The sequence below is a fragment of the Stenotrophomonas maltophilia genome (genome assembly GCF_039555535.1).
Classification (GTDB): Bacteria; Pseudomonadota; Gammaproteobacteria; order Xanthomonadales; family Xanthomonadaceae; genus Stenotrophomonas; species Stenotrophomonas maltophilia_Q.
Window position 1 is genome coordinate 2,299,210 of record NZ_CP154630.1, and the last position, 111,568, is coordinate 2,410,777.

At 64.4% G+C, this 111,568-nt stretch carries 108 protein-coding genes and 3 pseudogenes (2 of these 111 running past the window's edge); 62 read left to right on the plus strand and 49 right to left on the minus strand.

The annotated features are described in order from the left end of the window. The 6 genes in view from AASM09_RS10635 to AASM09_RS10660 are tightly spaced (at most 46 nt apart) and all read right to left on the minus strand, a layout consistent with a single transcriptional unit that may run on beyond the window. Positions 1-358, minus strand: partial view of a sugar kinase gene (locus AASM09_RS10635; protein ID WP_049430419.1) — the 5' portion only. 662 nt of this gene lie to the left of the window's left edge; only the first 358 of its 1,020 coding nucleotides appear in the window; its start codon is at positions 356-358; the stop codon falls past the left edge of the window. A gap of 10 nt (positions 359-368) precedes the next feature. Further along, positions 369-1,556 carry a GDSL-type esterase/lipase family protein gene (locus tag AASM09_RS10640; RefSeq protein ID WP_049430418.1) on the minus strand — a complete coding sequence of 396 codons (1,188 nt, stop codon included), beginning with the start codon at positions 1,554-1,556 and terminating at the stop codon, positions 369-371. 21 nt (positions 1,557-1,577) lie between these two features. Beyond that, entirely contained in the window at positions 1,578-2,330 is a 753-nt protein-coding gene (locus AASM09_RS10645) for an SDR family NAD(P)-dependent oxidoreductase (protein WP_049430416.1), read from the minus strand. A 46-nt stretch (positions 2,331-2,376) separates the two neighbouring features. After that, entirely contained in the window at positions 2,377-3,681 is a 1,305-nt protein-coding gene (locus tag AASM09_RS10650) for an MFS transporter (protein ID WP_100443845.1), read from the minus strand. After that, positions 3,678-5,906 (minus strand): oligoalginate lyase, encoded by a 2,229-nt coding sequence (locus tag AASM09_RS10655; protein ID WP_049430832.1) that lies wholly within the window; start codon positions 5,904-5,906, stop codon positions 3,678-3,680. The genes AASM09_RS10650 and AASM09_RS10655 overlap by 4 nt, the downstream gene beginning before the upstream one ends. Then, entirely contained in the window at positions 5,903-7,342 is a 1,440-nt protein-coding gene (locus AASM09_RS10660) for a polysaccharide lyase 6 family protein (protein ID WP_049430829.1), read from the minus strand. Before AASM09_RS10660 ends, AASM09_RS10655 begins: the two co-directional genes overlap by 4 nt. A 241-nt stretch (positions 7,343-7,583) precedes the next feature. Between AASM09_RS10660 and AASM09_RS10665 the strand changes: the two are divergent. The 3 genes and pseudogenes from AASM09_RS10665 to AASM09_RS10675 all read left to right on the plus strand — a co-directional run bounded on the left by AASM09_RS10665 (position 7,584) and on the right by AASM09_RS10675 (position 11,991). Further along, a pseudogene (locus AASM09_RS10665) lies at positions 7,584-10,475 on the plus strand (TonB-dependent receptor). 102 nt (positions 10,476-10,577) lie between these two features. After that, positions 10,578-11,321 (plus strand): FadR/GntR family transcriptional regulator, encoded by a 744-nt coding sequence (locus AASM09_RS10670; RefSeq protein ID WP_049430822.1) that lies wholly within the window; start codon positions 10,578-10,580, stop codon positions 11,319-11,321. A 178-nt stretch (positions 11,322-11,499) separates the two neighbouring features. After that, the gene (locus AASM09_RS10675; RefSeq protein ID WP_100443848.1) at positions 11,500-11,991 is read left to right on the plus strand and encodes a hypothetical protein; all 492 of its coding nucleotides are present in this window, start codon (positions 11,500-11,502) and stop codon (positions 11,989-11,991) included. A gap of 127 nt (positions 11,992-12,118) precedes the next feature. Here the strand turns inward: AASM09_RS10675 and AASM09_RS10680 are convergent, their stop codons facing one another. Further along, on the minus strand, positions 12,119-13,765 hold the full coding sequence (locus tag AASM09_RS10680) for a fatty acid--CoA ligase (RefSeq protein WP_049430816.1): 1,647 nt from the start codon (positions 13,763-13,765) through the stop codon (positions 12,119-12,121). A 128-nt stretch (positions 13,766-13,893) separates the two neighbouring features. On the opposite strand from AASM09_RS10680, the gene AASM09_RS10685 reads away from it, so the two are divergent. Then, positions 13,894-14,568, plus strand: coding sequence for a response regulator transcription factor (locus AASM09_RS10685; RefSeq protein ID WP_049430814.1), 675 nt, complete (start codon positions 13,894-13,896; stop codon positions 14,566-14,568). 4 nt (positions 14,569-14,572) lie between these two features. On the opposite strand, the gene AASM09_RS10690 is transcribed toward AASM09_RS10685, so the two are convergent. Genes AASM09_RS10690 through AASM09_RS10705 form a run of 4 tightly spaced genes read right to left on the minus strand, consistent with a single transcriptional unit; the run spans position 14,573 to position 21,535 of the window. Beyond that, positions 14,573-17,908: a hybrid sensor histidine kinase/response regulator gene (locus tag AASM09_RS10690; protein ID WP_049430812.1), complete on the minus strand. Its 3,336-nt coding sequence runs from the start codon at positions 17,906-17,908 to the stop codon at positions 14,573-14,575. Between the two features lie 35 nt (positions 17,909-17,943). Beyond that, positions 17,944-18,429 (minus strand): MaoC family dehydratase, encoded by a 486-nt coding sequence (locus AASM09_RS10695; protein ID WP_049430807.1) that lies wholly within the window; start codon positions 18,427-18,429, stop codon positions 17,944-17,946. Then, positions 18,426-19,304, minus strand: coding sequence for an alpha/beta fold hydrolase (locus tag AASM09_RS10700; protein ID WP_049430805.1), 879 nt, complete (start codon positions 19,302-19,304; stop codon positions 18,426-18,428). The genes AASM09_RS10695 and AASM09_RS10700 overlap by 4 nt, the downstream gene beginning before the upstream one ends. 32 nt (positions 19,305-19,336) lie before the next feature. After that, positions 19,337-21,535, minus strand: coding sequence for a TonB-dependent receptor (locus AASM09_RS10705; protein WP_238378710.1), 2,199 nt, complete (start codon positions 21,533-21,535; stop codon positions 19,337-19,339). A 197-nt stretch (positions 21,536-21,732) separates the two neighbouring features. Between AASM09_RS10705 and AASM09_RS10710 the strand changes: the two genes are divergently transcribed. The 3 genes from AASM09_RS10710 (at position 21,733) to AASM09_RS10720 (ending at position 24,134) form a co-directional block, all read left to right on the plus strand. After that, positions 21,733-22,737, plus strand: coding sequence for an extracellular catalytic domain type 1 short-chain-length polyhydroxyalkanoate depolymerase (locus AASM09_RS10710; protein WP_343369027.1), 1,005 nt, complete (start codon positions 21,733-21,735; stop codon positions 22,735-22,737). 91 nt (positions 22,738-22,828) lie between these two features. After that, the gene (locus AASM09_RS10715) at positions 22,829-23,185 is read left to right on the plus strand and encodes an excalibur calcium-binding domain-containing protein (protein WP_100443849.1); all 357 of its coding nucleotides are present in this window, start codon (positions 22,829-22,831) and stop codon (positions 23,183-23,185) included. A gap of 133 nt (positions 23,186-23,318) precedes the next feature. Then, entirely contained in the window at positions 23,319-24,134 is an 816-nt protein-coding gene (locus AASM09_RS10720; RefSeq protein WP_049430797.1) for a S1 family peptidase, read from the plus strand. Between the two features lie 588 nt (positions 24,135-24,722). Here the strand turns inward: AASM09_RS10720 and AASM09_RS10725 are convergent. From AASM09_RS10725 to msuE, 3 genes are read right to left on the minus strand one after another with little or no spacing between them, the layout of a single operon-like run. Beyond that, positions 24,723-25,757 carry a methionine synthase gene (locus AASM09_RS10725; RefSeq protein WP_049430794.1) on the minus strand — a complete coding sequence of 345 codons (1,035 nt, stop codon included), beginning with the start codon at positions 25,755-25,757 and terminating at the stop codon, positions 24,723-24,725. A gap of 38 nt (positions 25,758-25,795) precedes the next feature. Further along, the gene (locus AASM09_RS10730) at positions 25,796-26,773 is read right to left on the minus strand and encodes a DUF1852 domain-containing protein (protein ID WP_049430793.1); all 978 of its coding nucleotides are present in this window, start codon (positions 26,771-26,773) and stop codon (positions 25,796-25,798) included. A gap of 56 nt (positions 26,774-26,829) precedes the next feature. After that, complete coding sequence (gene msuE / locus AASM09_RS10735) at positions 26,830-27,417, minus strand: FMN reductase (protein WP_049430790.1); 588 nt, start codon at positions 27,415-27,417, stop codon at positions 26,830-26,832. A gap of 75 nt (positions 27,418-27,492) precedes the next feature. Between msuE and AASM09_RS10740 the strand changes: the two genes are divergently transcribed. Together AASM09_RS10740 and AASM09_RS10745 are read left to right on the plus strand one after the other, a co-directional pair. After that, positions 27,493-28,407: a LysR family transcriptional regulator gene (locus tag AASM09_RS10740; protein ID WP_049430788.1), complete on the plus strand. Its 915-nt coding sequence runs from the start codon at positions 27,493-27,495 to the stop codon at positions 28,405-28,407. Further along, on the plus strand, positions 28,407-29,276 hold the full coding sequence (locus tag AASM09_RS10745; protein WP_049430785.1) for a methylenetetrahydrofolate reductase: 870 nt from the start codon (positions 28,407-28,409) through the stop codon (positions 29,274-29,276). Before AASM09_RS10740 ends, AASM09_RS10745 begins: the two co-directional genes overlap by 1 nt. Before the next feature lie 53 nt (positions 29,277-29,329). Here the strand turns inward: AASM09_RS10745 and AASM09_RS10750 are convergent, their stop codons facing one another. Beyond that, positions 29,330-29,581: a hypothetical protein gene (locus AASM09_RS10750; RefSeq protein ID WP_049430784.1), complete on the minus strand. Its 252-nt coding sequence runs from the start codon at positions 29,579-29,581 to the stop codon at positions 29,330-29,332. A gap of 516 nt (positions 29,582-30,097) precedes the next feature. Between AASM09_RS10750 and AASM09_RS10755 the strand changes: the two genes are divergently transcribed. Together AASM09_RS10755 and AASM09_RS10760 are read left to right on the plus strand one after the other, a co-directional pair. Beyond that, positions 30,098-30,529 (plus strand): BLUF domain-containing protein, encoded by a 432-nt coding sequence (locus tag AASM09_RS10755; protein ID WP_049430846.1) that lies wholly within the window; start codon positions 30,098-30,100, stop codon positions 30,527-30,529. A gap of 40 nt (positions 30,530-30,569) precedes the next feature. Next, a complete protein-coding gene (locus AASM09_RS10760; RefSeq protein ID WP_049430781.1) occupies positions 30,570-31,085 on the plus strand; it encodes a hypothetical protein in 516 nt (171 codons plus the stop codon). Positions 31,086-31,098: 13 nt separating this feature from the next. Here the strand turns inward: AASM09_RS10760 and AASM09_RS10765 are convergent, their stop codons facing one another. Beyond that, a complete protein-coding gene (locus AASM09_RS10765) occupies positions 31,099-32,049 on the minus strand; it encodes a LysR family transcriptional regulator (RefSeq protein ID WP_238378711.1) in 951 nt (316 codons plus the stop codon). Between the two features lie 120 nt (positions 32,050-32,169). Here AASM09_RS10765 and AASM09_RS10770 point away from each other — a divergent pair, with 120 nt between their 5' ends. Both AASM09_RS10770 and AASM09_RS10775 read left to right on the plus strand, forming a co-directional pair. Continuing rightward, the gene (locus AASM09_RS10770) at positions 32,170-33,384 is read left to right on the plus strand and encodes an FAD-dependent oxidoreductase (protein WP_049430775.1); all 1,215 of its coding nucleotides are present in this window, start codon (positions 32,170-32,172) and stop codon (positions 33,382-33,384) included. Between the two features lie 118 nt (positions 33,385-33,502). Beyond that, positions 33,503-36,151 (plus strand): excinuclease ABC subunit UvrA, encoded by a 2,649-nt coding sequence (locus AASM09_RS10775; protein ID WP_049430772.1) that lies wholly within the window; start codon positions 33,503-33,505, stop codon positions 36,149-36,151. Between the two features lie 65 nt (positions 36,152-36,216). Here the strand turns inward: AASM09_RS10775 and AASM09_RS10780 are convergent, their stop codons facing one another. After that, a complete protein-coding gene (locus AASM09_RS10780) occupies positions 36,217-37,119 on the minus strand; it encodes a LysR family transcriptional regulator (protein WP_049430770.1) in 903 nt (300 codons plus the stop codon). 109 nt (positions 37,120-37,228) lie between these two features. Between AASM09_RS10780 and AASM09_RS10785 the strand changes: the two genes are divergently transcribed. From AASM09_RS10785 to AASM09_RS10805, 5 genes are all read left to right on the plus strand, one after another. Beyond that, positions 37,229-38,350, plus strand: coding sequence for a 4-oxalomesaconate tautomerase (locus AASM09_RS10785; RefSeq protein WP_049430768.1), 1,122 nt, complete (start codon positions 37,229-37,231; stop codon positions 38,348-38,350). 76 nt (positions 38,351-38,426) lie between these two features. Beyond that, positions 38,427-39,485 carry an ABC transporter substrate-binding protein gene (locus tag AASM09_RS10790; RefSeq protein WP_049430767.1) on the plus strand — a complete coding sequence of 353 codons (1,059 nt, stop codon included), beginning with the start codon at positions 38,427-38,429 and terminating at the stop codon, positions 39,483-39,485. 14 nt (positions 39,486-39,499) lie between these two features. Next, entirely contained in the window at positions 39,500-40,333 is an 834-nt protein-coding gene (locus AASM09_RS10795) for an ABC transporter ATP-binding protein (protein WP_014647218.1), read from the plus strand. Further along, positions 40,317-41,093, plus strand: a complete 777-nt coding sequence (locus tag AASM09_RS10800; protein WP_005409726.1) for an ABC transporter permease — start codon at positions 40,317-40,319, stop codon at positions 41,091-41,093. The genes AASM09_RS10795 and AASM09_RS10800 overlap by 17 nt, the downstream gene beginning before the upstream one ends. 132 nt (positions 41,094-41,225) lie before the next feature. Then, positions 41,226-42,659, plus strand: coding sequence for an OprO/OprP family phosphate-selective porin (locus AASM09_RS10805; protein ID WP_049430764.1), 1,434 nt, complete (start codon positions 41,226-41,228; stop codon positions 42,657-42,659). Positions 42,660-42,684: 25 nt separating this feature from the next. Here the strand turns inward: AASM09_RS10805 and AASM09_RS10810 are convergent, their stop codons facing one another. Then, complete coding sequence (locus AASM09_RS10810; protein ID WP_049430762.1) at positions 42,685-43,932, minus strand: arsenic transporter; 1,248 nt, start codon at positions 43,930-43,932, stop codon at positions 42,685-42,687. 190 nt (positions 43,933-44,122) lie between these two features. Then, positions 44,123-46,699 (minus strand): glycoside hydrolase family 3 protein, encoded by a 2,577-nt coding sequence (locus tag AASM09_RS10815; protein WP_100443851.1) that lies wholly within the window; start codon positions 46,697-46,699, stop codon positions 44,123-44,125. Positions 46,700-46,915: 216 nt separating this feature from the next. Between AASM09_RS10815 and AASM09_RS10820 the strand changes: the two genes are divergently transcribed. After that, entirely contained in the window at positions 46,916-47,962 is a 1,047-nt protein-coding gene (locus tag AASM09_RS10820) for a LacI family DNA-binding transcriptional regulator (protein WP_049430759.1), read from the plus strand. 61 nt (positions 47,963-48,023) lie between these two features. Here the strand turns inward: AASM09_RS10820 and AASM09_RS10825 are convergent, their stop codons facing one another. Beyond that, positions 48,024-49,484, minus strand: coding sequence for an MFS transporter (locus AASM09_RS10825; RefSeq protein WP_049430757.1), 1,461 nt, complete (start codon positions 49,482-49,484; stop codon positions 48,024-48,026). Between the two features lie 114 nt (positions 49,485-49,598). Then, positions 49,599-52,265, minus strand: a complete 2,667-nt coding sequence (locus AASM09_RS10830) for a TonB-dependent receptor (RefSeq protein WP_049430755.1) — start codon at positions 52,263-52,265, stop codon at positions 49,599-49,601. Positions 52,266-52,680: 415 nt separating this feature from the next. Between AASM09_RS10830 and AASM09_RS10835 the strand changes: the two genes are divergently transcribed. Then, positions 52,681-53,889 (plus strand): serine hydrolase domain-containing protein, encoded by a 1,209-nt coding sequence (locus AASM09_RS10835; protein ID WP_238378712.1) that lies wholly within the window; start codon positions 52,681-52,683, stop codon positions 53,887-53,889. A gap of 74 nt (positions 53,890-53,963) precedes the next feature. Here AASM09_RS10835 and AASM09_RS10840 read toward each other — a convergent pair whose 3' ends face one another. The 5 genes from AASM09_RS10840 to ptsP form a co-directional block, all read right to left on the minus strand. Beyond that, complete coding sequence (locus AASM09_RS10840; RefSeq protein WP_197619201.1) at positions 53,964-54,563, minus strand: fasciclin domain-containing protein; 600 nt, start codon at positions 54,561-54,563, stop codon at positions 53,964-53,966. 190 nt (positions 54,564-54,753) lie between these two features. After that, complete coding sequence (locus AASM09_RS10845) at positions 54,754-56,007, minus strand: carbohydrate porin (RefSeq protein ID WP_049430751.1); 1,254 nt, start codon at positions 56,005-56,007, stop codon at positions 54,754-54,756. Between the two features lie 83 nt (positions 56,008-56,090). Continuing rightward, entirely contained in the window at positions 56,091-57,794 is a 1,704-nt protein-coding gene (locus AASM09_RS10850; RefSeq protein ID WP_049430748.1) for a PTS fructose transporter subunit IIC, read from the minus strand. Positions 57,795-57,881: 87 nt separating this feature from the next. Then, a complete protein-coding gene (locus AASM09_RS10855; RefSeq protein ID WP_049430747.1) occupies positions 57,882-58,838 on the minus strand; it encodes a 1-phosphofructokinase family hexose kinase in 957 nt (318 codons plus the stop codon). Then, entirely contained in the window at positions 58,835-61,345 is a 2,511-nt protein-coding gene (gene ptsP / locus AASM09_RS10860; protein WP_100443853.1) for a phosphoenolpyruvate--protein phosphotransferase, read from the minus strand. Before ptsP ends, AASM09_RS10855 begins: the two co-directional genes overlap by 4 nt. 156 nt (positions 61,346-61,501) lie before the next feature. On the opposite strand from ptsP, the gene AASM09_RS10865 reads away from it, so the two are divergent. The 4 genes from AASM09_RS10865 to AASM09_RS10880 all read left to right on the plus strand — a co-directional run bounded on the left by AASM09_RS10865 (position 61,502) and on the right by AASM09_RS10880 (position 64,215). After that, positions 61,502-62,485 (plus strand): LacI family DNA-binding transcriptional regulator, encoded by a 984-nt coding sequence (locus AASM09_RS10865; RefSeq protein WP_049427839.1) that lies wholly within the window; start codon positions 61,502-61,504, stop codon positions 62,483-62,485. Positions 62,486-62,763: 278 nt separating this feature from the next. Beyond that, complete coding sequence (locus AASM09_RS10870; RefSeq protein WP_343369033.1) at positions 62,764-63,213, plus strand: hypothetical protein; 450 nt, start codon at positions 62,764-62,766, stop codon at positions 63,211-63,213. 46 nt (positions 63,214-63,259) lie between these two features. Beyond that, positions 63,260-63,670, plus strand: coding sequence for a Rap1a/Tai family immunity protein (locus tag AASM09_RS10875; protein WP_343369035.1), 411 nt, complete (start codon positions 63,260-63,262; stop codon positions 63,668-63,670). A 95-nt stretch (positions 63,671-63,765) separates the two neighbouring features. Continuing rightward, entirely contained in the window at positions 63,766-64,215 is a 450-nt protein-coding gene (locus tag AASM09_RS10880; RefSeq protein WP_197619191.1) for a GNAT family N-acetyltransferase, read from the plus strand. Positions 64,216-64,312: 97 nt separating this feature from the next. On the opposite strand, the gene AASM09_RS10885 is transcribed toward AASM09_RS10880, so the two are convergent. Then, the gene (locus AASM09_RS10885) at positions 64,313-64,708 is read right to left on the minus strand and encodes a response regulator (protein ID WP_049427847.1); all 396 of its coding nucleotides are present in this window, start codon (positions 64,706-64,708) and stop codon (positions 64,313-64,315) included. Positions 64,709-64,965: 257 nt separating this feature from the next. On the opposite strand from AASM09_RS10885, the gene AASM09_RS10890 reads away from it, so the two are divergent. Both AASM09_RS10890 and AASM09_RS10895 read left to right on the plus strand, forming a co-directional pair. Beyond that, complete coding sequence (locus AASM09_RS10890) at positions 64,966-65,265, plus strand: hypothetical protein (RefSeq protein ID WP_238380333.1); 300 nt, start codon at positions 64,966-64,968, stop codon at positions 65,263-65,265. 131 nt (positions 65,266-65,396) lie between these two features. Then, on the plus strand, positions 65,397-65,717 hold the full coding sequence (locus AASM09_RS10895) for a hypothetical protein (RefSeq protein WP_019336574.1): 321 nt from the start codon (positions 65,397-65,399) through the stop codon (positions 65,715-65,717). Here the strand turns inward: AASM09_RS10895 and AASM09_RS10900 are convergent. Further along, on the minus strand, positions 65,714-66,052 hold the full coding sequence (locus tag AASM09_RS10900; protein WP_219632004.1) for a hypothetical protein: 339 nt from the start codon (positions 66,050-66,052) through the stop codon (positions 65,714-65,716). The two genes, AASM09_RS10895 and AASM09_RS10900, sit on opposite strands and share 4 nt — an antisense overlap. A 96-nt stretch (positions 66,053-66,148) precedes the next feature. Here AASM09_RS10900 and AASM09_RS10905 point away from each other — a divergent pair, with 96 nt between their 5' ends. From AASM09_RS10905 to AASM09_RS10920, 4 genes are read left to right on the plus strand one after another with little or no spacing between them, the layout of a single operon-like run. Continuing rightward, a complete protein-coding gene (locus AASM09_RS10905) occupies positions 66,149-66,364 on the plus strand; it encodes a hypothetical protein (protein WP_080354976.1) in 216 nt (71 codons plus the stop codon). 56 nt (positions 66,365-66,420) lie between these two features. Beyond that, entirely contained in the window at positions 66,421-66,690 is a 270-nt protein-coding gene (locus AASM09_RS10910; protein ID WP_049427849.1) for a hypothetical protein, read from the plus strand. 60 nt (positions 66,691-66,750) lie between these two features. Further along, positions 66,751-66,966, plus strand: a complete 216-nt coding sequence (locus AASM09_RS10915; RefSeq protein ID WP_080354977.1) for a hypothetical protein — start codon at positions 66,751-66,753, stop codon at positions 66,964-66,966. Continuing rightward, a complete protein-coding gene (locus AASM09_RS10920) occupies positions 66,954-67,253 on the plus strand; it encodes a hypothetical protein (protein ID WP_049427851.1) in 300 nt (99 codons plus the stop codon). The genes AASM09_RS10915 and AASM09_RS10920 overlap by 13 nt, the downstream gene beginning before the upstream one ends. Positions 67,254-67,298: 45 nt before the next feature. On the opposite strand, the gene AASM09_RS10925 is transcribed toward AASM09_RS10920, so the two are convergent. Both AASM09_RS10925 and AASM09_RS10930 read right to left on the minus strand, forming a co-directional pair. Further along, positions 67,299-67,610, minus strand: coding sequence for a hypothetical protein (locus tag AASM09_RS10925; RefSeq protein ID WP_049427854.1), 312 nt, complete (start codon positions 67,608-67,610; stop codon positions 67,299-67,301). Positions 67,611-67,847: 237 nt separating this feature from the next. After that, entirely contained in the window at positions 67,848-68,801 is a 954-nt protein-coding gene (locus tag AASM09_RS10930) for an alpha/beta fold hydrolase (protein ID WP_049427856.1), read from the minus strand. Between the two features lie 168 nt (positions 68,802-68,969). Between AASM09_RS10930 and AASM09_RS10935 the strand changes: the two genes are divergently transcribed. The 3 genes from AASM09_RS10935 (at position 68,970) to AASM09_RS10945 (ending at position 71,320) form a co-directional block, all read left to right on the plus strand. After that, a complete protein-coding gene (locus AASM09_RS10935) occupies positions 68,970-69,539 on the plus strand; it encodes a TetR/AcrR family transcriptional regulator (protein ID WP_049427858.1) in 570 nt (189 codons plus the stop codon). 62 nt (positions 69,540-69,601) lie between these two features. Further along, a complete protein-coding gene (locus AASM09_RS10940) occupies positions 69,602-70,078 on the plus strand; it encodes a DUF1348 family protein (RefSeq protein ID WP_049427860.1) in 477 nt (158 codons plus the stop codon). A 321-nt stretch (positions 70,079-70,399) separates the two neighbouring features. Continuing rightward, positions 70,400-71,320 (plus strand): MBL fold metallo-hydrolase, encoded by a 921-nt coding sequence (locus AASM09_RS10945; RefSeq protein WP_049427862.1) that lies wholly within the window; start codon positions 70,400-70,402, stop codon positions 71,318-71,320. Between the two features lie 114 nt (positions 71,321-71,434). Here AASM09_RS10945 and AASM09_RS10950 read toward each other — a convergent pair whose 3' ends face one another. The 3 genes from AASM09_RS10950 to AASM09_RS10960 all read right to left on the minus strand — a co-directional run bounded on the left by AASM09_RS10950 (position 71,435) and on the right by AASM09_RS10960 (position 73,331). Further along, positions 71,435-72,316, minus strand: a complete 882-nt coding sequence (locus AASM09_RS10950) for an RNA polymerase sigma-70 factor (RefSeq protein ID WP_049427864.1) — start codon at positions 72,314-72,316, stop codon at positions 71,435-71,437. A 75-nt stretch (positions 72,317-72,391) separates the two neighbouring features. After that, positions 72,392-72,796, minus strand: a complete 405-nt coding sequence (locus AASM09_RS10955) for a cupin domain-containing protein (protein WP_049427866.1) — start codon at positions 72,794-72,796, stop codon at positions 72,392-72,394. Positions 72,797-72,851: 55 nt separating this feature from the next. Further along, positions 72,852-73,331, minus strand: a complete 480-nt coding sequence (locus AASM09_RS10960) for a carboxymuconolactone decarboxylase family protein (protein WP_049427867.1) — start codon at positions 73,329-73,331, stop codon at positions 72,852-72,854. Between the two features lie 89 nt (positions 73,332-73,420). Between AASM09_RS10960 and AASM09_RS10965 the strand changes: the two genes are divergently transcribed. From AASM09_RS10965 to AASM09_RS11010, 10 genes are all read left to right on the plus strand, one after another. Beyond that, positions 73,421-73,729, plus strand: coding sequence for a sigma factor-like helix-turn-helix DNA-binding protein (locus AASM09_RS10965; RefSeq protein WP_049427869.1), 309 nt, complete (start codon positions 73,421-73,423; stop codon positions 73,727-73,729). Beyond that, a complete protein-coding gene (locus tag AASM09_RS10970; RefSeq protein ID WP_049427870.1) occupies positions 73,726-74,757 on the plus strand; it encodes a LysR family transcriptional regulator in 1,032 nt (343 codons plus the stop codon). The genes AASM09_RS10965 and AASM09_RS10970 overlap by 4 nt, the downstream gene beginning before the upstream one ends. A gap of 126 nt (positions 74,758-74,883) precedes the next feature. Beyond that, positions 74,884-75,651 (plus strand): SDR family oxidoreductase, encoded by a 768-nt coding sequence (locus tag AASM09_RS10975; RefSeq protein ID WP_049427871.1) that lies wholly within the window; start codon positions 74,884-74,886, stop codon positions 75,649-75,651. A gap of 47 nt (positions 75,652-75,698) precedes the next feature. Then, on the plus strand, positions 75,699-76,214 hold the full coding sequence (locus tag AASM09_RS10980; protein ID WP_012480266.1) for an OsmC family protein: 516 nt from the start codon (positions 75,699-75,701) through the stop codon (positions 76,212-76,214). A 128-nt stretch (positions 76,215-76,342) separates the two neighbouring features. Beyond that, the gene (locus AASM09_RS10985; protein ID WP_049427873.1) at positions 76,343-77,074 is read left to right on the plus strand and encodes a hypothetical protein; all 732 of its coding nucleotides are present in this window, start codon (positions 76,343-76,345) and stop codon (positions 77,072-77,074) included. A 268-nt stretch (positions 77,075-77,342) separates the two neighbouring features. Further along, the gene (gene paoA, locus AASM09_RS10990; protein WP_049427875.1) at positions 77,343-77,990 is read left to right on the plus strand and encodes an aldehyde dehydrogenase iron-sulfur subunit PaoA; all 648 of its coding nucleotides are present in this window, start codon (positions 77,343-77,345) and stop codon (positions 77,988-77,990) included. Next, the gene (locus tag AASM09_RS10995) at positions 77,987-78,937 is read left to right on the plus strand and encodes an FAD binding domain-containing protein (protein WP_049427877.1); all 951 of its coding nucleotides are present in this window, start codon (positions 77,987-77,989) and stop codon (positions 78,935-78,937) included. Before paoA ends, AASM09_RS10995 begins: the two co-directional genes overlap by 4 nt. After that, positions 78,937-81,141: an aldehyde oxidoreductase molybdenum-binding subunit PaoC gene (gene paoC / locus AASM09_RS11000; protein ID WP_100443856.1), complete on the plus strand. Its 2,205-nt coding sequence runs from the start codon at positions 78,937-78,939 to the stop codon at positions 81,139-81,141. Before AASM09_RS10995 ends, paoC begins: the two co-directional genes overlap by 1 nt. Before the next feature lie 8 nt (positions 81,142-81,149). Then, complete coding sequence (locus AASM09_RS11005; protein ID WP_049431620.1) at positions 81,150-82,211, plus strand: XdhC family protein; 1,062 nt, start codon at positions 81,150-81,152, stop codon at positions 82,209-82,211. After that, entirely contained in the window at positions 82,187-82,813 is a 627-nt protein-coding gene (locus tag AASM09_RS11010) for a nucleotidyltransferase family protein (RefSeq protein WP_049431616.1), read from the plus strand. Before AASM09_RS11005 ends, AASM09_RS11010 begins: the two co-directional genes overlap by 25 nt. Before the next feature lie 104 nt (positions 82,814-82,917). Here AASM09_RS11010 and AASM09_RS11015 read toward each other — a convergent pair whose 3' ends face one another. From AASM09_RS11015 to AASM09_RS11025, 3 genes are all read right to left on the minus strand, one after another. Beyond that, positions 82,918-83,388 carry a hypothetical protein gene (locus AASM09_RS11015; protein WP_049431613.1) on the minus strand — a complete coding sequence of 157 codons (471 nt, stop codon included), beginning with the start codon at positions 83,386-83,388 and terminating at the stop codon, positions 82,918-82,920. After that, the gene (locus tag AASM09_RS11020) at positions 83,389-83,745 is read right to left on the minus strand and encodes a hypothetical protein (RefSeq protein WP_049431611.1); all 357 of its coding nucleotides are present in this window, start codon (positions 83,743-83,745) and stop codon (positions 83,389-83,391) included. A 454-nt stretch (positions 83,746-84,199) separates the two neighbouring features. Further along, positions 84,200-84,955 carry a tetratricopeptide repeat protein gene (locus tag AASM09_RS11025; RefSeq protein WP_049431609.1) on the minus strand — a complete coding sequence of 252 codons (756 nt, stop codon included), beginning with the start codon at positions 84,953-84,955 and terminating at the stop codon, positions 84,200-84,202. 192 nt (positions 84,956-85,147) lie between these two features. Here AASM09_RS11025 and AASM09_RS11030 point away from each other — a divergent pair, with 192 nt between their 5' ends. Beyond that, positions 85,148-85,831: a hypothetical protein gene (locus tag AASM09_RS11030; protein ID WP_049431605.1), complete on the plus strand. Its 684-nt coding sequence runs from the start codon at positions 85,148-85,150 to the stop codon at positions 85,829-85,831. 208 nt (positions 85,832-86,039) lie between these two features. Then, a pseudogene (locus AASM09_RS22195) lies at positions 86,040-86,369 on the plus strand (DUF2026 family protein). Between the two features lie 73 nt (positions 86,370-86,442). On the opposite strand, the gene AASM09_RS11035 reads toward AASM09_RS22195, so the two are convergent. The 5 genes from AASM09_RS11035 to AASM09_RS11055 form a co-directional block, all read right to left on the minus strand. Next, entirely contained in the window at positions 86,443-87,210 is a 768-nt protein-coding gene (locus AASM09_RS11035; protein WP_049431602.1) for a HEPN domain-containing protein, read from the minus strand. A gap of 54 nt (positions 87,211-87,264) precedes the next feature. Continuing rightward, a complete protein-coding gene (locus AASM09_RS11040; protein ID WP_152906604.1) occupies positions 87,265-88,716 on the minus strand; it encodes a hypothetical protein in 1,452 nt (483 codons plus the stop codon). 1,147 nt (positions 88,717-89,863) lie between these two features. After that, entirely contained in the window at positions 89,864-91,093 is a 1,230-nt protein-coding gene (locus AASM09_RS11045; RefSeq protein ID WP_343369043.1) for a hypothetical protein, read from the minus strand. A gap of 162 nt (positions 91,094-91,255) precedes the next feature. Beyond that, positions 91,256-91,543, minus strand: a complete 288-nt coding sequence (locus AASM09_RS11050; protein WP_080355078.1) for a DUF3653 domain-containing protein — start codon at positions 91,541-91,543, stop codon at positions 91,256-91,258. 522 nt (positions 91,544-92,065) lie between these two features. Further along, positions 92,066-92,350 (minus strand): hypothetical protein, encoded by a 285-nt coding sequence (locus AASM09_RS11055; protein ID WP_017354460.1) that lies wholly within the window; start codon positions 92,348-92,350, stop codon positions 92,066-92,068. A gap of 123 nt (positions 92,351-92,473) precedes the next feature. Here AASM09_RS11055 and AASM09_RS11060 point away from each other — a divergent pair, with 123 nt between their 5' ends. Then, positions 92,474-92,872, plus strand: coding sequence for a hypothetical protein (locus AASM09_RS11060; protein WP_343369045.1), 399 nt, complete (start codon positions 92,474-92,476; stop codon positions 92,870-92,872). Between the two features lie 51 nt (positions 92,873-92,923). On the opposite strand, the pseudogene AASM09_RS11065 reads toward AASM09_RS11060, so the two are convergent. Continuing rightward, positions 92,924-93,169 (minus strand): annotated as a pseudogene (locus tag AASM09_RS11065) (Tn3 family transposase); the annotation flags it as partial. A 68-nt stretch (positions 93,170-93,237) separates the two neighbouring features. On the opposite strand from AASM09_RS11065, the gene AASM09_RS11070 reads away from it, so the two are divergent. Beyond that, positions 93,238-93,513, plus strand: coding sequence for a hypothetical protein (locus AASM09_RS11070; RefSeq protein ID WP_005413380.1), 276 nt, complete (start codon positions 93,238-93,240; stop codon positions 93,511-93,513). Positions 93,514-93,888: 375 nt separating this feature from the next. Here the strand turns inward: AASM09_RS11070 and AASM09_RS11075 are convergent, their stop codons facing one another. Continuing rightward, the gene (locus AASM09_RS11075; protein WP_100443864.1) at positions 93,889-95,289 is read right to left on the minus strand and encodes an MBL fold metallo-hydrolase RNA specificity domain-containing protein; all 1,401 of its coding nucleotides are present in this window, start codon (positions 95,287-95,289) and stop codon (positions 93,889-93,891) included. Between the two features lie 111 nt (positions 95,290-95,400). Then, positions 95,401-96,228, minus strand: a complete 828-nt coding sequence (locus AASM09_RS11080) for a universal stress protein (RefSeq protein ID WP_049430389.1) — start codon at positions 96,226-96,228, stop codon at positions 95,401-95,403. A 51-nt stretch (positions 96,229-96,279) separates the two neighbouring features. On the opposite strand from AASM09_RS11080, the gene AASM09_RS11085 reads away from it, so the two are divergent. The 4 genes from AASM09_RS11085 to AASM09_RS11100 all read left to right on the plus strand — a co-directional run bounded on the left by AASM09_RS11085 (position 96,280) and on the right by AASM09_RS11100 (position 100,078). Beyond that, a complete protein-coding gene (locus AASM09_RS11085) occupies positions 96,280-97,659 on the plus strand; it encodes an MgtC/SapB family protein (RefSeq protein WP_080101814.1) in 1,380 nt (459 codons plus the stop codon). A gap of 88 nt (positions 97,660-97,747) precedes the next feature. Continuing rightward, positions 97,748-98,518 (plus strand): universal stress protein, encoded by a 771-nt coding sequence (locus AASM09_RS11090; RefSeq protein ID WP_049447182.1) that lies wholly within the window; start codon positions 97,748-97,750, stop codon positions 98,516-98,518. A gap of 20 nt (positions 98,519-98,538) precedes the next feature. Next, positions 98,539-99,378, plus strand: coding sequence for a universal stress protein (locus AASM09_RS11095; protein WP_343369049.1), 840 nt, complete (start codon positions 98,539-98,541; stop codon positions 99,376-99,378). Further along, positions 99,368-100,078, plus strand: a complete 711-nt coding sequence (locus AASM09_RS11100) for a DUF2238 domain-containing protein (RefSeq protein WP_049430396.1) — start codon at positions 99,368-99,370, stop codon at positions 100,076-100,078. The genes AASM09_RS11095 and AASM09_RS11100 overlap by 11 nt, the downstream gene beginning before the upstream one ends. On the opposite strand, the gene AASM09_RS11105 is transcribed toward AASM09_RS11100, so the two are convergent. Further along, positions 100,057-100,356: an ArsR/SmtB family transcription factor gene (locus AASM09_RS11105; RefSeq protein WP_032967187.1), complete on the minus strand. Its 300-nt coding sequence runs from the start codon at positions 100,354-100,356 to the stop codon at positions 100,057-100,059. The two genes, AASM09_RS11100 and AASM09_RS11105, sit on opposite strands and share 22 nt — an antisense overlap. Before the next feature lie 207 nt (positions 100,357-100,563). On the opposite strand from AASM09_RS11105, the gene AASM09_RS11110 reads away from it, so the two are divergent. The 5 genes from AASM09_RS11110 to AASM09_RS11130 are packed head-to-tail and all read left to right on the plus strand — an operon-like array spanning position 100,564 to position 103,563. Further along, the gene (locus tag AASM09_RS11110; RefSeq protein WP_080101844.1) at positions 100,564-101,475 is read left to right on the plus strand and encodes an MBL fold metallo-hydrolase; all 912 of its coding nucleotides are present in this window, start codon (positions 100,564-100,566) and stop codon (positions 101,473-101,475) included. Continuing rightward, positions 101,472-101,912, plus strand: a complete 441-nt coding sequence (locus AASM09_RS11115; RefSeq protein ID WP_005413386.1) for a YeeE/YedE family protein — start codon at positions 101,472-101,474, stop codon at positions 101,910-101,912. Before AASM09_RS11110 ends, AASM09_RS11115 begins: the two co-directional genes overlap by 4 nt. Further along, positions 101,909-102,340 carry a YeeE/YedE family protein gene (locus AASM09_RS11120; protein WP_046272483.1) on the plus strand — a complete coding sequence of 144 codons (432 nt, stop codon included), beginning with the start codon at positions 101,909-101,911 and terminating at the stop codon, positions 102,338-102,340. Before AASM09_RS11115 ends, AASM09_RS11120 begins: the two co-directional genes overlap by 4 nt. Continuing rightward, complete coding sequence (locus tag AASM09_RS11125; protein WP_049430400.1) at positions 102,337-102,774, plus strand: TIGR01244 family sulfur transferase; 438 nt, start codon at positions 102,337-102,339, stop codon at positions 102,772-102,774. Before AASM09_RS11120 ends, AASM09_RS11125 begins: the two co-directional genes overlap by 4 nt. Positions 102,775-102,801: 27 nt before the next feature. Next, a complete protein-coding gene (locus AASM09_RS11130; protein ID WP_080341470.1) occupies positions 102,802-103,563 on the plus strand; it encodes a sulfite exporter TauE/SafE family protein in 762 nt (253 codons plus the stop codon). On the opposite strand, the gene AASM09_RS11135 is transcribed toward AASM09_RS11130, so the two are convergent. Then, on the minus strand, positions 103,564-104,388 hold the full coding sequence (locus tag AASM09_RS11135; RefSeq protein WP_234026165.1) for a chromate transporter: 825 nt from the start codon (positions 104,386-104,388) through the stop codon (positions 103,564-103,566). Between the two features lie 77 nt (positions 104,389-104,465). Here AASM09_RS11135 and AASM09_RS11140 point away from each other — a divergent pair, with 77 nt between their 5' ends. Together AASM09_RS11140 and AASM09_RS11145 are read left to right on the plus strand one after the other, a co-directional pair. Then, complete coding sequence (locus tag AASM09_RS11140) at positions 104,466-104,615, plus strand: hypothetical protein (protein ID WP_324615445.1); 150 nt, start codon at positions 104,466-104,468, stop codon at positions 104,613-104,615. Positions 104,616-104,868: 253 nt separating this feature from the next. After that, positions 104,869-105,195 carry an HNH endonuclease gene (locus tag AASM09_RS11145; RefSeq protein WP_323162603.1) on the plus strand — a complete coding sequence of 109 codons (327 nt, stop codon included), beginning with the start codon at positions 104,869-104,871 and terminating at the stop codon, positions 105,193-105,195. On the opposite strand, the gene AASM09_RS11150 is transcribed toward AASM09_RS11145, so the two are convergent. The 3 genes from AASM09_RS11150 to merR form a co-directional block, all read right to left on the minus strand. Next, the gene (locus tag AASM09_RS11150; RefSeq protein ID WP_032966761.1) at positions 105,192-105,968 is read right to left on the minus strand and encodes a hypothetical protein; all 777 of its coding nucleotides are present in this window, start codon (positions 105,966-105,968) and stop codon (positions 105,192-105,194) included. The two genes, AASM09_RS11145 and AASM09_RS11150, sit on opposite strands and share 4 nt — an antisense overlap. A 1,885-nt stretch (positions 105,969-107,853) precedes the next feature. Next, positions 107,854-108,225: a hypothetical protein gene (locus tag AASM09_RS11155; RefSeq protein ID WP_021201824.1), complete on the minus strand. Its 372-nt coding sequence runs from the start codon at positions 108,223-108,225 to the stop codon at positions 107,854-107,856. A 197-nt stretch (positions 108,226-108,422) separates the two neighbouring features. Beyond that, entirely contained in the window at positions 108,423-108,857 is a 435-nt protein-coding gene (gene merR, locus AASM09_RS11160; protein WP_005413387.1) for an Hg(II)-responsive transcriptional regulator, read from the minus strand. Positions 108,858-108,928: 71 nt separating this feature from the next. Here merR and merT point away from each other — a divergent pair, with 71 nt between their 5' ends. The 4 genes from merT to merD form a co-directional block, all read left to right on the plus strand. Further along, positions 108,929-109,279, plus strand: coding sequence for a mercuric ion transporter MerT (gene merT, locus AASM09_RS11165; RefSeq protein ID WP_003131974.1), 351 nt, complete (start codon positions 108,929-108,931; stop codon positions 109,277-109,279). Positions 109,280-109,291: 12 nt separating this feature from the next. Next, the gene (gene merP, locus AASM09_RS11170; protein WP_003131987.1) at positions 109,292-109,567 is read left to right on the plus strand and encodes a mercury resistance system periplasmic binding protein MerP; all 276 of its coding nucleotides are present in this window, start codon (positions 109,292-109,294) and stop codon (positions 109,565-109,567) included. A 71-nt stretch (positions 109,568-109,638) separates the two neighbouring features. Continuing rightward, entirely contained in the window at positions 109,639-111,324 is a 1,686-nt protein-coding gene (gene merA, locus AASM09_RS11175; RefSeq protein ID WP_003156770.1) for a mercury(II) reductase, read from the plus strand. A 17-nt stretch (positions 111,325-111,341) separates the two neighbouring features. Continuing rightward, positions 111,342-111,568, plus strand: the 5' portion of a protein-coding gene (gene merD, locus AASM09_RS11180) for a mercury resistance co-regulator MerD (protein WP_000995360.1). It continues 139 nt past the right edge of the window; only the first 227 of its 366 coding nucleotides appear in the window; it begins with the start codon at positions 111,342-111,344; its stop codon lies off the right edge, out of view.

A 111,568-nucleotide genomic window follows, 5' to 3' on the forward strand; every position in this document is an offset into this window, starting at 1 on the left:
GATCTTCGGCGCTGCTGTTTGCGAATGCAGAACCGGCGCGGTCATACACCACTTCACTGGCGCGCTGCACCGCACCGGTCGCCAGGAAGTACAGGCCCATGCGGTGACCCTCCACTTCACGCACGCCGGCCACGCCCACGCCATGCCGCCGCAGCTCGGCCACGGCGTGCCGGCCCAGCGCGCTAGCGGGTACCGTGCTGACCATCTGCACATCGTGGCCCAGGCAGGCCAGCGAGACCGCCACATTGGCCTCGGCGCCTCCCACATGAACCTGCAGCTGCGGCGTCTGCAGCAGCAGTTCACGACCGCGGGCGCCCAGGCGCAGCAGCAACTCACCGAAACAAACGACGCGGCTCATCGGTTCTCTCTCACTCGGAGGTGGTGCAGCCCAGCATGCGCATATCGATGGCATCGGCCATGCGCCGGTAGCCTTCGTCGTTGGGATGCAGATGGTCGCGGGTGATCTCGTTGGGCAACGACTCGGCGCCCTTCGGGTCACGCAGCGCGGCATCGAAATCGATGATGCCGTCGAAGCCGCTGTTGCCGCCGCGTGCCCACTGGTTGATCGCGGTGCGGGTCGCTGCGGACACGGGCTCGTAGCGCTCGGAACCGCCGAACGGGGTCAACGTACCCAGCCAGGCGCGGATGCCGTGCGCATGCAGCCGCGCCGCAACCTGCTGATAGCCCAGCAGCATGTCCGCCGCATTGCGTCCAGGCAGCGGCTGCGCGCCACCACCGTGGCGGATGTCATTGATGCCTTCGAACAGGATCACCTGATCGGCATCAGCCACCGCGATCACATCGCGATCCAATCGTGACAGCGCACTGTGGCTGCGGCCATGGTCAAGCAATTTGTTGCCGCTGATGCCCTGGTTGAGCACCACGAAGCGGTTGGGGCAGGCCTGCTGCAGGCGCTGCGCCAACCGCTCCGGCCACTGGTTGAAGGTGCCGCGACGTGCGGTGGCGCCTTCGGTGATGGAATCGCCCAGCGCCACGATTACCTGGGGACGATCATCACGCTGCACCATCACTGCCGAGAACACGTTCTGCTGGTAGCTCAGCCGCACGCTGTCGGCAACGGTTGCCTGCCTGCCGTCCGCTACCCGCAGCTCGGTGCGGCGCACGGCGGGACGGGTGGGCTGCGGGAAATAGGCACTCACGCTGATTTCCTGCAGCGCCGCCACCGGCATCCGCACCGGGTCGCTCAGCAGCGCGGCCCCGACCGGCACCTCGATGATCGCGCGGCCGTCCACCGTTACCGGCAGTGGCGCGGCCTTGCTGTTCTTCATTCCCACGCGCAGGTCCTCGACGCGCAGGGGCGCCGTGCCGAGTTCGTTGCTGATGCGCAGCCGCAGCGCATCGCCACGGCTGCCAATGCGCATGTCCTGGCGCACGGTCTGTGCGGCGAACTGTACCGGCGCATCGGACGTTCCGTCCTTGCGGTCGGGCGCGGGCGCGGCCGTCCAGGCAGTGACCCACACGGGTGCGGCCCACGCAGCGGGCGCCGTCATGGCGGAGCAGAGCATCAATGAAAACAGAAGTGTCCAGCGCTGCATGGGCAGGAGTCCGGTCAGGTGTCAGGAGAAGTAAGTGCCGCCGTTGACGTCCAGATTCGCGCCGGTGATGAACGCGGCCGCATCCGAGGCCAGGAACACCGCAGCGTCGGCAGCTTCGTCCGGCGCCCCCTGGCGGCGCAACGGGGTGGCGCCGGCAACGGCCGTGCGTACTTCCGGCTTGGTGAATTCGTCGTGGAAGCGGGTGGCGATCATGCCGCAGCACAGCGCGTTCACGCGGATGCCCTTCGGCCCCAGCTCCTTGGCCATGGCGCGGGTGAAGGTCATCACCGCCGCCTTGGCGGTGGCGTAGATCGATGCGCCCGGGCCGCCGCCATCACGGCCTGCCTGCGAGGCGAAGTTGACGATGGCCGCGCCTTCGCGCATGTGCGGCACCACTGCGTGGGTGGTGAGGTAGGTCGAGGTCAGGTTCAGGTCCATCACGGTGTGGAAGAACACCGGGTCGATGTCGGCCAGCGGCCGGCGCTGCACCATGCCACCGGCCACGTTCACCAACAGGTCGATGCGCTCGCCGAACGCGGCCTGTGCCGCAGCGACCAGGCCGGCGACGGCCGTGGCGTCGGTGACGTCGGCGCGATGCACGATGGCCTGGCCACCGGCCGCATGGATCTGTGCCAGCGTTTCCTGGGCACTGGCCTCATCATTGGCGTAGTTGATGCAGACGCGTGCGCCGGCGGCAGCCAGCTTGATCGAAACGGCGCGACCGATATCGCGGCCACCGCCGGTGACAATGGCCACCTTGTCCTGGAACGACATGCGGAAAACTCCTTGGTTTGCGCGGGAATTGAAGAGAGATGCAGGCTCAACCGCCGCGGCGGTCGAGCTTGTGGATAGGCCCGGTCCACCACCACAGCGCAGCAAGCGACAGCGGCACCAGCGCGGCAACGAGGATGAAGATCGGGGCGTAGGAGTGGCGGGTCAGCACCGGCACCAGCCAAGTGGTGATCAAGGTGCCGGCTACTGCGGCCAGGCCCCCCAGGCCCGCCAGCGTGCCCACCGAGCGGCCGTCGAACAGATCGCCGGGAAGGGTCTGGATGTTGCCGATGGCCACCTGGAAGCCGAACAGCACCGCAGCGATTGCCAGCACCGCCAGCAGCGGCTGGTTGGCCAGCACGGCACCCAGCAGGGCAGGAGCCATGACCACGCAGCCCAGCGTTATGGACAGCTTGCGGGCGCGGTCCACGCTGTGCCCGGCGTGGATCATCCGCCCGGAGAGCCAGCCGCCGCTGAGGCTGCCCAGCATCGCGCCGACAAACGGCACCCAGGCGAACAGGCCGATCTGCTTGATGTCGAAGCCGAAGGTTTCAGCCAGGTAGATCGGCAGCCAGGACACGAACAGCCACCAGATCGGGTCCAGCAGGAAGCGGCAGGCGAGCATGCCCCAGCTCTGCCGGTGGGCCAGCAGCTCACGAACGCTGGCCTTCGGCGCCACCACCGCCTTTTGCCCGGCCTGGTCTTCCTGGATCAGCCGGCGCTCGGCATCGCTCACCCACGGATGCTTGTCCGGGCCGGCGCGGTAGACAAACAGCCACGGCAGCAGCCACAGGAAACCGATTGCACCGACCAGCACGAAGGTGCCGCGCCAGCCCAGCCACAAGTAGAGGCCGGCGATGGCCGGTGCGGAGACGATCGCCCCGATCGACGCACCTGCGTTGAACACGCCCTGCGCCAATGCGCGCTCGCGCGCCGGGAACCACTCGGCATTGGCCTTCACCGCGCCCGGCCACGCGCCTGCTTCGCTGATGCCGAGCATCGCCCGCACCAGGCCGAAGGACAGCATCGAATGGGTGACCGAATGCAGGGCGATGGAGATCGACCACACGCTGATCGACAACGCGAAACCCAGGCGCGTGCCGATCATGTCGAACAACCGCCCGAACAGGAACTGGCCGGCGGCGTAGAACAGCATGAACACCGTCACCAGCAGGGCGTAGTCATCCTTGGTCGCCCCCACTTCCTTGGCGATTTCCGGCCACATCACCGCCAGTGCATTGCGGTCGATGTAGTTGATGACCGTGGCCACGGCAATCAGGCCCACGATCAGCCAGCGCACTGCTGAACGCACCGGCACCTTGCGCAGCTGGGCCACCACCGCAGGGCCGTTCATTTTGCGTCACCCTTGCTGCGGTCCATGCGCGCGTGGCTGCCGCTCCAGCGGTAGGCATGGCCGTCCACGGTCACGCTGTGCTCGCCCTTGGCGCTGCTGTCATCGGACACGCCCAGCGCGATGCGCGCTCCACTGGCAAGGCGCAGTTCGATCACCTCGGCATCGCTGCCGCGGGTGCACACGATGTCCTTGATGCGGCTGTCGGCGCCGTGCACGTACTCGGCGGTGCCGTTGTACTCGCCATGCGGCTCCAGCACGCTGAAGAAGGTCACGTCCTTCTGGCCTTCCACGCGTTGCAGCAGGGCCGGCTCGCGGCGCAGGTTGAACTCCGGATCGTTGGCGCCGCTTTCCACCAGCAGCGCCTGTGCAGGCGCACTGCTGCCGAAGCGGTAGGTGTAGAAGCGCCCATCCAGCAGCCAGGCCAGCGAACGCGGCGCGCTGCCGGGTTTGCTGCGTGCATCCAGCCACAGGTGCTGGTAGCCGTTGTCCTTGCCCAGCACCGGGCGCTGGGCGGGGAAGTGTTCGGCCTCGAAGCCGGTGGTGACGATGTGGCCATTGAAGTGCAGCGGCAGGTCGTAGCGCGCGGCCTTGTCCCCGTGCACCTTCAGCAGGTCCAGCACCACCGGCAGGCCCAGGTCGGGGTGGCGCAGCAGCGCCTGGGTGCGGGTGAATACCACGCCGGGATAGGCATCGCTCATCGTTGCCGAGGCAATCTGGGTATCGGCATCGGCCTGGAAGAAGCGCACCTGCGGGGCGTGCTCCTCGCCGCGCTTCCAGTCACCCTTGAAGTGGCTCTGCTCGTCCACCACCAGGGTGTTGTGGGCCACGGTCTGTTTGGCCCAGCTGCGGTTCTCCGGCAGGTAGATGCCACCGCGCTTGGCTTCCACGTTGAGGAAGCGTGCTGCACCGTAGTCGGTCACCACCGGATTGCCGTTGTCGTAGAACAGCCAGTTGAGCTTATCGAAGTGGCCATGGCCCATGCCCTGCATCGTGTCCTTCTGCACCAGTGCCTGGCCGCGTTCGCCGTTCATGCGCAGGATCGCCAAGCCGCCGCGTTCGCCGTCGGGGCCATCGCGCAGCAACATCGGCCGGTAGTCGAAGGGCCTGGCCTTGTTCGCGGCCAGTGCCTGCGCCACCTGCAGGCCGTCGGGTGACAACAGCAGGCGTTTCTGCTGCTGGGCCACCGACAGCAGGCGGTCATCGCCGGTGCGCGCATAGGCGATGCCGATGCCGGCCACCAGCTCTTCGGTGTCGACGCCCTTGTCCAGGATGGCGTCGTTGATCGGGAAGAACAGGCCGTTGTAGCTGGACTGCACCAGCACATCCACGGCCTTCAACAGCACGCCGTCGCGGCGCGCGAATATCTTCCGCTGCGGTTCGTTGCGTTCGATGGCATTGGCGAAAAGCAGGAACGGCGCCAGTGCGTAGCGCTGGTAGTAGGGGCCTTCCTCGTAGTAACCATCGGGCGAGAACAGCAGGTCGATCTGCCGCAGGAAGCCGAACCGGTCATCTTTCTGGCTGCCCCGCAGGGACTTCTCCACGAGTTCCTGGTCGCGCAGCACGTAGCCGGTCATGCCGGTGGCGGCCACCGCCCAGGTGGCGTGGTTGTGGATCTGGTCGTAGTTCTTCGGCTCGCTGACGAGGAACTCGGCCATCGGCCGGAACACCTTCGATTCGATGGTGTCGCGGTCCCCGATGGACAGTGCGTCATGGATCGCGTCGTAGCCCTGGATGGCGTTGACCAGCCATACCGAATCGTTGAGCACCTGCCAGAACACGCGCCCGGGGATCTGCCCACGGCCTTCCGGGTGCGGGCCCAGCGCCGGGTAGAGGCGGGCATACTGCAGCAGCATGTCGCGCGCATAGTCCACGTAGGCCCTGTCGCCGGTCAGCCGGTACAGCGTGCCCGCCGCCAGCAGCGCCTGGTAGTTGCGCTTGTGCTGTTCATGGGTGCGCCCGCCGCCCTTGTCCTTGGGTACCGGCACGTCGATACCGGCCTTCATCATCTTCTTCAGCGTCGCCTCGGTGCGCGCCTGTTCCTTGGAAAACCACGGGTAGCGGCGCCCTTCGCTGGCCATCTGCTGCCACTGTGCGGCGGTGACCAGCACCGGCGCGGCCTCGGCCTGTCGCACGGCAGCAGCGGGGGCTGCGAACAGCGATGCGCTCGGCAGCAGGGCGAAGGGGGCGGCCAAGGCCAGGGAAACGAACAGCGGCTGCAACCTCATCGATCAACTCCATTGCGGGTGCGTGACAGGGCAACTTCGCCCACCTTGGGATACCAGTCGACGCCGATCGCCTCGCGCGCGGTCATCGCCAGGGCAGGATCGGCACCCACGGCGGGCATGGCAGGCGTGGCCACCCACAATCCGCTGGCAGCCTGCTGCAGGCTGACGGCTCGGCTCTCTACGCCTCCCGGGAACACGGTGCTGGCTGCCGGCGACTGCACGTTGCCGCTGAAGTCGATGCCGGCCAGCGAACTGGCGGTATTGGGCGGGTTGCTGCTAGTGCGGTTGACGATCAGGTTGCCAGTGAAGCGGCTGTTGCTGGCGGCAACCACGATGCCCTTGGTTTCATCATGGCCGACACCGAAACTGATTTTCGCCACGTCCACGAAGGTGTTGCGGCTGATCGTGGCATTCACCACCGGCGCATAGCCGGACAGCGGCGGACTGGCCTGCGCATCCATCACCGCCAGTGCCGAACGGTTGCTGGACCCGGCCAGCCGTTCGAAGTAGTTGTTGCTGACGGTCTGGTCGGCGTTGATGATGCGTACGCCGCCGGTGCCGGCCTTGTCATCGCCGAGGAAGACGTTGTCGATCACCCGGTTGCCGTTGCCATGGCGTAGGGTCAGCGCGCCGGCCGAACGGTAGAACACGTTGCCGCGGTAAGTGTTGCCGCCGGACTTGTTGCTGATGATCTCGGTCTCGCCGTCGCAGCCTTCGAACCAGTTGTTCTCCACCGTGCTGTTGGAATCGCTCAGTGAGCTGTCGCTGGTGCCGACGCGGATCGTTTCACCACCGTTGACGCCCAGCGACGGGCGCGGCCCGAACCAGTTGTGGTCGATGCGGTGCTGGTTGTCCAGGCCCTGGGTGGCATCGCGCACCACCACCACGGTCGGCCCGGCGTTGGTCTTGCCGCGCAACTGGCTGTGATCCAACCGGTTGTTGCTGCCATACAGCGATACCCAGTAGTCCTGGTCGCTGGCATCCGGGTTGGTGTAGTCATCGATCACCAGGCCGGTGACGCGACTGTTGCTGGCGACGGCCTTGCTCGACTCGCGGAACGCGACCACTGCATCACCCGGCGTATAGCCGTTGCGGAACACCAGGTTGGACACCTGCAGGTAGTTCCCCGCCAGGCGCAGGTCCGAGCGCCCGCTGAGGACGACCTTGCCGGCGGTCTGCGCGCGCAGCACGATCGGCGCGGCTGCCGTGCCCTGGGCCTTCAGCAGCAACCGGGCGTCGGTCCAGATGCCGTCAGCCAACACGATCTCATCGCCGGGCTGCAGCGCCGAGGCGGCGGTAGCGAACTCAGCGACATCGTGGACGAGCCAGCTGGCTGCACTTGCTGCTGAAGTGGTCAGGCACATGGCCAGACCAGTGGCCAGGCAAAACAGTGATGAATTGTTGTGCGGGTGACGCGCCAGCGAGTGAATGCGCATGAAATCCTTCCAGGGACGGCCCGGCCGTCGTTTCAGGGTGGGTCTGCATACCACTTTCGGGCCTGTTGTAAGCCAGCTTTCGCGCAAAGTCATGCTGCAGAAGCACATTAAATTGCGATCAACTGGTATGGATAAAAGGCATTTGCGCAGTGACATACCAATTGGTTGACATTTTCATGTCGACGTGCCGAAGCTGCGTCCCACGCCTGGCATGCAGGCGATCCTTTGGGAGGAGGAAACCATGCGGCGACCCGCCGGAGCAGTGCACAGCATCTCGTTGTCCCCCACACCCCTGATCGTGGCGCTGCTCGCCGTGCTGGCGGGCCTGCCCACGGCCCAGGCGCAATCCAGCAGGGACGCGGCAGGGCAGGATCCCACCACGCTGGACCAGGTGCAGGTCACCGGCATCCGCGAGTCGATGCAGAGTTCGATCAACAAGAAGCGCGACGACACGGTCATTGCTGACGTGCTCTCGGCCGATGACATCGGCGATCTGCCGGCGCCCTCGCTGGCCGACGCGATCGAAACCCTGACCGGCGCCGCTTCGACCCGCGACAAGACCGGGGCCTCGGAAATTTCCATCCGTGGCCTGGGCGCCTTCCTCAGCAGCACCAACTTCAACGGTCGCGAGATCACCAACGGCAGCGGCGACCGCTCGGTGAACTTCAACATGTTCCCCGCCGAGCTGATCAATACGGTCGCCATCTACAAGACCTAGCGCGCCGACATCATCGAAGGCGGCGTGGCCGGCACCATCGGCCTGGAAACGGTGCGCCCACTGGAGTACGGCAAGCGGGCGGCGCAGATCGATCTGCGTGGCAGCTGGGCCGAGTATGACAAGAAGTACCGCGACGACGACGGCATCGGCTACCGCGGCACCGCCAGCTACATCGACCAGTTCGAATTCGGCAACGGACAGAAGCTGGGCATTTCGCTGGGTTTCCAGCGCCTGGATGGTACTGATCCGGAAGAGAGCATCACCAGCGGTTCCACCTGGTATGCCTGCGATGGCACGCAGAACGTGGGCAATGCCAACTGCAATGAAGTGTCCGCGCAGGCCATCGCCAACGGCGCGCCGTACTACCTGGTGCCAAGCAGCCGCATCTACCGGCTCAAGCAGGAGCGCAACGACCGCCAGAGCGAGTTCGCCGCACTGCAGTGGCGGCCCAATGACGTGGTTGAAGTGAATCTCGACTTCGAACACACCGAGCGCAACTGGTACGAGAACCGCAGCGATCTGAGCCTGTCCAACGCACGTCGCGGCATCACCCAGCGCGACGTGGACGCAGAGGGCATCGTGCGCCACCTGCATGGCAGCACCTCGATCGACTCCACCTCCAACCGCTACTGGCGTGGCGAGGAATACACCGGGGGTGGCCTGAACCTGATCCTGCGACCGACCCCGGCCTGGGAGCTGTCCACCGATCTTTCGTACTCGCACACCAATCGCCTCGATAGCGAGCGCATGACCCGCCTGCGCGCGAACCAGCGCGACGTCAACAATGCCGCCGTGCCCGGCATCAGCAGTGGTGCCACCGGCTACGTGGACTATGACTGGGACTGGCACGGCGAAGTGCCCAGTGTTGCGCTGGCGCCGAACTTCGACCCCACCAACTGGGACGCCTACACCGGGGCGGCGCGGGTGACCTCAAGCGCAACGGAGAACGACCACAGGATCAAGGCCGGCCGCTTCGATGCCAGTTTCATGCCCGAGTCCGGTTTCTTCAGCCGCATCAAGGGCGGCGTGCGCGCCAGCCAGGCCGACTACCGCCTGCGCGACAATACCCTGGTCACCGACTACGACCAGCGCGTGGCGGCCGACAAGGCGAAGATCATCGCCGCCAACCAGGCCTGCCGCGCACCGTTCCCCCAGGATGACTTCATGGATGCCGCCAGCGGCAACACGATCTCCTCGTGGGCGTACTTCGATCCGGACTGCCTGTACCAGTCGTTCCGCGGCAGCCTCGACAGCGGCCTGGATCCGGGTTTCCAGGATCCGAACAATGTCGACATCACCGAGAAGACACGCGCGCTCTATCTGATGGGTGAGTTCAGCAGCAGCCTGTTCGGCTTGCCGGTGACCGGCAACCTTGGCCTGCGCTGGGTCAAGACCGATGTTCGCTCCGAAGGCGTGCGTACCGGCCTGCGTATCGAGGACAACGGTGACGGGACGATCCGCCTGCAACCCACCGGCGAGTACAGCACGCAGGTGTTCAAGGCGGGCAACGACAAGCTGCTGCCCAGCCTCAACGCGGCTTTTGAACTGCGCCCGGACGTGTTGCTGCGGGTGGGTGCATATCGCGCGATGTCACGGCCGGATATCGCCGCGCTGGGTGCCGGGCGCACCATCAACGTGAGCAGTGATGCCACCTACGGCAATCTGGCCGACGCGCTGGATGACATCAGCGCCAGTGGCAACCCGGCGGCACAGCCGCTGATGTCCTGGAACGGCGACCTTTCCCTGGAGTGGTACCCGAACCCGGACACGATGCTGGCCGGCGCGGTGTACTGGAAGCAGTTCAACGGCGGCACCGCCATCGCGCTGGTGCCTGAAACCTACACCATCGACGGCCGGAGCGTGACCGTGCCGGTGCGGCAGCAGGTGACCACCGACGAGGACAGCACGCTGACCGGCTTCGAGCTGACCGCCACCCATCGACTGTCGTACCTGCTCAAGCCGTTCGACGGGCTGGGCTTCAAGGTCAGCTACAACTACGCCGATGCCGACTACCAGACCCAGGACTCGCGACTGGGCGAGCAGCTGGCCAGTGACGGCACGATCATTCCGGCCATCGTGCCGCCGGCGGGTCTCAGCGGCTTCTCACGGCACGTGCTGTCCGGCTCGATCTACTGGGACGTCGGGCGCTTCAACATCCAGGCCATCGGCAAGTTCCGCTCGCACTACTACCAGGACTTCACCGGCAACACCGCGCAGCAGAACCGCTACTACGATGGCAACACCAGCGTGGACCTGCGCCTGCGCTACCGGGTGAACAAGCAGTTGTCGCTGTCGCTGGAGCTGATGAACCTGACCAACGAGCCGCGCGTGGCCTACCAGCCGCTTTATGGCAACTTCCGCGAAGTGGTGACCTACGGGCGGCGTGCGTATTTCGGTGTACGATACAAGTTCTGAACAGGGCGGCGCGGCCAGTGGTCGCGCCGTCGCTCCAACCGGACCCTTGCCGGCCGCGGTGGCAGGGCAGGGACCCGGAAGGAATCGCCAAGGGTCAGCCGCATGTCCGCCAACCGCCTTTACCAGACCATCGCTGCCAAGCTCCGCAAGCTGATCGAGGACGGCGAATTCCCGCCGGGCTCGCGCTTGCCAGGTGAGCGTGAGCTGGCCGAACGGTTCGGTGTCAGCCGGGTGACCATCCGCGAGGCTGAAATTGCCCTGGAGGCCCAGGGCTGGATCGCGATCCGCATTGGCTCGGGCGTGCATGTGAAGCCGCGCCCGACGCAGGTTCCGGGTGGACTGCCGGATGTCAGTGCGTTCGACCTTACCGCTGCGCGCGCGGTATTCGAGGCCGAGGCCGCCGCTCTGGCGGCAAGCAATCTGGATGATGCCGGCATTGCCGAGCTGCAGGCGCTGGCCGAAGCGCTGTGCCGTCGCGACCTGAGCGACGCGGAAGCCGGCGAGTACGACCGCCGTTTCCACCTGGCCATCGCACGGCTTTCCGGCAATCCGGTGGTGGAATTCTTCGTGCAGCAGATCTGGCGCATGCGCAGCGAACTGCCGCGGGTGACCGAGGTCTATGCCCGGGTCTGCCATGATGATGGCGCCAACCGCGCCGACGAGCACATGGCCATCTTCGAAGCATTGCGCGCGCGTGATCCGATGGCCGCACGCAATGCCATGCGCCATCACTTCCAGCGCCTGTTCGAAGCCATGCTGCAGGCGACCGAAAGCCAGGCGCTGGAGGAGATCCGTCGCCGCACGCAGCAGGACCGCGAACGGTTCATGGCCACGACGCGGATCTGAGTGCCGCGTTCAACACAATCGGCGCTGCGACCTTCAGCAGGGCAGATCGCGCTCGACGCCTGATGGATATGAGAAATGGGCATGACTGCGGCGATGCCCAGCGTGTCCGCAATGCCTACACTGCCCCCGGGTCATACACGGCCCGTTGAGAAAGCTGCATACACACAAGGAGCAGGGTATGAAGTTCTCGCTGTTGGGCGCGGCGCTGCCATTGGTGCTGGCACTGAGTGGAGTCCCCGGGGGAAGCGTCAATGCAGGACCGATCGCGGGCACCGCGACCGCCACTGTGGTTGCGAAGGCCACGTACGCGTCGGATTCGCTGGAGGCCGGCTACATCGTCGATTGGATCAAACGGAATTCGCCCGCCTACGCGCCGGCGTTGCAGACGGGTGAACTGGCCATCTCGCACAGCTATCAGTCTGCTGGCAGTCTCAAGCTGGCCGGTGCGGCGGGCCCGCCTGTTCCATTGCCTGCGCGTGGCGTGGAGGGCGAGGTCATCTCGATCTCCAATACCTTGCCGAGCGGCGCTTCCGAGTCGTGGACATACCGGTGGTCGAGCGGGGCGTGGAAGCTGATCAAGTACAGCTTTGATGCATGCCAGGGCCCCGCCAGCATCGGTGCGAAGGGATCCGACACGGCGATCGCTGCAAAGGGACCCTGCATCGACTGAGGGCGACCTGTGCTGGCAGAACAGCGCTGAGTCTGCTGCAGGAGAGTGGTGCCCCGGGAGATCATGGTCCCGGGGCGCCACTTCATACCTTGCCGTGCGAACATTGACCTCGGCGATCAGGCGGAGATCACCCACGGCCCGAGTCAGTCGCTGGGTCATGCAACCCACGCAGCTTCTTCTTGTTGATCTTACCCACGCTGGTGCGCTCGATCGCATCCACGAAATTGACCCGCTCCGGAATCGCATAGCGTGAGATATCCCCGGCGCGGCTGCGTGCTGCGACCAGTTCGATGATCTCCGCTTCGGCCACATGTTTTCCCGGCTTCCTGACCACCAGCGGCAATGGCCGCTCACCCCATTTCGTATCGGCGATACCGATCACCGCGACCTCGCTGACTGCCGGGTGCAGCGCGATGATGTCTTCCAGCGCAAGCGAGGAGATCCACTCGCCGCCGGTCTTGATCACATCCTTGATGCGATCGGTGACACGCAGGTAGCCACCTACGTCGATGTTGCCGATGTCTCCGGTGTGCAGGTAACCTCCCGCCCACAGCGTTGCCGAAGCCTCGGGATCGTGCAGGTAGCCCTGGGTCAGCCAAGGTGCACGCGCCACCACTTCGCCGGTGGCGACGCCATCGTGGACGACATCACCCATGTCCGGGTCGACGATGCGCAGATCCACCAGCGGCACCGGCAGCCCGGCCTTGGTCCGTAGTGACAGCACCTCATCGGCATCGGTCACGGTATCCACGTCGATCTGGGCGATGGTGAGCAACGGGCAGGTCTCGGACATGCCATAGCCGCCGAAGATGTCGATGCCCCGTGCCAATGCACGCTGCGCGAGCGCACGGGGCAGGGCGGCGCCGCCGATGATCACCTTCCAGCCCTGCAGATCGGCCTGCGCAGCGTCCGGGTGCTCCAGCAGCATGTGCAGGATGGTCGGCACGCAGTGCGAGAAGGTCACCTTCTCGCGGGCGATCAGTGCCAGCAGGTTGGCGGGGAGATAGCGGCCCGGGTAGACCTGCTTGATGCCCATCAGCGTGGCCACGTAGGGCAGGCCCCACGCGTGCACATGGAACATCGGGGTGATCGGCATGTAGACGTCGTCGCGGTGCAGCCGTCCCTGGCTGGGCGCACTGCCGAGGGCAGCCATCCCCGCCAGTGAATGCAGGACCAGTTGCCGATGACTGAAGGAGACGCCCTTGGGCAAGCCGGTGGTGCCGGTGGTGTAGAACACTGTCGCGCGGGTGTTCTCGTCGAAATCAGGGTATTCACTGGCCGCTGCAGCGTCGCGCAGCCCGGCTTCGTACTCGGCGACGAAACCGGCTGGCAGCGGACCATGGGTATCTTCCATCAGGATGCGCGTGCGTAGATCGGGTAGCTGTCCGTCGATTCCATCCAACAGCGGCAGGAACTCGCGATTGACCAGCAGCACCCGTGCACCGCTGTGATTCAGTGTGTAGGCAATCTGCTCCGGTGCCAGGCGCACGTTCACCATCATCAGCACCGCACCGATCATTGGTACCGCGAAGTAGGCTTCCAGGTAGCGGTTGCTGTCCCAGTCCATGACCGCCACCGTATCGCCATGCTTCACGCCCAGCGAGGTCAGCAGCCCCGCCAGCTGGCCGATGCGGGCATGCAGGGTGCGGTAGTCGTAGCGGACCGTATCGCCGTAGACGATCTCCTGCCCGGGGGACACCGCCAGGGGTGTCAGCAGCAGTTGCTTGATCAACAGCGGATAGGCAGCGGCATCGGTAGCGGGGGCGGATGGCATGAGGGTTCCTCGTGGCAGCATGTCGGTGGCCGGTCTTCTCCTGGCCACACTAGCCATCCCTCCCGCCCGTACCAGCGTACCTAGGTACCTGTGCCCAGCCGCGGGCGATTTGCTAATCTCGCCTGGACATGCCGACCCTGCTCATCGCCGACGACCATCCCTTGTTCCGCGCGGCGCTGCATCGCGCGGCCGAAGAGGCGGTCGCCGACCTGCAGATCTGCGAAGCCGATTCGCTGGACAGCGTGCTCGATGCGCTTGAGGGGCAGTCGATCGACCTGATGCTGCTGGACCTGCACATGCCGGGCAACCACGGGCTTGCAGGCCTGGCGACCATTCGTGCGTTGCAGCCGGGGTTGGCGATCATCATCGTCTCGGCCAATGAGGAACCGCAGGTGATCCGGCGTGCCATCGACCTCGGTGCGGCCGGTTACCTGCCCAAGAGTTCGGGCCTGCACGAGCTGCAGGCAGCGCTGCAGTCGGTACTGGAGGGCGAACGCTGGATTCCGGCCCTGCTGCGGGAGCCAGTGGCGCGCGTGGCGCCGTTCAGCAGGGACGCCGACCTGGCCGCGCGCCTGGCCAGCCTTTCCGCGCACCAGTACAAGGTACTGGGCCTGGTGGCCGAAGGGCTGCTCAACAAGCAGATCGCGGACCGGCTCGGTGTGCAGCTGCGTACGGTCAAGGCACACATGACACGCATCATGGGGCGGCTGGGGGTGCGCAACCGCGCGCAGGCCATCCGCGTACTGCACGAAATGGGACTGGCCGATCCATCCCGGCAGATCGAAGAAGCGCCCGGGCCCTGATGGATCAGGGCGTGGCCGCAGAGCTCGCGGACAGCAGGTGGTTGATCGCCCAGCGAAGTGCCAGCGGCTTGAACGGCTTGCTCAACAAAGAGAGCCCCGCGCCACGAACTGCATCGCGCGTCGCGCTGCCGGTGTCCGCACTGAGGATCACCGTCGGCCGCAGCCCATGCATGGCCGTCAGTCGCTTCCACAGCGCGACACCGGTATCGCCGTCATCCAGGTGATAGTCGAACAACCACAGCGCGGCCTCATGTGCTGATGCTCCGATCACATCGGCGCCCGTTGCCGCAATGACATCACAGCCCCAGGAGTGCAGCAGCTGCTGCATCGCCTCCAGCGCAACCGGGTCGTTGTCCACCACCAGCACGCGGATGCCCTTGAGGGCGGTGCTGCCATTGGCCATGGTTCCGCCGCGCGGCGCTTCCGGCCGCGAAGCGCGTGTCACGCTGAGCGAGAAGGTCGAGCCGCGATCCGGCACGCTGCGCAGGTGCAGGGGGGCATGCAGCAGACCGGCAATACGGTGTGCGATGGTCAGGCCAAGCCCCAGGCCCTGGCCATTGCTGCGATCGATCCGATGGAATTCTTCGAAGACCACCGCCTGTTGCTCCGGTGCAATGCCGGGGCCGGTGTCATGCACGCCAATCGACAGCCTCCGGCCCTGGCGGCGCACCCCCAGCAACACGCCGCCACGGCGGGTGTAGCGGATGGCATTGGCCAGGAAGTTCTGAAGCACCCGGCGCAGCAACAGCGGATCGCTGTAAACCCAGGCGTGGCTTCGCACATAGCCGAACTGCAGGCCGCGGGCTGCCGCGAGCACGGCAAACTCCTGTGCAAGCGGATCCAGCACGTTCGACACCGGGAACGGTCGCGGATCGGCCACCAGCCCACCGGCCTCCAGTCGAGAAATGTCCAGCAGGCCCGACAGCAGGTCATCGGTGGAATCCAGCGCACCACGGATCTGGCGCAGGAAGCTGTCGAGGAACTCCGATTCGATGTGCTGCGACATCGCATCGGTCAGCAGCTGCGCGGCATGCAGGGGTTGGATCAGGTCGTGGCCCACGGCAGTCAGGAAGCGGGTTTTCGCCACGTTGGCGCGCTCGGCTTCCTGCACCGCCTGTTCCAGCCGTGCGGTGCGGTCCTGCACGCGGTGCTCGAGTGTTTCATTGCTGCGCTTGAGTGCATCTTCCGCCCGGCGGAACGCGGTGACATCGGTGAAGGTGGCCACGTAGCCGCCACCCGGCATCGGGTTGCCGCGGATCTCGACGATGGTGTCGTCGGGGAAGATGCGCTCGGACAGGTGCGGCGTGCCGCGACGCATGTGGGCGACGCGGCGCTGCAGCGCTCTGTCGGACGTGTCGCCGGGGCCGTCGCCAATCTTCAGCTGGCCCAGTGCCCAGGCGGTGAGATCGACCACCGGGCGCCCCACCTGCAGCAGCTCCGGCGGGAACCTGAACAACGCGGCGTAGCGGCTGTTCCAGGCCACCAGCTGCAGCTGCGCATCGACCACGCTGATGCCCTGGCTCATGTTTTCCAGCGCCGCCTCCAGTAGCCGCTGGTTGAAGCGCAGAACCTGCGTTGCCTCGCCCACCGCGCGGGTCACCGCATCCAGCGGCGCGGCGCCACCCTCGCGTGCGGCTTCGACCAGCAGCCGCGCCATGCCCGCGCCCACCACGGCGGTCAGCTCGCGCTCGATGGCGATGACCCGGTCATCATCCAGCATCTGCCCGGCGTGGCCCTCCAGCAGCTGGCGCGCACGCTCCTGGCCGAGGAAGCGTCCGGCGGTCCTGCGCAGGGAAGCGGCAGCCACCGCATCCCGCCTCCGGGGCAGCGGCGGACGCACGGCGCGCGACACCAGGGCAACCGTCAGCAGATTGATCGCCAGGCTGGCGCCCATGCTGAGCGCGATATGGCCGGGTTGCACGCGCAGCGAAACCACGGCCAGCCAGTGCAGTCCGTCGGGACTGGCTGACGGTGTCGCGGCCGGGATCACCATCGGCAGCAATACCAGCCACAGCCAGGCCAGTGAACCCAGCACGATGCCGGCCATGATGGCCGGGGACGGCGTGCGTGGGCGGTACACGGCCAACAGCACCGCTGGTGCCAGCTGCGAGAGGGCGGTGAAGGACATCAGGCCGAAATCACTGAGTGCCTCGGTATCGCTCATCGCGCGGCTGTACAGCCACGCCATCAGGAACACGGCGAGGATGCCTGCACGTCGGAACGCCAGGACACGCGGGCGCAGGTCGGCATTGGCCACGCCGCCACCGATGCCGCCGAGCAGGTGCGACCCGAATCCATGGTTGCCAAGCATGATCGACAGGGTCAGCCCCGAGAGGATCATCATGCCGGTGGCCGCGCTCAGGCTGCCCAGGTAGGCCAGCAGTGCCAGCAGGTGACGACCGCCGGCCTGGGGCAGGGCCAGAACATACAGGTCCGGAGATACCGATGCCGGCAGCTGTGCTGCACCGGCCAATGCCATCGGCACCGACGGCAGCCCGATCAACAGCAGGTAGACCGGGAACATCCAGCGTGCCGTCTTCAGGTCCGAGGTCTGGCGAAGCTCGACCACGCCGACATGGAACTGGTGCGGCAGGGTGAATGCAGAGATGGCGCCCAGCGCAACCATGGTGAGATAGTCCGGCACGATGGCCGGTGGCGGCAGTTGTGCCATCTTTTCCAGCAGCGGCGTGCCGGCCGCGTGCACCGACAGCGCGGCATACAGGCCGATGGCCAGCAGGGCGGTCAGCTTCAATACCGATTCCAGGCCCAGAGCGACCACGATGCCGCGGTTCGGTTCGGTGGCCGATGCCTTGCGGGCACCGAACAGCAGGGTGAAGGCGGCCATCGTCAATGCGAACCAGAACGACATGTCCAGCTGCCAGCCGGCAGCTGTGAAACGATCACCCAACAGTGCGCCCAGCCCTTGGCTGACCGCTCTCAGCTGAAGTGCGATGTAGGGAATGATGCCGAGCAGCGCGACCAGGGTGATGGTGAAGCCAAGGCCGCGATCCGCACGCAGCCGTGCGACTACCAGGTCGGCGATGGTGGCACTGTTGTGCTGCCTGGCCAGTCGCCCCAGGCGGTGCAGGAACGGCAGGCCGAACGCGAAGATCAGCGCCATGCCAGCGAGGGTGGGTGGAATGGGGAAGCCCCATTGCAGCCCCTGCGATGCCGCGCCGTAGTATGTCCATGCGGTGCAGTGCACCGCCAGGGACAGTGCGTAGATGAGCGGCCATGCCTTCGAAAGCCGATGCCCCCGGCGCTCGCCCCACAGGGCCACGCCAAACAGCAGTGCGGTCCACGCAATGCAGGCCAGCAGCACGAAGGAGGGCGTCAACATCGCTCCAGTGTAGGCAGAAGCCGGGCGTGACGGCGCTAGGCTGCGATCACGATCAGTGACAGCTGCTCGGCAACCAGTGCCATATCACCCTCCGGAAGCCGTTCCACACTCTTGTGCTGGGTCAGCAGCCACTGCCCGGGCTGGCGCAGCTCCAGCGAGAGCAGCCGCGAGCGGACGCGCACCTCCGAACCGCTCGGCACCGGCGCCAGGAAGCGCACCTTGTTCAAACCGTAGTTGAGCACGTGGGCGATGCCGGGGAAGCCGGCGAGGGCGGCCACGTCGTCCTCCACGGTCAGTGAGAGCAGCAGGAAGCCATGTGCGATGGTGCGCCCACCCGCCAGCTGTGCCTGCGCCCGCGCCGGATCGACATGGATCCAGTTGTGGTCGCCGGTGGCATCGGCGAAGGCGTCGATGCGCGACTGGGCGATGCGGGTGGCGCCACTCAGCCGCTCGCTGGCCACCCATTGCTGCAACGCCTGCAGGGCCGCCGGCAGGGCGGCGGCGGTGTCCTGTGGGCTCATTCCACACGCTCCAGCAGGGCCAGGATCGCACCACGCGCCTCAGGCTCGGACAGCATGGGCGCGTGGCCGACATCCGGCACCTCTACCAGCCGGGCACTCTCCGACGTCGCCGCCATCTGCCGTGCAACGTCGGCCGGCAGGATGTCGGACAGGGCGCCACGCACCACCAGCACCGGCACGCGCGAGGTCAGCCCGCGCACCGCGCGCCACAGCACCGGCCGCAGCAGCCACAGCACCCACGGTCGCGTGGTGCGGATCACCGCCGGGTCGTAGTCCAGTTCCAGCAGTCCATCGCTGCGCGTGCGGAAGGTACGCACCGCCATCTGTCGCCAGTCATCGGTGCTGAAGCGCGGGAACGCGGCCTTGCCGATCGATGCCACATAGGCAGTGGCCTGCTCGAGATCCATCGGCGGCACCGGCTTGCCCGCGTACTTGCCGATCCGTGCCAGCGCCTCACGCGGCACCTTGGGGCCGGCATCGTTGAGGACCGCACCCGCGATCCGCTCCGGCGCGCGCGAGGCGAGGGTGATGGTCACCAGTACGCCCAGCGAGGTGCCGACGAATACCGCCCGGTCGATGTTCTGCGAGCGCAGCAGCGCTACCAGGTCGTCGGCATAGGTGCGCGGGTTGTAGCTGGTGGGATCATGCGCACGCTCCGACCCCGCGCGCCCCCGCAGGTCGACCGCGATCACGCGCCAGCCGCCGGCAGTGAGCGTATCGGCCAGCGCATCGAAATCGGCACCATTGCGGGTCAGGCCGGGAATGCAGACCACGGTGCCGCGCGGTGCCGTTCCCGAACCCGGTGCATGGTCGCGCGCATGCAGGCGCAGGCCATCATTGCTGTGCCAGTACAGATCTACGTAGGACTGCATCATGCAGGGGCTTCCTGGAAATCGTAACGGATGCGCTAGAAATCGTAACGGACGCTGAGGCTATATTGGCGCGGCGGTCCATAGAAGCCAATCAGCGTGCCGACCGCCGGAATGTTGTAACCGGTGGTGCGGTATTCCTTGTCGGCCAGGTTGGTGCCCTGCAGCGAGAAGGTCCAGGCGTCATCCAGGCGCCAGATCACACCGGCATTGACCAGTCCATAGCCGTCCTGGCGGATCACCGGGCTCAGGTCGGTGGTGGGCCAGACCTCGCTCTGGTAGCTGTAGCTCACCCGTGCAGAAAGGTTGCTGCCGTTGGCCAGGTCAGTGCGGTACTCCACGTTCAATGCACCCGAGAATTCCGGCGCATTGGTGAACTTCATCTGCCTGGCGACGTTGACGCCGCGATCGATGTACTCATCGTACTTCGTGTCCAGCCAGGCCAGGTTGCCGGAGATCAGCCAGTGCTGGCTGGGCAGGTACTGGTACTCGACTTCCAGGCCCTTGACGGTGCCGGCGCCGGCATTGGTGAAGTCGCCGAAGAAGGAATCGTCGATGCCATCGCCATTGGTGTCCAGGCCGGTGAACACCGACAGCTGGATATCCTTGTACTTGTTGTAGAACGCCGACAGGTTCAGGAAGAAGCGCTGGTCGAAGAAGGCCATCTTGCTGCCGACCTCGTAGCTGTCCACGGTCTCATCGTCGAAGGGCTCGGCCGAGCGTGGCACCGCCACCGCGTTGGCGCGGATGTTGTAGCCGCCCGACTTGAAACCGCGCGTGGCCAGCCCGTACACCATGATGTCCGGGGTGATCTGGTAGTCCAGCGAAACCTTGGGCGAGACGTTCCTGAAGTTGGTCTTCTTGTCGAAGTCCGCCGTCACCGCCACCGGCCGGCTGAAGCCCGGGTCAGCATAGAGGCGGTTCAGCACGATCGCGCGCTTGTCTTCGTCGGTGTAGCGGGCACCCACATCAAGCTTGAGCCTGCTGGTCAGGTCGAACGTCCAATCCGCGTACAGCGCGATGCTGTCGGTCAATACCTTGCCCTGGTTGTCGGCGAACTGGGCGCTGAAGTAGTTGTTCTGGATCTGGCCGCCGGCCTCGCCACTGAACTGGTACAGGCCGACCACGCCGCGCACCCGTCCGCCGGCATCGTAGTTCAGCTGTATCTCGTTGCTGACCTGCTCGTCGTGGTAAGTGCCGCCCACGTCGGCCAGCTTGATCGGCGTGGTGTCGAAGTCGATGTTGGCCTCACTGTCGGATTCACGCTTGGCCACCACGTACTTCACCGCGATATCTTCGTTCGGGCGCCAGTTCACCGTGGCCGACGCGCCCTTGGTTTCCACGTTGTTGAGATTGCGCATGCCCGAACGGATGTCATAACGGCTGTCCATTGGCGGGTAGGCGCGCAGGAACGGATTGGGCGCCAGCATCTTCGAACCGCGCATGCCGGAGTGGTCGTCGATCCAGTCCAGTGCGAACTGCACGTCGAAGTCATCGCCGGCGTACGCACCCAGGTTCACGCGCGCCGCGTTGATCTGCTTGTCGCTGACCGGCTGACCGTTGAACGTGTTCTCGCCGAAGCCATCGTGGTTCATGCTGGCCACCGCCACGCGGGCACGCAGGCCGCTGTCGGCACCACCGATCGGACCACCGATGGCGGCCTTGGCATCCAGCTGGCTGTAGTTGCCCACGGTGACCTGGGCGAAGCCCTCGGTTCTGGTGGGCAGGCCGCGCGAGATGTACTTGATCGCGCCACCGATGGTGTTCTTGCCGTACAGCGTGCCCTGCGGGCCGCGCAGCACCTCGATGCGCGAGACATCGAACACGTCCAGCAGCGCCCCCTGCGGCCGCGCGATGTAAACGTCATCCAGATAGATGCCTACGCCCGGGTCGGCGCCCCAGGTGGGATCGGACTGGCCGATGCCGCGGATGTAGGCGGTAACCGTGCTGCTGGCGCCACGGGCGGCGTAGATGGTCAGGTTCGGTACCTGCGCATCCAGGTCGCTGATGTCCTGGACATTCATCCTGTCCAGCGCCTCGGAGGTGAAGGCGGTGACGGCGACCGGTACCTCCTGCAGCGTTTCCTCGCGCTTGCGTGCGGTGACCTTGATGCTGTCCAGGTTTGTGGGTGAAGCGGTCCTGCCTGCCGTCGGCACGGCCTGTGGCGTGTCCTGTGCCAGTACCGGCCCGGAGGCCAGCAGCGCGCCGATCATGAGACTCAGGCAATTCCGTTTCATTCGGTCCTCCCCCAGGCAAGTGCTCACAGATGGCCCATTGCCACCCCTGCAGCGAAGGCTAGCGGTGTCATCCGGCAGCGGCGAGTGGACCTAGGTCCAGTCGGCAGTGGCCGCCGGATGCGGATACTGGGCGTGCCCTCAGCCGGACGCGCTCCCCGGTACTACTTCATCCACGACTCACGCATGAGGATCTGGCCATGAATTCCGGAATCGATTCGATCAAGGCGGTAGTGCTGGCGCTGTGCTGCTGGCTGGCGTCGGCAGGCAGCGTGCTCGCCGCGGGCCCTGCCGGGCATTGGGACATCGGCCTGTACGGCAACCTGTTCGGCGCCCGCGAATACCAGGTCTGGGTGCCGGCCGGCTACAGCGACCAGCAGCCGCTGCCCTTGCTGTTGGTACTGCACGGCTGCGTCAACGGCCCCAACCTGATGGGCGAGGCCTCCGGCTTCAACGATGTGGCCGACATCGAGGGTTTCATCGTGGTCTATCCGCGCCAGAACGTGACCTCCAACCCGGCGCGCTGCTGGAACTGGCAGCTGCCGATCAACCAGGCCCGTGACAGCGGCGAGGCGTCGATCCTGGCCGGCATCGTGGACAAGGTGAAGGCCGGTTACAGCGTCGATCCGCACCGGGTCTACGTCACCGGCATTTCCGCCGGCGGTGCTATGACCTCGATCATGCTGGCCTGCTATTCGGACGTGTTCGCCGCTGGTGCCATCCATTCCGGCGGCATGTTCAAGGGTGCGACCACCATCTCCGGCAGCGCCTACGCGTTGCTGGCCGGCAGCATCCATTCGCCGGACAGCAACGGTCGGCTGGCCTGGCAGTGCTCGGGCTCACCGATGCCGCGCCCGCTGCCGGTGCTGGTGTTCCATGGCAGCGCCGACCTCACCGTCAACCCGGTAAACGGTGAGCAGGCCGTGCGCCAGTTCCTGCAGACCAACGACCTGGCCGACGACGGCCTGGACAACGACTCGGTGAAGTACCTGCCGACCAGCACCTACCATGGCCAGGTGCCGGGTGGGCGTGCCTACACGGTGGACACCTATGCCTATGGCGGTCGCACGCTGGCACAGCACTATGTGGTACAGGGCATGGGGCATGCGTGGAGTGGCAGCCAGTCGGGCTTGCCGTTCACCGACCCGAAGGGCCCGGATGCCACGTTGATCACCTGGATGTTCCTGAAGAACTACCAGCGCTGAAGGCAACAACCGCTGTAGTGTCGAACCTGATCGACGGTTGCAACCCCATGCTAGCCTTCGCCCTGGCAGGACTGCCTGACAGGGGGAGGGCATGGACATCCGACGCGCTTTTTCAATCGCATGGCTCGCATTCGGCCTGCTCGCATTGCTGTTGTCGGCAAACGCCCTCGGCCATCCCGGCGGGCTCGACAGGAATGGCTGCCACACCAACCGCAAGACCGGTGACTACCACTGCCATCGAGGCGCTCCAGCAGCGCCTCGATATGTCGACACCCCGCGCAGCAGTTTCGCCCCCGGTTCTGCGCGCAGGTCCGGGGTGTTTGCCAACTGCACGGAGGCCCGCGCCGCCGGAGCAGCGCCGGTACGGCGTGGTGATCCGGGGTATGGGCCGCACCTTGATCGCGACAATGATGGCGTGGGCTGCGAACCCTATCGTGGTCGCAGGTAGGGCAAGGCCCGCCTGGCTTCAGTCGCCGTTTTCCCGCGTTCGTCGGTCATCAGCAGGGCTGGTCGCACGACCTCCCTGCGTGGGAGGCGATGCCCTAGGCTGTTGTCACTTGACCGCAGGGACGAAGGCTTCCATGAACCGCTGGCTTTTCCTCGCGCTTGCCGCGCTCCCGTTCGCCGCCGGTGCCGTGGTCATCCGCGATGATGTTGACGATGCCAGGTACCAGATAGACGCAACGGAATTCCCGGCACTGGCAGACATGCCGGGCGAGGGGCACGGCGTCCTGATTACACCGAGATGGGTGGTGACCGCCGCGCATGCCGCACCGATGGAGGGGATGGGCGCCACCATCACCATCGATGGCAAGGGCTATGGTGTCGAGCGTGTCTTCCTGCACCCCGGCTATCGGAGGATGCCCGAGGCGCTGGGCATGGAGGCGATGGCAACGGGGAGTGCGTCGAAAATCCACGCGTTTCTGGCGGCGTCGGATGACATTGCGCTGATCAGACTTGCCACACCGGTGAGCGACGTGCAGCCGCTGGCGCTCTATCGTGGCAGCGCCGAGGTCACCCAGATCGCCACCTTGATCGGCAAAGGCGCCACCGGCAACGGTGCGACTGGACTGGTGCCCGGCGGGCCGCATCGTACGACGCTGCGGCGGGCCTACAACGCGATTACCGGCGGCAACACGCGTTATCTCTGGTACCGGTTCGACCCGCCTCCGCAGGGCCTGCCCCTTGAAGGCGTGCTCGGCAACGGCGACAGCGGCGGCCCGCTGCTGATCGAGGATCAAGGCGTGTGGAAGCTGGTCGGCCTTGGGTCCTGGATCACTGCCGTTTCCGAGCACGCACTTGAAGCCGGCTACTATGGCCAAGTGGTCTACAGCGTTCGCGTGTCCCGCTACATTGACTGGATCGAAAGCACTATCGATCGTGACGCGTCACGTTAACTGACTGCCCAGGAGCCTGTCGCGTAGATGCTGGCCCGGTCTCAAGGCATGCGACCGGCGTTTGTATCCTTCCAGCGATGGCTTCTTCGTTCAAACATCCTGCGTGCATGATCGACTTCCAGCCTTCCGGCTGGGTGCAGAACGGCGGGCGCTGGGATCTATGGTGGAACGGCCGTTCGGTGGCGCACATCATGGCACACCCCGTACTCGGTATCCGCCTATGCCTGGATGCGCGCAGGATGTCACGAAGCAAGGTCGTCGCTGCGGCGAATGTACGCCAGGCCAAGCGCTATGCCGAGCGCTGGTGCGCCGTTCGGCTTTGCCCCCAGTTGCGACTGCGCGATGCAGTGGCACGACTGGTGGATGCAACGCCCGGCACGCAAGGTGCGGGGACGCCACCGCTCTCCCGCGAGCAGCGGCAGCAGGCCCGCCGCCTGGCTGAGGCGGGAGCGGGGGAGGTGAGGCGGATCAAGGAGGCGCTCGCGCCCCGTCGGCCGCCGATGGCAGTGCGGCCTGATGTGCAGGAAAATGGCAGAGCCTGGTCGACCACAGACCAGGCTCCACCCAGTCGCCCGCCGGGTGGCCGCGCTACGCCGAAAGCTCCTCGCGCACGATCTTCGCCCCTGCGCTGAGCGCGCGCAGCTTGCCGCGTGCCACTTCACGCGCCAGCGGTGCCATGCCGCAGTTGGTGCTCGGGTAGAGCTTGTCGGCATCCACGAACTGCAGCGCCCTGCGCAGCGTGTTGGCCACGTCTTCCGGCGTTTCCACCGTATTGGAGGCCACGTCGATGGCGCCCACCATCACCTTCTTGCCGCGCACCAGTTCGATCAGGTCGATCGGCACGTGCGAGTTCTGGCATTCCAGCGAGATGATGTCGATGCTGGAGGTCCGCAGCTTCGGGAACGATTCTTCGTACTGGCGCCATTCCGAGCCCAGTGTCTGCTTCCAGTCGGTGTTGGCCTTGATGCCATAGCCGTAGCAGATGTGCACGGCCGTCTGGCACTTCAGGCCTTCGACGGCCCTCTCCAGCGCAGCCACGCCCCAGTCGTTCACTTCGTCGAAGAACACATTGAAGGCGGGCTCATCGAACTGGATGATGTCCACGCCGGCGGCCTCCAGTTCCTTTGCCTCTTCGTTGAGGATCTTCGCGAACTCCCAGGCCAGCTTTTCGCGGCTCTTGTAGTGGGCGTCATACAGCGTGTCGATCATGGTCATCGGGCCAGGCAGGGCCCACTTGATGGGTTGCGCGGTCTGGCGGCGCAGGAACTTCGCATCCTCCACGAACACCGGTTTCGGGCGGCTGACCGCGCCAACCACTGTCGGCACGCTGGCATCGTAGCGGTTGCGGATGCGCACGGTTTCGCGCTTCTCGAAATCGACACCGCTGAGGTGCTCGATGAAGGTGGTAACGAAGTGTTGCCGGGTCTGTTCGCCGTCGCTGACAATGTCGATGCCTGCGTGCTGCTGTTCCTGCAGGGACAGGCGTAGCGCGTCCTGCTTGCCTTCAATCAGGCCATCGTCCTGCAGTTTCCAGGGTGACCAGAGCTTCTCGGGCTCGGCCAGCCAGGATGGCTTGGGCAGGCTGCCTGCGGTGGAGGTGGGAAGCAGTTTCTTCGTCGACATTGCGTCTTGTTTCCTGGGGCGAGTGGGGAATCGATGGATCAGCGGGCGGCCCACTGCTCAAGCACGGCGCGGTATGGCTTGATGAAGTGTTCTTCGGTGAACCTGCCCTGCTTGACCGCCAGCTGGCTGCGCTCTTCGCGGTCGTAGACGATGCGGGTGGAGGAGTAATCCTGGTGCTTCAGGCTGGGCTGGTAGACCTTGCCGGCCACGGAGTTGGCGTTGTAGATCTCCGGGCGGTAGATCTTCTGGAAGGCCTCCATCGTGCTGATGGTGCCGATCAGCTCCAGGTTCGAGTAGTCGCCCAGCAGGTCGCCCTGGAAGTAGAACGCCAGCGGTGCGACGCTGCCCGGCGGCATGAAGTAGCGCACCTGCAGGCCCATCTTGTCGAAGTACTGGTCAGTGGGAGAGAACTCGCCCTGCCGGTACTCCACGCCCAGGATCGGGTGGTGGTTCTCGGTGCGGTGGTAGGTCTTGCTGCTGGATACGCTGATGCAGATCACCGGCCCCTTGCTGAAGTTGGCACGGTAGGCGTCAGATTCCAGGAAATGCCTGAACAGCTTGCCGTGCAGGTCTCCAAAGCCTTCCGGAATGCCAAAGGTGGCCTTGCCTTCGTTGCTGGCCGGCAGCACCACGCTGAAATCGTAGTCGCGCACGTAGGACGAGAAGTTGTTGCCGACGATGCCTTCGGTACGGGCACCGGTGCGGGTGTCGACGATGGTCGGTCGCAGCACTTCGATCAGCGGGAACGGATCGCTGCCATTGCCGCCATCGATGTGCATCTCCACCGAGATGATGTCCAGCTCGACCGCGTAACGATCCGCGCTGGGGTTGTCCCAGTGCGCCAGATCGTTGAAGCGGTTGTTGATCATGCTGATCGTGTTGCGCAGGTTCTCCTGGCGCGACGCGCCGCGGGCCAGGTTGGCAAAATTGGTGGTGATGCGCGTCCCATCGGCGGGCTGGTAATCCTCGTTGAAGGGGATGCGCGTGATGCTGAAGGTGAAGGTGTCGGTCGTCATGGATGGCGTTCCGTAGTGCGGGGTGACATCCGGATGCGGGCGAAGGCATCCGGCATTCAATGTGCTGGGGCGGCCTCAAGGGCGGCGGCGCGGTGGCGGGGCAGGGCCAGCAGCGGCAGGGCCCGCCGCACCGCCAACCGCGTCCGCTCGATCAGGGCATCGTTGTGCACGTGGCCGTCGACGAAATCGCGGTCGGTGGCGTAGACGCCCAGCGGCAGGGTGCGCGCCTGGAAGAAGCTGAAGAGCGGGCGCAGCTGATGGTCGATCACCAGCGAATGGCGCTCGCTGCCGCCGGTGGCGGCCAGCAGGATGGGGGTGTCGACCAGTGCGTCCTGGTGGATGAAGTCGAAGAAATGCTTGAACAGCCCGGTGTACGAGCCGCGATAGACCGGCGTGCTCACCACCAGCACATCGGCCTGCTCGACGGCGGCCAACTGGCGTTCCACCGTGTCGGGCAGCTGCGAACGCCAGAGCGCACCCGCCAGCTGCGGGGCCAGCTCGCCCAGTTCAACCAGGTGCTGCTCGCTATGGATGTCCTCGCCCATCAGGTCCAGCAGATGCTCGGCCAGGGCCGCGGCCCTGGAGGGGCGCTGCAATCCGCCGGAAACGGCGACGATTCGAAGGGGGCGGGTAGGTGAAAGCATGACCCGATGCTAGCCACGCCCTTCCATGACGTAAAATGGTATTACTTCACCAATCCATGAGCGGGATTCATCATCATGCTGGAGCGGATCCACCTCAGCATCGTGCAGCAGGTCGAGCAGCAGGGCTCTCTCACCGCTGCCGCCGGCGTACTCAACCTGACCCAGTCGGCCCTGAGCCACAGCATGAAGAAGCTGGAGCAGCAGCTGGGCACCGACGTCTGGCTGCGCGAAGGCCGCAGCTTGCGGCTGACCCAGGCCGGGCAGTACCTGCTGGCGGTTGCCAACCGGGTGCTGCCACAGCTGGACCTGGCCGAGGAGCGGCTGGGCCAGTTCGCACAGGGTGAGCGGGGTGCGCTGCGCATCGGCATGGAATGCCATCCCTGCTACCAGTGGCTGCTGAAGATCGTCTCGCCGTACCTGGCCGCGTGGCCGGACGTGGACGTGGACGTCAAGCAGAAGTTCCAGTTCGGCGGCATTGGTGCACTGTTCGGGTACGAGATCGACCTGCTGGTCACCCCGGACCCGCTGCTGAAGCCGGGCCTGAAGTTCATTCCCGTATTCGACTACGAGCAGGTGCTGGTGGTGGCCAGCAATCATGCGCTGGCCAAGCTCGACCATGTAAAGCCACGCCAGCTCGCCCAGGAAGTGCTGATCAGCTACCCGGTGCCGTTCGAGCGCCTGGACATCTACAACCAGTTCCTGCTGCCGGCCGGCATCACCCCGCGACGGCACAAGGCCATTGAAACCACCGACATCATGATGCAGATGGTGGCCAGCGGTCGTGGCGTGGCCGCCATGCCACGCTGGTTGGTGGAGGAGTATGCCGCGCGCATGGACGTGGTACCGGTGCGCCTCGGTGCGAAGGGCATTCCCAAGCAGATCTATCTGGGTGCGCGCCAGGCCGACACCGGCATCGACTATCTGGAGGCCTTCATCGACCTGGCGCGGAACAGTTCGCCCTTGGCCAGCAGTGCAGGCATGGGCAAGTAATGTCCGCACCTACGTCACTGCGGGCGCAGGCCTTCCTTGATGCGTTTTCGCTGGAGGTAAGCGCCAAGGCCATGCCGGCGCTGGCTGCTGAAGCCGCCCGCATTCCGCGTGGCACGACGATTTCCATTCCCTGGCTGGCCAGCGAGGACGACGACGCACGCCTGGCAGCGGCGCGCAGGGTGCGTGAACTGGGCTTCGAGCCGATGCCGCATCTCCCGGCCCGCCGAATCGGGTCGCGTGCCGCGCTTGAGCGGTTCCTGCAGCGTGCCTCCAGCGAGGCCGGTGTCGCCCAGTACCTGGTGATCGCCGGCGATCTGGCTACGCCCGCCGGCCCATTTGCAGATAGCGCTTCGATCATCCAGACAGGGCTTCTAGAGAGGGGCGGCATCAAGGTCGTCGCCATCGGCGGTCATCCCGAGGGCCATCCGGTGATGGGCAGTGACGAGTGCTGGCAGGTGCTGGATCACAAGTGCCGAGCCATCGAAGCACGCGGCATGGCGCCGATGATCATCACGCAGTTCGCCTTCGATGCCGACGTCGTTCTGGCCTGGTTGGACGCGCTGCGCGCCCGTGGCATCGATGTTCCGGTACTGGTCGGCGTGCCGGGTCCGGCAAGCATCGCGCGGCTGGCACGCTACGCCGCAATGTGCGGGGTGGGTGCCAGTGCATCCATGCTGGCAAAGTACGGCATCTCGATCGGACGACTGCTCGGAACCGCGGGGCCGGAAGTATTCGTGGACCACCTGGTGAGCGGTTTGACTGAGGCCCACGGGTTGGCCAGCCCGCACTTCTTCCCGTTCGGTGGTATTGCCCAATCACTGGACTGGATCAAACGGCATCGGGCGCAGGCGTCGGTTGCCCGCCGCTGACAGGTCAATCATGGCGGCCGGGCAGTTCACGTGGTTGCCCGGTCCCGTCCCGGTCAGCCCTGCCGGTGTCGTATCTCGGACGGGCAGCTGATCAGGCCGGCATTGCTGATGGCCTGGCGCGTACCGCACGCGCGGCACGCAAGCACGGTGCCTCCTCTCACATGCTCCATCTCCTGCTCACCCCAGACGCTGGTTGCGCCGCACGCCGTGCAGGTTGCTTCTATCTGCAGGGCCCGGGCCAGGTCGCCCTCTGCGCCCGGTCTGTAGGTGAGGTCGGTGATCTTGAATATGCCGGTATGACTCATTGGAACGCCGTTGTGGGTCTACTACGGGAAGATATCGATGCAGAGGTGTCGGGCGCGTTGGCGCGGCGTCGAGAAGCGGTGCGGGTCCACTCAGGGGTCAGTCCGCAATGTGAATTCCTCCAACCGCGCACGGCTGACGGACTGATGGTTGCCGCACCCCGGGCAGCTGAGCGAAGCAGCGCCGTTGAGGTCGACAAGCCCATGACCAGGAATGGCCCGGAATTGCCTTGAGCATTTCAGGCAGGAGCAATCAATCCGGGTGACCTGCAGCAGGGTGCCATCCTCACGCGCCACTCCTTCGACGCTGACTACATAGAACTGTCCGATGTCTCGCATGAAGATGAACAATGCCCTGAACGTTTGGGGCGCCCATCATGCCGTCTGGCGTGCCGTACGGCGCAGCCATCGACCGTCCTTATTCTGAAGAATTAAGAATACGCATCACGGCCCGGGCTTGTACCGGATGCTAGAGTGTGAATAGGTGCCGACGTGGCGCCACATTCAAGGCGGATGTCCATGCCCATCAGGGCCGTTGTATACGCAAGCCAGGCCGCCGAAGGTCTTTCGATTGATCGTCTGAAGGCGCTCGTGGCCGATGCTGCAAGGTTCAACAAGCTTGCAGGGGTGACAGGCGTGCTGCTGCACGACGGCACGCGATTCGTGCAGTACTTCGAAGGCCCGGAAGATGGCGTGGCCAGCGTCTACGAGCGCGTGCTGCAATCGGCCAGCCACACGGATGTCGTGGAGCTGGCCCGCGGGCGCGTCTCTACCCGCCAGTTTCCCTATTGGTCGATGCACCAGCTTCCTGCCGATCAGCTTCTGGTCGGCCGACTTGCCAGGGCCGACTGGTCACGCTTCAAGAGAAGCCAGCCCGAGGAAATCGCAGGCTCCGCGTGGGGAATCGATGTGCTTGCTGCGGCGGTAGCGCCCTACGTACACGCCGCTTAGTTTCCGCTTCGGCGGCCACTTGATCGAGGTGTGCAGTGAAATGAAGGCTCTCATCACGCTCATTGCTGCACTGGCTGCGGGCCCGGCGCTTGCCGATGCCCCGCTGCCGCCGCCGGAGAGGTTCACGGCATGCTCCTCCGCGCGGAATCTCTGTGCTGATTCCGATCCGGCCTTGAATTCAACACGGGTAACGCCGCAGGCATCCGGTCAAGAGGCCTGGCTGATACCCGGGTGGCATCGCTGGCTGTTCCCGTCGGACGATGGGGAGTCGGTCGTGGTCGGCTACGAGGGCATGAACCTGGTTCCGGCTGACGTGAGGTTGAGCGAGCCGGTGCTGCTTTTCTACCATCGTGGCCGCTTGGTCCGCACCGTCACCCTGGGTCAACTGTATCGCCGCACATCGCAGCTTCGGCGTACCGTCTCGCACTTCGCCTGGGCGAGTACCATCGGCTTCAATCACTCCAACCAGCTCGTGGTCGAGCTGGTCAATGGAGAGAAGGTGGCGTTTGCTCCCAGAACAGGTGCTCGCGAGCCGGTTCGGCCGGACGGGCGCTGACTGCCCGCCGCTGTCACCGCCCGGATTGATCGGGACGCAACACAGGCGCTGCCGGTTGCAGCCGGGCCTGGATGAATTCCAGCAACGCCCGGACCCGCGCCGTGACCGAATGGCGATGGCTATAGGCTCCAAGCAGTTGCAGCGGCGCAGGTAGCAGATCCAGTTGCACTTCCTGCAGCCGGCCGTCGGCAATGTCGTCCTGGCACGGATGGGCCGCAACGATGGCAAAGCCCAGGCCTTGGCGTGCGCCCGCAACGGCCAACTCCCCACTGTTGACCCGATAGCGGCTGCGCACAGACACCTTCACGATGTTTCCCGTGGCGTCGAGAAACTGCCAGGGCTGCCCCTTCAGGGCACTTGCGGTGGTGATGCAAGGGAAGCGCTTGAGTTCATGCACCCGATGCGGCACGCCAGTCCTGGCCAGCAACGCCGGCGCGGCCACCACAATGCTGGGCAATGTCGCCAGAACACGGGTGATGAACGCACTGTCATCCTGCGGGCCACGGTGGAAGAACAGGGAGAGATCGATGTCTTCGCGCAGCACTTCCAGGCCGGTCAGGCGCGTGTCGCACTCCAATTCAATGCCGGGGTGGAGACTGCAGAACTCGGCGAGGATGGGCGCGAGCAGCCGTGGCGCTTCGGTCGGAATGCACATCCTCAGAGGACCCTTCAGTTCGCGCTGCACCGCGCCGAGCTCCTCCTCGGTGGACAGCAGGGTATCGAGCAGGGGCTTGGCGCGCGCGTATAGCAAGGTGCCGGCTTCGGTCATGCGCAGGTGGCGGGTACTGCGCTCCAGCAGTCGAACGCCCAGGTTGCGCTCCAGTGAAGCGACATGGCGACTGACGTTGGATGAAGGCAGGGCCAGCAGGCGCGCCGCACCCGAAAAGCTCTGCTCGTCTACAACGGCCACGAACACACGGACGGTGTTCAGGTCGAAACTACTGCGCATGACTATCCCGTCCAAGGTATGAACTTCTCTCACTTCTGCATGCTAGTTGCCAGCATTGGCAGAGTCCAGACTGCACTCCCGCCCCATGGATGCTCCGCAATGGCGTACCCGGGGCTGATAAAAAGGCGTGTTGGAATGGACGTAGGAATCCTGGGTGGCGGCATCGCAGGCCTGAGCGTGGCCCTTGCCCTCCACAAGCAAGGGCACAGCTGCTTCGTATACGAGCGCCGCACCGCACCATCAACCATGGGCGCCGGCGTGACACTCTGGCCCAACGCCGGCTTCGTACTGCAGGAATTCGGGCTGCTGGAGGACATGGGTGCAGTCGGCGGCCGGCCGACATCCGTGCACCGCTGGAATGCAGCGGGTGACCCGCTGGGTGGCCTGGATATCACGTTGCTGGACCAGATCATGGGATACCCGACCCATACGATTCTGCGCAGGGACCTGCAGGCGGTTCTGCTGGATCATGTGATGCGAGCGCGTATCCCGGTGGCGTTCGGGCATTGCGCCGAAACAATTGAGCTGGATGCCAGCGGCAAGGCCGTGGCGCGGTTCAACAATGGGCACAGCATCCGCCCGGATCTGCTGCTCGGCGCGGACGGGCGCATGGATTCGGTGGCGCGCAGGTTCGTCGCGGGGGACAACACGCCGATCTACCAGGGCTTCGTGAACTGGATCGGGGTTGCACAGGGCAGGGCACTGGCAAGCGACATCAGGATCGATGACTACTGGGGTGCCGGGGATCGTTTCGGCTGCGTCGCCGTCCGCGAAGATCGGGTGTATTGGGCGGCCGCGCAGGCGCGCCCACTCCCTGCGGCGTCCCCCGCCGCGGGCATGCACGACGAAGTGAGGTGCTTGTTTGCAGGATGGCCCGAGCCTGTCGACCGCCTCATCGAGGCCACGCCGGCGCACGCCGTCCAGCGGGTCGCCGTGCACGACCTTGAGCCGCTGCACACCTGGAGCCGCGCAAACGTGCTGCTCATTGGGGACGCAGCCCATGCGCCGCTGCCAACATCGGGGCAGGGAGCATGCCAGGCACTTGAAGACGCCTGGCACCTGGCACGCTGCATTGGCGGGGGCGATGGCTGCCTGGAAGAGGTACTGCTGCGCTTCGCCACCATCCGCGGCCCCAAGACTGCCCGGCTGGCAGAGCAGGGCCGCATGTTCGCGCGCGGCCTGTTCGCCAACGACCCTGAAACCTGTCGTATCCGCAACGAGCGCGCCAGGGCATCCGACCCAATGCGCGACGCGCTGGCCATGGCGGCAGGATGGTCGCAGGGCCTGCCGATGGCCGACCGCGTTGAAAGGCTGGCGGCAAACAGTGCAGGCAGCATGTATCGCCTATGAAAGTTGGGAATCACCCATGGCCTGACCGCGCCATCCCCCACCTTCACCCCGCAGCAGCGAGAATGCACCATTGGGCGCGCTTCGACGCGCGCCGTTCACTGCCCGCAGGATCGCGAAGATGTCCAAGCCCCCCTTTGGTGAATCGTCATGTGCCGCCGCTGCCAGCGGTTGCGTCGAGGTGCGCGGTGCGCGAGAGCATAATCTCAAGAATGTCGACGTCTCCATCCCGCGCAATGCACTGGTGGTGTTCTCCGGGGTATCCGGTTCCGGCAAGTCTTCGCTGGCCTTCGGCACCGTCTTCGCCGAGGCGCAGCGGCGCTACTTTGAATCCGTTGCGCCCTACGCGCGGCGCTTGATCGACCAGGCCGGCGTGCCCGATGTGGACGCCATCGACGGGCTGCCACCGGCAGTGGCGTTGCAGCAGCAGCACGGCGCGAGCAATGCACGTTCATCGGTGGGCAGTGTCACCACGCTGTCCAGCCTGGTGCGCATGATGTATTCGCGTGCAGGTGCATACCCGGCCAACCAGCCGATGCTGTACGCCGAGGACTTCTCGCCCAACACGCCGCAGGGCGCCTGCAGCACCTGCCACGGGCTTGGGCATGTGTACGAGGTGACCGAAGCGCTGATGGTTCCGGACCCGTCGCTGAGCATCCGCGAGCGCGCCATCGCTTCCTGGCCGCCAGCCTGGCATGGCCAGAACCTGCGCGACATCCTGGTCACGCTCGGCTACGACATCGACGTGCCGTGGAAGAAGCTGCCGAAGAAGGACCGGGAGTGGATCCTGTTCACCGAGGAAACACCCACCGTGCCGGTCTATGCCGGCTTCACGCCGGCCGAGACCCGGGCCGCACTCAAGCGGAAGCTCGAGCCGAGTTACATGGGCACGTATACCGGCGCGCGCCGCTATGTGCTGCAGACCTTTGCCAATACCCAGAGCGCGTTGATGCGCAAGCGGGTTTCCCGCTACATGGAAGGCAAGCTGTGCCCGGCCTGCCACGGAAAGCGACTGAAGCCGGAAGCGCTCTCGATCACCTTCGCGGGCGTGGATATCGGCGAGTTCATGCGGCTGCCCCTGGATCAATTGGCGGATCTGCTGGAGCCCATCGCGCAAGGTGACTTCAGCGCGCACAGCCGGGGCGAACCCACCAGCAGGAACGCCACGCGCCGCGACCGCAACCAGCGTGCGGCCAGCGGGCGCGCCGTCCATGCTGCGGCCCCGGATGTCCGCCTGACTTCGGCCCTTTCGGAAGAGAAGCGGCTGGCTGCACAGCGACTGGCGGCTGGGGTCATGGCGCGTGTACGGCAGCTGCGTGAGCTGGGCCTGGGCTATCTCTCGCTGGACCGCGCCACGCCAACGCTGTCCGCCGGCGAACTGCAGCGCCTGCGGCTGGCCACCCAGCTCAGCTCGCTGCTGTTCGGTGTGCTGTACGTGCTCGACGAGCCTTCGGCTGGCCTGCACCCGGCCGACAGCCAGGCGCTGTACGACGCGCTGGATCGGCTGCGTGATGGCGGCAACTCGGTGTTCGTTGTGGAGCACGATCTGGAGCTGATGCGCCGCGCGCAGTGGCTGGTGGACGTGGGGCCGGAGGCCGGCGAACGGGGAGGGCGCGTGCTTTACAGCGGCGAGCCCGACGGCCTGCGCCAGGTGCAGGATTCGCGCACGGCCCAGTATCTGTTCGACCGGGTGCCGGCACCCGCCAGCCGCCAGCGCAGCGCAAGGCATTGGCTGGAACTGCAGGGCATCCATCGCCACAACCTACAGGGCGTGGACGCCCAGGTGCCGTTGGGGTTGCTGACGGCAGTGACCGGCATTTCCGGCTCGGGCAAGTCCAGCCTGATGGCGCAGGCACTGCCGGAGCTGATGCTGCTGCATCTGGGGCACGAACCCGCGGACGATGGTGCCGAGGCATCGCCGACCGACGGGCCGACGGTGATCGAAACCACCCGAGGCCAACTGGCCGGGGATGTGGACGCCATCCAACGCGTGGTGCAGGTGGACCAGAAGCCGATCGGCCGCACGCCACGCTCCAACCTGGCCACCTATACCGGGCTGTTCGATCACGTTCGCAAGCTGTTCGCGGCGACGCCGGCCGCACGTCGTCGCCGGTTCGATGCGGGCCGTTTCTCGTTCAACGTGGCCAAGGGCCGATGCGAGACCTGCGAAGGCGAGGGTTTCGTGAGCGTCGAACTGCTGTTCATGCCCAGTGTCTACGCCCCATGCCCCACCTGCCACGGCGCGCGTTACAACGAAGCCACGCTGAAGGTGCTGTGGAATGACCGCAACATCGCCGAGGTCCTGCAGATGACGGTGGACCAGGCGCATGCGTTCTTCAGCGGGGAGGAGCCCATCGCCCGACCGCTGCAGCTGCTGCAGGAAATCGGCCTGGGTTACCTGCGGCTGGGCCAGCCGGCCACCGAGCTTTCAGGGGGCGAGGCCCAGCGCATCAAGCTGGCCACCGAACTGCAGCGCAGCCAGCGCGGGCGCACGCTCTACGTGCTGGACGAACCCACCACCGGCCTGCATGCCTCCGATGCGGACAGGCTGCTGGTACAGCTGCAGCGGCTGGTCGAGGCAGGAAACACCGTGGTCATGATCGAGCATGACATGCGTGCGGTCGCGCAGGCCGACTGGGTGATCGACGTCGGCCCGGGCGCAGGTGGCGCGGGCGGCACCATCGTGGCGAAGGGAACGCCGCATCAGGTGGCGCGTGCCAAGGGCAGCCGGACGGCGCCGTTTCTGGCGCGCGAGCTGGCGCCTCTGTAGGGCCGAGCCATGCCCGGCCATCACTTTCCGCCAGATCTCGGGTCCGCCGGTCCATCAAACGATGTTCAGCTCTCCCCGCGCCACTGGCTCATCAACATCTGAAGAAAGCGTTCCGCAGTAGGCGAGAGCAGGGCGCCTCGGCGACGGACGATCCCGATCGTGCGCGACACCACAGGGTTGCCTATCGAGCGCGTCACCAGGGTGGGATGATCCCCGTCCGGCGTCGCCATTTTCGGCAGAACAGAAACGCCGATGCCGGCCTCGACCATGCCCAGTGACGTCGACAGGTGGGTCACTTCGTAGTGCCAGCTCAGTTTGAGGTTCTCGCGCGCCAGGGCGCCGTCCAGCAGCGTGCGATTGCCGCTGGTGCGATGCACGGTGATCAGCTGATGCTCGGCCAGGTCGGCCCACTCCACCTTGCGCTTGCGGGCCAGCGGGTGGTCGCGTCGGCAGGCCAGCACGAACGGGTCTTCGGCCAGTACGTCGAAATCGAGATTCGGATCGTTGGCGCCCATGAAGTTGATGCCGAACTCGACTTCGCCACGTTCCACCGCCTGCAGGCCCTCGGTCGCCGGGATATCCAGGATCCGGAAGCGGACGTTGGGATGCGCTTCGTGGAAACGCGCCATCACGCTGGGCAGGAAGTAGAACGCCGCCGTCGGCAGGCACGCGATGGTGACGGTAGCGCCGCGGGTGTCTTCGCGGCCGCGCAGTGAGAACAGTGATCCATCGAATTCCTCCAGCATGCGACGCACCAGCGGCAGCAGGTTCTCACCGACGGCAGTGGTGCTGACGCTGCGCGTGGTCCGCTCCAGCAGCGGCGAACCCACGGCCTGCTCCAGCTTCTGGATCCGGCGGCTGAGTGCCGGCTGGGAGACATGCAGGATCTCCGCCGCCCGATGAAAGCTGCGCGTCTCTGATACCAGCAGGAACGCGCGTAGATCGAGAATTTCGCAATTGATGCTCATCAGGTATCAATCATCCAAAAATCAGCAATTCACAGATTAATTGGGGTCATGCCAGTATCGAATCACAGAGGGGTCATTCATCCCCTATACGCATCAATCTAGCACACGTATGTCCAACGATCTGCTCAGCATTCCCTGCGTACTCATGCGCGGCGGCACCTCCAAGGGCCCGTTCTTCCTGGCCAGCGACCTTCCGGCGAACACCGCCGAACGCGATCGCCTGCTGTTGGAAGTGATGGGGTCGGGTCATCCGCTGCAGATCGACGGCATCGGTGGTGGCAACGCGCTGACCAGCAAGGTGGCCATCATCGACCGATCGAGCCGGGCAGATGCCGACGTGGACTATCTGTTCGCCCAGGTAAGGGTGGAGCAGCAGGTCGTGGACACGTCTCCCAACTGCGGCAACATGCTGGCGGCGGTGGGCCCGTATGCCATCGAGCGGGGGCTGGTGCAGGCTCAGGATCCGCAGACCGAGGTGCGCATCCACAACGTCAATACCGGCAAGCTGATCATCGCGACGGTGGAAACGCCTGGCGGCAATGTGGTCTACCGCGGTGATACGCGCATTGCCGGTGCGCCGGGCTCGGCCTCGCCGGTCAGGCTCTCTTTCCTTGATGCCGCGGGCGCCCGCACCGGCAAGCTGCTGCCCAGCGGGCACGCGCAGGAGTCCATCGATGGCGTCCCGGTCAGCCTGGTGGACTGCGCCATGCCGATGATGCTGGTGCGTGCCGAGGACCTGGGCGTACGGGGTGATGCTTCGCCCGCCGAACTGAACGCGGACGCGACGTTCATGCGCCGGCTGGAAGCGCTGCGCATCCAGGCAGGTGCCCGCATGGGCATCGCCGACGCCGGCAACAAGGTCATTCCCAAGCCGGTGCTGCTGTCGGCGCCGCAACAGGGGGGCGATCTGCAGGTGCGCTATTTCATGCCGCACCAATGCCACACCGCACTGGCCATCACCGGCGCGGTCGGCCTGGCCACCGCCGCCGTCACGCCGGGCACGCTGGCCCACACTTTGGTCGGATGCCTGTCCGTTCCCGGCAGCATTACCCTCGAACATCCGAGCGGGGCCCTGGAGGTGAGTCTCAGTCGCATTTCGGACGATACGCCGGTGATTGCCAGCGTGGTGCGCACCGCACGCCGACTGTTCGACGGTCGGGTATATGCAACGTCGCCCGCGCACGCCACGGCCAGTACCACCCAAGACCGCCAATGGACGTCAGCGGCATGATCTGAAACCGGCTGGGTCGGCACAGGCGTGCCTGCCCCGCCACCACAACGTAGATGCTTCACTCCTGGGAGGGATGATGTACAAGCAGTTCCTGATGGCCGCGCTGTGCGCGGCCGGCCTGGCCGCGGCCGGGTGCAGCAACAGCGGCCGCGCCGAAGGTGCGACCACAGGCAGCGCTGACAACGCACCGGTGCGCATCAGCGTCGGCTCCTACAACCTCAACAACCTGCCGTTCTTCATCGCCGACGCCAAGGGCTATTTCAAGGATGTCGGTCTCGAAGTGAAGACCGAGAACTTCGCCCAGGGCGGCTCCAAGGTACTGCAGGCGCTGGTGGCCAATTCCACAGATGTGGCCGTCGGCTTCTACGACCACACCATCCAGATGCAGGCCAAGGGCAAGGACGTCGTCGCCTTCGTGCTGCTCTCGCGCAATTCCGGGCTGGTGATGGCCGGCCGTGAGGATGCCACCTTCGATCCGGCCCGGCCGGAAACCATCAAGGGCCAGAAGGTCGGGATCACCGCGCCGGGCTCCTCGTCAGACTTCTTCGTCCGTCACTTCCTCGCCCAGCATGATATTCCGGCCGACAGCATCTCGCTGATCGGCGTCGGCTCCGGCGCCGCAGCGGTTGCCGCCCTGGAGCAGGGCAAGATCGACCTGCTGGTCAACTACGACCCGGCTGCCACCCTGATCACCGAGCGCAAGGTCGGCAGGATCCTCCTCGACGCGCGCAGCGACGACGGCGCCCGCCAGGTCTATGGTGGCCTGTACCCGACCTCGGTGATGTATGCCAACCAGAGCTTCCTGGACAAGCGCCCCGAAGCGGCCGAGAAGATCGCCCGTGCCGAGCAGATGGCATTGAAGTTCATCGCCGACAACAGTGCCGAAGAGATCGTTGCCGCGCTGCCGGACAGCTACGTCTCCGGCGATCGCGCCACCTATGCCCGCGCGGTGGAGAACGCGCGCGCGATCTTTACCCGGTACGGTCACTTCACGCCGGCCGACCTGGAAACCCCACTGAAGGTGCTGCGCGAGTTCAACACGGATGTGGCCAAGGCCAACATCGATCTGTCCAGGACCTACACCAATGCCTTCGTCGAGCGTGCCAACGCTGCGGCGCCGGCGGCCCAACCGTAAGCGGAGGTAACCCCATGGCCCTCAATGCCACCGTGCGCCAGTTCAATGGCGCACCGCAGCTGGAGCCTGCACAGACCATGGTCGCCATCAACAAGGTGACCATGTCCTTCGGCGAATTCACCGCCGTGCGTGATGTCGACATCCAGGTGGGTGACGGCGAGTTCCTTGCCATCGTCGGCCCGACCGGCTGCGGCAAGAGCACCATCCTCAATTCCGTGGCGGGTCTGCTGAAGCCGTCTTCCGGGCAGGTCAGCATCGACGGCCGCGCCGTCAGCGGCGTGCAGGAGTCGGTCGGCTACCTGTTCCAGCAGGATGCGCTGCTGCCGTGGAAGACGGCTTACCAGAATGTTGAACTCGGCCTGCGCTTCCGCGGCGTGCCCGAAGCCGAACGCAAGGCCAAGGCCAACGCGTGGTTGGCCAAGGTCGGCCTGGCCGGTTTCGAGCACCGCTACCCGCACCAGCTGTCCGGTGGCCAGCGCAAGCGGGTGCAGATGGCGCAGGCGCTGATCGTCGAGCCGAAGGTGATCCTGATGGATGAACCGTTCTCGGCGCTGGACATCCACACCCGGCACCTGATGCAGAACGAGCTGCTGCGTCTGTGGCAGGAGGACCGGCGCTCGGTGATCCTGATCACCCATGACCTGGAAGAAGCGATCGCCCTGGGGGATCGCGTGGTGGTGCTGTCCTCCGGCCCGGCCAGCCGTGTCGTGCGCAGTTTCGACGTGGATCTGGAACGGCCGCGCAACGTGGCCGAGATCAAGCTGGATGACCGTTTCACCGACCTGTACCGCGACATCTGGGCCTGCCTGCGCGGCGAAGTGGAGAAGAGCTATGCACGCCAAGACTGACAAATTCATCCAGCTGGCCCTGGTAGTCGCCGTTTTCGGCGGCTGGGAAGGCGGTATCGCGCTGGGCGTGATCGATCCGTTCTTCTTCCCTTCGCCGACGGCGATCGTGCAGCAGGCCTGGACCTGGCTGTCCGATACGTCCTTCTACCAGCACGTCTACATCACCCTCACCGAAACCGCGCTGGGCTACATCATCGGCACCGGTCTGGGTGTGGCTGGCGGCGTGTGGCTGGGCCTGAGCCGACGCTCGGCGCGCATCCTCGATCCCTTCATCAAAGGCTTCAACGCAATTCCGCGCGTAGTGCTGGCGCCGATTTTCGTGTTGTGGCTGGGGCTGGGCCTGTGGTCGAAGGTGGCGCTGGCGGTCACCCTGGTGTTCTTCACCACGTTCTTCAATGCCATGCAGGGCGTGCGCGAGGTGAATCCGGTGGTGCTGGCCAATGCCCGCATCCTGGGCGCAAGCCGCAGCGACCTGCTGCGCCATGTCTACTTCCCCGCAGCAGCCAGCTGGATCCTGTCCTCGCTGCGCACCTCGGTGGGCTTCGCGGTGGTCGGCGCGATCATCGGTGAGTACCTCGGGGCCTCGGCGGGCCTGGGTTACCTGATCGCGCAGGCCGAGGGCAACTTCAATGCCGTGGGCGTGTTCGCCGGCATCATCATCCTGGCCGCCTTCGTGCTGGTCATCGACGCCCTGCTGGACGTGGTCGAGAACAAGCTGATCACCTGGCGTCCCAACGCCCAGGCACAGGCCACCAGCTGAACCGGCCGCGCTGAGCCGGCCTGCCGCCGCCGGACCGATCCGGCGGCGCGCACTCCTTCCCCCGATCTTCCCCCGCACCACCGCAACAGGCCAGCGCCGGGCCAGGGGGCCGGCTGGCCGGAGAGAGAGCCCATGAATCATTCCACCGTGCTGCCGCTGGCAGCGCTGTCGGTCGCGCTCGGCCTGCTGTTGGCCAGCGGTCACGCAGGCGCCCAGTCTACTTCGCCCCCGCCCGCACCACTGAGCCAGGCCGAACTGTCACACCTGGTGCAGCAGCAGGCGTTGCAGATCCAGCAACTGGAAGCTCGCCTCCGCGCCGTGGAGGGCGGGCAGGGCACTGCGGCCGCAACGCCCACGCCGCCCGCACCTGCGCTGGAGACGCGGGTGGCCGCACTGGAATCGGGACAGTCCAAGCTGCCCAAGGTCTCCTGGGCCAAGGGCGCACCGGAGTTCAGCAGTGCCGACGGCAATACGGTGTTCCGTCCCCGCGGCCGCCTGTTCGTCGATGCCTCAAGTACTGACGGTTCCGCGGTCGCCGAACGCAATGTTTCGGGTACCGAGATCCGTTCGGTGCGCCTGGGGGCAGAGGGACGCTACGGAACCCTGGGCTGGGTGGTGGAGGGTGACTTCGCCGACAACGCGGTGGCCTGGAAGTCGGTCTACGCCACGCTGGACCACACCCTGTTCGGCCTGCCGGCCGATCTCACGATGGGCAACCGCTTGAACGATCGCGGTATCGATGGCTCCAGCAGCACCTCCAACACGCCGTTCCAGGAACGCAACGTGGTCGGCACGTTGATGCTGCCGCAGCGCGGCCTGTTTGGTGTCGGGCTGACCGAGCGCGTGCATGGAAAGGGGTGGCACGCCAGCCTGTCGGTGTCCGGCAACGACCTCAACAACGCCGGCACCGACAACGACAGCCAGACCTGGGCCACGCGCGTCCACTGGAATCCGCTGGACACCGCTGACGCCACGGTGCATCTGGGCGCATGGGCCTTCCACGAGAAGATTCCCGCTGGGGCCAGCGGCGTGGTGCGCAGTTCGGCCATCGCAGGGCATTTCAACGATCTGGTCAAGATCGCGCCGGGCACACTGCTGGGTGCCGAGCGCAGCACCGCCTACGGTGCGGAACTGGCCGGCTTCTTCGGCCCGGCGTGGGCAACCGGCGAGTGGGGTACGCGAAGCCTGCGCGGGGCCGATGCCAGCGGGCGCTATGGTCGCGACCACGAGGCGTGGGCGATCTCGGCCGGCTGGTTCCTGGCGGGCGCGCTGCCGTCCTACTCGGGCAAGGCCGGCACGTGGGGCAAGGTGAAGGTGGCCGATCCGGTGACGCGCGGCGGCAGCGGTGCGTGGGAGCTGAAGGGCCGCTATGAGGACGTGGACTATGCCGAACTGCCCAGTGGCGGTACCGGCCACGCGTGGACACTGGGCGCGAACTGGTACCTCAACGATTTCAGCCGGGTGATGTTCGAAGCCGTGCGTTGGCAGACCCGCCACCGCAGCGGCAGTGCCGCGGGCAGGGATGAAGGCACCACCTTCAATACCCGGCTGCAGTTGGCCTTCTAGAGCCGGGCCGCCGCCTGCATTCTGGTCACAGCAGCAACAGCGCAGCGATGAGTGCAGGCGGCATCACCAGCGCGCCGACGCGCAGGAAGTCGAGCGCGCTGACATGCTCGCCTTCGCGACGCAACGCCACCAGCCACAGCATGGTGGCCAACGAGCCGGTCACCGACAGGTTCGGCCCAAGGTCCACGCCGATCAGCAGCGCGGCACGGGTCTGTGCGGGCAGTTCAGCCATCTGGCCCAGCGAACCGGCCGCAAGGCCCACCGGCAGATTGTTGGCCACGTTGCTGAGCAGTGCGGCCGCGCCACCTGCCAGCCAGCTGGCCTGCTGCGGTGACGTCTTCGCCAGCGCCTGCAGCGCGCTGGCCGCAGTCTGGATGACGCCGGTCTGCGCTACCGCTTCCACCAGCACGAAAAGCCCGGCCACCAGCGGCAGCACGCCCCAGGCTACGTGGCGCAGCAGCGGTAGCGGGCTGCGGCGCTGGCGAACCACCACCGCCGCCACGCTCAGGGCACCGGCGCAGAACGTGGCCAGGCCCAGCGGCCCGTCAAGTGCAGAGGTCACCAGCAGCACGCTGCCGGTGAACAGCACACCCAGCGCACTCAGGCGCCCGCCCTCGGTCAGCGGGCGATGCTGCGGCGCGGCCACCAGCGGCTGTGCGATCTCGCGCCGGTGCACCCAGCGCAGCACAAGATAGGTCGCACCGATCGCAGCCAGCGAGGGCAGTGCGAACTGCGCCAGCCACTGCAGCAGCGGTGGCATGTGCTGGCCGTAGACCACCAGGTTGGCCGGGTTGGAGATGGGCAACACGAAGCTGGCCGCATTGGCGATGAAGGCACAGACGAACAGGTAGGGCAGGGGATTGGCGCGGGCCGCCTTGCAGGCCGCGTAGACCGCCGGGGTCAACACCACGGCTGTCGCATCATTGGAAAGAAACACCGTTACCAGCGTGCCGACCAGGAACACCAGGTCGAACAGGCGCCGCCCCGAGCCGCCCGCATGCCGCACCGCATACAGCGCCAGCCAGTCGAACAGCCCTTCGCGGCGGGCGAGCTCGGCCAGCACCATCATGCCGACCAGGAAAAGGTAGACGTCGCGGCCTTCGGCGACTGCGTGCCAGGTGGTGCCGAACGACACGGTGCCGCTGAGCGGAAGCAACGCGGCCGCGCCGAGCGCCCACACGTACTCCGGGATGCGGAACGGGCGGAACAGCAGGCCGACAGTGGCAACGGCCACCGCCATCCAGATGATGAGCGAAGAATGGGAAGCGAGCATGGAGTGGGGCGTGCGCGGTGCCGTCCATCGACCCCGCCGCCGGTTCCCCGGCGTATGTGATCGGCGTGCAGGCGCCCGCTGCGATCAGTGCAAGTGCCGGGGTTGCAGCATCATACCGTGCCGGCTGCCCAGCGAATGCCCTGGCGCGGCGCGGTCCGTGACGGCCGCGCCAAGGCATTCAACACGGCGCCTACTGCGTCGCGCACTCCACCTTGCGATCGAACTCGGTGCCCAGTACGACAGAGGTGATCGCAAGCGTTGTGCCCTTTCCGGCGCGCAGTGCAAACGGTACGCTCAAGCGGCTCATGTCTGCCCCGGCCTTGGCCAGGCATTTGAGGGGAACGCCCAACCTGAGCCACTCATTCCGCGGCGCTGCCGACAGCGCAGGGCCCAGCGCAACCTCGGCAGAACACGCCGCCCCGCAGGCGGTACCCAGTGTCACTGCGGATGCCGCAGGGAGCTGCTCGACACGCACGGTCGCTACCACGGAGAGCTCGCCGTTGGTCTCGCGCGACCAGTCCAGCGGAGTATTGGCCTGCAAGGCCACCGTGGCCGGCGCCCGGAAACTGAACTGGCGTGCGCCCTCCTGCACATCGGTGTTGATCGCGACCATCGCCAGTGACTGGTCGGCAGTGGTTGCATTGGGATGCACGACATCGGTCGATTCGCCATTGGCGGCAGTCAGGCGAAGCATCAGGCCGGTGCCGGCCACACCACGCTCGAACAGGGTGCCGCTACCCGCGGCGTCCGGATCAATGCCGGGGTCCTCGGAAAGCGCAGGTAGATTTCCCTTGTCGGCATAGGTCAGGCCGTATCCGAAGGCGAACTGCGGGTCGTAGTCCTTCTGCCCCACGTTGTTCTCGTACTGGTTGGCGCGGCGTGGCCAGGAGTAGCTCAGCTTTCCGCGGAAGTCGTGTTGCACGCGCCCATCGCCGCCGCGCAGCAGCACATCGGCCACGCCCCCACCTTCCGAGCCCGGCAGCCACGCAGCCACGAAGGCATCGGCGGCGTTGATTTCGCGGTTCAGCCACAGCGGGCGCCCACTCAGGAACACCCCCACGACCGGAATGCCGTCTGCCTTCAGGCGTCGCATCAGCTCCAGGTCTCCGGACTTGCCGTTCTTGAACATCAGGTTGGGCAAGTCGCCCTGAAATTCGGCGTAGGGATCTTCGCCAAACACCACGATGGCTACATCGGGGCGATTGCGGTAACGGCCATCGATGGCCAGTTCGGCCTGGCCGCCGCCCGACTTGACCTGTGCCTGCAGACCTTCCCAGATCGTTTCCGCATTCGGGAAGTCCTCGCGACGCGTGCCGTCGCCCTGCCAGCTGAGCGTCCAGCCGCCCGCCTGACGGCTCATGTCGTTGGCGCCATCGCCCGCAACCAATACCCGCTGTTTCGGCGAGAGTGGCAGCAGCTGGTTCTGGTTCTTGAGCAGCACCAGCGATTCACGCACGGCCTGCCGCGCCACCTGGCGATGCGCCGGCGCCCCGAGCAGCTCGAACTTGCCGCCCAATGCGCGCTCGGAGGGCTTGGGCTTGTCGAACAGGCCCATGCGCATCTTCACCCGCAGGATGCGGCGGACGGCATCGTCCAGCCGCGCCTCCGGCAGGGTGCCGTCCTTCACGTGGGCCAGCGTGCTCTCATACATCCCCTTCCAGCTGTCCGGTGCCATGGCCATGTCCAGGCCGGCGACGTAGGTCTTCGCGCAGTCGGTGTTGCTGCAGCCCTTGATCTGGCCATGGCCGTTCCAGTCACCGACCACGAAGCCGCCGAAACCCATCCGGCCCTTCAGCACATCGGTCAACAGTGGCTTGTGCCCGTGCATCTTCTCGCCATGGAAGCTGTTGAACGACGCCATCACCGACTGCGCGCCCGCATTGATCGCCGGCAGGTATCCAGCGGCATGGATGTCACGCAATGCGGCCTCGCTGACCGTGGTGTTGCCCTGGTCCTTGCCGTTGCCCGTGCCGCCATCGCCGAGGAAATGCTTGACCGTGGTCATCACGTGGTGGTCGTCGAGGAAGTCCGCGGCCCCCGCCTTGCCCTGCAGGCCCTCGACGAAGGCCCCTGCATAGCTGGCCACCAGTGCCGGATCTTCCGAGTAGCCCTCGTACGTGCGCCCCCAGCGGTCGTCCTGCGGGACGGCCACGGTCGGCGCGAAGGTCCATTCCATGCCGGTCACGCGGGTTTCGGCCGCGGTGATCCTTGCGATCTCGCGCAGCAATTCCGGGTTGCGCGCTGCGCCCAGGCCGATGTTGTGCGGGAACAGAGTGGCACCCACCACGTTGCTCTGGCCATGCATCGCATCAATGCCCCAGACGATGGGAATGGCCTTGCCACCGTTGCGCGTGTCCATCGAGGCTTCCCAGAACGCGTCGGCCAGCGCAAGCCATTCGGCGGGCTTTGCGTTGTAGCGGCCACCTGGGTCGGATGCGCCGCCTGCCAGTATTGAACCCAATCGATATCTGCGCACGTCATCGGGCGTGATGCTGGCGATATCACCCTGCACGATCTGGCCGACCTTTTCTTCCAGCGTCATTGATGCGATCAGCGCGTCGATGCGTCGTTCCATGGCCGGATCGTCGGCCAGCGGCCAGGTTGCCCTGGGCCAGTGCGCGGGCGTGATGGTGCCTGCGTCGTTCACCGGGGCAGGGGCCGCACCGGCCGCAGGTACCAGCGCCATGGCAAGCGCCGCAGCCAGCATCAGGCGGTGGGGACGGAACACGGGGTTGCGCTTCGCACGATCGGAATGACGGATGTTCATCGGAACAATCATCTCGGAAGGGTGGCTTGGGTGGGCTCGGCGGCCGGAAAGCAACCTGACAGCGTTGTCAGTCAAAACCGAGCATACCCAGCCCGTGGGACGAATGCTTGCTGCACAGCGGCATGGGATTTGAGGATAAAGTTGCATCTGTATCCACATCCCGTGGTGCAGGATTCCGGTAAAGATGGTGAGGCTATGACGGGCAGAGGGCGGGGGATGCCGGGAGCTGAGCAGGTGCTCGCAGGCAGGCCGGGACGCGTGCGGATCGAGGATGTCGCGGCAACGGCCGGGGTCTCGATGAAGACCGTCTCGCGGGTGCTCAACAACGAGCCGAACGTCTCCAAGAGCACCCGGGCCCGGGTGGAGGCGGCGGTGGAAAAACTGCGCTACCGCCCCTTGCCCTCGGCACGGGTCCTCGCTGGCCGGCGCTCCTACCTCATTGCGATGCTCTTCGATAACCCGTCCTCGAACTATCTGATGGAGATCGAGATGGGGGTGCTGGACGCGTGCATGGAACAGCACTACAACCTGATGCTCGCTCCGCTGATCTACGATGCGGCCGATATCGTGGAAAAGGTCGAGTCATTGATCATGCAGTCGCAGCTCGACGGCGTGGTGCTGACGCCGCCGCTGACAGACGACACCGCCCTGCTGGAACGCCTGGTCGACCTGGGCATCCCGTATTCCAGCATTTCGGCGAAGGAACAGAACCGGAACGTGGGCGTCGTCGTGGATGAAATCGGCGCGGTGGTGGCGCTGATCGCACACCTGGCCTCGCTGGGCCATACCCGTATCGCCCATATCAAGGGACACGCCGCGCATGGCGCAAGCATGTGGCGCCTGGCAGGCTATCGCGAAGGCCTGCGCAGGGCAGGCCTGCGCTACGACCCCAGCCTGGTCCTGGAAGGCGAGTTCTCATACGAATCCGGCTACATCGGCGCCAACGCGCTGCTTGATCGGCCTGATCGGCCGACCGCCATCTTCGCCGCCAACGACGATATGGCGGCAGGCGTCATCTGTGCGGTGTTCGAACACGGCCTAACGGTGCCATCCGACATCTCGGTCTGCGGTTTCGATGACACGCCGATCGCCCGCCAGATCTATCCGGCACTGACCACCGTCTGCCAGCCCACCCGTGAGATGGGCCGGCGCGCGGCCATGGAGCTGATCAAGGAAGTGCGCGAGCTCGGCAGCGGTGGCGTGGTCGATATTGCTTATGCCTTGCAGGTCCGGCGATCCACGGGACCGGCCCGTCACGATTGAACGCAGGCGCGATGGCGTGCCGACGCGGCCGGCACGCCATGCTGGCAGGCAGGGGCGCGGCTCAGTGGCCGCCTTCGGTGGCCAATCGCTCCAGATCCACGCCCTGGCGACGCAGCGTACGGCCGGCCGCCCACGCGTAGAACGCCAGATAGCAGAAACACAGCACGCCAATGATGAAGCTGTAGTGCACGCCGACCTTGTCGGCCAGTGCCCCCTGCGCCCAACTGACGATGCCGCCGCCCATGATCATCATGATCAGCAGGCTGCTTGCCTGGTTGGTGTGGCGGCCCAGGCCCGTGATTGCCAGGGTGAAAATGCAGGGCCACATCGTGCTGCAGAACAGCCCCACACTGATGAAGGCGATCACACTGGTCATCCCGGTGGTGAACATGCCGACCAGCTGCGCCCCGATGCCACACACGGCAAAGTACAGCAGCATGCGCGATGGATTGCCCTTGCTGGCCAGGGTGGCGATGATCATCAGGGCGATCACCGGTGCGTAGTGGAAGAACTGTGCGGAGTTGTGGCCAGAGATCGCGTTGACGGCAAGGTAGATCGCAAATGCAATGAACGGCAACACCAGCATCAGCAGCCTCTGCGCGCCTGCGCGCACGTCGAAGGCTCCGGCGGCCCCTCCCCAGCGACCGATCATCAGGCTGGCCCAGTACAGCGACACGAACGGGGCGATCACGGAGGTTTCCAGGCCTAGACCACCCTTGCTCAGGGGTTGCTCAAGGTAGGCTGGAAGATTGTCGATGGTCGACACCTCCACGCCGACGTAGAGGAAGATCGCGATCATGCCCATCGCCAGCTGCGGGTAGGAGAGCGCAGATCCGCGATCAGCCTGGTGATTCGTCCCGGTCGCAGCTGCGGGGACCGTGGCGCGCAGCTCGACATGATTGGGCACGCTCGAGAACCGCAGCAGTACGGCGACCAGTACGAAGGCGGCGCCCAGCACCAGGTATGGGGTCTTTACGCTCTCGATGCTCGCCTCTGTGTTGCCCGCTGACACGCTGCCAAAGATGGCAATGCTCACCAGCAGTGGGCCTACCGTTGCGCCCAGGTTGTTGACACCGCCGGCCATGGTCAGGCGCTGCGATCCGGTGGCCGGATCACCCATGATCACCGCCAGCGTATTGGCTGCGATCTGCTGGAGCGAGAAGCCCAGGCCCACGATGAACAGGCCGGACAGCATCAGTGCAAACGAGCCGGTATTGGCCGCCGGATAGAAGAGCAGGGCACCGAGTGCCGACACCAGCAGGCCAAGGCAGATACCGTTGCGATAGCCCACCCGATGCAGCAGGTCGTTGCCGATGGCGCGGGAGATGGCGATGTAGATCAGCGAACCGGCGGTGTAGGCAACGTAGAACGCCATCGCCACGTACATGCTCTGCGCCTGGCTGAGATGGAACGCTTTCTTGAACACCGGAATGAGGATGCCGTTGCTTGCAGCGACGAAACCCCAGAAGAAAAAGACGGTGATGAGTACACCGAACTGCGACCAGCGGGTTGTGTGTTTCATGATTCTCGTGTCATCACGGACAGGACGACGCCCCGTGCGTTGTCGCACAGGGCAGGACGTGGTGATTGCGCGCGGAGGGCCGGCAAAACCGGCCCTCCTTCAAGGCTGCACTGCTCAGAACTGGTAACGCAGGCGCAGGCCGTAGCTGCGCGGGTCGTTCAGGAAGCGGACGTTGATGCCGGAACCCACCAGGGCCTTCTGCGAGACATCGTTGCCCAACAGATTGTTGCCCCAGGCTTCCACGCGCCAGTTGCCGCTCAGTGAGGTGAAACCGATGCCCGCGTTCAAGGTGGTCTCGCCCTTCTGGCGGTCAGGGAAGCCGGCCGCAGCGGCGCTTTCGGTACGGTCATGGACCAGCTCGCCACTTGCTGGATCCTGTCGGATGAACTCCACGTCCCGGTTGTTGTACTGGGTGAGGTAGAAGGCCGAGCGGTACGAGGCCAGCAACTGCCAGTCGAAGGTGCCAAAGCGCAGCTCGGTCGTATGCTGCAGCCTTACGTTGAAGGTAAGCTTCGACGCCAGCGGCAGTTCGTTGCCGGACAGGTCGATCAGCGAGGTGGCACCACCGGCGTCGTAGTTCTGGCTGCGGACATCGGCGACGGTGCCACGCTTGATCTCGCTGTCCATCCAGAGGGCGTTGATGTTGACCATGAAATTGTGCGGAAAGCGCAAGGTGCTTTCCGCCTCCAGGCCGTACACCGCGGACTTGCCGACGTTGCGGTTGACCAGGGCATAGCCGGTGGCTTCACCGGTGGTCGGGTTGGTGGCGATCACCGCCAGGTCCTGGAACACCTGGTCGCTGTAGTCGTAATAGAACCCGCTGACGTTGAAGGTCGAGGTGCGACCCAGCATCTGGAAGGAGTTCTTGCTGCCGATCTCGTAGGCAATGATCGATTCGGGCTTGAAGGTCTCGGGAATCTCCTTCGGATCAAACGTGTCGTTGAAACCCCCCGCCTTGTGGCCGGTCGACACCAGGCCGTACAGCAGGCTGTCATCGCTCACGTCGTACTCGAAACCCGCGCGCCAGTCGGTAAAGCTGAACTTGCTCTTGCCGAACTGCTGGGCCGGAATCGCGCTGACCTGGGCCCAGCTCTGGTACGGGCAATCGACGGTATCGCCACCGATGTCGGGGCGATCCACGCAACCGAATGGGCCGCCATCGGGCACCGCGCCGATCTGCTGCAGCAAGGTGTCGTTGCGACCATGTCGCAGCACACCCTGCAGCAGGAAGCGGGCCATCTCCGCCTGCGAGTTGATGTTGCTGACGTCAAAGTTCGGACGGCTCATGAAAGCCGGCTCGAAGCCGGGCGTGCCGAGGCGCGTGGCAAAGTCCCCGCCCTGGCCAGGCAGGCCCAGCGACCAGTTGCCGCCAATGCCGTAACGCGACTTCTTCTCCTCGGAGTAGCGCAGGCCGCCCTTCAGGCGCAGGCGATCGTTGACGTCGAATGTACCGTCGGCGAAAACGGCGGATGACTTGCCATTGACCTTGGGCATGGTGAATTCAGTGCCCGAATACCAGCGCCCTTTGTCCACCAGCGAAAGGTAGCCCACCCGCTGGTCCTCATTGAAGTGGAACAGGCCGGTGGTCCAGCGCAGCCGTTCGTCCTGGTCGGACGTGAACCGCAGCTCATGTACCTGCGACTCCGACTCGGTCAGCCAATACTGCGTGGAGTAGTTGTCGTAGTCGATGCCGCCCGGGTTGCTGGGTGATACCGGATCGATGTTGCGGCCCGGCCAGAGGATGCCTTCGCTCTGCGCATTGGTCTGGCGGTAGTCCACGTTGCGGTAGCTGCCGTTGTACTCCACCGCCACCTTGCCGAAGTCATAGGAAATGCTGGTCTGCGCCCCCCAGTTGGTGCTGTCGAGCTTGCCCTGCGCGCCGCGGTAGATGATCTTTCGCAGGTCGACATCGTCCGGCAGGTAGCCGGCCTTGGCGGCGGTGTAGACGTTGGCGCCTGGATAGCCCGTACCGCCCTCCTTGCCGATGTCGGCCATTGCGAAGATCGACAGCTTGTCATCTGGCTGGTAGAGGAACGACAGGCGTGCGCCCCGGTCGTCCTGCACGCCAGCCGGTTCCAGGTCCTGCGCGCGTCCAGCATTCTTGAACGGAGAGTCTTTCTCCACCTTGTAGCCAGCCACCCGGAAGGCCGCGCCACCGCCGATCGGAAGATTCAGGGCGAATTCGCCACCGCGATGGTCACGATTGCCGGCCTCGGCCTGGACGTACCCGCCGAACGCTTCCAGGTCAGGGCGCTTGGTGATGATGTTCAGCGTGCCGGCCAGCGCATTGCGGCCGCGCAGCGTGCCCTGCGGGCCCTTGTTGATTTCCACCCGCTCGACATCGTAGAACATCCCGCCCAAGCCGCGCGGTCGTGCAATGTAGGCCCCGTTGATGTGGGGCGCGGCGCCTGGATCACCCAGCTCGGTGTTGTTCGAAGAACCCACGCCGCGGATGAAGATCTCCAGGTTGCCTTCCTGGTTGGCCATGCTCATGCCTGGCACCAGGGCTTGGATGTTGCGCAGCTCATTGTTGATGCCCAGCGCACGCGTGTCGTCCGCAGAAATTGCCTGGGCGGTACCTGCATATTTCTGCAGGTCCTGTTCCCGGCGTTCGACGGTGACGATGACGGCGTCCAGCGTCGAGGCCTCCCGTGCCTCGCTGGCGGCGGTGGAACTGCTTTCCTTGGCTGATTGCGCCGCCACCGGCAGCGCCGCAGTGGCGGTGACGATGGTGGCAAGGACTGCCTGTGCGAGTGTGCTCTTCCTGAAATGGACGGTCATAGGGTCCCTCTCTCCCCATAGATGATGTCTGGACGTTCCCGCGCCGTGCGCCGGACGTGGGCTCTTGTAAGTGCCGACTGACAACGCTGTCAATCAGAATGAACGATGGATGACCAGAAGCTTGGGAAATCAGACAGTTGAGCGATCAGCAGTGCCGCTTGGCACGCCGCATTTGCTGCAGTGCGAAACGAAATCGGGCGGCGTTGCGCTCGCCGTACGGCTGCACCCGCCGGATTGGATCAGAACGCAGGCCGGCGGCGAGGGCCATCGAGTTCGCGTGTTCCCTTGGCGGGCTGCGGGGGCCATTCGTGTGGCGCCGTGATGATGCTGCCATGTGGTCGGGCATGACTTCAGGCACTCGGTCATGACTACACCTGTAGTCAATGTAAGCAGGCATTCACCGTAGGAGATGCCAATGAACACTGCACGATGGCTGTCCAGCTTCGCGGCCTTGATGCTGGCCGTCCCTGTACTGGCCACCACGACCACCACGACCACCACGGCCGACGCCGTCGCGACAATCGAACACAATGCCCGTGCCGCGCATTCGGACGCGGTACTTGTCTGGAAGGATGGAAGAACACTGCTGGAGCCCCGGCCAGGGACGGGCGATGAACCGGTTCACCTCATGTCGGCCACCAAGTCGGTGGTGGCGCTTGCCATCGTGCTTCTGCTGGACGAGGGAAAACTGGCCTCGCTCGACGAGCCGGTAAGCAACATCTTCGCGGAGTGGAAGCAGGGGCGGAAACGGGACATCACGGTACGCATGCTGCTGGACCATACCTCTGGCCTGCAGAACCTGGCCAACGCGGGGGAAGAGCTGGAAGCTGCGCCGGACCTGGTCAAGCTTGCGCTGGCTGCAGAGCTGAGCAGCGATCCAGGCACCACGTTCTCCTACAACAACAAGGCCACCAATCTGCTGCCCGGCATTGTCGAGCGTCTGGCAGGGGAACCGATGGATGCCTACCTTGAGGCGCGCCTTTTCAAGCCGCTGGGCATTGCCCGATATACGTGGTTGAAGGACGGTGCGGGCACGCCCTTGGGCATGGCCGGATTGTCGCTGAGCGCCCGCGATCTGGCGACCATCGGGCAGCTGCTGCTTGATGGCGGCGTCACCCAGGCGGGTACGCGCGTGCTGAGCGAGCGGTCGGTGGCGCTGCTGACGGCAGCAAGTGCCCGCTCGCCGGATGTTGGTCTCCTGTGGTGGCGCATTCCAGCATGGGAGCGTTATGAGCTGAAAGGCCAGATGGCCGGCTTCCTGGCGCAGCATGAAGTCAGCGATCCGGTCCAGCAGGCATTGCTGGCCACCGAGGGCAGGGCATTCGACAGCAGGAGTGCACTGATTGCGTACATGGCCGAGCGACTTGGGGCGGACTGGCCGCAGCACTATGGCAGCGAGATCACCGGTCGTGGACTCAAGCTCTCCGACATGTTCGACATCCAACGCGGCCCAACCGTTGCCTACGCCGCCAATGGCTACCTGGGCCAGCACCTGGTCATCGTTCCGCAACAGCAGGTGGTTGCCGTGCGCCTCATCCACCGACGCGACACCCATCGCGCTCCATTGGATGACTACGCGACGTTCCCGGCGGATGTACTCAAACTGGCCCAGGCGCTTCAGTGAAGGGAGGAGCCGGGCCTGTGCCCGGCTCCTCGTCCACTACTTCATGCTGCTGGCCGGAGTGGCAGGGCGTGCCACTACTTCGGCATCAGCACAGCATCAACAACGTGGATGACGCCGTTGGATTGGTTGACGTCGGCGATGCTGATACCTGCTTTGCCGCCCTTGGCGTCGATCACCCACAACATGCCGTCATGAAGTGCGACGGTAAGCGGCTCGCCTTGCACAGTCTTCAGCGTGGCTTTTCCACCGTGCTTCCTGGCATCGGCCAGGAGCTGGGCGGAACTGAAGCGTCCTGGCACCACGTGGTAGGTGAGGATCCGTGTGAGCTGTGCCTTGTTTTCAGGCTTGACCAGTGCATCGACCGTGCCTGCTGGAAGCTTGTTGAAGGCGGCATTGGTGGGTGCGAAGACAGTAAAGGGACCGGCGCCATTGAGCGTATCGACCAGGCCCGCGGCCTTGACCGCTGCCACCAGGGTGGTGTGATCCTTGGAGTTCACAGCGTTTTCAACGATGGTCCTGGTCGGGTACATCTCGGCCCCGCCAACCATCACGGTATCTGCGGCGAAGCTGGCGGAAGCGGTTGAGACGAGTACGGCGAAGCTGACTGCGGCGGCGATGCGCTGAAGAGCGTTCACGGTGCGTTCCTCGGTAGGATGCCCGCACAGCGCGGGCATCCTACATACGGCTGGCGGGAGCGGCTGGATGCACCAGCGTGATGCTGAGGCCGGCGTCGATCGAATCCACGCTGCCGGACAGACGTGCGGTCATTGACCAGAGCCGCTCGCTGCCGCCCACAGGGCAAAATGGACTGCGTGGGCATCACGAGCCGTTGATCGGCAATCGCGTGGACGAAAACGGATTCTCCTACAGACTCCAATCGACCCGCAGGCCGGCGATCAGCGCATTCGGTAGATCATGCTGGCGTGCGGGTTCGTTGAACTGGTCCGGATGCACGATGTAGTGCAGGTTGGGTGCGACCCGAAGCTGCGGGGTGACCTGGATGCCATAGCTCAGTTCCATCATCACCTGGCTCCCGTGCGGGGTACCGCTGCCACCCGCCGCGGCACGGGCGAGGCGCAGGTTCTCCAGCGCGATGCTGCTGTACTTCTGCTGGGTCACGACGAAGGCGATGCTGTCCTGCGGCCGGCTGGCGAACGTGCCTTTCTGCACCAGGCCGGCCTGCAGGAAGTGATCCTCGATCAACTGGCCGGAGGTACCCTTGAGTGCGGCACCGAAGAGGGTCAGGCCACGACCGCTGCCATCGCTGCTGAGCTGCTGCTCGAACCGGGCGAACGCACCGGAGCGACCATGACGTGTCGCGTACTCCTGGCCACTGAGCAGCGCCGACATGCCGTTGGCATCGCGCAGCGGGTCGCGGTAGGTCGAGTTGTCCTGCCAGCCACCCAGTTCGTAGCGGGCCTTCAAGCGCGCCGACGCGGGGCTGCGCCAGCCGATCGTGTAGGGCACGACCCAGCCGGTGGCCTGGTTCGTGCTCCATTTCAGGCCGTGCTGGCCATCTTCGGCCTGGCTCGGGTCGACCTGGTACGCGCCCACGCGTACGTAGACATCCGGCGTCACCCATGCCGTGGCATCAGCCATCCAGCTCGATACCGGCCACCATGTGAAGCTGCTGGTGCGGAACACATAGGTCGGGTTGCCGCAGGCCGAGTTGCCCTGGAAGTACTGGCACCACTCCGAACCGAGATGATGGATGTTGGCGACGCTTCGCCCTGCTTCCAGCACCAGTCGGTCGTTGAGCAGTTTCTGCTCGATCGTCAGATTGGCCAGGCGCGTTCCCTGGCCACCGTAGATCTCCTGCACCGAGGTGCTGTTGCCCGTACTGCTGTTGGCGAGATTGGTGCCGTGGCGGTTGATGCCGTAAGCCTTGATCGTTGCGCCCCGCCAGCCGAACGCGGCGTCCAGGTCCACGTCGGCACCGAACATCAGCTGGCCGGCATAGGCCGTGCCGCTGCGCTTGCCGCCGTCAAGCGTGGCGGCCGCCTCGCCGGTGTAGGCGAGCCTGGGAGTGAAGACGTCGCTCGCGTCTGCGGTGGCGGCCAGGGATGGCAGGGCAAGCGCGATCGCCATCGGCAACATGTGTCGGGAAGAGCGGGTCATGGGCGAGGGTCCTTGTGCAGGGCGTAGGTCGCTGCGCCCCTGCGTGCGCAGGGGAGGTGGCAGGGGCTTGGCGATGGGGTGGATCAGGCCGGCGTGGTGACCGGCTTCTTGAGGATGCGCAGCGCGACCGCAGTGACGGCCACGCCGGCCAGCAGTGCCAACAGGTAGATGCCGAGGTGAGTGACTGCGTTCGGGATCGGCAGCACGAACACGCCGCCGTGCGGCACCTTCAGCTCGACGCCAGCGGCCATCGAGATTGCACCTGCCACGGCAGAACCAAGGATCAGCGCTGGAATGGTGCGCAGCGGATCACGCGCGGCGTAGGGGATCGCGCCTTCGGTCACGAAACTGAGGCCAAGCACGCCGGCAGCACCGGCCGTGCCGCGCTCCTCGGCGGTGAAGCGGTTGCTGAACAGCCATGTCGCCAGTGCAATACCCAGCGGCGGCGTCATGCCGCCGATCATCGTCGCCGCCATCGGCGTGTAGACCTGGCTGGAAATCAATGCAGTAGAGAACGCGTAGGACGCCTTGTTGACCGGCCCGCCCATGTCCACCGCCATCATTCCGCCCAGCAGCAGGCCAAGCAGGATCGCGCTGCCGCCCTGCATGCCGCGCAGCCAGTCGGTCAGCCAGGCCAGCAGCCCGGCGACCGGCGTGCCGATCACGTACATCATCAACAGGCCGACCAGCAGCGTGCCCAGGACCGGCAGGATCAGCACCGGTTTGAGGCCTTCCAGGCTGCGCGGCAGGCGCAGCGCACGGTTGATCCAGTGCACGCCGTAGCCAGCGATGAAACCAGCCAGGATGCCGCCGATGAAGCCAGCATCCATGTTCACTGCTACCAGCCCGCCGATCATGCCGGGCGCAATGCCGGGGCGGTCGGCGATGGAGTAAGCGATGTAACCGGCCAGTGCGGGCACCATCAACATGAAGCCGGACTTGGCCCCGATCTGGAACAGCGACCAGGCCAGCGTGCCCTTGTGGGCATCGTCGAAGGCATAGATGCCGCCGAGTGCGAATGCCAGTGCGATCAGCAGGCCGCCGGCAGTGACGAACGGCAGCATGAACGACACGCCGGTCATCAGGTGCTTGTAGGGCCCGGTGGCCTTGGTCTTTTCGGTCGTGCGCCCTGAAGTTGCCGTACCTGCCTGCATGCCGGCCTCGGCCAGCGCCTTGCGGATCAGGTTCTGGCCGTCGTTGATCGCCGGTTTGGTGCCGCTCTTGAACAGGCGTTTGCCAGCGAAGCGCGACAGATCGACTTCGCGGTCTGCGGCGATCAGGACGAGGTCAGCAGCCGCGATTTCCTCGTCGCTCAACGCGTCCTGCGCGCCGACCGAGCCCTGGGTTTCGACCCGGATTGCATGGCCCAGCGCCTTGGCGGCCTGTTGCAGCCCCTCAGCCGCCATGAAGGTGTGAGCAATGCCGGTGGGGCAGGAAGTAACGGCAACGATGCGCTTGCCCGCATCCGTGCCGGCGTCGTTCGACCGTGCGGCCGCGAGCGGTGCGAGCGCCGCAATCGGGTCGTCCAGTACCTCGCCCAAGCTGGCATGCGCGATCTCAGCATTGGCGAAGCGCGCGATGTCCGGCTCACCACCACCCACCAGCAGCAGGTGCGTCGCGGCGGCGGCGTTCGATGCAGGCAGTGCGCCGGTCACGCCCTGGTCGCTGCGGATCTCGATCATCAGCTCGAGCCCGCGCTGGCGGGCGGCGCGGCGCAGCGCTTCGGCGGCAAGAACCGCCTCGATGCTGCGCTCGCCAGCGGCGATGACTACGGTGAAAGCGTGCATGGGAACTCCTGGAATTCTTCGGGTTCGTCCTTGCCGAAGGCGCTGCGGTCGGCGTGAAGCCAGCCGCCGTGCCTCCGGCAGACAGGGTCAATCCAACCGCTCGATCAGTACATCGCCGGCCCATGCGCGTACCTGCGCCGGGTCCAGCCGTCGTGCATCACCGCTTTGCAGCCGGCTCATCGAGAACGCGGTCGCCAGCCGTGCGCAGCCGGCCAGATCGAGGGCGGGCTCCAGCATCGCGGCAGCGATGCCGGCGACCATGGCGTCGCCCGCACCGACCGTGCTGCCCTGGGCCAGTCGCGGCGGTCGTGCGACCAACGCGCCGCTGCGATTAATGAACAGCGCGCCGTCGGTGCCCATCGAGATCGCTGCGAGCGCCACCCCGCGTTCGACCAGGGCCTGACCAGCGACGCGCAGGGCGCTGCGGTCCAGCAGCGGCGTGCCGGTCCAAGCCTCCAGCTCCTGGCGGTTGGGCTTGACCGCGTAGGGCAATGCACCCGCAGTGCCACTCAACGCAGCGGCAAGCGCATCGCCACTGGTGTCCAGCAGCACGCGCGCCCCGGCGGCACCGGCCTGCACCTGCAGCCGCGCCCATGCGTCGGCCGGCAGGCCGGACGGCAGGCTGCCGGACAGCACCACCGGCAGGCCCGGCAGCAGCAGGGCACCGAGCCGGCGCGACACGGCGTCCAGATCGGCATCGTCGAGTGCCAGGCCGGGCAGGTTGATGTCGGTGGTCTCTCCGTCTTCCTCGTCAACCAGCTTGATGTTGGTGCGGGTGCTGCCCGGAATACGCAGGCAGCCATCTACGATGCCGCGCGCCGAGAACAACGTACCGAACACACCGTCGTTGCCGCCACCGAGTACGCCCAGTGCCGTGGTCGGCACGCCCCAGTCGGCCAGGCAGGCGGCCACGTTGATGCCCTTGCCACCCGCATCGTCGCGGCTGCTGCGCGCGCGATGCACATGGCCCGGCCGCAGGCTGGCCAGCCGCACGGTCTGGTCGATCGCCGGGTTCAAGGTAACGGTGACGGCGCGGGCATTCATGCACCTGCTCCATCGAGGGCGCGTACCTGCTCGGCGGTTTCGCAGTCCAGCGCGGCATTGGCCAGCCTCTGCAGATCGGCCAGCGCAGTGCCGCGCAGGCGTGCCTTCACCGACGGGATGTCGTTCGGGGTCATCGACAGTTCGTCCACGCCCAGCCCTGCCAGCAGCATCGCACCGAACGGATCGCCGGCCAGGCCACCGCAGACACCCACCCAGCGCCCCTGCGTGCGTGCACCTTCCACCGTGGCGCGGATCGCGCGCAGCACGGCCGGATGCAGGCTGTCGGCTTCTGCGGCCAGCTCCGGGTTCTGGCGGTCGATGGCCAGCACGTACTGGGTCAGGTCGTTGGTACCGATCGAGAAGAAGTCGGCGTGGCGGGCCAGCGCATCGCTCTGGGTTGCGGCGGCCGGGACTTCGATCATGATGCCGATCGGCACGTCGGGTGCCTCCAGTTCGGCGCGCAGGCGCTCGCAGATGGCGCGCAGTGCCGTCAGCTCCGGCACCGAGGTGATCATCGGGAACATGATGGACAGGCGTGCACCGTCTCTGGCCGTTCGATACAGCGCACGCAGCTGCGGCTCCAGCAGGTCGGGGCGGCGCAGCAGCAGGCGCGCGCCACGTACGCCGAGGAACGGGTTTTCCTCGTGCGGCAGCTCCAGGTGGGCGACCTGCTTGTCGCCACCGATATCGAGCGCGCGCACGATCAACGGACGGCCGTCCAGCGCCTTGGCCATGGCCATGTAGGTTGCGTACTGCTCATCCTCGCTGGGCGTGCTGCCGCGTTCGAGGAACAGGAATTCGGTGCGCATCAGGCCAACAGCTTCCGCGCCCTGTTCCAGCGCCAATGGCACCTGCTCCGGCAGGTTCACGTTGGCGCCGATGTCGATGCGATGGCCATCGGTGGTCTGCGCCGGCTGCGCACGCTGTGCGGCTTCACGCGCGCGGATCTGCTGCTGCTCGGCGATCCAGGCGCGAGCCGAAGCAAGATCTGCCTCGGAGGGGGACAGGTAAAGCCGCCCGATGCTGCCGTCGATGATCGCCTCGCGGCCGGCCTGGATCGCCAGCAGTTCGGCGCCACCGGCAACCAGCGCCGGCAGGCCGAGCGTGCGCGAGAGGATTGCGGTGTGTGAGGTGGGACCGCCCAGTGCAGTGGCGAGGCCGAGCACGCGGCGGGTGTCGAGGTTGGCGGTATCGGAGGGCGACAGGTCGGCGGCAAGCAGGATGCACGGCTGCGTCGGCAGATCGGCCAGGCCGCCGCCGGCCGCAGAGGGGTCAAGCTGCGCCAGTACGCGCCGACCCACATCGCGCAGGTCGGCAGCGCGCCCGGCCAGCACCGGATTGCCCAGCGCCGCCAGCCCGGAGGCGATCTGCTCGATGGCCTGATGCCAGGACCACGCAACGCCGTGGCCTTCAACCATCAGCTGGCAGGTGCGGGTAATCAGGTCGGTGTCGTCAAGCAGCGCAGCCTGCGCCTTGAAGATTGCTGCATCCGAGGCGCCAAGGCGGCGCTGGGTGTCGTCCTGCAGCGCGGCCAACTGCTGGCGGGTGCGACCCAGTGCATCCTGCAGGCGTGCGCCGCCCTCGCCGAGCGGGGCCGGGCGATCGGCAACATCGGCCTGCGCGCTGGCCAGTACATGCACCGGGCCGATAGCCAACCCGGGGCTGGCGCCGATGCCGACGATCGCCGCCTGCGCTTCGGGCGGATTCCAGCCCGCGACCGGCGCCGCCTTCCGCTGTGCTGCACGCTCCGCATCGGTCTTTTCCTGCGCCACCAGCCCGTTCATGACCTTGCGCAGTGCGGCCAGCAGGGCGGGGGCATCGGCGCCCTCGGCAGAAACGCTCACGGCATCGCCCTCGCGAAGCCCGAGCTGCAGCAGCGCCACCAGACTCTTGGCATCGGCCACCTGATCGCCCGCGCGCACCTGCGCACGGGCCGTGAAACCCCGCGCCGACTCGGCCCAGCGCGTGGCCGGGCGGGCGTGCAGTCCGCTGGGGTAGGCAATGGTCCAGTCGAAGCGCTCGGCCAGGTCCGCCACCGGCACGTGGGCGACGGTGACCGCGACATCACTGGCCAGCGCATTGACGATGTCGCTCGCATCGTGGGTCGTGAACAACCGCTGCAGCGCGGCCTCGTCCTGGATCAGGCGGGTCAGCCTGCGCAGCAGGGTGATGTGGGTATCGGACTGGGCGGCGATGCCAACCACCAGGCGGGTGACCTGGCCCGGGTTCCATTCCACGCCTTCCGGCAACTGCAGCACCGCGATGCCGTCGCGGCGCACCAGGTGGCGGTCCTCGCCGAGCCCATGCGGGATGGCCACGCCATGGCCGAGGAAGGTGTTCGCCAGCGCTTCGCGGCGTCCCATGCTGGCCTCGTAGCCCGGCGCCACGCAGCCGGCGGCGACCAGCATCTGGGCTACCTGGGCGATGGCATCGGTCTTGTCCTGTGCCCGCGCGTCCAGGCGGATCAGTTCCCGGCTGACGGGAGAGGGGGAGGTCAGGGGCGACAAAGCGGGCTCCGGGAGGGGGTGGCTGGGGCGTATTGGGAACGTTCCCACTGCGCATTTCAATGTGCACTGCACAAAAAGCCAATAGTCCTTTGGCGTTAGCATTGTCCTTAGGGGCCATCCGGCCATGAACAGCGCACGTTTCCGGGAACGTTTCCAATGAGCATCAGCATCAACGACGTCGCACGCGTGGCGGGGGTCTCCAAATCCACGGTGTCACGGGTGCTCGGCGGCGGTCCGGTCAGCGAGGACGTGCGCGGCAGGGTCGAGCTGGCGATCCGCCAGACCGGCTATCGACCCAACCTGCAGGCCAGGCGACTGCGCTCCCGGCACACCGGCATCATCGGCCTGATCGTCGCGGACATCCGCAATCCCTTCTTCACGGCGCTGATCCGCGCAGTGGAGGAGGTGGCCTATCGCGAAGGATTGCGCGTGACCCTCTGCAACACCGACGAGGACCCGGAGCGGGAGGCGCTGTATCTGCAGTTGATGCACGAAGAGCGCATCAGTGGCCTGATCTTCGCGCCGACCCGGACCACGGTGGGCCGGCTCGAACGGCTCACGCTGGATTATCCAACGGTGCTGGTGGACCGCGCCGCCCCCGGCGGGTCGATCGACAGCGTGGTACTCGACAATCCGGCAGCGATGGCGGGCCTGGTCGAGCATCTGGTCGAGCGCGGCTATCGCCGTATCGGCGGATTGTTCGGCAGCACCAGTACCACGGCGGCCGAGCGTCGCGACGGCTATCTCGCTGCGATGCGCACCCATGGGTTGCAGCCGGACTACCGCGAGGTTGAACCCACGGCCGAAGCCGCCATCGCGACGGTCGGGCAGTGGCTCGCCACGCCATCACGCCCCGAGGCACTGGTGACCAGCAACAGCCTGCTGTTGATGGGGGCATTGAAAGCCGCCCGCAGCGCTGGGCTGGCGATTCCCGAGGCGTTGGCGCTGGCCGGCTTCGACAACGAACGCTGGACCGAACTGGTCGAGCCGGGCATCACCGTGATCGAGCAACCGGTTGAGGAGATGGGGCGGGCCGCGATGTCGATGCTGCTTGAACGCCTGCGCACGCCAGCACTGCCTGTGCGCCGGCTGGTGATGACGGGTCGGTGCGTGGGCAGAGGGTCGACGGCTGCGCGATAGCTCGACGCCCGGTTGCGGCCAACCCTGAGAGCGCCGTTCGGGTGTTGGCCGGCCGACCGTCGTCTGTTACAAGCCATCTGTACACGCAGACACCATGGATGATTGCCTTGTCAGAGCCTTACTCAGCGCTGCTCCGCCTGCAGTTGTGCCCCGAAGATCTCTCCAGATGGCTGTCCGCGCCCGTGCCCACAGCGTCCCGATGGTCCGACTGGCGATGCATCGCCGGGTAGTGGCACCTGGGAAACGGTGAATACCTGGCCTCTTCAAGCGACGAGGCGTTGGATCACCTGCTTGCGGACTGCCAGGCGCTGCTGGCCCGCTACCCCGACAATCGCGCCGCATTGAAAGCCTTCCTGGCCTCTGCACAGGCTGAGAACATCCGGGTCGCCGCCCATGACCGCAGCAGCACGCACTTTGTTGCAGGATCGCTGACCTATTCAGAAAGCCTCTACGATCTCATTGCGTTTCTTGCGGTGGCACGAAGCGCCGCCGACTTCCTGAAGGCAGGTGACCAGGGGGTGGCGCTGATCCACGACTATCTCTGGGCCGAGAACGATCAGCGGGAGACCATTGCCGCGATTGCGCTGGCAGGCCACGGCGAATCCAGCTTCCTGTCTTCCACTGACCTGGATACCGCCACCGCATCCTTCGAGACATTGGTGGAGGCCATGCTGGAAGACCGGGACGACCCGGAGTTTCATCCGCGCAACCAGCTCGATCGACTTTGACCCTCGCTGCGTGGAACCCACAGAGACGACCACCAAGGACCCCGACATGAAAGGACATCAGGCCCTCCACGCGCGCCGCGGCATGCGTCGGCTCCTCGCACTTGGCCTCTGCGCCCTGGCGGGGTCCGCCCTCGCCGGAACAACGCAACCGGCACGCACCTGGCTTGTCAGTGGCGCCGAACTCCTCACCCTGCTGCAGGGCAAAGGCGCCGACGGCTTCTGCGACGGCGATCAGTGCCGGAACCTGTCCAGCGCTCGCGCCAGCGCCTATATCCAGGGCGTTGCCGATGCCAGCCACGCCCAGTGGTGTGGCCAAGGCCGGATTCTTCCGCACGAGCTGGTTGACCGGGTCGCTTCACATCTTCGACAGCTGCCCCAAGGGAAACTGCAGCAGGATGCTGCACCCTTGGTCGTCGATGGGCTGAGGGCGGCCTTTCCCTGTGATCGAGGGGCATGACCCAGCAATGCCCGAGGTGACTCGGCCTCCTCCGCGGAGAGGTCCGCGCCCTTCGTGGAGCCCTCTCTGTTCCGCCTGAAGCTGGAGCCGAAATAGTGAAGACACACACACGAGTGGCGAGCGCGGAAGATCTTGAACAGGTCGCGATGCTGTTCGACAAGTATCGACAGTTCTACGCGCAGCCGGCAGACCTGCCATTGGCAAGGCAATTCATGCATGCACGCCTGTCAGAAGGCGATTCGCTTGTACTGGTGGCCGAGGCAGATGGGGACCGCCTTGTCGGGTTCACCCAGCTGTACCCGCTGTTTGACTCCATCAGCGCACGCCCAAGCTTCGTACTCTATGATCTTTACGTCGACAGACCAGCACGTCGCACTGGTGTTGCCCGCACCCTCATGATCAACGCCGTTGAAGAAGCACGAAGACGCGGCGCAGCGCGCATCGAGCTGCAGACGGCGAAGGACAACGCGGCTGCGCAGGCGCTCTATGCAGGACTCGGATGGCAGCGCGATGAGGATTTCTTCATCTTCGCCATTCATCCTTGATGGCCGTATCCGCCGCGCTTTGGATCGCCGAAGAACTCAGGCGACCATGGCAGAGGCGGCACGCCCTTCGAGGGCGTGCCGTGCTGGGTAGCGGGGATCAGTGAGTGATGGCGGGTGCGCCGTCGTTTCCCATCACACGCTGCACAGCCTCCTGCAATCGCTCGATATGGAAAGGCTTGGCAACAAAGGTGGCACGCCGATGGCGCAGCGGCACCAGCTGGTCGTACACCGCAGAAACGAACAGATAGGGGATGCCGAGTTCAGCCAGGCGATCGGCGACGGGGAAAACCACACCGTCACGAAGCTCCACATCCAGAACGGCACCGTCGAATCGCTGCGTATCCAGCAGCCCCAATGCATCGAACACACTGTAGGCGTGTGTTACCTGGCCACCGCCCTCTTCAAGCGCCTGTCCCATGAGGGCAACAAGGTCCAGTTGGTCTTCCACCAGCAGCAGACTGTATCGATTCCGCTGGTTCATATCGGGTTGCATTGGCACATGCCTGCGTTGCCATCGGAGCTGCAGTGTGTCCTGTGCTGCATCAACGCGACGCGTGTGGGTTGTCAGCTCGGTGTCGAAGCGACCCCGCCTCTCGATGCCGTCCACGTCGCATGGAAGGTGCCACGGGACGTGTTGACGGCGTCTTGGCGAGCGCCATGGATACTGCCGCCGTCCCCTGCACTGGAGTGTCCGTCATGCACCGATCCCACGCCAACCCCGCTTCGCCACGTGTACTGCGTGTGGAGTGCATGCGCCTGGACTGCGGAGGCGCTGCCATCGTGGTGGAGCTGGACCGCATCCCTGAACGGGCGTGGATGAAGTCATTGAAGCGGGCACTGCAGGCCGACGATCTCTTCGAGGGCGCACAAGCCAAATTCGACGGACGTTTCGTTTACGTCGTGGGCGTCGAGGGCAGCGAGCATCGTGCGCAGCATCGGGTGGTGCAGGCGCTTGAAATGCCGCAGGCAATGGTCAATACGTCGCGCTCACGCATTCCGGTGGCGGACGCGCGGCATGCCGGCAGGGTTGACGCTCAGGTTGGCCATTGATTCCAGATGGAGCGCGCGCATGCGTAGCGCATCGACGGTCACCCGTCGCAGAGCCGGCCACCCACTCCTGCGGGGCAATCCGTTGTATTGTGGACAGTGCTCGCAGCGCCCGTCAGCGAGAGGATGTTCAGGTGAACGCTTCCATGCTCCCAAGAATCGTCGGCTTCGATGTCCCGTTGCTGCATGAGCGTGTAGACGCATCCACCGACGAGGCCATCACCGCGCTGCTCGATCTGGCGCCAGGCGCCCGCTGGACAGAGATGTTCCTCATCAAGTGCAGAGCCCTGGCGTCCCAGCTCCAGCTGGCGGATGTTCGCATTGAAGGCGCCAGGATCTACTTCTACGGATCCATCAGCGATTCCCGTGGACTTGCCGACGCGGTGATGTCCATTGTCCACGTACTGAATGATGAGCTGATGCGCGAGCGGAATCACGCAGCCAGCCGCGCCTAGGCGCAGCCAAGCAGCGACCAGCACCGATCGGCGATCTCTGCTGCGCCAGGATGACCGCGCAGGCTCGATCGCTTCGCAAGCCTGCCCTGCAGATCGTCGATCCATGCCGACCGGGCGCCGTGCGGATCTCTCACATAGATATCGCAGGCAAGCCGGATAACCGGCGCCACTTCGTAGCGGAAGCTCATCGCGGGCAGGGCGCCCAGGTTGAACGCGGCCTTCCAGTGGGCCAGTTCACGCTCTACGTCCACAACGTGCTTGCTTCTTCCCTGGATCACGGCGTTACCCCTTTTTGAAACCTCACTGTACACACTTCTTGCTGCGAGCCTGTTCATGACAGTCGTTCATATGGGGCGCTTCCCCGTACGTTCCCGTAACGGCGACACGCCGACAGTCAATCGGCAGCAGACTTGCTGCGGCGGAGAATCGAAATGAACAGCGTCCCCGAACAGAACAGGAATGACCGCTCCAATGCTTCCTCTGAAGCAGAACGGCCCACGCAGCAGGGGCGGGTCGAGGGGGGCGAACCCGGAGGGGAGGAGCCTGGCAAGCAGGGACAGCAACAGCAGCAGGACAACAAGGATCGCGAGAGCCCAAAGCCAGCGGACGAAAAGAAGGGCGGTCTCGGCGGCGATACACGCCGCTGAGAAAGAGGAGGAGCCGCGCGCCGCGCGGCTGCTTCCGTTGCAGACAGGGAGCGTGCATGTCCTCGCAAAGCCAGGCGATCAGCCTGATGACCAAGATCATGTACCAATGTCGTCCGGAGAGAACCACGACGATGGCGCAATGCCGTTGCTGCCATGCGCCCAGCCCAGGCGGCATGGAGTGCGCACGGTGCCTGACCGGAAGGCTCGGCGACATGATTCAGAACCGTGGCGCAGCATTCAGCTGGCTGGACTCATTCCGCAGGGTCCAGCAGGACGAAGCACACGTGTTCGAATGCGCAAAGCGCGTCGATGCGGCATCTCCCTAGGCGTCGCATCCGGACCTGACATCGCGCAAGCGTATGCTCAAGTCATTCAGGAGCAACGCGATGACTTTTCCGATCTGCATCTACGATAGAACGGGCACGGGGCTCCGGCTGCCCGCGGGATGGTGGATCGACCTTCAGTCCGATCTGCCTGCACTGGTGAAGGGTGCCGCGCGCATCGACCTTCCGCGATCTTCAAAGGACGAGCATCCACGATTGGATCCTGAAGTTCTCAGGGATCTCTTCCGGCGCATTGGAGGCTCGCAGTGGCTAGGTTGAATCCAACCCAGTCCCTGGGAGTGCGCTGGCTGTTCTTTCGCCTTCGCAACGGGCAGTCCATCAGTCCCGCGAGGCTGATGTCTGTCTGGTCCGAGGCGGCTGAATCCAACGACTGCGCCGTGCGCCGTGAGATCATCGACGGCGCTGGCTACGTCTATGCCTTGTATGCGCCCAACAGCCTGCTTTCACCCCGGCGCGTGGAGCTGCGCATGAGGGCGCTGCTGGAGGAGGCCGGCTACGCCTTCACGATGGGCAGCCTGGCGGGGCGGCACCCGGGCGGCGGCTGAAGCGCGGCGCTGACGCGGCGGCCGCACAATCCAGGACAACAGGTCTCATTTCGGGCCGTCTGGCTCCAGGGGGTCGTCAGGCACTGGATCAAAGAGCGCCAGCATCCGTTCGCGGCGGCACTGCTCAAGCCAGTGGTGCCATATCTCCACCTCGTCCATCAGCCCTGTTGCACCGCATGCAGGGCAGGTGAGCGTCGTGCCCGATGGACTCGTCTGAATGCCGGCGTCCTCGGTCATTGATGAGCGCAGGCCGCAGCTCTTGCAGGTCGATCGCAACTGATCGAGGCGAACGATGGCGCCATTGCGCGCAAGAAGGGGCTGGATCGCATGGATCCGGAAGGCATTGGGAGGGTGCATGGCCGTGTCGTCTTGGGCTGGACACGGGAGCAAAGGATTCTGCGCCGGAGAAGAGCCGTGAGGGTGCAGTGTCCTCCGTCGGAGGTTAACCCTTCATCAAAGTGCGGGACGCGCTCCATCGTTGGCCTGAAATCCCACGCCCGCAATCGTGCACTGACACGGCACCCGGCGCATATCCGGTGCCAGCCCTGCTTCTGGGCAGGAAGGGCTCCGCCATCACAACGGAGCCCCGGTCACTCACTTTTCCTGCAGGAACGTCAGCAGATCCTGGTTGACCTTGTCCTTGTGGGTGTCGGTCAGGCCATGCGGCGCACCCGGGTAGACGATCAACCTGGCGCCCTTGATGAGCTTTGCCGATTGGCGGCCTGAGATATCGATCGGCACGATCTGGTCGTCGTCACCGTGGATCACCAGCGTGGGCACATCGAACTTCTTCAGGTCCGCGCGGAAATCGGTGGCCGAGAACGCGGCGATCGAATCGTAGGTGTTCTTGTGGCCGCCCTGCATGCCCTGCGCCCACCATGCATCGATCAGCCCCTGCGACACCTTCGCGCCCGGGCGGTTGAAGCCGTAGAACGGGCCCGACGGGATGTCCTTGTAGAGCTGCGCGCGGTTATCCATCTGTGCCTTGCGGATGCCATCGAACACTTCGATCGGCAGGCCGTTGGGGTTGTCGGCGGTCTTCAGCATGAACGGCGGCACCGAGCTGATCAGCACGACCTTCTTCACCCGCCCGGTGCCATGCCGGCCGATGTAGCGCGCCACCTCGCCGCCACCGGTAGAGAAACCCACCAAGGTGACATCGTGCAGGTCCAGCGTATTGATCACCGCGGCCAGGTCATCGGCGTAGTGATCCATGTCGTTGCCGTCCCACGGCTGGCTGGAACGGCCGTGGCCACGACGGTCATGCGCGATCACGCGGTAGCCATGATCGGCCAGGAAGATCATCTGCGATTCCCAGCTGTCCGAGTTCAACGGCCAGCCGTGGCTGAAGGTCACGACAGGCCCGTTCTTCGGGCCCCAGTCCTTGTAGTACAGCTGCACGCCGTCGGCGGTGGTGATGTAGCTGGCGGTGCGCGCGATGCTGGTGGCCGCCGCCGGCGTGGCCGGTTCGGCGGCATGCGCAGACAGGCCGGCCTGGACCGAGAGGGCGAGGGCGGCAGCGGCCAGGGTACGGGCGAAGGTGTTCATGCGGGAACTCTCATGGGTGGGTGGTGAGACGTACTTTGCGCCTGCAATCAGGCATCCGGGTGATGAACTGTCCGGATTTCTTGATAGATCGTCCTGCACGGATGTGCGCATACGGGCTATTCGCCATCGCATGTTGACAAGGTAGAACGTGCGTTCTACCTTGTGGCCATGAGCAAGACCACCACCGATACGCATCAGAAGATCCTGGCCACGGCCGAGGCGCTGATCTACCAGAACGGGATCCACGCCACGGGCATGGACCTGCTGGTGAAGACCTCGGGCGTGGCGCGGAAGAGCATTTACCGCCACTTCGAGAACAAGGACGACGTGGCCGCTGCGGCGCTGAGGGCGCGCGACGTGCGTTGGCTGGCCTGGTTCCGGCACGAGTGCGAGAAGGCGGACACCCCGGAAGCACGCATCCTCGGCATGTTCTCCGTGCTCAAGAACTGGTTCCAGTCCGAGGGCTATCGCGGGTGTGCGTTCATCAATACCGCAGGCGAGGTCGGCGACCCAGCCGATCCGATCCGGCAGATCGCGCGTGATCACAAGCAGAAGCTGTTCGACTACACGCTGGAACTTACCGGGCAGCTGGATGTGGAGCAGCCGGCGGCATTGGCCCGTCAGCTGCTGGTCCTGATGGAAGGCGCCATCACCCTGTCGCGCGTGATGGGTGATTACGACGCCGCAGACACCGCGAAGGATGTCGCGAAGCTATTGCTGGAACAGGCCAGGCGTTAGCGCCTGGGTACGCCAGATCGTTTGAAGCAACCCGTGTGTCCATTTCGATTGGAGGTTTCCCCGTGTCCACTGAACACCCCCGTCCGCCGCTTCCTCCGTTCACCCTCGAATCGGCCACGCAGAAGGTGCGCCTTGCCGAGGATGGCTGGAATTCCCGCGATGCCGACAAGGTGTCGCTTGCCTATTCGCTCAACACCCAGTGGCGTAACCGTGCCGAGTTCACCAACGGCCGGGAAGAAGCCCGGCAGTTCCTGGCACGCAAATGGAACAAGGAGCTCGAGTACCGCCTGATCAAGGAGCTCTGGGCCTTTACCGAAAACCGAATTGCTGTCCGGTACGCCTACGAATGGCACGACGACTCCGGCAACTGGTTCCGCTCCTATGGCAACGAGAACTGGGAATTCGGAGAGGACGGCCTGATGCAGCGCCGCTTCTCGAGCATCAACGACCTACCGATCAAGGAGAGCGACCGCAAGTTCCATTGGCCGCTGGGGCGTCGCCCGGATGATCATCCGGGGTTGTCGGAGCTGGGTATGTGAGTTGCCGGGCACAGACATGGTTGCCCGTAGCGATAACTGCGAAGGCGGGTCGGCATTGCTTCCCGGAACGCAACATGACGTACCCCTCCACGGGCCTACCGCACCTGCGGCGTGCTGCCTAGGCTGATCCCACACGGCACCTGCCGTGTCCCGGGCCCACCGCTCACGCAGTGGCCCACCTTCCCATGAGCCACGCAGTGCTGGCGTGCCAGGCATCCGCGCTCTGGTCGCGCCGCGCCCTGCGTCGTGGGAAAGCGCCCGGAATCGCTAGCGCCAGCCTTGCATTGCTGCCCGCCAAATGGCTCTTCGTGGAGATCCCTCATGTTCAGTATGGAAAACACCGCCGCGCCCATTGCCCCCGCCCTCGATGAACTGGTGCCCTCGCGCTACGCCCTGAAAGTGGGCGACGTCGAAGTACTGGTGATCAGCGATGGCGTCCTGCCGTTGCCCACCCAGATGCTCGGCCACAACGTACCGGCGGCCGACCGTGCCGAATGGTTCGAAGAAATGTACCTGCCGCAGGATGCCTTCGACTGGGCATTGAACGTAATGGTGGTGCACAGCGGTGACCGCACCATTCTCATCGATGCCGGCCTGGGCATGGACCCGGACCTGCAGCTGCCGCGCGCCGGCCAGCTGATCCGTCGCCTCGGTGCTGCCGGTATCAACCTGGGCGAAATCACCGATGTGGTGATCACCCACATGCACATGGACCACGTCGGTGGGCTGCTGGTTGAAGGTGTGAAGGAACAGCTGCGCCCGGACCTGAAGATCCACGTGGCCGCAGCGGAGGTGGAGTTCTGGAAGTCGCCGGACTTCAGCCGCACCAACATGCCGCAGGGTTTCCCCGATGCGCTACGCGCCACGGCCAAGCACTTCTGGGCCGAGTACAGTAGCTATGTGCATACCTTCCAGGACGAACAGCAGATCGCGCCAGGCGTGACGGCCCGCCGTACCGGTGGGCATACCCCGGGCCACTGCGTGGTGCGCGTAGCGTCCGCGGGGCAGGCCCTGACCTTTGCCGGTGACGCGGTGTTCGCGGTCGGCTTCGACCAGCCGAACTGGCACAACGGTTTTGAGCACGACCCGGAGGAATCCGCACGCGTACGCATCGCTCTGCTGAAGGAACTGGCCGGCACCGGCGAAATGCTGGTGGCCACGCATCTTCCGTTCCCGTCAGTGGGCCGGGTGTCGCTGGAGGGCGAGACGTTCCGCTGGGTACCGGTGTTCTGGGACTTCTGATCGGATTCTGCGGATACAGCGCAAGCAAGGGTTTTCGACGGGGCGCATCGGCGCCCCGCTCGAATCCCGCAAGGGCGAGGCCGACAACGGACGCCATCCACACCTGGCGTGGAACTACTGGATGTCGGTAGGGCGAGCCAACCGCTGCAGCTTGTGCGGGTTGCGCTGCACCAGGACCTGCGTGATCCGTTCGCCATCGGTCTCGAAGGCCATCGCCGCCTCCAGCACGCCATCGAAATAGCGCAGCAGTCCCAACCGTCCATTGAGCATGGCCGGGACCATCCGCAATTGCGCGCTGCGCCGCAGGTGCGGGGCATACAGCAGCTGGGCAATGCGTGCGCCCCCGACCATCGGCCCGGGGAAGCTGGTCACGATACCGCCGCCGTCACCCACCAGCTCGGCCGATTCGGCCATCAGCGCCTTCATCGTGCGGAAATCTCCACTGGATGCGGCCTCGGCGAAGCGGCGCAGCAGTTTCTGGTGCACGTCCTGCGGGACGTTGTAGCGCGGGCGCTCCTGCCTGAGCTGCTGACGTGCGCGATGTACGATCTGCCGGCAGGCGGCTTCCGTCTTGTCCAAGGCCCGCGCGACCACCGCGTAATCCTGATCGAACACATCGTGCAGCAGGAAGGCCGCACGTGCATCCGGGGCCAACCGTTCCAGCACACTGAGGAAAGCGACCGACAGATCGCTGGCGGTTTCCAGCACGTACTCCGGCGTGGCGGTGTCATCGGTCAGCAGCGGCTCGGGCAACCACATGCCCACATAGTGTTCGCGCGCATGCCGGGCCAGGCGCAGGCCGTCGATGGCGCGACGGGTGGTGGTCGCCACCAGCCAGGCTTCCGGATTCTCGATCTGTGACTGGTCGGCGCCATGCCAGCGCAGCCAGACATCCTGCACCACGTCCTCGGCTTCGTGCGAAGAGCCAAGCATGCGGTAGGCCACGCCGAACAGGCGTGGGCGGAGGCGTGAGAACAGCGCTGTGGAATCGTCCATGCCAGCGTAGACGGGACAGGTCCCCGGATTGTGACACCCGGGAACCTGTCGTTGGTGCCAGCGCCGGACGTGCAATCAGTGCGGCGGCAGCACCGCCGGCTTGCCGATGTCCTTGATCAGGAACACCACGAACTTCGCCGGCTCCGTAGCGCTGGCGTTGCGGCCTACGGTGTGCAGATCGGCCGGGCCTTCATGGAAGGCCTCGCCCGGGCCAAGGGTAACTTCCTTGCCGCCGGCCACACCCATCACGATCCGTCCTTCCAGGACGTAGACGAAGCCATGGGCATCGTGGCAGTGGACGGGATCAGCACCACCCGGCGGGTACTCCACGGTAAGGATCAGCGCTTCCTTGCCGGGCTGCTCCGGAAGGGCGCGGGTCATCACCTCGCGCACCCGGGGCTCGGGCGCTGCAGAGGACGGGGTGGCGGCAGCGCCGCACAGTGGCAGCAGCGCAAACAGGGCCAGAACAGGACGACGCATGGCAGGTCTCCAATGCGGTGGAGGAGGGCCGCTGCATGGTGCAGCGGCGGAAGGATCAGGCCAGGCCGGCCTTGTCCAGGCCAAAGGCCGCGTCCAGGGTGCCGGGCGTGGTACGGAAGGCGACATTGGCACGGTTCCAGGCGTTGATCGCCATCACCGCGTGGGTCAGGTTGACCATTTCCTGATCGGACAGCTGGCCGCGCACGCGCGCGTACAGCTCGTCCGGCACGCCCTGCGCCGGCAGCTGGGTCAGTACTTCGGTCCAGGCCAGGCAGGCGCGCTCGCGTGGGCTGAACAGTGTCGATTCACGCCATGCGGCCAGGTGATGCAGGCGCAGCGGGCGCTCGCCGCGCAGGGTGGCCTCCTTCACGTGCATGTCCAGGCAGAAGCCACACCCATTGAGCTGCGATGCACGGATGTTGACCAGATCGATGATGGCCGCTTCGATCGAGGCGGTGTGGGCGGCATGCGAGTACAGGCCGAGCTTCTTGAACAGTTCGGGGGATTGCGCGGCGTAATCCAGGCGTGCGTTCATGGTGTGTTCCTGTAGCGAGTGAAGGGCACAACGAGGCTAGGCCTGCATTCGCAGTGCCGGTAGGCGGGGGCCGGGCCGCACGCTGTTGCATGAAAAGCACCAATGTCCTGTCACAGCGGCCGATGCTCGGCCGTCTGCCGGGCATGGATACCTCATCGCACCTGCGCACCGCATCGCGCCCTGCCAGCGAACAGGTCTGGCAGGCCTTCCTCGCCGCACTGCGCGAACTGCCGCCCGACGCACGCGCGATCCTGCTGTTGCACGACGTGCTGGGCGCCGGATTCGAGGACATCGTGCCCCTGCTGGGGCTCGACCCTGCCACGTGCAGGCAACGGTTGGCGCTGGCGCGGAGCCACCTGCACGCACAACGTGCCCGCCTGGAGCCAGGCAACCCATGAGCGCCGCAACGCCCCGCCCGGCCAGCGACGGCCACGATGCGCTCAATGCGTCCTTCTCCACCACCTACGCCGGCGTGCTGGCCTTCATTGCAGTGGCGTCCGAGGGCAGCTTCGCGCGCGCGGCCGACCGCCTCGGCATCGGCCGCTCGGCCGTCAGCCGCAGCGTGCAGAAGCTGGAAAGCCAGCTGGGCGTGCGATTGTTCCTGCGCACCACGCGCTCGACCACGCTGACCCGCGAAGGCGAGCTGTTCCTGGAGGGCTGCAACCCGGGCGTGACCTGCATCCTGCAGGCGCTGGAGGAAATGCGCGACCTGCGCGAGGGCCCGCCGCGCGGGCACCTGCGCATCAGTGCCAGCCACGGCTTCGGCCGGCGGGTGATTGCCCCACTGCTGGCAGCCTTCCGTGCCGAGTACCCGCAGGTATCAGTGGAGCTGCTGCTGGACGAGCAGGCCCCCGACCTGGCCGGTGACCGCATCGACGTGGCATTTCGCGACGGCCTGCTGGAAGACAGCCAGGTGATCGCCAAGCAGCTGGTGCCGATGCAGCTGGTCGTATGTGTATCACCAGCGTACGTGCAGGCGCACGGTCTACCGGCGTCGGTGGATGCGCTGTCCACACATGCCTGCATCGGGCGGCGCCTGCCGGGCGGACGCATGCAGCCCTGGGAATTCCGTGTCGACGGCGCCGAAGTGCACCTGCAGCCGCGGGCCGCACTGGTGTTCAACGATGCCGACCTGGCCCTGCAGGCCGTCATCGACGGGCTGGGCATCGCCCAGCTGCCCAGCTATCAGGTGCGTGAAGCGCTGTGGGCGGGCAGGGTGGTGACCTGCCTGGATCGGCATGCACCGCTCGATCGCGGCCACTACCTCTGCTACCTCAGCCGCCGCCAGCTGCCCAAGCGCGTGCGGGCCTTCATCGACTTCAGCACGCAGCGGGTGCGCGCGCTCGAACTGGATGTGATCTCGCACTGGGAAGCACGCCAGCAGGCCACCCCTCTGAACGACGGCGCACGGCCTGGCTGGGCGTGAGCGTATTGGTGCGTGCCGGGCAACAGTGCGCGGCCCGCCATGGACCTACTACCTCGCGCCCGCGCCACCTACGATGCCTGCGCCCGGCCACATCCGGTAGCCCTTCTACATTCCAGGAGATACGCAATGAAGATCCTCGTCATCGGTGGTACCGGCCGCATCGGCAGCAAGGTGGTGGAACGCCTGCGCGTAACCGGGCATGAGATCGTGGTGGCAGCATCCTCGACCGGGGTGGATGTGCTGACCAGTGAAGGTCTGGATGCCGCCATGGACGGCGTCGACGTGGTGGTGGACCTGGCCAACTCGCCCTCGTTCGAAGATGCGGCAGTGCTTTCGTTCTTCTTGACCGCTGGCCACAACATACTTGCGGCCGCTATCCTTGCCGGCGTACGTCACCACGTTGCGCTTTCCGTCGTAGGCACCGACATGCTGGCAGCCAGTGGCTATTTCCGCGGCAAGATCGCACAGGAGCGACTGATCCGCGACTCGGGCCTGCCGTACACCATCATCCACTCCACGCAGTTCTTCGAGTTCCTGCCGGGCATCATCCAGTCCGCCGGCGATGGGGAGACCCTGCGGCTGCCAGCCGCCGACGTGCAGCCAATTGCCGCCGAGGATGTTGCCGAAGCGGTGGCACGCATCGCGCAGCAGGCGCCAGCCAATGGCGTGCTGGAAATTGCCGGGCCGCAGCGTAGCGCGATGGCGGATCTGGCCAGGCGCTATCTGCAACTGACGGGTGATTCCCGGCAGGTCGTTGCGGATGCCGAGGCGCTGTACTTCGGCGCGCCGCTGCAGATCGACACGCTGGTGCCGGTCGGACACGCGTGGCTGGGGCAGGTCGATTTCGAAGCCTGGCTGCAGCAGTCCGGCCTGTCGCAGCGGCAGCCTGCCTGAGCGGCGCATCGATCGCCTGCCGCAGCTGCGCTTGATGGAACCGCGCAATGACCGAGCTGAAGCCTCCTTCGCCCGCCATGCTGGACCGTTACCAGGGCGACGACGTGAAGCCGCTGTACACCGGCCGCGTGCGGGTGAGCGGTGGCCAGGCCCAGCACGGGCGGGCGTCCGGCGTCGTGCGGTCGGACGACGGTGCACTGGCGGTGGACCTGCGCCTGCCGCCGGAACTCGGCGGGCCTGGCGGCGGCGCCAATCCTGAGCAGCTGCTGGCCGCGAGCTACGCTGGCTGCTTCCACGGTGCCATGGTGCTGGTGGCCGCGCGTGCCGGCCTGCTGCTGCACAACCCCAGCATCGAAGTGGCGGTCACCTTCGCCCGTGATCCGGCAGATGGGCTGTACCTGCTGTCGGCCGAGATCGTGGTACATCTTCCCGGCATGGATGAGAACCTGGCCTGCGAACTCGTTCGCAACACCGAACGCGTCTGCCCGTACGCCAAGATGTTCCATCGCGGCGTCAGCCATGTGGTGCATGTTCGGGTCGGCCCGCAGGCTCCGCCTCTGTAGAGTCGGGCCATGCTCGAATCCGGGAAGGTCCTGGCCCTGACGATTACACGGCTAGGCCGTATTCCGCCACAACCCAGCTCGGCTACGATGGTGGCGCCGGCAACCTGGCCGGTGGGGCAGAGGATGCAATGGACATGCAGGCAGCGGGCGAATTCGATCCGTCGGCAAAGACCGATTCGCAGGAACTGACATTCCACTGGCTCTACCAGCGGGTGCAGGGACTGGTTGAGCACAGCATCTACCCCAAGGCGGGCAGGGTGGAGACGTGGGCGTTTCGCATCGGCGTGGGTGCGGCGATCATCGGCATTCTCATGGGTCAGCTTCCGGATCGATGGCTGCCTCTTGGCGTAGTGCTCCAGGTGGTTGTTGCCTGCCTGGCAATCGAGATCGGAGGGTTCATTGTCGGTGGCGTACTGGCCGCCCGCAGGGGCATTCGCCAGTTCAGTCAGCCGCGGCTCTCGCACGCCCGGGAGATGGATGAAGACTTCGCTCACTGGCAAGCGGTGGTGACCGAGCTTCGCGGATTCCCGCGCGTCCAGCGCGAGCGGCGACTCAAGTTCGTCAGCACCTTGCGCACAAACATGATTGAGCGCATGGGCATGATGTATGGCGGCCTGCAGCGGCTGGGACCATTCCCGCTGTTGATTGCCCTCTACCTGCAGTTCCGCGGATGGAAATGGGGCGACTGGGCGGGCGCTTTCGATGTTGGCCCGCTGGGTGCACTACTGATCTTCGCCATGGTGCTGCTGTACCTGCTGGGCTGGATGCTGATCGGCCTTCGCACCAGGCTCGATACCTACGTTGCCTTGTTGGAGGGCTCGATCCACGAACCCGAGTCCTCCCAGCCAACGCCTTTGTAGCGTCGGGCCATCATGTTCCTCATGCTGAGGGACAAACAGGACTGTGAGTCATCCAGTGAGGCATACGCATGGCTCAAGAGTGCCGCGCTGTGGCTGGATGCAGCCGATTTCTTCGGGCTTGCTGCATCATGTTCGTACATTTCGCCGACTTCACAGGTCTGTACCCCGCAGATGGGCATAGTGGCCCTTCGGTAGTGTGAGCGCGTCCATCCAGCCACGGGGTTTCCCCGAACGCCAGGAGGTCACTGTGCCAAGTTGTGATGAAGGAATGAAGTTGACGCGCCGCCAGGTGATCGCCGGCGGCGTCACGACCGTGGCAATGTCCGCCGCACCGGGGGCGTCCTCGCTCGCCGCCGAACTGGCGGCGCCCCCGCCGCCCAGGCCGCCGGTCATCAGCACGGTGGCCTTGACCGTCAACGGCAAGCGGCGGGAACTTGAACTGGACACCCGGACCACGCTGCTCGATGCCCTGCGCGAACATCTGAAGCTGACCGGAACGAAAAAAGGCTGCGACCACGGTCAATGCGGTGCCTGTACAGTGTTGGTCAACGGTGAGCGTATCAATGCCTGCCTCAGCCTGGCGGTGCAGCACCAGGGCGACGCCATCACCACCATTGAAGGCCTCGGAACCCCCGATGACCTGCATCCGATGCAGGCCGCCTTCATCAAGCATGATGGCTACCAGTGCGGGTATTGCACGCCGGGGCAGATCTGTTCGGCGGTGGCGGTACTGGACGAAATCAAGCGGGGTGTCCCCAGCCATGTGCAGGCGGATGTCAGCGCACGGCCCCGGGCCACCAACATGGAGATGCGCGAACGCATGAGCGGCAACCTCTGCCGCTGCGGGGCCTATTCCAACATTGCCGAGGCGATGGAAGAGGTCGCTGGCGTGACCTCTGCAGGGAGGCGCTCATGAGGGCCTTCAGTTACGAACGCGCGAAATCCCCGGCCGAGGCCGCCAGGGCCGTCGCCGGTACCGAGGGCGCGAAGTTCCTGGCCGGAGGGACCAACCTGCTCGACCTGATGAAGCTGGAGGTCGAGACGCCCGCGCACCTGGTCGATGTGCAGGACATCGGCCTGGACAGGATCGAACCCACCGACGAGGGCGGCCTGCGCATCGGCACGCTGGTCACCAATACCGCACTGGCCTCGCATGAGCGCGTGCGCCGCGACTACGCGGTGCTGACCCGCGCGATCGTGGCAGGTGCCTCCGGGCAGTTGCGCAACAAAGCCACCACCGGCGGCAACCTGCTGCAGCGCACGCGCTGCCCGTATTTCTACGACCCCAATCTGCCCTGCAACAAGCGCCTGCCCGGATCCGGCTGCGGCGCACTCGAGGGGTTCTCCCGGCAGATGGGCGTGATCGGCACCTCGGACAGCTGCATCGCGACCTATCCGGGCGACATGGCGGTGGCCCTGCGGGTGCTGGACGCCTCGATCCAGACCGTCAGGGGTGACGGCAGTACGCGCAGCATCCCGATTGCCGATTTCCATCGTTCCCCCGGCGACAAGCCGCAGCAGGACAACGTGCTGCAGCGCGGTGAGCTGATCACCCACGTCACGCTGCCAGAACCCCTGGGCGGTCGGCACGTGTACCACAAGGTACGTGACCGCGCGTCCTATGCGTTCGCACTGGTGTCGGTCGCCGCGGTCGTGCAGCGTGACGGCTCGGCGCGGTTCGCCTTCGGTGGGGTTGCGCCGAAGCCGTGGCGCGTCGAGGCAGCCGAACCGCTGCTGCGCGACGGCGTAAAGGCCGCGGCCCGGCAGGTGTTCGCCGGTGCCCGTCCGACGCCGGAGAACGCGTTCAAGATCGCGCTCGCCGAGCGCACCCTCGCAGCCGTGCTGGTGGAAGGAGAGCGCTGATGCCCCTTGAATTCAACGCCCCCGCCGGCGACAACCTGTTCGACAAGGCCAAGGTCGTCGGCAAGTCGACGCCGCGCATCGACGGTCCACGCAAGACCACCGGCACCGCCCCCTATGCCTACGAGCGCCACGACGTGGCGCCGAACCAGGCCTACGGCTACATCGTCGGTGCGGGCATCGGCAAGGGGCGCATCATTTCGATGGATGCCTCCCGCGCACGTGCCGCGCCCGGCGTACTGGCGGTCATCACCGCACCGGAAACCAAGCCGGTCGGCACATCGAACTGGAACAATGCGCCGCTGTTCGGCGGACCCGAAGTGGCCCACTACCATCAGGCCATCGCCTGCGTGGTGGCAGAGACCTTCGAGCAGGCCCGCGCCGCCGCGGCGCTGATCCGCACCCGCTACGAGCGCGACAAGGGCCGCTTCGATTTCCCCGCCCTGGCACCAACCGCGCCGCTGGCAAAGGGACGCGACGGCAAGCCCGACCGGCAGACGCTGGGCGAATTCGACACCGCCTACGCGAGCGCCGCGGTCAAGCTGGACGAGACGTACCACACCTCCGACGAAAGTCATTCGATGATGGAGCCGCACGCCACCATCGCCGCCTGGGAGGGCGACACGCTCACGCTGTGGACGGCGAACCAGATGATCGAATGGGCCAGGCAAGGCATGGCGGCGATCCTCGGCATCGATCCTGCCAAAGTGCGCGTGGACTCGCCCTATATCGGCGGCGGATTTGGCGGCAAGCTGTTCATCCGTGCCGACGCGGTGCTGGCCGCGCTGGCGGCCAAGCAGGTCGGGCGGCCGGTGAAGATCGCGCTGCAACGCCCATTGATGCCCAACAACACCACGCACCGGCACGCCACCCTCCAGCGCGTGCGGATCGGCTGCGGAAAGGATGGCCGGATCTCCGCCATCGCCCATGAGAACTGGTCGGGCAACATCAACGGCGAGGACGGCGAGAACGGTGCCCTGCAGACGCCCAAGCTCTATGCAGGCGCCAACCGCCTGGTGGCCAACTACATCGCCACGCTCGACATGCCCGAAGGCAATGCGATGCGCGCACCGGGCGAAGCACCGGGCCACATGGCGCTGGAAGTGGCGATGGACGAAATGGCCGAGAAGCTGGGCCTCGACCCGATCGCGTTCCGCATCCTCAACGAGCCCGAGGTCGTGCCCGGCGATCCGTCCAAGAAGTTCTCCGACCGCAACCTGGTGCGCTGCCTGCGCGAAGGCGCGGAGCGCTTCAACTGGAGCAAGCGCAACCCCAGGCCGGCGCAGGTCAGGGAAGGGGACTGGCTGGTCGGCATGGGCGTGTCTGCGGGCTATCGCGGCGCACCGACGATGAAGTCGGCGGCGCGGGTCCGGCTTGACGGCCAGGGCGGAGTGATTGTCGAGACCGACATGACCGACATCGGCACCGGCTCCTACACGATCATCGCGCAGACGGCAGCCGAGACCATGGGCGTGCCGCTGGAGCGGGTCCAGGTGACCCTCGGTGACTCCCGTCATCCCGCCTCCGCCGGCTCCGGCGGCCAGTGGGGCGCGGCAAGCTCCACCGCAGGCGTGTACGCGGCGTGCGTCAGCCTGCGCCGCAAGGTGGGTGAGAAACTGGGCTTCGACGGCGACACCGCAGACTTCGCCAATGGCCGCATCCAGGCGGGTGGGCGGACCATCAAGCTGGCGGAGGCGGGCACACTGTCGGCGGAGGACGGCATTGCCTTCGGCGACTTCAAACAAGGCTACGACGTCGGCACCTATGCAGGGCATTTCTGCGAGGTCGCCGTGCATGCCTACACGGGAGAGACGCGCATCCGCCGCATGCTTGCCGTATGCGATGGCGGCCGGATTCTCAATCCGCTGTCCGCACGCAGCCAGGTCATCGGCGGGATGGTGATGGGTGCGGGCGCGACCCTGATGGAGGAGCTGGTGGTCGACAAACGGCTGGGCTTGTTCATCAACCACGACCTTGCGGGCTACGAGGTTCCCGTGCACGCCGACATCCCGTACCAGGAAGTGGTCTTCCTCGACACGCTGGATCCGGTGATCTCGCCGATGAAGGCCAAGGGTGTGGGTGAACTGGGCATCTGCGGGGTCGGCGCCGCGATCGCCAATGCGATCTACAACGCAACCGGCGTGCGCGTGCGCAACTATCCCATCACCCTGGACAAGCTGCTGCCCGGCTTGCCCGACGTAGGCTGAGGTTGCGCATGGACCGACCCGTAGCCTCACCCGCGCCGGAGGCTTCAGCGGTAGGCGGAGGGGAGCCCGGCGATCTTGCCGGGGACCTGTCCGCAGCGCCGGGCTTCCTCACCGAAGGCAGCCCGCGCGGCGTGCTCGAGACGGCCTTGACGCGCGTGCGCGCGGGGGAGCACGCCGTGCTCGCGCTGGTGCTGGAAACTGAGGGCTCCACCTACGCCGGTGCCGGCGACATGGTGCTGTTCTGCAACGGCGGCCAGGTCGGCTGGCTCAGCGGCGGATGCCTGGAGCCCGAGCTCGCGCGACGCGCGGAGCAGGTGAACGCGGCAGGGCGGGTCGACTGGATCGAGATCGACACCCGCAGTGACGACGACCTGTTGAGTGGGTCCGCGCTCGGGTGCCGCGGCCGGCTGCGGATTGCGCTCCTGCCATTGCGTGCCATGGCCGGCATCGACGTTGTCATCGAGGCATGGCTGCGCGAGGGTGTGCCACTACAGCGCGAGCTTCGTGCATCGGGGCAGATCGTTTTCCGCGCCGGCCACCGCGAGCAGGCGTGGCAGCTGCATCCGATGGAGGGTACGCAGCCCTTTGGCGAGGGTGCGTGGCGTTTGCCGTTGCCCCGGCTTCCGCGGGCCCTGGTGTTGGGGGGCGGTCCCGAAACTCCCTTCCTGGTTCCGTTGCTGCGGGGCCTGGGGTGGCGGGTCAGCGTGGCCGAACGGCGAGCGCGCTGGGCCTCAGCCGGGCAGGGTGCGGATGCGCATCTTCAGGCCAGCCCGGCCGAGGCCCTTCATGGCGACCCGTGCGACGCGGCACTGGTGATGCATCACGATTTCGAACTGGACCGGGAGGCGCTGGTGGCCCTGGCTGATACCAAAGTCGCGTTCATTGGACTGCTGGGTCCGCGGCGAAGGCGCGAGGACCTGTTCAAGCTGCTGACACCGGATCAGCGCCACCGCCTTTCCCCGAGACTTCGATCACCTGTCGGCCTGGACATCGGCGGCCGAGGGCCAGAGGCGATTTCGCTCAGCATCGCCGCACAGCTGCAGCAATGGCGAAGCGCGCACGGCAGGTGACTGACGCGCATGCGGTCGTCGTGCTGGCTGCCGGCGGGAGCACCCGACTTGGCCAGCCCAAGCAGCTTCTGACCCGGCAGGGCGAGACCCTGGTACATCGCGTGGTGCGGTTGGCGCGCGAGCTCGCGCCAGCGCAGGTGCTGGTCGTGGTGGGCGCAAACGCACAGGCCGTGACATCCAGCATTGCCGGGCTGGACGCCACTCCGGTAACCAACCACCACTGGGAACGCGGCCTGGCGAGCAGTCTGCAGGTTGCCGGCGCACACCTGCTGCCCACGGTGACCGCGGTGATGGTCGTGGCATGCGACCAGCCCGCAATCGAGCGCTCCCATCTGCAGGCGCTGCTTTCCGGTGCCCGCGCCTCGGCATCAGGGTGCGCTGGCACCCGTCATGGAGACGCGCTTGGCATTCCTGCAGTAGTGCCGCGCGCATGGTTCAATCAAGTGGGTGCAAGCGGTGACCGCGGCTTCGGAGCGCGCCTGCGGCAACTTCCTGTCGATACGGTGCATGTCCTACAGGCACCGGAACTGGGCCTGGATATCGACACGCCAGAAGATCTTGCGCGTGCGCGCGATGCGGGATGGATCGATGCCGGGAGGTGACTCGCATGATCACTGGGCCAATGCCTGTCGCGCAGGTGACTAGCGGCAGGGCTGCAGCCCTAACCCTCGCTGCCCGCAACCCTGTAGAGTCGGGCGATGCTCGACTACGGCACGCCACATCGCGCCCCATCAGGCACATCACTAGCAAGACTCTGCAGCACCCGATCCAACAGAACAGGTTCCGGCACGCCAGCCAGTACCTGCTCCAGGTAATCCAACGGCTCCAACTGCCATTGGAGGAGCGCCTGCAACCGCACAACGGCGGGCGCCCGCTGCTTCGCGTCCAGCGAGGTCCACAACAGCAGATGTTGCGGGCGCCTCTCCAGCAAGAGCACCGGAACGCCGTTGCAACGAATCTGGAAAGCGACATCCCGTTGCCGTTCAACGAACTGGAAGCCCTGTCGTGGCCGAGCCTCCACGAACTGCGCGGCTTGGCGGCGCAGCTGTGAAAAGCGACTGTCAGTGATGCTGTGGAACGCGAGCTGCTCGGGGACAGGGCGCTCCGACCACCAAAGTAGTGCCGCGACCACCGTCGTGAGGAGCAGCGCTGTGGCCGCCCAGCGGCACCACGCCACTCAACCCTCCGGATGCAGTCGCGTACTGGCGTGTGCGGTGAGGCCCAGCCCGGCCATGATCAGCCCCTCCATCACGCGCGGGCCGACGTACTGTTCCAGTTCGCCGTTCTCGCGGGCCCGCTGCGCGGCCAGCAGGATTTCCAGCACCACGCGAAGGCCGGACAGCGAGCAGTCCGTATCGGCCAGGGCCAATCGTCGGCCGGGCATCTGATGCCGTTCCGGCCAGGGCTGGCCATCGGAGGCAGCGCCGGAGCCGATGCTATGCAGCAGGGCGATGAGGGTGTTCGGATCAAGCGCAGCGCCGTTGGCAGGCGCATCGTGGATCGGGTGCGGGGCAGGGGAGTGGGGCTTGGTCATGGCTGGGCTCCTTGCGTGCAGGCAGAAGCCGCCACCGATAAAGGTGGCGGACGATGCGTGGTTCGAAACCCGGCGTTCGCTGAACCGGCGGGCACAAGGCCCCCACGCACCGCCCGCCATAGCCGGCCGACGGATTGCCAGCCGGCACCACACAGGGTGATGCCGGCTGGCAAGCGTTTACTTCAACGAACTACCGGGGTTTCGAATCCCGGCCACCCGTTTCCGGTGGCACGCAAAGAAATACGCCCGGTTGTGCGCGATGCCAATGCAGTAAGGCCGATGCCGTCACCACAATCAACATTTTCAGAATCGTTGCATATGGCGCAGTGGGGCCGGATCCTTGCGCTGCAAGGCCAGCGGCGATGTTGGCTCTGGATGCTCGCGGACTGTTGGCATCCGCCCGCCGGGGTCATGGGGAGGCGGTTGCGACAGTTTTGCCAGGGGCGATCAGGCGTCAGTAACCCTTCAACGCGGCCTTGGTCCGCTCCAGCCATGCGGCATTGTGGCTGCGCGCGTGGCGCGACCAGTGCTGGGCATCGTCGATGATGCCGGCGAACAGGCTGCGGGCTTGCTCGCGGTCGTCGGGTTGCGACTGTGCCATCAGCCATTCGGCATACAGACAGCGGGCGGCCGCGTCATTTCCGCACTCCACCGCGCGCTCGAACGCGGCACGGGTGCCGGACGCTTGGGCAGCCGCCAGTGCCTGCGCGTAAAGCAGGGTTTGTTCCGGCTTGCGGCGCACATCCGGGTGGCGGGCGAACAGGCCGTCCAGTGTCTCCGCCGCAAGCGCGGGCTGCCCGGAATCGAGGCGGGCACGCGCCAGGCCGGTCAAGATGTAGGGATCGTCGCCCAGTGGCGAGCTGGCTGCCTGCTCAAGCAGGGCTCTGGCTTCCTCGGCCTGGCCGGCATCCAGCAGCGTCATACCCAGGCGAACCCGATTCTGCACGGTGGGCGTGCGGGCCAGCTCGGCACGGGCGTTGCGAAGGTCCTGGCCCGGGTCCATGAGCTGCTTGGCGGAACGGACGACCTGCCGGGCACCGCGCGAATGACGGACTTCGGGAAAGTAGATCGCCAGGAAGTAAACGACGCTGCCGAGCAGCGGGAACGAGAAGAGCAGAATGAGCCAATAGAGGTTCTGGCCCGAGCGGATGGCGTGCACCGCGAAGTAGATGGCCGCCAGTACGTGGAGTCCGATTCCGATATAGGGCATGTGCGCCGCCTCGTCCTTGTGAGGGGTGGAACTATAGTGGGGGAGGGGTGGGGCGCCAATGGGGTGGGGTGATCGAGCGTGACGCGTCACGTTAATAGAGTGAGTTCTGCAGGACGGAGCGCTGCATGCCACTATGTGGCGGGGCTGCATTGATGGAAGGGGATACATGGAACGTACGAAAAAACACTGACGATGGCCGATGTTGCTGGATGGGGTTCGGCGCTCGTCACCTTTGGATTGATTCAAGGGGCTTTGTACCTAAAGGAGTATTGGGGGCACTTCGGCCTGGATCCCTTTCAGTTTGTTGCGGTGAGTGAGCTTGCACTGGCAGGGCTTGCTGGGATCGGCATGGTGTTATTTATCATGCTGCTCGCCTCGCTGTTTGGCGGCCGGGTGGAGATGAAGGTCACGAGCGGCAGCTCCAAAAGCAAGCTGTTCGCATGGCTGTTTCCAGTGCTTTTCTTCACTGTCCTGGGGCTGCTGCTTTGGTGGTCGAACACGTGGCCTCTTCTGATAGGGGTTCTTCTAACGGTCATCTGTGCGTTGATCGTGCATCTTTCGCCGGTGGTGCCCACCGCAGTGAAAGATTCCCCTTGGCTGATCTACGCCTTGGTGATGCTGGTCTACGTCTCGATAGCGTCAAGCATGCTTGGCTCCCAGCGTGCCGAGAAGATTTCCTCTGGTGGCGGCAAGCACGTGACGGCTGTGACTGTTGATGGAAAGGTGCAGGGCGACCTACGCCTGATTGGTCGTCTTGGTGACAGCTATGCACTGTGGGACCTGGCGCGGAAGGCTACAGTGCTTGTGCCTGTTGGCGATGTCGGGAGGTTGGAGATTCTGGGAAAAGGTGTGATTCCTGTTCCGGCAACCCAATAGGGCTGGATCTCGGCAAGCGTCAAGCTGAGAGTGGGAGTGCCCTTCAGTAAGGGGAGTGGCGTAGGTTGTTCATCCGGGGCATCGCCGGAAGATGGGGGAATGTCGCAACGATAGTATGCAAGACTTGCTGATCGCGTCGCCTTGGCGTTCGACCATCTTCAACGAGTCCATCAGGGGCAAGGGCTATGATCACACTGTGCCGCGCAGGATGTTTCAACGACCACTATCAGCGGAGGCCCAGCCTATCGAGCAGCTAGGCAAACCCGGTGACTAACTCACGATCCCAAACATAGAACTGACCAACGAGCTTGTTCAAGCCCTCTTGGATCGCCCCTCCCAGACGGATCTTCTGAAGGCTGCCAATCGCCGGTTCAAGAAATACCCCAAGAAGCTCGATGACCTAAGCCTTTTGAATGATCCTGGTGAAGTCCACAAGTTGACCTTGAACGCACCTCCGGTTTCAGATGTCTGGGAGGCGCATAGTTGCACTCAGCAGTGTGAGCGACTTGTTTCGCGTTACGTCTTAGGGGATACCTAAGCTGTTCCGATATTCATCGCAAACATTGTTCCAAAGACGCCCGAACTCAAGAGACTCATTGGTAGCCATACCATTATCGGTCTGACCTACGCGCTTCGATCTCCTCACGGTACGCCTTGATGGCCTCGCCCGGAAGCCACACGTACTTATTCACCTCATCGAGCAGTTCTGGCCGTAGGGCCAGTGGCGAGTTGACCACATGTCGACGGTGGCGCCATTGCAGGGATTTACGATGGTGCTGGTTGAAGAGCAGATTCTTCCAGACCAGGGACGGGCGAGCGGGGTGGTCCCGCTTCGCCAATATCTTCTCTAGGACGCCGCCCGGAATGAGAAACCGGCGCGCTGGCTTGTGCAGTTCAAGTTCGATCGTTCTCAGGTACTTGGGTAGCATGTCGATGACCTCGCCCGCGCCGGTCGTGATCGTATGGTCGAGGACACGGCAGTAAAGCCGGACCTCCCATACCGCTCGGTCGAGCATGAGCAGTTCCTGGCCGTCCAGATGGTATGAGCTTTCCAGATAGCGGAAGCGGCCATAAGTATCTAAGTGCTCGATGATCTGCATTGACGTCGCGGACAAGGACATCTCGAACCGGGCTTGTTTGGTCAACTCCAGCGCCCGGGCCAGATCGTGTCTCAGCGACTCCTTGCCCTTCGGCTGCGGGATGCGGTTGTAGAGCAAGATGGCCTTGAGGTACTTTTCGATCGCCTGCAGCCCCGACCACAGGAACTGCGGATACAGCGTCGTCCGGTATGCGGCCCGCGCCATGATGTAGTCCTGGTCGGCGATGTCACGGAAGGAGCGGGTGGCAAAGTCATTGAGATAGATATCGTTGGCATTCATGTGGCACGCTTCCTGCCTCTTCTCGCTTGGATCGAGTGAACTGCGCACCGTGCATCAACGGTTGGGCGTCGTAGGCGAGGTGGCGCCCAGCTCAGCACGACGCGCCGTTTTCACGCCAGCGGCATACCAGCAAACCGACGTCCCCGGCTTGCTGTCGACAAACATCATCCATGGGGCTGACACGCACAGCTCGGCCTGATCCTCGCTCACCTTCACCTCGCATGCCCCCTTGTAGGGGCACACATTGGCTGCGATGGAGCTGGTCGGCGCCATAGTCCCGTCATCGCCATGATGCAGACTATTGAAATGAAACGCCGATTGAAGTGCAGCCAGCCCTGAAACTTGGTACTCATCGTTGGCAACGTGGCCTGGGCCAATCCAATCGATCGTCAGTTCTGCTTCCCCGTCCTCTTTTGCCTTCGGTTTCTCCTGAAGCACCATCGCGTCAACCAGATTGCCTACTACCCGCCTGAAACCTTCGACATCGCGTGGCTTCTCGATCAATAGGCGTTCCGGGGCAAGCAGGCGCCGCCGGCAGAAGCTTGCGCGATCGACAAGCTGCAGATAGGCGGAAAGTCCCGCCGCTATCATTGGATCAGCTGCGGTGGTTGACATAACTTCCCCCAGCTTTTCGATGACGGCCTTCGATTCCTCCAATCCCTCTTCGATGATGGGGGCAAGCACTTCTTCGGCAGGCCGCTCGGATTGGCGAACTGCCTCGCAGGCCCTCTGCAACGTAATACCAACCGCACGATGACCCAGAGCGGCGTTGCCGATCAAAATCCGCTCGAGCACTGAAGTTTCGCGACCGACCCAGGCATCGATGAGCTCACCATAGGCACGGTACGGATAGAGAGGTACATGTGCGTCAAGCTGGTGCGGGAGCTCTTTGCCCTGCAGACGCCGTATCTCGCGATCCACTGCATAGGCGACACCCTCTGTAACAAAGCTATAGGCAATCTCCATCTCGTCCGTGACTACCGTCCCGTCAGATCGTATTCCGCGAGCGACAACGGCGAGCCGTTCAACCTCGATGATGGCCGAGTCAGCAGGCTGAATACGCCGCGGCGGGTCGAACTCCAGTCGTCCAATGATTGTGCCAAAGGCAATTTTCTTCTGGCCGCGAAGCTCCTGCATGCAACGAAGGATGCCGATCAACCGGCCGCGATTGGGCTCGTCCAATGCTTCAAGGCCGAGGAAATGGCCACTTTGATTCGTGCCGGAGGCAGCATAACGGAGGAGGATGAGATGGGACAGCAGATAGAGCTGGCCCGCTGTCGTTCCGATGCTGTGCAGGTAGTGCACATATTCATGCGCATGCGTGGAGATCGCACGAGGTCCTGAGTCGTCATGTTCTGGCTCGAGATCGGCGAAACTGTTTGCACGAATGTGCAGCACCGACGGCAGAAATCGACCAAAGATGCTGTTATCCGCGCAGCCTAGGTAAGGCGGTGCTCCCTCCGAAACCTCTCCCTGTCGCGTCACGTCGCTTTCCGTATGAATCACTTCTATTTCCCCTGTTGTTCGCGGTTGACGGATCGACAATTGATCGGTAGATCGATGTCTTACCAATGTTCCCTATACACATTCTAGGAGCAACGAAGGGCACATGGTATCCGGCGCAGGTGCCGCTGCGCTCGCGGGCTTACGCCCCGCGCCTCGTAGAGTCGCGGCCATAGGCAGATACTGGTAGGGGAGGGGATTAGGAAGATTTATCGGGGGTAGGGAAGGGAGCTTGCGGCCCGCCAGCGGAGTACAGTTTGGCTAGCGTGCCCTTTCCGGTAAATTTGAAGGATTGGCGGCAGGGATAAGGGAGGCCGTCAACGCTACTCAAAGGTCTCATCACGTCTGCGGCTATTCTCGGCAAGCATCTTCTCCCAACTATCAATCCGTGAATTAATTCGCCTGACTTCGCTCTCTTGAGTCTGACGATCGGGCGTTCCAGGCTGGGTGGGGAAGGACGCGAGCGCGGGCGCGGGCCTTGCGACCGCAGGGAGTGAGGCCGGCGCCGGCGTCCGCGTCAGTGGCGGGCAGGGCACGTCTACCGCGAACGGAAGCACGCTGGTGCGCGTCGGTGATCGCCCCATGGGAACATTCCCAGAATCGAAGCCGTACCCGGCCAGCTTCTGATGTGACAAGAAGTCGTGACGCATCACGCGTGCCGCTGGATTCAAGTAGGATTGCCCTCGAATCTGGAGGGAATATGGATATTCGACTTGGGGTCGTTTGCTTGCTATTCGCGGCCACTGGTGCCGCGTCGGCACAGCAGATTCACTCTGCAAAGGGGCCAGCGCCGAAGCCGCTTCCAGCTGCACCGCGGCCCGCGCACAACTCCATGGCAGCAGGCACGACGCCATTCAACTGCGACCAGTACCGCTGGCCGAATCATCCGCATCCGGGAATGAAGCCCCTCTGCGAAGGGCTCGAGGCCGATGTGCTGCAAGGCGAGTCCAGGCAGGCCGGGCGACCCAAGCCATCTACTGAGGTTGTTGCACTGCCTGCAATGGGCACGGATGCGGCGAAGCGCTCGGGAATGGCCTGTATTGGGGGGCAGGCGATGCGCAGGCTGCCGAACGGCTGGGAACAGATTATGTCGCGAACGGGCGGCTGGCTTCGCTGTAGAGAACGATAACCCCTCTCATTTGACCGAGCGCTAATCCTTGGAATCGGGAACCTGCAGCCACGATCCGCGTCTACGGCTGATCATTCGCTCTAGAACCATCGAGGAAATATTCTCTTCGTCAATCCGCATGGCTGCGGCTGATGCCGGCGCAGACGATATTCGCTCTACTTTCTCCAGCAGCTTCTTCGACGCGTCATCATCTAGCACGGGGGCAGGCATTGAATTGTGCTGCTTGGGCGGACTCAAGTGGCGCCGATAGAGTTCAGATGTTAGTCCGCCATCAATGGGCGCGACATCTAGAGCCATAAGACCCCGCATTCGTTGATCGCTAGACAACGAACTCTTTAAGCTGGCGCCATTCGCCCCCAGATCTGCCTTCAGGTCGATGCCCCATACAAACTCTTGATTCTTCCTCATAAAAAGAGGTGCGCATTCTCGATGAAGCCTGTCTGATGATACAAACAGCATGCAGAAGGGTAGGTAGTAGAGATACGCAACGTCATTTATGTTCGAAGCACGATCTGCCGATATCTTCCCAGTAGCCAAGGCAATTTCAAAAAATACGTCAATACTCAGGACGAATGCCGCGTACGGCGCAAAGCTCGCCAACGCACGCTGCCCCGTTGCGTGCCACCTCCGCCACACGTGCGGAACTATCGTCTGACTGAGGTTAAATTTCTCGATCGCCAAGGACAATTGAGCTGCCTCGGGCAAGGATAAGATCACAGAGTCAGCGGCATTCTTTGCATCCGCCAAACTCTTCACCTTTGAGAAATCAATTCCATAGGCGAGCGCTCGCTTAGCCACCTCTTTCAGATCAGTCCTGCCCAGTTGGGCACGCCACACCCTCGCGTACTCTCGCTCCGCAGCTTCAAAATTGGAATCCTGCCAACGCTGCATCGCCTGGGCCTCCGGCGACGGTTTGTAGCGAACACTGTGTTCAGCATTGATAGAAACAGGGATAGGGCCGGGGGGGATGATCTGCCCGGTCATGGCTACCTTTGCACCCAGCAAGTTTTGGCTAACCAAGGTTCCATGGTAGACGTTGAGCGTCCCATGCATCTCCGGTGTACGGAACGCAATTGATCCGACCACTTGCTCTGCCGTTCGACCTTTCTTCATTTCTTTTCCCAAGTCTGCCAGCGTCTCGACAAAGAAGATCGGGCAGATAACCGACAGAAAGAAGTGATCAAAAAGCACGGCTTCATCCACGTTCAAGCCGTGGAGGAATGATTTGTCGAACAGAGCAATAGGGCCCATTTTTGCGATCCATGCCGCGCCGTAGGCGCACTTGCACGCAATTCTAGCCCGCCATGGGGTGTAGGGGCGGAGCCCCTACGGTCAACGCCTCATCCGCGCTGGCGGGGCTTCGGCCCACGACTCATGTAGACCACATTGGACGTCTCGGCGCCGGGGCCGGGATCACGCACGCCGGACCGTCGTTCTCGGCGAATTCTGAGCGCTTCGGCTAGGTAGATGACGCTGGATTTCGCCGTGGCCGAAGCTTTTTCGTGCAGCTGGTCTCCGGGGAGCCGCCTCAGCCATCATCAGTCGCCATTCCCGCGCAATGTTGCAGGTCAGGGACCACCAGGTCATGTCGCATGGCTCTAGCTGATGACCTTCGGGGGTGAACATGTGCCCAGCTTGGAATCCGAAACCGGCCCAAGGGCCGGTTAGGTCGATGCGATCATGGGGATCGATCTTGCTCATGCTGCAATCTCATCCTTGTCGGGGGAGCCAGCAGGGAGGCAAGAGCCAAGCCAGAGCCTCAGCCATTGCCATGCAGAGCCAACGAAGGCTGCGGCCGCCCGATACGATATTTCGCATAATGTATATTATGTTACACACAACGGGGGACTGCCATGCTTCCTGCCTCAGCCTCGACACCTGCTGTTGAGCGCTGCGAATTTGGGGCAGCTTGCGCGGCAACTTGTAGCAATTGATGCGCTGAGCTACGTGCAGTCCCAATGACTCGCTGTGATCTTGGTGCATCACCAATGGTGCGTCGCGAATCTGTTGCATCTCCAATGATGTTGCCAAGGCGTTGCAGCCACGCGCTTTCGAGAGCATCTAATTTGGGAGACGGCTATGACCGTCGGCTTCATTTCTGAGCTAGCTCAGCGGCTTGGACCCTCCAATTTTGAAGAGTCCAAGCGAACAATTCACTTGCTGGCTCCGGTGTCGCGGTCCCCGAGCCCCAACCACGTCAGAACCCCTTGGACTTCGGCGGTGTCAGTCAAGGCGCTGACTGATCCATTCCCATGTCGCCTTGCTGAGGTAGCCTTGGTACTCGCCACGGACAAGCTGGGATACAAAAATCCCGTCATTCTTATCGAGCTTCTGTTGAAGATCGGCAGATAGATCGTGAGCGCTCATATCCCCGGACACCCAGCGGACCGACTCCAGATCAGGATCTGCTACGTTCTGGTAGCGCTCCAGGTGCTTGAGGAACGCAGTCCTCTTTGCGTCGTAGTTGGCTTCTCGGTTCAAATTCCAGGTGACAACATAGACGGCCATTTCGATCCTTCGAGACTGACACCGAACGTGTCTCCGTGATCTTAGTAAGTGCGACATATACGGTTCCGATAAGATATATTTATCGGAACTCAGGCTATTTTTAATCCCTACTTTCAACCACTTATGAGCGACCTTCTTCCAGCTCTGACCACCGCGGCTCCTGCCAATCCGACTGTGGCGCAGCTCTCGCAGTCCTCGGCGGACGCGGTGCGCGAAGTCTTCGCCGAAGCGGCCTCGGCCAACACCACGCGCAGTTACGCCACCGCCTTGCGCTACTGGGCGGCCTGGTACCAAGGCCGCTACGGAGCGGTCATCGCCATGCCGGTCGACGCGTCTTGCGTGATCCAGTTCATCATCGATCATCTGGCCCGGCGCTCAGGCGATGCCCTGACCTGGGAGCTGCCGCCGACACTGGATGCGCTTTTGGTGGAAGGCAAATTCAAGCAGCGCCAAGGACCGCTCAAGCTGTCGACCATGAGGGTCGGCAGGGAATCATTACGTACAGGGCCAAAAGCTGCCTAAGCGACTGAATTTCAAGGTTGATTGCTCGTCTCTCGGGCAGGCTCTCCCCATCTATGGGGTCTGTTCAAGCACCTTGGCTGTGTAGCTCAGCGGCGCCACTTCCCTTTCAAGATCCAGGTGGTAATCGCCGAAGCGATTGATGTGGCTGGTCCGATAAGGCGACAGGCCGGCCAGGATCTCGGGCGTCAGTTCAATCCCCTCCTTCCTCATCTCGGCCAAGGTCCGGCTCATGCCTTCCACGTTGTGGAGGATGATCATGTTGGCCACCAGCTGGCTGTACTTGATGATTTGGTGCTGCCGGTGCTCTATCGTTGGCTGCATCGCGACCGAGCTCCCCGCGCCGGTAGCACTGCTTTGGAGTCCCCATGAACGAGCTCAACCTGGAACAGGTCCGTGCGGCGATGTTTACCGACCCGGGCGTGAAAGCGGTGGACGACCTGCGCCTGGTCGCCGGTGAGCATGGCCGTGCGATCGCGGCCACCATCACCGTCGCTGCGCCCTCGGTCGACCTGGACCTGGTGCATGCTGTGATTGCCCAGGTCCTGGCCGATCAATTCGGCATCGATCAGATCATGCTGTGTTTCAACGACCCGGGCCCGGTACCGCCGCCGCCCACCGCGGTGCCGTTAAAGAAGATGTGATCGCAGCCCCTGGCTCTATGCGTCTGCGCTGGCAGGCGCATAGAGCTGATGACCCGGCAACGCGCACGCGCCGGCATACACAAAGGCCACGCTTTGCCGCACGCACGTCAGCTATTACCGCGAGCCTAAGCTGCGCCCCAAGCGAATCTGCGATGAGGCGTCCCATGGGCAGCACGGTACACGAAACAGCAAGTAGCGATGCTCGGGTTCGCTTGTACGCACTCAACGCGTCTGCGAGCCCGAGAGCTGCTTCAACCCAATCGCGGAAAACAAGGTGTGTCACGAAAGTATCCCGTTTTTCAGAAGATTCGCACTCTCCGCCCATGCCGACGGGCGCCAACGAACTACGGCGTCTGCAGCCATGCCGGACCTTACTCAGCCCGGGTCGAGATCAATGTGCTGTAAGTACTCGGGGATGCATGCAGACCAATGCAGCTGCCGCTCAATGGCTAACCTCTGAGCGTCGGCAGCGTCTGGCTCTCCGTGTGTGATGAAAACCCGCCGCGGAGTCGTCTGTGCCGTGCGCAGCCAGCTTAGAAGTTCATCGGCGTCGGCGTGGGCAGAAGCTGCTTCCACCTGTACCACCTCGGCACGTATCGGCACGTCCTGACCATAGATTCGCAGTAACTTGTCACCGCGCACCAATGCCGCCCCGCGCGTTCCCCCTGCCTGGAAGCCTGGCAAAAGGATCATGTTGCGACAATCCGGGCCAAAGGCGATGAGATGATGAAGAATGCGTCCCCCGGTCAGCATTCCACTACCCGCGACGATGATCATAGGGCCTTGCCGAAGGTTGAGAGCCTTGGATTCCTCGATGCTATTGACGAGCCGGGTTGCCGCGTGCAACCGCTCCAGTGCGGCGTCATCCAGCAGATGTTCGTTTCTGTATTTCCCATAGAGCAAGGTGACGTCCTTTGCCATGGGGCTGTTCAAGTAGATCGGGGCGCGCGGAATCCGCCCTTCCGCCTGCAGGGTGGCGATCACGTGCAACAAGAGCTGGGCGCGCCCCACCGCGAACGCCGGTATCATCACCACTCCACCCCGCCCGAGGGTGCGCCGGATCGGCTCGATAAGCAGGTCCGTCAAAGACGTCGTCGGATGGCGCCGATTGCCGTATGTCGATTCGACCACGACCCAATCCGATGCCGGCAGCGCCCAGGGAGGGCGCATCACCGGATCGTTCGAACGACCGACATCACCACTGAACGTGATGCGCCTGCCCCGATGGATCAGCGATACCGATGCGGCGCCAAGGATGTGTCCCTGTTTGCGAAACGTAGCCGTTACGCCAGGCACCGGTTCAAAGGGATCGGAAAAGTAGACGACGCGCATTAGATCCAGGCACCGTTGCGCATCCTCCTCGGTGTAGAGCGGCTCGGCCGGATGGTGTTTCGAGCTGCCACGCTGATTGGCGTGGCGCGCCTCCTCCTCCAGCAGGCGCGCGGCGTCGGGGAGAAGTGTCCTGCATAGATCCCGGGTGGCCGGTGTGCACCACACGGATCCATGGAATCCCTGCTTCATCAGTCGTGGCAGATATCCGCTGTGATCCAGGTGCGCGTGGGTGAGCACCACCGCATCAATGGATGCGGGATCCACCGGAAACGGTAGCCAGTTCCGCAATCGCAGCGGTTTGTATCCCTGGAAGAGCCCGCAATCCACCATGACGCGGGCGCCACCGGCCTCTATCAGGTAGCGTGAGCCGGTGACAGTATCCGTGCCGCCCAGGAACGAGACACTGAGGCGGGTTGCATCGTGAGGCGGATTGTTCACGTACATGGATCACCTGGGAGGGCGTTGGATCAGCCGTGCGGCAGGCCAAGCCGGCGTTGCTCGGCAGCCGATGCCCGGTACGGGAGAACTGGGTGGCCAGCGGGCTTCACGCCGATCTCAGTGGGCGAGAAATACTGGTATCGGACTGTGCCGGATCAGTGTGCGGGTAACGCCGCCAAACAGGAATTCCGAGGCACGGGATCTGCCGTAGCCGCCGGCGACAATGCAATCGGCGCCGCTCTCCTTCACGAAGTTCAGTATGGCCGGTCCTGCTCCACCTTCCTCATAGCCGCGGTGCACAGGCGAGGCTGAGACGCCGTGGCGCTGTAGATGAGTCACCAGGCGCAGAGTCGCGTCTTTCTCCCTGCTGGGTTCGCCGGGACCGGCATCGATAGACAACAGGTGTACACGCTGTGCAGCGACAAGCAACGGCAAGGCATCATGGACCGCGCGAATGGATTCCCTCGTGCTTTTCCATGCAATTACAACGTCACGCGGCACCGCATCGCGTGCTTCCGGTGGCACGAGCAGCAGCGGCACGCCCGATTCCACCAGCAACGAGGAGACAAGCGTGTCCTCAATGCCGGGGTCATCGCGATGCAACCCCAAGATGGTCAGGTCAACGCATCGTGACTGAGGCATCACCTGATCCACAGGCCCCTCCCACACCCTCTCGTTCGCGGACACGAGCCAATCTACCCCTGCGCCCGCCAGCCGCTCCTCCAGCGACGTGGCAAGCATCCTGACCGTTTCCTTGGCCGGCTCGTGCAGAGCGGTGTAGACGGCAGGGTAGTACATCCAACCCGTCGCTACCGGCACAACTACACTGGCCCCAGCCAGAGCTACCAGACGGCTCCCCTGCTCACGCGAAAGCGCCGTGGCCAGACCCAACGCCTGCTCGTGCAGGCGCCCCAAGACGAAGGGCAGCAGAATGTCGCAGTACATGATCGGTCTCCCCGGGGTGAAGGAGTCGTTAGCTTGAGCCCCGCGCGACGAATGAACTTGATCGAAGTCAACGAAAGTTCCCCTGGATCGTTGACTTGGATCAAGTCATCCCGGGATTCGTTCTGGACAAATGCCCGAGCAGAATCGCCATTGACCGATTCCAGTGGGCAACCAAAAATGCTGAGCATCGTCCAGGATCCGGCAGGCACCGCCGCGGGGCTGATTACCGCCTCTGTCGTGGGCGCCCTTGTTGGACTGGCCTGGCAGCGAGCAGGCGGGAGGATGGCGGCGGCCCACACGCGCTTTGGGGGCAGTGTTGTGCTTGCGCTGGTCGCGATCTCAGGCGGGTTGGGAGCGCTGCTGGGAGGCGCGGCGCTGGTAGCTGGCGCAGTGCTGCTGGGCCTGGCAGTCTGCCCTCGCCCACGACACTCCCAGGCAGCCGCGGCCAGTCTGATTGTGCTGCCTGCCCTGTATCTGGTAGGCGCCATTGCGGTAAGCGCACCTGCAACGGCGATCCTCGCCGGCAGTGCCATCCTGGTGATACTGGTTGGGGGCCCTGCCCTGATACGGAAGGTGAATGCGAAGGTTTCCAGCCGTGAGCTTCGGGACGTCGCAACGGTGCTGGTTGCTGGCTTTCTGATTCTTCCCTTGCTTCCAGACCGCACCGTCGACCCTTGGGAAGTCATCAACCCGAGTCGGCTCGGCACACTCATCGTGGCGCTGATGGCAGTCAGCGTCGGAGCGCACCTGGCGCTACGCCATCTGGGGCCCCGGTCGGCCTTGGCCTTGACCGGCTTCGCCGGTGGGTTTGTCTCCAGTACCGCCACCATCGCGGCAATGGCGGACGGGGCGCGGTCGTCGCCCCGGCTGGCGCCTGCATTCGCAGGAGCAGCCTTGCTTTCCAACGTGGCCATGATTCTGCAGTTGGGCCTGGTAATGGGCACGCTGGCACCTGCATTACTCGCCTACAGCATGGTCCCGCTGGTCTGCTCGGCAATCGTGGCCATGGGGATAGCATTGGCATTCGGATGGCGGTCCTTGCTCAGTACCTCAGCGGTGTCCGGGCTGGCCATCGTGCGGCCATTCAAACCGTTGGCGATCGTGGTTTTTGTTGGGCTGATCGTCATTCTGCTTCTGGCAGCAAGTCTGCTGCGAGACTGGCTGGGTGACGAGAGCCTGCCCTGGACTCTGGGCATCTCCGGCATTGCCGACGTACATGCCGCCACCGCCTCTGCCGCCCAGATGGTTGGTGCGGAGCGGATCAGCAACGGTATCGCGATACAGGCGATCACCATCGCACTCGCGACCAACTCATTGCTGAAATGCTTGATCGCCGCGGCAAGGGGCGGATGGCGCTTCTCTGCTCCGTTGTTGATCGGGACCAGCCTGATCGTCGGAACGTTCGCTGTGGCCGCCGGGCGTAGCGGGTGATCGTCAACACCTTGACCCACGTCAATATCTCCGTGCAGGACTGGCGGAGAATGCGGGGCAACGCCGGCCTCTGTGTCCAACAGCCAAGATGGATATTCTTGTCCCTTTGACGGATACGCCCGCTGATGCTTCTGCCATGCAGCTGGCAGCAGCGCTTGTCGGCGCCCGTGGCGGGCACATCACGCTGGTGCAGCCAGTGGAATCTCCCTTGCCCGACGTTGCACGCGCCGAAGTCCCGCCCAGAGTCGCCACGCTCTTGCGCCGGGTTGCGCAGTGGAGCGTTCCGCATGACATCCAGATCGAGGACGGGCGCGCGGAACGTCCTGTGGACGCGATTGCCCTGCGCGCACAGGGTTTCGACCAGGTGATAATGGCGTGCGCCGGACATGACCACGCCGAGCGCAGGCTGCAACATGCTCAGTTCTCTTCACTGGTTAGCCGATCCGGACGCCCCATCCTGGCATTGCCAGGGAGAACCCGTTTCGACGGAATCTTCAAGCGGGCCGTCATCGGCTGGAGTGCAACCCCCGAATCCGCTCGCGCGGCACATGATTTCCTGAGATTGGATTTCGCGTGTGCCCTTGTGGTTACCACCGTGGACGGAAGTGACCGGGTCAATGAACATGCTCAGGCGTTCATCAACAGTCTGATGCGGCAGGGGCGAGAAGCGATATTTACTCCCGTGTCGTCAGATGGGGGGAGCGTGGCTGAAGCGCTACTGGGCCACGCATTTGATAGCCAGGCGGATCTACTCGTCTGCGGCGCCTATGGCCATTCGCGCGCGCGCGAATGGCTGCTGGGGGGAACGACGAGGGAGCTCTTCGAGCGCACCCTCACGCCCCTGTTCCTGTCACGTTGACGCACCAGGATGCCAGAGCCATGTTGAAGGATATTTTTGTGCCTTTGTCAGACTCATCAGCAGATGACGCGGCCATCCGCTTCGCCGTCGAGATCGGCAGGTCGCAGGACGCGCGGGTGCGCATCATCGAAACGGTCGACCTGCCTCCGCCGGCGATCGGGACTGCTGATCCGACGCCCCGCGCATCGTTCCTGGCTGCCCAGGACGCATGTCGGCGGGAGGCCTCGGAAAGAGCCTCAAGGATCAGGGCCAGAATCGCAGAGCACCCTGGTGTTTCCGTAGAAGTTCACGAAGCGGGCATTGAATCTCCTGCAGAGCTCGCCGCTCGACTGGCCTTCTCTGCGGATCTGGCCATTGTCGGGGGCTGGTCAGGATTCGCCAAGGCCGACCCAGCGGGCGTGGCCCTGTTCAATGCGCTGCTTTTTGACGCGGGAAGGCCCGTTGTGGTGGTGCCGCCGCATTGGCGGGCAAGCGACCACTCGTGTGCGATTGTGGGTTGGAAAGACACCCCAAACGCATGCCGCGCCCTGCACAGCGCGATCCCATTGCTACAGCAGGTGCAGACTGTCCTTCTGGTGGAGATATGCAGCCATTCGGACGAGATGGAGGGTGCTGCTGGCACTGTCACAGCTTCCCTCATTGAACACCTCCGGAGCTGGGGCATCGCCGCATCGGCCACCCGGCTGCTTGCCAGACACCGCCGTTCCAGCGAGGTCCTGCTCGATCACGCCCGCGCGACCAAGGCGACGTTGATCGTGGTTGGCGGATACGGACACTCCCGCCTGCGCGAGCGGACCATCGGAGGGATGACGATGGAGCTATTGCAGGGGGCGACCATTCCGGTCCTTTATGCCCATTGAGTACCCCCAACGCCAGGATCGTGCCTCGGCAGCGGCGAAAGGCAGATTGGGGAGCACGCAGTCGGACTCCTGGCGCTTCGCGCTGTTCTGCCTTGGAATCTACATAGGGTGCTGGCTGCTTGCCGCAGTCGAACCCTACCACCGGCGCGACTGGTTGCTGGAGAATCTGCTGGTATTCATCGCCATTCCCTACGTTGTCTTCCAGCAGTGGAAGCGCCCGTTCCGGCCCGCAACCAATGTCTCGCTTCTGCTTTTTCTGTGCCTGCATGCCGTGGGCGCTCATTTTACGTACTCGGAAGTCCCTTACGACGCTTGGGCGCAGAAACTTGCGGGCTACAGGATCACCGACCTGTTCGGCTGGGATCGCAACCATTTCGACAGACTCGTTCACCTCGCCTACGGCGTACTGGTCTTTCCCGCGGCGAGAGAGCTCTACGCAAGGCGTGCTGTGGCCAGCGAGCTGACGCTGACCCTGATTGCCACTCAGTTCATCGTCGCCACGTCCGCTGCCTATGAACTGATCGAATGGGGCGCGGTTCTGGTGGTCGACCAGGACCTTGGAATGGCTTATCTCGGCATCCAGGGCGACGTGTGGGATGCGCACAAGGATGTGCTGTTGGCGTCGGCTGGAGCGATCATCAGCGCGGTGGGTGCCAGCGTACGGCACGCCACGTCTGCTCACTCCCGGTCGTCGGACTGATCCACGCAGAAGATCCTGTGCATGGCAACCAGCATCGCCTCAACGCGGCTGTCATTGATGCGATAGAAGACTGAACGTGACTCTCGCCGGGTCGTCACCAGATGCCGTTGACGCAGTTCGGCGAGCTGCTGGGAAAGGGCCGGCTGTCGGATGCCGGTGGCCTCCTCGAGGGCGCCGACGGTCGACTCCCCTTGGGACAGCTGACAAAGCAACAGCAGACGCGACGGCGTGGCCATGAAGCGCAGCAACTCGGCCACTTCAGGCGCCCGTTCCTTCATGTCGGCCAGGTTGTTGGCGGTGAGGCGGTTGGTCAAGAGCGGTTCACCAGAAAGGAGAGCTAGAGCGTACCTGTTAATCCGCACGCCAGCTGAACCGGACAAAGGACACGAAGCGGCACTTACATAGTTTACGTAAGTATGTATTAATATCCATCATACAACCACCGGGAGCGAGTCGTGAACAGGCCTGTCGTCGTCGATTCTTCATTGGAGAGAGCTCAAAACATCGTGCGTGAAGCGCGAGGTGGCCACACGCCTTCGCCTTGCGTGAAGACGTTCTTCGACCCCGCCACCTTTACGGCCAGCCACGTGGTACGCGACCCCCGGTCTTCGGCGTGCGCCATCATCGACAGCGTTCTTGATTTCGATATGCCCTCTGGACGCACCTCGACCGACTCCGCCGCGGCGCTGGTCCAGTACATTCATGACGAAGGGCTGCAGGTTCAGTGGCTGCTGGAAACGCATGCCCACGCCGATCACCTTTCCGCTGCACCGTGGTTGCAGCGGCGGGTCGGCGGAACGCTTGCCATTGGCGAGCACATCACCGGCGTGCAGGACACCTTCGGCAAGGTTTTCAACGCTGGCAAGGAGTTCAAGCGCGACGGGAGCCAATTCGACCATCTGTTTGCCGATGGCGCGGAGTTCACCGTTGGGAATCTCCAGGCAACTGCCTTGCACGTGCCAGGCCACACCCCTGCGTGCATGGCCTACGTCATCGGGGATGCGGTCTTTCCGGGCGACACTCTGTTCATGCCGGACTACGGCACGGCCCGCTGCGACTTCCCCGGTGGCTCGGCCCGCCAGCTCTATCGCTCCATCCAACGTCTACTGGCCCTGCCGGATGACGCCCGGGTGTTCCTCTGCCACGACTACAAGGCCACGGGCCGGGATCGGTTCGCATGGGAAACCACCATGGGCGCGGAACGAACCGCGAATATCCATGTGCATCAAGGTGTGACGGAGGACATGTTCGTGGAGATGCGTGAGAGCCGCGACGCGACGCTCCCCATGCCGCGCCTGATCCTGCCCTCAGTGCAGGTCAACATGCGCGCGGGCCATCTGCCCGACCCGGATGACAACGGGGTGCGCTACCTCAAACTGCCGGTGGACCTGCTATGACCCTCCCCTCTTTGGCGTGGTACTGGCCCGTCATCGGCGGCCTGATGATCGGTACGGCAGCGGGTGGATTTCTGCTGCTGACCGGTCGCATTGCCGGCGTCTCCGGCTTGCTTGCAAACACTCTTGGCCTGTCGTCCGCTGGCGACCGCTCCTTGTCGGCCCTGTTCCTGGCAGGGCTGCTGGTGGCGTCCGGGCTGGCGCTCGCGGTCAAGCCCATTTCGCTGCCGTCGCTTTCAATCTCCGCTACGCCGTTGTTGGTGTTGGCCGGGCTGCTGGTCGGCTTTGGAACCCGCCTCGGATCTGGCTGCACGAGCGGTCACGGCGTTTGCGGCCTGGCCAGGCTGTCACCACGCTCCATGGTTGCCACGGGCGTTTTCATGCTCATGGGCATGGCGACCGTGGCGGTTGTCCGCATGATGATCGGAGGCGGAACATGATCCGGCTGGCGGCAGTTCTGTGTGGCGCCTTGTTTGGCCTGGGCCTGGTCGTCTCGGACATGGCCAATCCCACGCGCGTACTCGCCTTTCTTGACGTCACAGGCAGGTGGGATCCATCACTGGCACTTGTCATGGCCGGGGCGCTGATTCCGTCAGCGATCGCCTATCGATGGGTCCGCGCACGCAATGCTCCTGTGCTCGCTGCGGCGCTGCACATTCCCAATCAGCGTCAGATCGACCGGAACCTGGTCATTGGCGCGGCAGTGTTTGGCGTTGGGTGGGGGCTGGCAGGCGTATGCCCGGGCCCGGCCATTGCACTGTTGCCAACGGGTCAACCCTTTGCACTCGTTTTCGCGGCCGCCATGGTCGTCGGCATGCTCCTCCACTGGCTCCTCCACCGTCCCCGCTCAACAGAGAATTCGCCATGAATCTGCACTCACTTGCGCCGAGCTTGCATGTGACCGACCAACTGGTTCCCACCGACATACCTGCCTTGAAAAAGGCGGGCATCTCGAGTGTCATCTGTAATAGACCCGACGGCGAGCAGCCGGACCAGCCCGATCACCTTGCACTGCAGGCGGCCTGCTCCAGGGCGGGCCTGGGCTTTGCCTATCTGCCCGTCGTGCCTGGCGGCATCACCGATGGACATGTGCAGCAGTTTGGCGTGCTGCTGGAACAACTGCCTGCACCCATCGTCGCTTACTGCAGGACCGGCACCCGCTCGACGTCGCTATGGGCCCTATCCCAGGTTCGTAACGGCGGAGCTACGCCCGAACAGGTGCTGTCCATTGCCGGTGAGGCTGGTTACGACCTGTCCTCTCTTGCTTCGCGCCTGCGAGGCGCCCCCTCTTCCGCTGCCTAACGGCCAACTGACATGGAAACCCTTTCCCTGTTGCAGCTCGCGCTGGGTGGACTCTCCGGCATTCTGGTGGGCTTCGTACTCGGGCTGGTCGGCGGAGGCGGCTCTATTCTGGCTGTCCCGCTCATGCTTTACCTGGTGGGCATCGACAGTCCACACGTCGCCATCGGTACCAGTGCATTGGCGGTTGCTGCCAATGCACTTTCCAACCTTTTCGTTCATGCCCGCCGGGGAAACGTGAGATGGCCGTGCGCGTCGGTCTTCGCGTTGGCAGGCATCGCTGGCGCCTATCTGGGCTCCAGCTTAGGTAAGGCCGTGGATGGGCAGCGACTATTGTTCATGTTTGCCCTGCTGATGGTCGTGATAGGCATTCTTATGCTGCGCAAACGCAATGCGGAAGGTGATGCAAGCGTCCGCCTCAGCAAAGGGAACATGCCGGCACTGCTCGGATTAGGGGCGTTCTCCGGGGCACTCTCCGGATTCTTCGGTATTGGCGGCGGCTTCCTGGTTGTCCCTGGGCTGATGGCCGCCACGGGCATGCCGATGCTGGCCGCAATAGGCAGCTCCCTCGTAGCTGTCTCCGCTTTCGGTCTGACGACTGCCATCAACTATGCTCAATCCGGCCTGGTCAACTGGCCACTTGCTGCCGCATTCGTCGTTGCTGGAAGTGCGGGCGGAATCGCCGGAGCGCGCGCATCAGCAGCGTTGGCAGAGCACCGTGGAGTGTTGAATGTTGCATTCGCGCTACTCATTTTCATGACGGCGGCTTATATGCTCTGGCAGATGCCCTGACTACCGCGCCATCGCCCAACCCGCCATGGCAGCCAGCAACACCACCACGATCGGCGGTGCACGCGCGACGACCAGTAGCCCGAACGCAACCAGCGCCATCGTGACATCCCATCGGTCATGGATCGCACTCGTCCACACCGGGTCGTACAACGCTGCCAGCAGGATCCCGACGACCCCGGCGTTGACGCCTGCAATTGAAGCCTGCAGATCCTTGCGGTGGCTTAGCGACTCCCAGAAGGGCAGCACTCCTACGAGCACGAGAACGGCAGGCATGAAAATGACCGCCAACAGCGTAAGACCTCCCGCCCAGCCACTCAACGGACCCGCGGCCATGGCCCCCAGGTACGCTGCGAATGTGAAAAGAGGGCCCGGCACCGCCTGCGCCGCACCGTACCCGGCGAGCAGATCTGCCGTGCTCACGGTGCCGCTCTGGACAACCGCGGTCTGCAGCAATGGCAGCACGACGTGGCCGCCGCCAAAGACCAGGGCGCCGGCGCGGTAGACCCCCTCCAACAGCATGGCCAGGGGGGATCCGCTCGCCGCGGCCCACACCGGCAGCAGAACAAGTGGCAGCACCAGTAGCACCAGTGCCACCGTGCCGGTTCTTCGCGAGACGGGATAGCCGCCGTCTGATTGGCCGGAAACTGGTGACTGCCACAACGGAAACGCCCCAGATCCCACAGCTGTCCGCCCGTATTTCCCCACAAGGACGCCCGCGATTTCCAGATCTCCCCCAAAGATGCCCTTGATTCCTGGATCCGCACCTAAGACGCCCTCGATTTCTGGCTCCACATCCAGCTCGCCCTTGAGTTCCCAACTGCGCACCTGATCGGTCAGAGCTTGTCGCCTGCACTTCCCAGTTCCGCCAGTCGCGACATTGGTCGCAAGAACAATTAGACGAGATCTCGGGCCTGAACGTGCGAACAGTTCAGCGGGTTGAGCAGGACTACAACACCGCGACTTCCCTGGGTGACGCGCCACGCCCCGCTCCACCTGCTCAAGCGCGTCGCTCGCCCCCTGACCAAGCTTTGACCTTAACTGGGCGTCGGTGACTCCCTCCCGTTCTGGTCGGCATCTGGGCCTTGTAGCGGCTCAAGCGCTGAGCTATAACGCCTTAGCCAGTCGCTATAAAGCGCCGGTGTTGTGCCCGCATAGCCAATAGGCTCCGGGTGCCCGAGGTCCACCCAATGGGGGCACGGGAATCCTTCGATTCCGGAGCCATCCATGACCGCCAAACGCCGCAGATCCCTTCGCACTTCTGCCTTCTACGCCCAATCGGGCCGTTGCTTCTATTGCGGCCTGCCGATGTGGCTCACTGCACCCTCAGAGCTCGGGCTGAAGGCCAGTAAGGCCCGAGCCTTTCAATGCACCGCCGAGCACCTGGTGGCCCAACAGGACGGGGGCAGAGACGTGTCCGGGAACGTGGTGGCCGCGCATAGCCGGTGCAACCAGGGCAGGCACCAGCGGAAGGGACCAGCCCCTTCCGCTGAAGCGTTCCGGGCGCTGGTTCAGACGCGGCTGGCAATGGGGAGATGGTGGTCCCGACTGCCATCAGGGATTGCACGTGCTTCCGTATGGCCAATTGAATTGAATCTTTGCAAGGAATCGGCAGCTGCTTGCCTGATTCGCTAGTCCACACTAGTGGCGCCCGGTTGCGGTGCTAGAACGGCGAGTCTGCTGCGAAATGGTCGCGCATTGGGCCTAACAAGGTCTGCGACCCTGTCAACACGTCCGAGAATTCCACCTGTCGCCACCTTCTCGTTCCAATATCGTTCCATCCACTCGGCTTTATCCAGGATCTTACCCGGAGCGCCTAGCAGCCTCTTGGCGATGAAATGCCGGATGAGAGCGGCCTGGCTATCGAGAATCACGACGCCCGCCCTTGGATTAGAGTCATAAGCGCTGTACGAGATCAGATAGTGGACATAGTGGCGGTCTGGCTCTTCGTCATCCCACGTCAACAGGTTGCTTAACCCCGCAGCGCGAGCATCCGATCGCACCTCTTCGCTCACGAGCACCATGGGATTGCGTGCTTCCTTACATTCCATGCGATAGGCGTCCAGCATCGCCGGTCCGAAGATCATCTGAGAATCATGATGAATGCTTCCAACTGTGAGCCCTCCACGTATCAATATATCAACCACTAGCAGGTTCTCGGCCAACATTCTGATGCAGCTCAGGATGTCGGCAAGGCCAGCAGGAGAGCGGCTGCTTGATATGACGATGCAGTCGCTGAAGTAAGTGAACAAAAGTCCTGTTGCTGGGTTGCAGCACGCTGTGTTCTTTAGTCTGTCGATGGCCTCTGCTATTTCATCAAGCTTGCTCATGTCGGCTGCCGACTCTTGGACAAGTGCGGAGAACCCGAGCATGTCGATGAAGGCGACGTACTTATCTTGGTAGAGCATGAAGAACTCCTTAGATGGTCGTGCCCATGGTGCCGAGGGCGGTTCCATTTGACCAGCGGGTGCGGGGCACGTCATAGGCCATGGAGCAATGTCAGCGACCTGGCTCGCGCACTAGTCTCGCAGAGGCTTGTTACGGCGCATCTTCGCATCGGATAGAAGCGAGCGAACGAGAGAGTTGAAGTCCATCCTGGCCCTAAAAGTTTCCTTCACCCTTGGTTAAACGAATGTCCGCTTTCGGTCAGAAGCGGACCAAAGTAGCCGGTGCTCTTCGCAGCCCGTACGCGACTTGGAGTCATATCATCAATCTGTATCAGGGCTCAGACCTAAAGTGCCTGATGGTCCAATTCAGCGACACTATCCAGCTTCGGCGTCATCGCACACTTCGGGATACAGCCAGCGCGATCCGCTTATGGAACCAAACCGCACTGTGCCTTACTCTTAAGGAACATTGCCAACGGCAACCTTCGGCAATTGAATTTAGAGAATCCGGGCGGTTCATCCCGCGCGGCCCGTTAATGTCTACAGCTGTGGAGTTGTGAATGGCAGAAGATCAAGGTGGTGAAGAGGTAATTAGGGAGATAGGGAAGGCGCTAGCCCTTGCGTCTGAGCTTGATCCACAAATTGTTAGATCGCTTCGCTCCGCGATTGTTCAGGCGATGTCTGATTACGAGGACGACACGAATGCACAAGCTGCAGCCGCACTTGCGGCGGTTCTCGATTTTAGACCTGTGACGACCCAAGACGCCCTCTCGCAAACCTTGGGTGAGATCGGGAAGCTGGTCCAAGGTCTCACCGGACTGGAGGACGTTCATTACACTGTTGAGACACCAGAAGGTCGCCGAGTTCGCTCAATCCGGTCACATCTACCAACTGTATCACCCCAGCGTTTGACGGATCACGAGCAGGCAGATCTTGAGGCCTATATCGCTCGATATCTGCCACCGGACGACCCTCGCGAGGAACACGCGCCACGAGGACCGCGACTGTGACGATCAGTAAGTTAGCAATCCTCAACGCTGTGAAAGCAGCCATTTCGCGTGCTAAGGCGAGCGGGTCTCCCTACGCGCAAGGAAAGGCTTACGAACTTCGGGTGCTGCTTAGGCTTCTGCGAATCATCGATAGTGCGGGCTACAAGCTCACGTGTACCCCCAAGATGGCAGGCGTCCTGACGTTTGGAGGATCTCCATGCAAAGCAAACCATCCGGATCACGATTACATCAGTGGATCTACGTCTACTGAGAAGCTCGAGATTAGGATTTCAGTGCAGGTCACCACACTAAGCCATAGCTGGAAAGGCACGACGGTGGTCAAAGCGGCTGACCGTCACGAGATTGACGTCGGTGTATATCGTCCGATTAAGACCCGTCGCTATCCCGCATTTACGGAGTTACTTCTTGGGGTCTCGTGCAAGACTGGCGGCTGGAACAAGGCGTACGTCCGCGAGGCGCTAGGTATGCGTAGGGAGCTAGGATTCCTCACATCACCTAGGACGAGCTTGACGAGCTCAGCTCCGTGGTTCATCGCAACAGTTCCCTGCGATCCTCCGGTTCCCTTTGCCTTGTACGCGACCAACGCTGGGTCCGCCGTGTATGCGTCGTTGGCAGCTTTGGGGCTCTACGTCGAGCACTACAAGGGGTAGCGGAAACAGGCTTTGGAGTACGGATCAACTCAGGTGTGTCGAGAACGATGCCCGCTTTGGGTCGAAGGCGGATGCCATCACCCGGCCGGTCGCCGCCCAATGTCCGCTTCCGGCCAGAAGCGGACATCCACCCTGCCCTCGATAAACATCCCAAATCCACGGACGACCTTGGTCTGCTTTGGCCTTCTGCCTTAGGGCCAGACCTGAACTTCGATTTCAGCCCCTAGCGTATTTGACTCCCGCGACCTAGATCTCTCCTAGATCCTTGAGCAGGGCTTGCCCCTTCTGCAGAAACCCAACTAGCAGTCGACCTCCTGCTACTTTCCGGCCCAATTGCCCATTGAGGTAGCTGACCTGGAGACGCGCATGGGCCAGCAGATCCACCTGGGCCATGCTAGGGGTCGCGGCCTGGAGCGGTTCGCCCGGCGACGCCATCTGCCCCCCGATCGGCTGGACAACGCAAGGGCGCCGGCTGTCACTCTTCGCATACGCCGTGGCCATCATCCGGCCGTTCTTCAACGACCATCCACCAAGCACCAACTCGGTCCCGAGTTGCTCGATCGGCAATCCCGCTTCGCTAACCGCTTTCTCAAAGTTCGGCCAGAGTTGGTCCACCACCAGCCCTAGCTCGGCAGATAGCTGTTCTATTGTGAAATCTGCGCGGAAGCTGGCCTGCAGTGCAAGCTCGTAGATGCGGAGGAAGGGGGAACCGCAGAATTCGGAAAAAATCGTACGCTAAGCTAACGGTGTTCTCGTGACAGCTCTTTGACTAGGCTTTCTAAGGGGTCGTCTCAGAAAACGGAAAATAAAGCACGCTAAGGCATAGCCGAACCTGCCAAGCTTGCTCCACCCTGTAGTGACGCGATCAGCGGGCAGGAAACGTTCCCCCTTCGCGCATGGCAGGCGCGCACCAACTCAGACAGCACGGCCTCCATGCGCGCCAGGTCAGCCATTTTCTCGCGCACGTCCTTGAGCTTGTGCTCGGCCAGACTGCTGGCTTCCTCGCAATGGGTGCCATCCTCCAGCCGCAGCAGCTCGGCGATCTCATCCAGGCTGAAGCCCAGCCGCTGGGCTGATTTCACGAAGCGCACCCGCGTTACATTCGCCTCGCCATAGCGGCGGATGCTGCCATAGGGCTTGTCAGGCTCCAGCAACAAGCCCTTGCGCTGATAGAAACGGATGGTCTCCACATTGACCCCGGCCGCCTTGGCGAAAACGCCAATGGTCAGGTTCTCCAAATTGTTTTCCATATCGCTTGACTCCGTACATGAGTACGGAAGTAAGGTTACGCTATCCAATTTCAATTCGAAAGGACAAGCGCATGTCTGAACCAAAAACCGGGCGCGGCGCGCTCTTCACTGGAGGGCTTGCCGCCATCCTCGCCTCGGCTTGCTGCCTCGGGCCGTTGGTTCTGATCGCCTTGGGGTTCAGCGGCGCTTGGATCGGCAACTTGGCGGTGTTGGAACCCTATCGCCCCATCTTTATCGGCGTGGCGCTGGTGGCGTTGTTCTTCGCCTGGCGGCGCATCTACCGGCAGGCAGCGGCCTGCAAACCGGGTGAGGTCTGCGCGATTCCCCAAGTGCGAGCTACTTACAAGCTCATTTTCTGGATCGTGGCCGCGCTGGTTCTGGTCGCGCTCGGATTTCCCTACGTCATGCCATTTTTCTACTGATCGGAGTTCACCATGAAGAAATTGTTTGCCTCCCTCGCCCTCGCCGCCGTTGTTGCCCCCGTCTGGGCCGCCACCCAGACCGTCACGCTGTCCGTACCGGGCATGACCTGCTCCGCCTGCCCGATCACTGTCAAGAAGGCGATTTCCAAGGTCGAAGGCGTCAGCAAAGTTGACGTGACTTTCGAGACACGCCAAGCGGTCGTCACCTTCGACGATGCCAAGACCAGCGTGCAGAAGCTGACCAAGGCAACCGCAGACGCGGGCTATCCGTCCAGCGTCAAGCAGTGAGTCACTGAAAACGGCACCGCAGCACAACGGACGTCATTGTCTGGCGCCACAAACGATAAAGGATCTGTTGCATGACCCATCTAAAAATCACCGGCATGACTTGCGACTCGTGCGCGGCGCACGTCAAGGAAGCGCTGGAAAAAGTGCCAGGCGTGCAGTCGGCGCTGGTGTCCTATCCGAAGGGCACAGCGCAACTCGCCATCGTGCCGGGCACATCGCCGGACGCGCTGACTGCCGCCGTGGCCGGACTGGGCTACAAGGCAACGCTAGCCGATGCGCCACTGGCGGACAACCGCGTCGGACTGCTCGACAAGGTGCGGGGATGGATGGCCGCCGCCGAAAAGCACAGTGGCAACGAGCCCCCGGTGCAGGTAGCGGTCATTGGCAGCGGTGGAGCCGCGATGGCGGCGGCGCTGAAGGCCGTCGAGCAAGGCGCGCAGGTCACGCTGATCGAGCGCGGCACCATCGGCGGCACCTGCGTCAATGTCGGCTGTGTGCCGTCCAAGATCATGATCCGCGCCGCCCACATCGCCCATCTGCGCCGGGAAAGCCCGTTCGATGGCGGTATTGCGGCAACTGTGCCTACGATTGACCGCAGTAAGCTGCTGGCCCAGCAGCAGGCCCGCGTCGACGAACTGCGGCACGCCAAGTACGAAGGCATCCTGGGCGGTAATCCGGCCATCACCGTTGTGCACGGTGAGGCGCGCTTCAAGGACGACCAGAGCCTTACCGTCCGTTTGAACGAGGGTGGCGAGCGCGTCGTGATGTTCGACCGCTGCCTGGTCGCCACGGGTGCCAGCCCGGCGGTCCCGCCGATTCCGGGCTTGAAAGAGTCACCCTACTGGACTTCCACCGAGGCCCTGGCGAGCGACACCATTCCCGAACGCCTTGCCGTAATCGGCTCGTCGGTGGTGGCGCTGGAGCTGGCGCAAGCCTTTGCCCGGCTGGGCAGCAAGGTCACGGTCCTGGCGCGCAATACCTTGTTCTTCCGTGAAGACCCGGCCATCGGCGAGGCGGTGACAGCCGCTTTCCGTGCCGAGGGCATCGAGGTGCTGGAGCACACGCAAGCCAGCCAGGTCGCCCATATGGACGGTGAATTCGTGCTGACCACCACGCACGGTGAATTGCGCGCCGACAAACTGCTGGTTGCCACCGGTCGGACACCGAACACGCGCAGCCTCGCGCTGGACGCAGCGGGGGTCACTGTCAATGCGCAAGGTGCCATCGTCATCGACCAAGGCATGCGCACGAGCAACCCGAACATCTACGCGGCCGGCGACTGCACCGACCAGCCGCAGTTCGTCTATGTGGCGGCAGCGGCCGGCACCCGTGCCGCGATCAACATGACCGGCGGCGATGCGGCGCTCGACCTGACCGCAATGCCGGCCGTGGTGTTCACCGATCCGCAAGTGGCGACCGTGGGCTACAGCGAGGCGGAAGCCCACCACGACGGGATCGAGACCGACAGCCGCACCTTGACCTTGGACAACGTGCCGCGTGCGCTCGCCAACTTCGACACACGCGGCTTCATCAAGTTGGTTATCGAGGAAGGCAGCCATCGGCTGATCGGCGTACAGGCGGTCGCGCCGGAAGCGGGTGAACTGATCCAGACGGCGGCTCTGGCCATTCGCAACCGCATGACGGTGCAGGAACTGGCCGACCAGTTGTTCCCCTACCTGACGATGGTCGAGGGGTTGAAGCTCGCGGCGCAGACCTTCAACAAGGATGTGAAGCAGCTTTCCTGCTGCGCCGGGTGAGAAAAAGGAGGTGTTCAATGAACGCCTACACGGTGTCCCGGCTGGCTCTTGATGCCGGGGTGAGCGTGCATATCGTGCGCGACTACCTGCTGCGCGGATTGCTGCGCCCGGTGGCGTGCACACCAGGCGGCTACGGCTTGTTCGATGACGCCGCCTTGCAACGGCTGTGCTTCGTGCGGGCGGCCTTCGAGGCGGGCATCGGCCTCGACGCGCTGGCGCGGCTGTGCCGGGCGCTGGATGCGGC

Bases quoted from the DNA above. Each gene is read 5' to 3' on its own strand.
- AASM09_RS10935 (WP_049427858.1), top strand. From the start codon at position 68,970: ATGAGCAAGACCACCACCGATACGCATCAGAAGATCCTGGCCACGGCC.
- AASM09_RS10650 (WP_100443845.1), bottom strand. From the start codon at position 3,681: ATGAACGGCCCTGCGGTGGTGGCCCAGCTGCGCAAGGTGCCGGTGCGT.
- AASM09_RS10785 (WP_049430768.1), top strand. From the start codon at position 37,229: ATGTCCAACGATCTGCTCAGCATTCCCTGCGTACTCATGCGCGGCGGC.
- AASM09_RS11105 (WP_032967187.1), bottom strand. From the start codon at position 100,356: ATGAAGGAACGGGCGCCTGAAGTGGCCGAGTTGCTGCGCTTCATGGCC.
- merT (WP_003131974.1), top strand. From the start codon at position 108,929: ATGTCTGAACCAAAAACCGGGCGCGGCGCGCTCTTCACTGGAGGGCTT.
- AASM09_RS11125 (WP_049430400.1), top strand. From the start codon at position 102,337: ATGAATCTGCACTCACTTGCGCCGAGCTTGCATGTGACCGACCAACTG.
- AASM09_RS10775 (WP_049430772.1), top strand. From the start codon at position 33,503: ATGTCCAAGCCCCCCTTTGGTGAATCGTCATGTGCCGCCGCTGCCAGC.
- AASM09_RS10840 (WP_197619201.1), bottom strand. From the start codon at position 54,563: ATGCCCGCGCTGTGCGGGCATCCTACCGAGGAACGCACCGTGAACGCT.
- AASM09_RS10845 (WP_049430751.1), bottom strand. From the start codon at position 56,007: ATGACCCGCTCTTCCCGACACATGTTGCCGATGGCGATCGCGCTTGCC.
- AASM09_RS10715 (WP_100443849.1), top strand. From the start codon at position 22,829: ATGGACATCCGACGCGCTTTTTCAATCGCATGGCTCGCATTCGGCCTG.
- AASM09_RS11150 (WP_032966761.1), bottom strand. From the start codon at position 105,968: ATGCTCTACCAAGATAAGTACGTCGCCTTCATCGACATGCTCGGGTTC.
- AASM09_RS11050 (WP_080355078.1), bottom strand. From the start codon at position 91,543: ATGAGCAAGATCGATCCCCATGATCGCATCGACCTAACCGGCCCTTGG.
- AASM09_RS10965 (WP_049427869.1), top strand. From the start codon at position 73,421: ATGAAAAGCACCAATGTCCTGTCACAGCGGCCGATGCTCGGCCGTCTG.
- AASM09_RS10905 (WP_080354976.1), top strand. From the start codon at position 66,149: ATGAACAGCGTCCCCGAACAGAACAGGAATGACCGCTCCAATGCTTCC.
- merR (WP_005413387.1), bottom strand. From the start codon at position 108,857: ATGGAAAACAATTTGGAGAACCTGACCATTGGCGTTTTCGCCAAGGCG.
- AASM09_RS10760 (WP_049430781.1), top strand. From the start codon at position 30,570: ATGAAGGCTCTCATCACGCTCATTGCTGCACTGGCTGCGGGCCCGGCG.
- AASM09_RS10970 (WP_049427870.1), top strand. From the start codon at position 73,726: ATGAGCGCCGCAACGCCCCGCCCGGCCAGCGACGGCCACGATGCGCTC.
- AASM09_RS10645 (WP_049430416.1), bottom strand. From the start codon at position 2,330: ATGTCGTTCCAGGACAAGGTGGCCATTGTCACCGGCGGTGGCCGCGAT.
- AASM09_RS10690 (WP_049430812.1), bottom strand. From the start codon at position 17,908: ATGTTGACGCCCTCCTTCGTGCTGCTGGCCTGCATTGCGTGGACCGCA.
- AASM09_RS11020 (WP_049431611.1), bottom strand. From the start codon at position 83,745: ATGACCAAGCCCCACTCCCCTGCCCCGCACCCGATCCACGATGCGCCT.
- msuE (WP_049430790.1), bottom strand. From the start codon at position 27,417: ATGCTTTCACCTACCCGCCCCCTTCGAATCGTCGCCGTTTCCGGCGGA.
- AASM09_RS10910 (WP_049427849.1), top strand. From the start codon at position 66,421: ATGTCCTCGCAAAGCCAGGCGATCAGCCTGATGACCAAGATCATGTAC.
- AASM09_RS10960 (WP_049427867.1), bottom strand. From the start codon at position 73,331: ATGAACGCACGCCTGGATTACGCCGCGCAATCCCCCGAACTGTTCAAG.
- AASM09_RS10755 (WP_049430846.1), top strand. From the start codon at position 30,098: ATGCCCATCAGGGCCGTTGTATACGCAAGCCAGGCCGCCGAAGGTCTT.
- AASM09_RS11035 (WP_049431602.1), bottom strand. From the start codon at position 87,210: ATGAATGCCAACGATATCTATCTCAATGACTTTGCCACCCGCTCCTTC.
- AASM09_RS10995 (WP_049427877.1), top strand. From the start codon at position 77,987: ATGAGGGCCTTCAGTTACGAACGCGCGAAATCCCCGGCCGAGGCCGCC.
- paoA (WP_049427875.1), top strand. From the start codon at position 77,343: ATGAAGTTGACGCGCCGCCAGGTGATCGCCGGCGGCGTCACGACCGTG.
- AASM09_RS10810 (WP_049430762.1), bottom strand. From the start codon at position 43,932: ATGCTCGCTTCCCATTCTTCGCTCATCATCTGGATGGCGGTGGCCGTT.
- AASM09_RS10950 (WP_049427864.1), bottom strand. From the start codon at position 72,316: ATGGACGATTCCACAGCGCTGTTCTCACGCCTCCGCCCACGCCTGTTC.
- AASM09_RS10720 (WP_049430797.1), top strand. From the start codon at position 23,319: ATGAACCGCTGGCTTTTCCTCGCGCTTGCCGCGCTCCCGTTCGCCGCC.
- AASM09_RS10790 (WP_049430767.1), top strand. From the start codon at position 38,427: ATGTACAAGCAGTTCCTGATGGCCGCGCTGTGCGCGGCCGGCCTGGCC.
- AASM09_RS10670 (WP_049430822.1), top strand. From the start codon at position 10,578: ATGTCCGCCAACCGCCTTTACCAGACCATCGCTGCCAAGCTCCGCAAG.
- AASM09_RS10780 (WP_049430770.1), bottom strand. From the start codon at position 37,119: ATGAGCATCAATTGCGAAATTCTCGATCTACGCGCGTTCCTGCTGGTA.
- AASM09_RS10830 (WP_049430755.1), bottom strand. From the start codon at position 52,265: ATGACCGTCCATTTCAGGAAGAGCACACTCGCACAGGCAGTCCTTGCC.
- AASM09_RS10725 (WP_049430794.1), bottom strand. From the start codon at position 25,757: ATGTCGACGAAGAAACTGCTTCCCACCTCCACCGCAGGCAGCCTGCCC.
- AASM09_RS10955 (WP_049427866.1), bottom strand. From the start codon at position 72,796: ATGCGTCGTCCTGTTCTGGCCCTGTTTGCGCTGCTGCCACTGTGCGGC.
- AASM09_RS10640 (WP_049430418.1), bottom strand. From the start codon at position 1,556: ATGCAGCGCTGGACACTTCTGTTTTCATTGATGCTCTGCTCCGCCATG.
- AASM09_RS11030 (WP_049431605.1), top strand. From the start codon at position 85,148: ATGGCCGATGTTGCTGGATGGGGTTCGGCGCTCGTCACCTTTGGATTG.
- AASM09_RS10850 (WP_049430748.1), bottom strand. From the start codon at position 57,794: ATGCACGCTTTCACCGTAGTCATCGCCGCTGGCGAGCGCAGCATCGAG.
- AASM09_RS11090 (WP_049447182.1), top strand. From the start codon at position 97,748: ATGGATATTCTTGTCCCTTTGACGGATACGCCCGCTGATGCTTCTGCC.
- AASM09_RS10915 (WP_080354977.1), top strand. From the start codon at position 66,751: ATGACTTTTCCGATCTGCATCTACGATAGAACGGGCACGGGGCTCCGG.
- AASM09_RS10925 (WP_049427854.1), bottom strand. From the start codon at position 67,610: ATGCACCCTCCCAATGCCTTCCGGATCCATGCGATCCAGCCCCTTCTT.
- AASM09_RS10770 (WP_049430775.1), top strand. From the start codon at position 32,170: ATGGACGTAGGAATCCTGGGTGGCGGCATCGCAGGCCTGAGCGTGGCC.
- AASM09_RS10745 (WP_049430785.1), top strand. From the start codon at position 28,407: ATGTCCGCACCTACGTCACTGCGGGCGCAGGCCTTCCTTGATGCGTTT.
- AASM09_RS10930 (WP_049427856.1), bottom strand. From the start codon at position 68,801: ATGAACACCTTCGCCCGTACCCTGGCCGCTGCCGCCCTCGCCCTCTCG.
- AASM09_RS10820 (WP_049430759.1), top strand. From the start codon at position 46,916: ATGCCGGGAGCTGAGCAGGTGCTCGCAGGCAGGCCGGGACGCGTGCGG.
- AASM09_RS10985 (WP_049427873.1), top strand. From the start codon at position 76,343: ATGGACATGCAGGCAGCGGGCGAATTCGATCCGTCGGCAAAGACCGAT.
- AASM09_RS11060 (WP_343369045.1), top strand. From the start codon at position 92,474: ATGAGCGACCTTCTTCCAGCTCTGACCACCGCGGCTCCTGCCAATCCG.
- AASM09_RS10805 (WP_049430764.1), top strand. From the start codon at position 41,226: ATGAATCATTCCACCGTGCTGCCGCTGGCAGCGCTGTCGGTCGCGCTC.
- AASM09_RS10875 (WP_343369035.1), top strand. From the start codon at position 63,260: ATGAAAGGACATCAGGCCCTCCACGCGCGCCGCGGCATGCGTCGGCTC.
- AASM09_RS10705 (WP_238378710.1), bottom strand. From the start codon at position 21,535: ATGAAACGGAATTGCCTGAGTCTCATGATCGGCGCGCTGCTGGCCTCC.
- AASM09_RS10750 (WP_049430784.1), bottom strand. From the start codon at position 29,581: ATGAGTCATACCGGCATATTCAAGATCACCGACCTCACCTACAGACCG.
- AASM09_RS10700 (WP_049430805.1), bottom strand. From the start codon at position 19,304: ATGATGCAGTCCTACGTAGATCTGTACTGGCACAGCAATGATGGCCTG.
- AASM09_RS10855 (WP_049430747.1), bottom strand. From the start codon at position 58,838: ATGAATGCCCGCGCCGTCACCGTTACCTTGAACCCGGCGATCGACCAG.
- AASM09_RS10825 (WP_049430757.1), bottom strand. From the start codon at position 49,484: ATGAAACACACAACCCGCTGGTCGCAGTTCGGTGTACTCATCACCGTC.
- AASM09_RS10730 (WP_049430793.1), bottom strand. From the start codon at position 26,773: ATGACGACCGACACCTTCACCTTCAGCATCACGCGCATCCCCTTCAAC.
- AASM09_RS11010 (WP_049431616.1), top strand. From the start codon at position 82,187: ATGGCGAAGCGCGCACGGCAGGTGACTGACGCGCATGCGGTCGTCGTG.
- AASM09_RS11025 (WP_049431609.1), bottom strand. From the start codon at position 84,955: ATGCCCTATATCGGAATCGGACTCCACGTACTGGCGGCCATCTACTTC.
- AASM09_RS11120 (WP_046272483.1), top strand. From the start codon at position 101,909: ATGATCCGGCTGGCGGCAGTTCTGTGTGGCGCCTTGTTTGGCCTGGGC.
- AASM09_RS11055 (WP_017354460.1), bottom strand. From the start codon at position 92,350: ATGGCCGTCTATGTTGTCACCTGGAATTTGAACCGAGAAGCCAACTAC.
- AASM09_RS10975 (WP_049427871.1), top strand. From the start codon at position 74,884: ATGAAGATCCTCGTCATCGGTGGTACCGGCCGCATCGGCAGCAAGGTG.
- AASM09_RS10900 (WP_219632004.1), bottom strand. From the start codon at position 66,052: ATGAACAGGCTCGCAGCAAGAAGTGTGTACAGTGAGGTTTCAAAAAGG.
- AASM09_RS11100 (WP_049430396.1), top strand. From the start codon at position 99,368: ATGCCCATTGAGTACCCCCAACGCCAGGATCGTGCCTCGGCAGCGGCG.
- AASM09_RS10800 (WP_005409726.1), top strand. From the start codon at position 40,317: ATGCACGCCAAGACTGACAAATTCATCCAGCTGGCCCTGGTAGTCGCC.
- AASM09_RS10945 (WP_049427862.1), top strand. From the start codon at position 70,400: ATGTTCAGTATGGAAAACACCGCCGCGCCCATTGCCCCCGCCCTCGAT.
- AASM09_RS10710 (WP_343369027.1), top strand. From the start codon at position 21,733: ATGAATTCCGGAATCGATTCGATCAAGGCGGTAGTGCTGGCGCTGTGC.
- AASM09_RS10885 (WP_049427847.1), bottom strand. From the start codon at position 64,708: ATGCAACCCGATATGAACCAGCGGAATCGATACAGTCTGCTGCTGGTG.
- AASM09_RS10815 (WP_100443851.1), bottom strand. From the start codon at position 46,699: ATGAACATCCGTCATTCCGATCGTGCGAAGCGCAACCCCGTGTTCCGT.
- AASM09_RS10865 (WP_049427839.1), top strand. From the start codon at position 61,502: ATGAGCATCAGCATCAACGACGTCGCACGCGTGGCGGGGGTCTCCAAA.
- AASM09_RS10655 (WP_049430832.1), bottom strand. From the start codon at position 5,906: ATGAGGTTGCAGCCGCTGTTCGTTTCCCTGGCCTTGGCCGCCCCCTTC.
- AASM09_RS11070 (WP_005413380.1), top strand. From the start codon at position 93,238: ATGAACGAGCTCAACCTGGAACAGGTCCGTGCGGCGATGTTTACCGAC.
- AASM09_RS10890 (WP_238380333.1), top strand. From the start codon at position 64,966: ATGCGCCTGGACTGCGGAGGCGCTGCCATCGTGGTGGAGCTGGACCGC.
- AASM09_RS10835 (WP_238378712.1), top strand. From the start codon at position 52,681: ATGAACACTGCACGATGGCTGTCCAGCTTCGCGGCCTTGATGCTGGCC.
- AASM09_RS10695 (WP_049430807.1), bottom strand. From the start codon at position 18,429: ATGAGCCCACAGGACACCGCCGCCGCCCTGCCGGCGGCCCTGCAGGCG.
- merP (WP_003131987.1), top strand. From the start codon at position 109,292: ATGAAGAAATTGTTTGCCTCCCTCGCCCTCGCCGCCGTTGTTGCCCCC.
- AASM09_RS10980 (WP_012480266.1), top strand. From the start codon at position 75,699: ATGACCGAGCTGAAGCCTCCTTCGCCCGCCATGCTGGACCGTTACCAG.
- AASM09_RS11115 (WP_005413386.1), top strand. From the start codon at position 101,472: ATGACCCTCCCCTCTTTGGCGTGGTACTGGCCCGTCATCGGCGGCCTG.
- AASM09_RS10740 (WP_049430788.1), top strand. From the start codon at position 27,493: ATGCTGGAGCGGATCCACCTCAGCATCGTGCAGCAGGTCGAGCAGCAG.
- merA (WP_003156770.1), top strand. From the start codon at position 109,639: ATGACCCATCTAAAAATCACCGGCATGACTTGCGACTCGTGCGCGGCG.
- AASM09_RS11145 (WP_323162603.1), top strand. From the start codon at position 104,869: ATGTGGCTCACTGCACCCTCAGAGCTCGGGCTGAAGGCCAGTAAGGCC.
- AASM09_RS11095 (WP_343369049.1), top strand. From the start codon at position 98,539: ATGTTGAAGGATATTTTTGTGCCTTTGTCAGACTCATCAGCAGATGAC.
- AASM09_RS10680 (WP_049430816.1), bottom strand. From the start codon at position 13,765: ATGCCATCCGCCCCCGCTACCGATGCCGCTGCCTATCCGCTGTTGATC.
- AASM09_RS10685 (WP_049430814.1), top strand. From the start codon at position 13,894: ATGCCGACCCTGCTCATCGCCGACGACCATCCCTTGTTCCGCGCGGCG.
- AASM09_RS11075 (WP_100443864.1), bottom strand. From the start codon at position 95,289: ATGTACGTGAACAATCCGCCTCACGATGCAACCCGCCTCAGTGTCTCG.
- paoC (WP_100443856.1), top strand. From the start codon at position 78,937: ATGCCCCTTGAATTCAACGCCCCCGCCGGCGACAACCTGTTCGACAAG.
- AASM09_RS11080 (WP_049430389.1), bottom strand. From the start codon at position 96,228: ATGTACTGCGACATTCTGCTGCCCTTCGTCTTGGGGCGCCTGCACGAG.
- AASM09_RS10660 (WP_049430829.1), bottom strand. From the start codon at position 7,342: ATGCGCATTCACTCGCTGGCGCGTCACCCGCACAACAATTCATCACTG.
- AASM09_RS10675 (WP_100443848.1), top strand. From the start codon at position 11,500: ATGAAGTTCTCGCTGTTGGGCGCGGCGCTGCCATTGGTGCTGGCACTG.
- AASM09_RS11085 (WP_080101814.1), top strand. From the start codon at position 96,280: ATGAACTTGATCGAAGTCAACGAAAGTTCCCCTGGATCGTTGACTTGG.
- AASM09_RS11045 (WP_343369043.1), bottom strand. From the start codon at position 91,093: ATGGGCCCTATTGCTCTGTTCGACAAATCATTCCTCCACGGCTTGAAC.
- AASM09_RS11005 (WP_049431620.1), top strand. From the start codon at position 81,150: ATGGACCGACCCGTAGCCTCACCCGCGCCGGAGGCTTCAGCGGTAGGC.
- AASM09_RS10795 (WP_014647218.1), top strand. From the start codon at position 39,500: ATGGCCCTCAATGCCACCGTGCGCCAGTTCAATGGCGCACCGCAGCTG.